107 protein-coding genes (1 of these 107 running past the window's edge) are annotated in these 112,097 nt (G+C 64.8%); 50 read left to right on the forward strand and 57 right to left on the reverse strand.

All coding sequences use genetic code 11. From position 1 onward, the window contains the following. The first annotated feature begins 302 nt into the window (after nt 1-302). The 5 genes from FJ979_RS22735 to fhuB all read left to right on the forward strand — a co-directional run bounded on the left by FJ979_RS22735 (nt 303) and on the right by fhuB (nt 7,900). Entirely contained in the window at nt 303-1,658 is a 1,356-nt protein-coding gene (locus tag FJ979_RS22735; RefSeq protein ID WP_140583835.1) for a glutamine synthetase family protein, read from the forward strand. A gap of 127 nt (nt 1,659-1,785) precedes the next feature. Beyond that, complete coding sequence (locus FJ979_RS22740) at nt 1,786-2,670, forward strand: AraC family transcriptional regulator (RefSeq protein WP_181181813.1); 885 nt, start codon at nt 1,786-1,788, stop codon at nt 2,668-2,670. 136 nt (nt 2,671-2,806) lie between these two features. After that, entirely contained in the window at nt 2,807-4,996 is a 2,190-nt protein-coding gene (locus FJ979_RS22745; protein ID WP_140583837.1) for a TonB-dependent siderophore receptor, read from the forward strand. Between the two features lie 49 nt (nt 4,997-5,045). Further along, nucleotides 5,046-5,894 carry an ABC transporter substrate-binding protein gene (locus FJ979_RS22750; protein ID WP_246673048.1) on the forward strand — a complete coding sequence of 283 codons (849 nt, stop codon included), beginning with the start codon at nt 5,046-5,048 and terminating at the stop codon, nt 5,892-5,894. A gap of 11 nt (nt 5,895-5,905) precedes the next feature. Further along, on the forward strand, nt 5,906-7,900 hold the full coding sequence (fhuB, locus tag FJ979_RS22755) for a Fe(3+)-hydroxamate ABC transporter permease FhuB (protein ID WP_210241480.1): 1,995 nt from the start codon (nt 5,906-5,908) through the stop codon (nt 7,898-7,900). A gap of 15 nt (nt 7,901-7,915) precedes the next feature. On the opposite strand, the gene FJ979_RS22760 is transcribed toward fhuB, so the two are convergent. After that, complete coding sequence (locus tag FJ979_RS22760) at nt 7,916-8,776, reverse strand: MurR/RpiR family transcriptional regulator (RefSeq protein ID WP_140497745.1); 861 nt, start codon at nt 8,774-8,776, stop codon at nt 7,916-7,918. A 169-nt stretch (nt 8,777-8,945) separates the two neighbouring features. On the opposite strand from FJ979_RS22760, the gene murA reads away from it, so the two are divergent. The 9 genes from murA to FJ979_RS22810 all read left to right on the forward strand — a co-directional run bounded on the left by murA (nt 8,946) and on the right by FJ979_RS22810 (nt 19,880). Next, complete coding sequence (murA, locus tag FJ979_RS22765) at nt 8,946-10,202, forward strand: UDP-N-acetylglucosamine 1-carboxyvinyltransferase (protein WP_140497743.1); 1,257 nt, start codon at nt 8,946-8,948, stop codon at nt 10,200-10,202. Next, complete coding sequence (locus FJ979_RS22770; protein WP_140583838.1) at nt 10,199-11,083, forward strand: N-acetylglucosamine kinase; 885 nt, start codon at nt 10,199-10,201, stop codon at nt 11,081-11,083. Before murA ends, FJ979_RS22770 begins: the two co-directional genes overlap by 4 nt. Before the next feature lie 174 nt (nt 11,084-11,257). Next, nucleotides 11,258-12,190 (forward strand): N-acetylmuramic acid 6-phosphate etherase, encoded by a 933-nt coding sequence (murQ, locus tag FJ979_RS22775; protein ID WP_140583840.1) that lies wholly within the window; start codon nt 11,258-11,260, stop codon nt 12,188-12,190. A 140-nt stretch (nt 12,191-12,330) separates the two neighbouring features. Further along, on the forward strand, nt 12,331-13,845 hold the full coding sequence (locus FJ979_RS22780; protein WP_140514610.1) for an ABC transporter substrate-binding protein: 1,515 nt from the start codon (nt 12,331-12,333) through the stop codon (nt 13,843-13,845). Nucleotides 13,846-13,993: 148 nt separating this feature from the next. After that, nucleotides 13,994-14,953, forward strand: a complete 960-nt coding sequence (locus tag FJ979_RS22785) for an ABC transporter permease (RefSeq protein ID WP_140497735.1) — start codon at nt 13,994-13,996, stop codon at nt 14,951-14,953. Further along, nucleotides 14,953-15,792: an ABC transporter permease gene (locus tag FJ979_RS22790; protein WP_140583842.1), complete on the forward strand. Its 840-nt coding sequence runs from the start codon at nt 14,953-14,955 to the stop codon at nt 15,790-15,792. Before FJ979_RS22785 ends, FJ979_RS22790 begins: the two co-directional genes overlap by 1 nt. Next, nucleotides 15,789-17,537 carry an ABC transporter ATP-binding protein gene (locus FJ979_RS22795; RefSeq protein ID WP_140583844.1) on the forward strand — a complete coding sequence of 583 codons (1,749 nt, stop codon included), beginning with the start codon at nt 15,789-15,791 and terminating at the stop codon, nt 17,535-17,537. The genes FJ979_RS22790 and FJ979_RS22795 overlap by 4 nt, the downstream gene beginning before the upstream one ends. A 226-nt stretch (nt 17,538-17,763) precedes the next feature. Beyond that, entirely contained in the window at nt 17,764-18,765 is a 1,002-nt protein-coding gene (locus FJ979_RS22805; protein WP_140562063.1) for a serine hydrolase, read from the forward strand. Continuing rightward, entirely contained in the window at nt 18,765-19,880 is a 1,116-nt protein-coding gene (locus tag FJ979_RS22810; RefSeq protein ID WP_140562061.1) for an anhydro-N-acetylmuramic acid kinase, read from the forward strand. Before FJ979_RS22805 ends, FJ979_RS22810 begins: the two co-directional genes overlap by 1 nt. Here FJ979_RS22810 and FJ979_RS22815 read toward each other — a convergent pair whose 3' ends face one another. From FJ979_RS22815 to FJ979_RS22825, 3 genes are all read right to left on the reverse strand, one after another. After that, complete coding sequence (locus FJ979_RS22815; protein ID WP_140562060.1) at nt 19,881-20,309, reverse strand: GNAT family N-acetyltransferase; 429 nt, start codon at nt 20,307-20,309, stop codon at nt 19,881-19,883. 65 nt (nt 20,310-20,374) lie between these two features. Then, on the reverse strand, nt 20,375-21,766 hold the full coding sequence (locus tag FJ979_RS22820; protein ID WP_140583846.1) for a sigma-54 dependent transcriptional regulator: 1,392 nt from the start codon (nt 21,764-21,766) through the stop codon (nt 20,375-20,377). Continuing rightward, complete coding sequence (locus FJ979_RS22825; RefSeq protein ID WP_140583847.1) at nt 21,763-23,568, reverse strand: sensor histidine kinase; 1,806 nt, start codon at nt 23,566-23,568, stop codon at nt 21,763-21,765. Before FJ979_RS22825 ends, FJ979_RS22820 begins: the two co-directional genes overlap by 4 nt. A gap of 323 nt (nt 23,569-23,891) precedes the next feature. On the opposite strand from FJ979_RS22825, the gene FJ979_RS22830 reads away from it, so the two are divergent. Then, nucleotides 23,892-25,220 (forward strand): dicarboxylate/amino acid:cation symporter, encoded by a 1,329-nt coding sequence (locus FJ979_RS22830; RefSeq protein ID WP_140583849.1) that lies wholly within the window; start codon nt 23,892-23,894, stop codon nt 25,218-25,220. A 119-nt stretch (nt 25,221-25,339) separates the two neighbouring features. Here the strand turns inward: FJ979_RS22830 and FJ979_RS22835 are convergent, their stop codons facing one another. The 6 genes from FJ979_RS22835 to FJ979_RS22860 are packed head-to-tail and all read right to left on the reverse strand — an operon-like array spanning nt 25,340 to nt 30,619. Next, the gene (locus FJ979_RS22835; RefSeq protein WP_140583851.1) at nt 25,340-26,350 is read right to left on the reverse strand and encodes an ROK family protein; all 1,011 of its coding nucleotides are present in this window, start codon (nt 26,348-26,350) and stop codon (nt 25,340-25,342) included. Further along, nucleotides 26,347-27,069, reverse strand: a complete 723-nt coding sequence (locus tag FJ979_RS22840) for a ribulose-phosphate 3-epimerase (RefSeq protein WP_140583853.1) — start codon at nt 27,067-27,069, stop codon at nt 26,347-26,349. The genes FJ979_RS22835 and FJ979_RS22840 overlap by 4 nt, the downstream gene beginning before the upstream one ends. Next, nucleotides 27,066-27,899: an alpha/beta hydrolase gene (locus FJ979_RS22845; protein WP_140583855.1), complete on the reverse strand. Its 834-nt coding sequence runs from the start codon at nt 27,897-27,899 to the stop codon at nt 27,066-27,068. The genes FJ979_RS22840 and FJ979_RS22845 overlap by 4 nt, the downstream gene beginning before the upstream one ends. Continuing rightward, entirely contained in the window at nt 27,896-28,717 is an 822-nt protein-coding gene (locus FJ979_RS22850; RefSeq protein WP_140583857.1) for a sugar phosphate isomerase/epimerase, read from the reverse strand. The genes FJ979_RS22845 and FJ979_RS22850 overlap by 4 nt, the downstream gene beginning before the upstream one ends. After that, a complete protein-coding gene (locus tag FJ979_RS22855) occupies nt 28,717-29,793 on the reverse strand; it encodes a Gfo/Idh/MocA family oxidoreductase (protein ID WP_140497706.1) in 1,077 nt (358 codons plus the stop codon). Before FJ979_RS22855 ends, FJ979_RS22850 begins: the two co-directional genes overlap by 1 nt. Nucleotides 29,794-29,797: 4 nt before the next feature. Continuing rightward, entirely contained in the window at nt 29,798-30,619 is an 822-nt protein-coding gene (locus tag FJ979_RS22860) for a sugar phosphate isomerase/epimerase (RefSeq protein WP_140497704.1), read from the reverse strand. 175 nt (nt 30,620-30,794) lie between these two features. Here FJ979_RS22860 and FJ979_RS22865 point away from each other — a divergent pair, with 175 nt between their 5' ends. Both FJ979_RS22865 and FJ979_RS22870 read left to right on the forward strand, forming a co-directional pair. Continuing rightward, entirely contained in the window at nt 30,795-31,943 is a 1,149-nt protein-coding gene (locus FJ979_RS22865) for a Gfo/Idh/MocA family oxidoreductase (protein ID WP_140497702.1), read from the forward strand. Nucleotides 31,944-31,966: 23 nt separating this feature from the next. Beyond that, nucleotides 31,967-32,917, forward strand: a complete 951-nt coding sequence (locus FJ979_RS22870) for an alpha/beta hydrolase (protein WP_140584005.1) — start codon at nt 31,967-31,969, stop codon at nt 32,915-32,917. On the opposite strand, the gene FJ979_RS22875 is transcribed toward FJ979_RS22870, so the two are convergent. The 8 genes from FJ979_RS22875 to FJ979_RS22910 form a co-directional block, all read right to left on the reverse strand. After that, nucleotides 32,905-33,939: a LacI family DNA-binding transcriptional regulator gene (locus FJ979_RS22875; RefSeq protein ID WP_140497700.1), complete on the reverse strand. Its 1,035-nt coding sequence runs from the start codon at nt 33,937-33,939 to the stop codon at nt 32,905-32,907. The genes FJ979_RS22870 and FJ979_RS22875 overlap by 13 nt on opposite strands. Nucleotides 33,940-34,229: 290 nt before the next feature. Continuing rightward, entirely contained in the window at nt 34,230-35,021 is a 792-nt protein-coding gene (locus FJ979_RS22880) for an SIS domain-containing protein (RefSeq protein ID WP_140514582.1), read from the reverse strand. A gap of 39 nt (nt 35,022-35,060) precedes the next feature. Beyond that, nucleotides 35,061-35,831, reverse strand: a complete 771-nt coding sequence (locus FJ979_RS22885; protein WP_140497696.1) for a GntR family transcriptional regulator — start codon at nt 35,829-35,831, stop codon at nt 35,061-35,063. After that, a complete protein-coding gene (locus FJ979_RS22890) occupies nt 35,828-36,703 on the reverse strand; it encodes an ROK family protein (RefSeq protein WP_140520923.1) in 876 nt (291 codons plus the stop codon). Before FJ979_RS22890 ends, FJ979_RS22885 begins: the two co-directional genes overlap by 4 nt. Next, on the reverse strand, nt 36,700-37,437 hold the full coding sequence (locus tag FJ979_RS22895) for a PIG-L family deacetylase (protein ID WP_140583859.1): 738 nt from the start codon (nt 37,435-37,437) through the stop codon (nt 36,700-36,702). The genes FJ979_RS22890 and FJ979_RS22895 overlap by 4 nt, the downstream gene beginning before the upstream one ends. After that, nucleotides 37,434-38,291, reverse strand: coding sequence for a carbohydrate ABC transporter permease (locus FJ979_RS22900; RefSeq protein ID WP_140555548.1), 858 nt, complete (start codon nt 38,289-38,291; stop codon nt 37,434-37,436). Before FJ979_RS22900 ends, FJ979_RS22895 begins: the two co-directional genes overlap by 4 nt. Continuing rightward, a complete protein-coding gene (locus tag FJ979_RS22905; RefSeq protein WP_140514575.1) occupies nt 38,288-39,220 on the reverse strand; it encodes a sugar ABC transporter permease in 933 nt (310 codons plus the stop codon). Before FJ979_RS22905 ends, FJ979_RS22900 begins: the two co-directional genes overlap by 4 nt. A gap of 50 nt (nt 39,221-39,270) precedes the next feature. After that, the gene (locus FJ979_RS22910; protein WP_140514572.1) at nt 39,271-40,539 is read right to left on the reverse strand and encodes an extracellular solute-binding protein; all 1,269 of its coding nucleotides are present in this window, start codon (nt 40,537-40,539) and stop codon (nt 39,271-39,273) included. 321 nt (nt 40,540-40,860) lie between these two features. Here FJ979_RS22910 and FJ979_RS22915 point away from each other — a divergent pair, with 321 nt between their 5' ends. From FJ979_RS22915 to FJ979_RS22925, 3 genes are read left to right on the forward strand one after another with little or no spacing between them, the layout of a single operon-like run. Then, a complete protein-coding gene (locus FJ979_RS22915; protein ID WP_140583860.1) occupies nt 40,861-42,153 on the forward strand; it encodes a sugar ABC transporter substrate-binding protein in 1,293 nt (430 codons plus the stop codon). 8 nt (nt 42,154-42,161) lie between these two features. Continuing rightward, entirely contained in the window at nt 42,162-43,052 is an 891-nt protein-coding gene (locus FJ979_RS22920) for a sugar ABC transporter permease (protein WP_140583862.1), read from the forward strand. Beyond that, the gene (locus FJ979_RS22925) at nt 43,049-43,912 is read left to right on the forward strand and encodes a carbohydrate ABC transporter permease (protein ID WP_140583863.1); all 864 of its coding nucleotides are present in this window, start codon (nt 43,049-43,051) and stop codon (nt 43,910-43,912) included. The genes FJ979_RS22920 and FJ979_RS22925 overlap by 4 nt, the downstream gene beginning before the upstream one ends. On the opposite strand, the gene pcaD is transcribed toward FJ979_RS22925, so the two are convergent. After that, nucleotides 43,902-44,726 carry a 3-oxoadipate enol-lactonase gene (pcaD, locus tag FJ979_RS22930; RefSeq protein ID WP_140520927.1) on the reverse strand — a complete coding sequence of 275 codons (825 nt, stop codon included), beginning with the start codon at nt 44,724-44,726 and terminating at the stop codon, nt 43,902-43,904. The genes FJ979_RS22925 and pcaD overlap by 11 nt on opposite strands. A gap of 131 nt (nt 44,727-44,857) precedes the next feature. On the opposite strand from pcaD, the gene FJ979_RS22935 reads away from it, so the two are divergent. After that, entirely contained in the window at nt 44,858-46,516 is a 1,659-nt protein-coding gene (locus FJ979_RS22935) for an alkaline phosphatase family protein (RefSeq protein ID WP_140583865.1), read from the forward strand. Nucleotides 46,517-46,626: 110 nt separating this feature from the next. Here FJ979_RS22935 and FJ979_RS22940 read toward each other — a convergent pair whose 3' ends face one another. From FJ979_RS22940 to FJ979_RS22965, 6 genes are all read right to left on the reverse strand, one after another. Next, complete coding sequence (locus FJ979_RS22940) at nt 46,627-47,886, reverse strand: ABC transporter substrate-binding protein (protein ID WP_140583866.1); 1,260 nt, start codon at nt 47,884-47,886, stop codon at nt 46,627-46,629. 63 nt (nt 47,887-47,949) lie between these two features. Further along, nucleotides 47,950-48,381: a DUF4440 domain-containing protein gene (locus tag FJ979_RS22945; protein ID WP_140583868.1), complete on the reverse strand. Its 432-nt coding sequence runs from the start codon at nt 48,379-48,381 to the stop codon at nt 47,950-47,952. Further along, nucleotides 48,378-49,433: an aldo/keto reductase gene (locus tag FJ979_RS22950; protein WP_140583870.1), complete on the reverse strand. Its 1,056-nt coding sequence runs from the start codon at nt 49,431-49,433 to the stop codon at nt 48,378-48,380. The genes FJ979_RS22945 and FJ979_RS22950 overlap by 4 nt, the downstream gene beginning before the upstream one ends. Continuing rightward, entirely contained in the window at nt 49,430-49,789 is a 360-nt protein-coding gene (locus FJ979_RS22955; protein ID WP_140514555.1) for a TIGR04076 family protein, read from the reverse strand. The genes FJ979_RS22950 and FJ979_RS22955 overlap by 4 nt, the downstream gene beginning before the upstream one ends. A gap of 1 nt (nt 49,790) precedes the next feature. After that, complete coding sequence (locus FJ979_RS22960) at nt 49,791-50,288, reverse strand: DUF3830 family protein (RefSeq protein ID WP_246679367.1); 498 nt, start codon at nt 50,286-50,288, stop codon at nt 49,791-49,793. 1 nt (nt 50,289) lies between these two features. Next, on the reverse strand, nt 50,290-51,018 hold the full coding sequence (locus FJ979_RS22965) for a GntR family transcriptional regulator (protein ID WP_140583871.1): 729 nt from the start codon (nt 51,016-51,018) through the stop codon (nt 50,290-50,292). 145 nt (nt 51,019-51,163) lie between these two features. Between FJ979_RS22965 and FJ979_RS22970 the strand changes: the two genes are divergently transcribed. Genes FJ979_RS22970 through FJ979_RS22990 form a run of 5 tightly spaced genes read left to right on the forward strand, consistent with a single transcriptional unit; the run spans nt 51,164 to nt 55,902 of the window. Beyond that, the gene (locus FJ979_RS22970) at nt 51,164-51,964 is read left to right on the forward strand and encodes an ABC transporter ATP-binding protein (protein ID WP_140520932.1); all 801 of its coding nucleotides are present in this window, start codon (nt 51,164-51,166) and stop codon (nt 51,962-51,964) included. Then, nucleotides 51,961-52,728 carry an ABC transporter ATP-binding protein gene (locus tag FJ979_RS22975; RefSeq protein ID WP_140583873.1) on the forward strand — a complete coding sequence of 256 codons (768 nt, stop codon included), beginning with the start codon at nt 51,961-51,963 and terminating at the stop codon, nt 52,726-52,728. Before FJ979_RS22970 ends, FJ979_RS22975 begins: the two co-directional genes overlap by 4 nt. After that, the gene (locus tag FJ979_RS22980; protein ID WP_140583874.1) at nt 52,725-53,633 is read left to right on the forward strand and encodes a branched-chain amino acid ABC transporter permease; all 909 of its coding nucleotides are present in this window, start codon (nt 52,725-52,727) and stop codon (nt 53,631-53,633) included. Before FJ979_RS22975 ends, FJ979_RS22980 begins: the two co-directional genes overlap by 4 nt. Further along, complete coding sequence (locus FJ979_RS22985) at nt 53,630-54,607, forward strand: branched-chain amino acid ABC transporter permease (RefSeq protein ID WP_181167662.1); 978 nt, start codon at nt 53,630-53,632, stop codon at nt 54,605-54,607. Before FJ979_RS22980 ends, FJ979_RS22985 begins: the two co-directional genes overlap by 4 nt. Continuing rightward, nucleotides 54,604-55,902, forward strand: coding sequence for an FAD-dependent oxidoreductase (locus FJ979_RS22990; RefSeq protein WP_140583876.1), 1,299 nt, complete (start codon nt 54,604-54,606; stop codon nt 55,900-55,902). The genes FJ979_RS22985 and FJ979_RS22990 overlap by 4 nt, the downstream gene beginning before the upstream one ends. 31 nt (nt 55,903-55,933) lie before the next feature. On the opposite strand, the gene FJ979_RS22995 is transcribed toward FJ979_RS22990, so the two are convergent. Genes FJ979_RS22995 through FJ979_RS23010 form a run of 4 tightly spaced genes read right to left on the reverse strand, consistent with a single transcriptional unit; the run spans nt 55,934 to nt 60,285 of the window. After that, complete coding sequence (locus FJ979_RS22995; RefSeq protein ID WP_140583877.1) at nt 55,934-56,590, reverse strand: GntR family transcriptional regulator; 657 nt, start codon at nt 56,588-56,590, stop codon at nt 55,934-55,936. Between the two features lie 27 nt (nt 56,591-56,617). Further along, the gene (locus FJ979_RS23000) at nt 56,618-57,922 is read right to left on the reverse strand and encodes an aspartate aminotransferase family protein (protein WP_140583879.1); all 1,305 of its coding nucleotides are present in this window, start codon (nt 57,920-57,922) and stop codon (nt 56,618-56,620) included. A 6-nt stretch (nt 57,923-57,928) separates the two neighbouring features. Beyond that, complete coding sequence (locus FJ979_RS23005; RefSeq protein WP_140583881.1) at nt 57,929-58,987, reverse strand: phosphotransferase; 1,059 nt, start codon at nt 58,985-58,987, stop codon at nt 57,929-57,931. Beyond that, nucleotides 58,984-60,285 (reverse strand): ArgE/DapE family deacylase, encoded by a 1,302-nt coding sequence (locus FJ979_RS23010; protein WP_181168571.1) that lies wholly within the window; start codon nt 60,283-60,285, stop codon nt 58,984-58,986. Before FJ979_RS23010 ends, FJ979_RS23005 begins: the two co-directional genes overlap by 4 nt. Nucleotides 60,286-60,451: 166 nt before the next feature. On the opposite strand from FJ979_RS23010, the gene FJ979_RS23015 reads away from it, so the two are divergent. Then, on the forward strand, nt 60,452-61,099 hold the full coding sequence (locus FJ979_RS23015; protein WP_181168572.1) for a GNAT family N-acetyltransferase: 648 nt from the start codon (nt 60,452-60,454) through the stop codon (nt 61,097-61,099). Between the two features lie 62 nt (nt 61,100-61,161). Here the strand turns inward: FJ979_RS23015 and FJ979_RS23020 are convergent, their stop codons facing one another. Together FJ979_RS23020 and FJ979_RS23025 are read right to left on the reverse strand one after the other, a co-directional pair. Further along, nucleotides 61,162-62,808, reverse strand: coding sequence for an acetolactate synthase large subunit (locus tag FJ979_RS23020; RefSeq protein ID WP_140520939.1), 1,647 nt, complete (start codon nt 62,806-62,808; stop codon nt 61,162-61,164). 142 nt (nt 62,809-62,950) lie between these two features. Then, nucleotides 62,951-63,853, reverse strand: a complete 903-nt coding sequence (locus tag FJ979_RS23025) for a LysR family transcriptional regulator (RefSeq protein WP_140514537.1) — start codon at nt 63,851-63,853, stop codon at nt 62,951-62,953. 103 nt (nt 63,854-63,956) lie between these two features. Here FJ979_RS23025 and FJ979_RS23030 point away from each other — a divergent pair, with 103 nt between their 5' ends. From FJ979_RS23030 to FJ979_RS23040, 3 genes are all read left to right on the forward strand, one after another. Next, on the forward strand, nt 63,957-64,946 hold the full coding sequence (locus FJ979_RS23030; protein WP_140555575.1) for a zinc-dependent alcohol dehydrogenase family protein: 990 nt from the start codon (nt 63,957-63,959) through the stop codon (nt 64,944-64,946). Nucleotides 64,947-65,200: 254 nt separating this feature from the next. Further along, nucleotides 65,201-65,497 (forward strand): zf-TFIIB domain-containing protein, encoded by a 297-nt coding sequence (locus tag FJ979_RS23035; protein ID WP_140497640.1) that lies wholly within the window; start codon nt 65,201-65,203, stop codon nt 65,495-65,497. 68 nt (nt 65,498-65,565) lie between these two features. Beyond that, nucleotides 65,566-66,555, forward strand: coding sequence for a Tim44 domain-containing protein (locus FJ979_RS23040; RefSeq protein WP_140520942.1), 990 nt, complete (start codon nt 65,566-65,568; stop codon nt 66,553-66,555). Between the two features lie 298 nt (nt 66,556-66,853). Here FJ979_RS23040 and FJ979_RS23045 read toward each other — a convergent pair whose 3' ends face one another. Then, nucleotides 66,854-67,951, reverse strand: coding sequence for a lactonase family protein (locus FJ979_RS23045; RefSeq protein WP_140583882.1), 1,098 nt, complete (start codon nt 67,949-67,951; stop codon nt 66,854-66,856). Nucleotides 67,952-68,150: 199 nt separating this feature from the next. Here FJ979_RS23045 and FJ979_RS23050 point away from each other — a divergent pair, with 199 nt between their 5' ends. The 8 genes from FJ979_RS23050 (at nt 68,151) to FJ979_RS23085 (ending at nt 75,713) form a co-directional block, all read left to right on the forward strand. After that, nucleotides 68,151-68,702 (forward strand): MaoC family dehydratase, encoded by a 552-nt coding sequence (locus FJ979_RS23050; RefSeq protein WP_140583884.1) that lies wholly within the window; start codon nt 68,151-68,153, stop codon nt 68,700-68,702. Between the two features lie 2 nt (nt 68,703-68,704). Then, entirely contained in the window at nt 68,705-69,865 is a 1,161-nt protein-coding gene (locus FJ979_RS23055; RefSeq protein WP_140497632.1) for a CaiB/BaiF CoA-transferase family protein, read from the forward strand. A 32-nt stretch (nt 69,866-69,897) separates the two neighbouring features. Continuing rightward, nucleotides 69,898-71,043 (forward strand): extracellular solute-binding protein, encoded by a 1,146-nt coding sequence (locus tag FJ979_RS23060; RefSeq protein ID WP_140562076.1) that lies wholly within the window; start codon nt 69,898-69,900, stop codon nt 71,041-71,043. Between the two features lie 22 nt (nt 71,044-71,065). After that, complete coding sequence (locus FJ979_RS23065; RefSeq protein WP_140562013.1) at nt 71,066-72,253, forward strand: ABC transporter substrate-binding protein; 1,188 nt, start codon at nt 71,066-71,068, stop codon at nt 72,251-72,253. 72 nt (nt 72,254-72,325) lie between these two features. Then, the gene (locus FJ979_RS23070; protein WP_140583885.1) at nt 72,326-73,063 is read left to right on the forward strand and encodes an ATP-binding cassette domain-containing protein; all 738 of its coding nucleotides are present in this window, start codon (nt 72,326-72,328) and stop codon (nt 73,061-73,063) included. After that, nucleotides 73,056-73,796, forward strand: coding sequence for an ATP-binding cassette domain-containing protein (locus FJ979_RS23075; protein WP_140583887.1), 741 nt, complete (start codon nt 73,056-73,058; stop codon nt 73,794-73,796). Before FJ979_RS23070 ends, FJ979_RS23075 begins: the two co-directional genes overlap by 8 nt. Beyond that, on the forward strand, nt 73,793-74,743 hold the full coding sequence (locus tag FJ979_RS23080; protein ID WP_140497623.1) for an ABC transporter permease: 951 nt from the start codon (nt 73,793-73,795) through the stop codon (nt 74,741-74,743). The genes FJ979_RS23075 and FJ979_RS23080 overlap by 4 nt, the downstream gene beginning before the upstream one ends. A gap of 1 nt (nt 74,744) precedes the next feature. Beyond that, a complete protein-coding gene (locus FJ979_RS23085; RefSeq protein ID WP_140562010.1) occupies nt 74,745-75,713 on the forward strand; it encodes an ABC transporter permease in 969 nt (322 codons plus the stop codon). 20 nt (nt 75,714-75,733) lie between these two features. Here FJ979_RS23085 and FJ979_RS23090 read toward each other — a convergent pair whose 3' ends face one another. Next, nucleotides 75,734-76,570 carry an amidohydrolase gene (locus FJ979_RS23090; RefSeq protein ID WP_140514526.1) on the reverse strand — a complete coding sequence of 279 codons (837 nt, stop codon included), beginning with the start codon at nt 76,568-76,570 and terminating at the stop codon, nt 75,734-75,736. Between the two features lie 62 nt (nt 76,571-76,632). Beyond that, the gene (locus tag FJ979_RS23095) at nt 76,633-77,418 is read right to left on the reverse strand and encodes an IclR family transcriptional regulator (RefSeq protein ID WP_140497617.1); all 786 of its coding nucleotides are present in this window, start codon (nt 77,416-77,418) and stop codon (nt 76,633-76,635) included. Nucleotides 77,419-77,586: 168 nt separating this feature from the next. Here FJ979_RS23095 and FJ979_RS23100 point away from each other — a divergent pair, with 168 nt between their 5' ends. The 8 genes from FJ979_RS23100 (at nt 77,587) to FJ979_RS23135 (ending at nt 84,896) form a co-directional block, all read left to right on the forward strand. Continuing rightward, nucleotides 77,587-78,906 carry a sugar ABC transporter substrate-binding protein gene (locus FJ979_RS23100; protein ID WP_140583889.1) on the forward strand — a complete coding sequence of 440 codons (1,320 nt, stop codon included), beginning with the start codon at nt 77,587-77,589 and terminating at the stop codon, nt 78,904-78,906. 144 nt (nt 78,907-79,050) lie between these two features. Next, on the forward strand, nt 79,051-79,947 hold the full coding sequence (locus FJ979_RS23105; protein WP_140583891.1) for a sugar ABC transporter permease: 897 nt from the start codon (nt 79,051-79,053) through the stop codon (nt 79,945-79,947). Beyond that, a complete protein-coding gene (locus tag FJ979_RS23110; protein ID WP_140497611.1) occupies nt 79,947-80,813 on the forward strand; it encodes a carbohydrate ABC transporter permease in 867 nt (288 codons plus the stop codon). Before FJ979_RS23105 ends, FJ979_RS23110 begins: the two co-directional genes overlap by 1 nt. Before the next feature lie 4 nt (nt 80,814-80,817). Further along, complete coding sequence (gene ugpC / locus FJ979_RS23115; RefSeq protein ID WP_140520949.1) at nt 80,818-81,915, forward strand: sn-glycerol-3-phosphate ABC transporter ATP-binding protein UgpC; 1,098 nt, start codon at nt 80,818-80,820, stop codon at nt 81,913-81,915. A gap of 4 nt (nt 81,916-81,919) precedes the next feature. After that, nucleotides 81,920-83,032, forward strand: coding sequence for a mandelate racemase/muconate lactonizing enzyme family protein (locus FJ979_RS23120; protein WP_140583893.1), 1,113 nt, complete (start codon nt 81,920-81,922; stop codon nt 83,030-83,032). Nucleotides 83,033-83,042: 10 nt separating this feature from the next. After that, nucleotides 83,043-83,372, forward strand: a complete 330-nt coding sequence (locus FJ979_RS23125) for an L-rhamnose mutarotase (protein WP_140497605.1) — start codon at nt 83,043-83,045, stop codon at nt 83,370-83,372. After that, a complete protein-coding gene (locus FJ979_RS23130) occupies nt 83,365-84,441 on the forward strand; it encodes a Gfo/Idh/MocA family oxidoreductase (protein WP_140555600.1) in 1,077 nt (358 codons plus the stop codon). Before FJ979_RS23125 ends, FJ979_RS23130 begins: the two co-directional genes overlap by 8 nt. 8 nt (nt 84,442-84,449) lie before the next feature. Beyond that, complete coding sequence (locus FJ979_RS23135; protein ID WP_140551264.1) at nt 84,450-84,896, forward strand: MaoC/PaaZ C-terminal domain-containing protein; 447 nt, start codon at nt 84,450-84,452, stop codon at nt 84,894-84,896. Between the two features lie 7 nt (nt 84,897-84,903). On the opposite strand, the gene FJ979_RS23140 is transcribed toward FJ979_RS23135, so the two are convergent. From FJ979_RS23140 to FJ979_RS23180, 9 genes are all read right to left on the reverse strand, one after another. Beyond that, on the reverse strand, nt 84,904-85,701 hold the full coding sequence (locus tag FJ979_RS23140; RefSeq protein WP_140497599.1) for an ABC transporter permease subunit: 798 nt from the start codon (nt 85,699-85,701) through the stop codon (nt 84,904-84,906). Nucleotides 85,702-85,703: 2 nt separating this feature from the next. After that, entirely contained in the window at nt 85,704-86,561 is an 858-nt protein-coding gene (locus FJ979_RS23145; RefSeq protein WP_140497597.1) for a 2-aminoethylphosphonate ABC transporter permease subunit, read from the reverse strand. Then, the gene (locus tag FJ979_RS23150) at nt 86,554-87,666 is read right to left on the reverse strand and encodes an ATP-binding cassette domain-containing protein (protein ID WP_224646565.1); all 1,113 of its coding nucleotides are present in this window, start codon (nt 87,664-87,666) and stop codon (nt 86,554-86,556) included. Before FJ979_RS23150 ends, FJ979_RS23145 begins: the two co-directional genes overlap by 8 nt. A 59-nt stretch (nt 87,667-87,725) precedes the next feature. Then, nucleotides 87,726-88,754 (reverse strand): 2-aminoethylphosphonate ABC transporter substrate-binding protein, encoded by a 1,029-nt coding sequence (locus FJ979_RS23155; RefSeq protein ID WP_140583895.1) that lies wholly within the window; start codon nt 88,752-88,754, stop codon nt 87,726-87,728. Nucleotides 88,755-89,027: 273 nt separating this feature from the next. Next, complete coding sequence (locus tag FJ979_RS23160) at nt 89,028-90,038, reverse strand: NAD(P)-dependent oxidoreductase (RefSeq protein ID WP_140497591.1); 1,011 nt, start codon at nt 90,036-90,038, stop codon at nt 89,028-89,030. Nucleotides 90,039-90,040: 2 nt separating this feature from the next. Then, nucleotides 90,041-91,399 (reverse strand): aspartate aminotransferase family protein, encoded by a 1,359-nt coding sequence (locus tag FJ979_RS23165; RefSeq protein WP_140583897.1) that lies wholly within the window; start codon nt 91,397-91,399, stop codon nt 90,041-90,043. 71 nt (nt 91,400-91,470) lie between these two features. Continuing rightward, nucleotides 91,471-92,928 carry a phosphonoacetaldehyde dehydrogenase gene (phnY, locus tag FJ979_RS23170; RefSeq protein ID WP_140583899.1) on the reverse strand — a complete coding sequence of 486 codons (1,458 nt, stop codon included), beginning with the start codon at nt 92,926-92,928 and terminating at the stop codon, nt 91,471-91,473. A gap of 238 nt (nt 92,929-93,166) precedes the next feature. Beyond that, on the reverse strand, nt 93,167-94,423 hold the full coding sequence (gene phnA, locus FJ979_RS23175) for a phosphonoacetate hydrolase (protein WP_140583901.1): 1,257 nt from the start codon (nt 94,421-94,423) through the stop codon (nt 93,167-93,169). Nucleotides 94,424-94,448: 25 nt separating this feature from the next. Next, nucleotides 94,449-95,648, reverse strand: a complete 1,200-nt coding sequence (locus FJ979_RS23180; protein ID WP_140583903.1) for a 2-aminoethylphosphonate--pyruvate transaminase — start codon at nt 95,646-95,648, stop codon at nt 94,449-94,451. Between the two features lie 293 nt (nt 95,649-95,941). Between FJ979_RS23180 and FJ979_RS23185 the strand changes: the two genes are divergently transcribed. Next, nucleotides 95,942-96,811 (forward strand): LysR substrate-binding domain-containing protein, encoded by an 870-nt coding sequence (locus tag FJ979_RS23185; RefSeq protein WP_140583905.1) that lies wholly within the window; start codon nt 95,942-95,944, stop codon nt 96,809-96,811. Here the strand turns inward: FJ979_RS23185 and FJ979_RS23190 are convergent. The 9 genes from FJ979_RS23190 to FJ979_RS23230 all read right to left on the reverse strand — a co-directional run bounded on the left by FJ979_RS23190 (nt 96,808) and on the right by FJ979_RS23230 (nt 106,332). After that, nucleotides 96,808-99,285, reverse strand: coding sequence for an FAD-dependent oxidoreductase (locus tag FJ979_RS23190; protein ID WP_140583907.1), 2,478 nt, complete (start codon nt 99,283-99,285; stop codon nt 96,808-96,810). The genes FJ979_RS23185 and FJ979_RS23190 overlap by 4 nt on opposite strands. Nucleotides 99,286-99,369: 84 nt before the next feature. Then, on the reverse strand, nt 99,370-100,158 hold the full coding sequence (locus FJ979_RS23195; protein WP_140583909.1) for a DeoR/GlpR family DNA-binding transcription regulator: 789 nt from the start codon (nt 100,156-100,158) through the stop codon (nt 99,370-99,372). 127 nt (nt 100,159-100,285) lie between these two features. Further along, nucleotides 100,286-100,567, reverse strand: a complete 282-nt coding sequence (locus FJ979_RS23200; protein ID WP_140497576.1) for a UxaA family hydrolase — start codon at nt 100,565-100,567, stop codon at nt 100,286-100,288. Beyond that, nucleotides 100,564-101,463 carry an NAD(P)-dependent oxidoreductase gene (locus FJ979_RS23205; protein WP_140555617.1) on the reverse strand — a complete coding sequence of 300 codons (900 nt, stop codon included), beginning with the start codon at nt 101,461-101,463 and terminating at the stop codon, nt 100,564-100,566. Before FJ979_RS23205 ends, FJ979_RS23200 begins: the two co-directional genes overlap by 4 nt. 57 nt (nt 101,464-101,520) lie before the next feature. Then, the gene (locus FJ979_RS23210) at nt 101,521-102,753 is read right to left on the reverse strand and encodes a PhnD/SsuA/transferrin family substrate-binding protein (RefSeq protein WP_140497572.1); all 1,233 of its coding nucleotides are present in this window, start codon (nt 102,751-102,753) and stop codon (nt 101,521-101,523) included. 24 nt (nt 102,754-102,777) lie between these two features. After that, complete coding sequence (locus FJ979_RS23215) at nt 102,778-103,584, reverse strand: ABC transporter ATP-binding protein (protein ID WP_140547458.1); 807 nt, start codon at nt 103,582-103,584, stop codon at nt 102,778-102,780. Then, complete coding sequence (locus tag FJ979_RS23220) at nt 103,581-104,333, reverse strand: ABC transporter permease (RefSeq protein ID WP_140583911.1); 753 nt, start codon at nt 104,331-104,333, stop codon at nt 103,581-103,583. The genes FJ979_RS23215 and FJ979_RS23220 overlap by 4 nt, the downstream gene beginning before the upstream one ends. Continuing rightward, nucleotides 104,330-105,100: an ABC transporter permease gene (locus FJ979_RS23225; RefSeq protein ID WP_140583913.1), complete on the reverse strand. Its 771-nt coding sequence runs from the start codon at nt 105,098-105,100 to the stop codon at nt 104,330-104,332. Before FJ979_RS23225 ends, FJ979_RS23220 begins: the two co-directional genes overlap by 4 nt. 35 nt (nt 105,101-105,135) lie before the next feature. Next, nucleotides 105,136-106,332 (reverse strand): UxaA family hydrolase, encoded by a 1,197-nt coding sequence (locus tag FJ979_RS23230; RefSeq protein ID WP_140514481.1) that lies wholly within the window; start codon nt 106,330-106,332, stop codon nt 105,136-105,138. 141 nt (nt 106,333-106,473) lie between these two features. Between FJ979_RS23230 and FJ979_RS23235 the strand changes: the two genes are divergently transcribed. Both FJ979_RS23235 and FJ979_RS23240 read left to right on the forward strand, forming a co-directional pair. Then, complete coding sequence (locus FJ979_RS23235) at nt 106,474-107,133, forward strand: GntR family transcriptional regulator (protein WP_140497561.1); 660 nt, start codon at nt 106,474-106,476, stop codon at nt 107,131-107,133. Further along, entirely contained in the window at nt 107,130-108,005 is an 876-nt protein-coding gene (locus FJ979_RS23240) for an SMP-30/gluconolactonase/LRE family protein (RefSeq protein WP_140514479.1), read from the forward strand. The genes FJ979_RS23235 and FJ979_RS23240 overlap by 4 nt, the downstream gene beginning before the upstream one ends. A 6-nt stretch (nt 108,006-108,011) precedes the next feature. Here FJ979_RS23240 and FJ979_RS23245 read toward each other — a convergent pair whose 3' ends face one another. Next, nucleotides 108,012-108,845, reverse strand: coding sequence for an SDR family oxidoreductase (locus FJ979_RS23245; RefSeq protein ID WP_224519090.1), 834 nt, complete (start codon nt 108,843-108,845; stop codon nt 108,012-108,014). A 197-nt stretch (nt 108,846-109,042) separates the two neighbouring features. After that, a complete protein-coding gene (locus tag FJ979_RS23250; RefSeq protein ID WP_224655938.1) occupies nt 109,043-109,723 on the reverse strand; it encodes a GntR family transcriptional regulator in 681 nt (226 codons plus the stop codon). A gap of 211 nt (nt 109,724-109,934) precedes the next feature. Between FJ979_RS23250 and FJ979_RS23255 the strand changes: the two genes are divergently transcribed. Then, entirely contained in the window at nt 109,935-110,087 is a 153-nt protein-coding gene (locus FJ979_RS23255) for a hypothetical protein (RefSeq protein WP_224684637.1), read from the forward strand. Nucleotides 110,088-110,128: 41 nt separating this feature from the next. Here the strand turns inward: FJ979_RS23255 and FJ979_RS23260 are convergent, their stop codons facing one another. The 3 genes from FJ979_RS23260 to FJ979_RS23270 form a co-directional block, all read right to left on the reverse strand. Then, a complete protein-coding gene (locus FJ979_RS23260; RefSeq protein WP_140583915.1) occupies nt 110,129-110,809 on the reverse strand; it encodes an aspartyl/asparaginyl beta-hydroxylase domain-containing protein in 681 nt (226 codons plus the stop codon). Between the two features lie 133 nt (nt 110,810-110,942). Continuing rightward, the gene (locus tag FJ979_RS23265) at nt 110,943-111,158 is read right to left on the reverse strand and encodes a KTSC domain-containing protein (RefSeq protein ID WP_140514471.1); all 216 of its coding nucleotides are present in this window, start codon (nt 111,156-111,158) and stop codon (nt 110,943-110,945) included. Nucleotides 111,159-111,323: 165 nt separating this feature from the next. Beyond that, nucleotides 111,324-112,097 carry the 3' portion of a sugar ABC transporter substrate-binding protein gene (locus tag FJ979_RS23270; RefSeq protein WP_140514469.1) on the reverse strand. The gene runs 165 nt beyond the window's last position, so 774 of the gene's 939 nt are visible here — the last part of the coding sequence; its start codon lies beyond the right edge, outside the window; the stop codon is at nt 111,324-111,326.

Genomic DNA, 112,097 nt, shown 5'->3' on the forward strand with positions numbered 1-112,097 from the left:
CCCAGCCTCCATCCGCTGGCGATAAAACCGGACAACTCACGTGCTACCTAATCCGGACAACTCATGTGCTTACGACAAGCCCGATGCCGAGCCTTGGCTTTCCACGCTCTTGCCTCTATGTTTCGGTCGCAGATCGCGCAACTGGTTTTGAAATGCCTCCCGACATCCCAGCTAATGACTTGAATAAATAGGGAAACATCCGGCTGCGGCCAGATATGGATCCCGAAAACTCACAAGCCATTTTTACCAGGGACAGCGCGGCCGATCAGGGCTCGGGCACCTTCGAAACCAGAGGTTGGAAATTGGGCGATGCAATTGCGGACGTTCTGAGCTGGCTTGAGAGCCGAAACGACATCCAGAGCCTGAGGGCCGCGGTGTGCGACCTCAACGGCATCATGCGGGGAAAGCGCATCCCCGTCGAGCAGGCGCGCAAGGCACTGGAGGGCAAGCTGCGCATGCCCTATTCGCTGATCGGGCTGGACATCTGGGGCGAGGATATCGAAGGCAACGCGCTGGTGTTCTCGACCGGCGACGCAGACGGATTGTGCCAATGGACCGGCCGCGGCATCCTTCCGGTGAACTGGACGGCGCATCCGACCGCCCTCATCCCGCTCTGGCTCGCCGACGAAGGCGGCGCACCGTATCTCGGGGATCCCCGGCGGGCACTGGCCCGTATCCTCGACCGCTACAAGGCTTTGGGCCTGACGCCTGTGGCCGCCACCGAGCTCGAATTCTATCTTGTCGACCCGCAATCGCAGCGACCGGTCGGGCCTGTCTCGCCGGTCACCGGGCGGCGTCTGGATTCCGACGCGGCACTGTCAATCGACGAGATCGACGACTTCGAGGCCTTCATCCACGACATCTACGAAGCCTGCCGGGCACAAGGCATTCCCGTCGATACCGCCATTGCCGAGAACGGCGTCGGCCAGTTCGAGATCAATTTGAACCATGTCGCGGACGCGCTGCGGGCGGCCGACGACGCCGTCCTGTTCAAGCGCACGGTGAAGGGCATTGCCCGCAAGCACGGCTTTGCCGCCTGCTTCATGGCCAAGCCTTATGGCGACCGAGCCGGCAACGGCTTCCACGTCCATTTCAGCCTTGTCGACGCCAACGGGCGCAACGTCTTCGACGACGGCACCGACCAGGGCTCCGGCATTATGCGCCACGCTGTCGGCGGACTGCTGGCGGCGATGGCCGAGAGCACGCTGGTGTTCGCGCCGCATTTCAACTCCTACCGCAGGCTCCGGCCGAGATCCTACGCGCCGACCGCCGTCGCCTGGGGTTACGAGAACCGCATGGTCGCGATCCGCATTCCCGGCGGCCCGACCGGTGCGCGCCGGATCGAGCATCGCGTGTCGGGAGCGGACGCCAATCCCTATCTTGTGCTTGCCGCCATACTGGGCGCGGCACTGGTCGGCATCGAAAGGCAGATGTCACCGGGCGACCCAACCGGGAACGACGGGCAAGGCCTTGCCCCGGCCAAGTTGCCGCCGGACTGGGCATCCGCGATCGCGGTCTTTGAAAGCGGGACACATGTGGCGGAGATCTTCCCGGCGATCCTGCGCCACTCTTTCATCGCCTGCAAACGCCAGGAACTGAATACATTCGCGCTCAACGTCAGCGACTTCGAGATCGAGACCTATCTCGAAAGCGTCTGAGGCTGCGCTGACCGACAGCAGCGGCGTCGGTTCAGCACGACCTTCGAACGCAAGGGCTTGCGGTGCTGTCGCTGACCGGGCATAAACATGATCTTTTCTATCATGTTTATGCCCGGGATAAGCAGAATTGACCTTTGTCGCGCGCATGGAGAGCCGGATTCAGGGATTTGCCGCGATCGGCGAGCTGAAATGGCACGTCTGGGACGGCGTCGTCGCCGACCTCTGGGATGTCTCATGCGGTGACAATGCCGAGGGTTATTACGTCTCTCCCGACCCCCGGCTGTTCGTCGCTCTCGATATCGACGGCGACGGTGCCTTCGTCGTCGAAGGCGCCCAGGGCGAACCGCGCCGCCACAACCAGGCGTTTTCCATAGCCTATATACCGGCCGGGGTGCCGATCCGCGGCCGCGTCGAAGGACTCAAACGGATCAGGCATCTCGACCTTCATTTCGACGCGGCGACACTGACCCGCCGCTTCGGCCGCAGCCTCGATCGCGATGCCTTGCAGATATCGCGCCTCCAGTTTCGCGATGATCGGATCGCTACGCTTGCCGGGCTTATCGCCGCTGAATGCGGCAGCGAGTGGAACCTGCATGATCTTTATGGCGAAGGTCTGCTCAACGCCTTGTTCGCATGCCTTTTCCAGATAGACCGGCCAAGTGCCGCCAGGCGCCGGTCGCCCCTGCCCCGCCGCAAACTGCGCCTCGTCACGGATTACATCGACGCCCACTGCCTGGACAGGATCCGCCTTGCTGATCTTGCCGCGCTGACCGGCCTGTCCGAAACCGCGATGAGCCATGCCTTCAAGGCAGCAACGGGCGTGCCGCCGCATCGCTGGCAGATGCAGGCGCGGATCGACAGGGCAAAGGCGATGATGGCGCATGAGGCTGCCTCGCTTGGCGACATCGCCCAGGCCACCGGCTTCTTCGACCAGGCGCACCTTACCCGCGTGTTCAAGTCCGTGGTCGGATTGACCCCGGGTGCGTGGATGAAGAGCGCCGGCCGCCGGTGACATTTCCGCAACACGGCACCGTGATATCAGTGGTTTGGACAAGAATGGACAAGCCGCCCAAATCAGTCCAATGACCCGTTGATAAGTTGAGGTAAACCATCAAGTATCTCAACGACGACAGGCGGGGACTTTCCTGATGAGCAGAATTTACCGGATCAAGGCGCTTCTGGCGGCCGGCGTCGCCGCTGCCGCGATGATCCCGCCAGTGCCGGCGTTCGCGCAGACGGCGCAATCCAGCACCCAGCTTGAACCGGTCGTTGTCGAGGGCGAGGCCGGAGACAGCGCGACCGGGCCGGTCGACGGCGTCGTCGCCAAGACGACCAGAACCGGTTCCAAGACGGCGATCGACATCAAGGAGGTCCCGCAATCCGTCTCGGTGGTCGGACGGCAGGAGATCGACGATCAGGGTGCACAGAAAGCTGACGAGGCGCTGCGCTACACCGCCGGCGTCTTTGCCCAACCCTTCGGTCCCGACAGCGACACCAACTGGATGTACATTCGCGGCTTCGATGCAACGGCCACCGGCACCTACATGGATGGCCTCCAGCTGTTCAGTTATGGTTTCGGCGGTTTCTATGTCGACAGCTTCGGCCTTGAGCGCATCGAAGTGCTGAAGGGGCCGGCCTCGGTGCTTTATGGCGGCAGCAATCCGGGCGGCCTGGTCAACTATGTCAGCAAGCGCCCGGATTTCGAACGCACGCGCTATGTCGAAACCGGCATCAACGATGCCGGCAATGTCTATCTCGGCTTCGACATCGGCGATGTCGCCAGCAACGGCACGGTCAGCTACCGGATGACGGGCAAGGTCGCCGGCGGCGATACCTACAGCGACCTGCAGAACGGCTGGCGCGGCTTCATCTCGCCGAGCATTAGCTGGAAGCCAGACGAAGCGACCACGCTAACCATACTGGCCAATTACAGCCACATCGACGAGAACCATAATGGCGGCAGCTTCCTGCCCTACGATGGCACCGTGGTCGATCACATTGTCGGCGGCGTGAACTATGGCCGCATCGATCCCGATGCGAACTTCACGGAGCCGAGCATCGATCTCTACAAGCGCGAACAGGGCTCCCTCGGCTACGAGTTCGAGCACACGTTCGACAATGACTGGACCGTTCGCTCCAGCGCCCGTTTCACCGCCGCCGACATCAACGAGGTCAGCGTCTATCCGAACGGCTGGTCAACGATCGGAGGGCCGACCGAGCTGGCGCGGATCAATTTCGATCATGACACCACGGCCAAGACGTTCCTCGCCGACAACCAGATCGAAGGCAAGGTGGCGACCGGAGCGATCGAACATACGATCCTCGCTGGCGTCGATTTCAAATATTACAACATCGACCAGGTACAGTCGTCCGGCCTCTACGATCCCAATTATGACAATCCAATCGACGCTTTCGATCCGGTGTACGGTTCGCCGCTGACACCTCGCGTCAGCTATCTCAATCAGGACCTGACGCAGAAACAGCTTGGCTTCTATGCACAGGATCAAATGCGCTTCGGCGACGGCTGGCTGGTGACGCTGAACGGCCGCTACGACCGTGGCTGGCTCGAAGCCGACAACCGCCCGACCTATTACTCGGCGGGCTCCAGCACGCAGAGCAGCACGGTTGGCGATTTCTCCGGCCGCGCCGGCCTGGCCTATGAGTTTGCCAACGGCGTAACCCCCTATGCCAGCATCGCCACCTTCTTCAATCCGATCATCGGCACCGATGCGATGGGCAATCTGTTCAAGCCGGAAGAGGGCACGCAATACGAAGTCGGCGTGAAATACGTGCCGACTTTTATCGATGGCCTGTTCACCCTGTCGCTGTTCGACCTGACCCGCCAGAACGTGCCGTCGAATGTCACTCCCTTCACCCAGATGCAGACCGGCGAGGTGCGTTCACGCGGCGTCGAACTCGAAGGCAAGGTGAACGTGACGGAGGATTTCCGGGTTACCGGTGCATTCACAGCTTACGACATCGACATCACCAAGGACGCCAACCCGGCGCTCATCGGCAAGACGCCTTTCATCGTGCCGGAAGTGATGGCTTCCGCATCGGTCGATTACACCTTCCGTGGCGACTGGTATGACGGCATCTCGATTGGCGGCGGGTTGCGCTATATCGGCTCCTCATGGGCAGACAATGAGAATACGGCGAAGGTTCCGGCGGTGACGCTGGCCGACCTGAAGCTCGGCTACGAGAAGGAGAACTGGGGCGTCGACCTCAACATCACCAACCTTTTCGACAAGACCTATGTGTCGAGCTGTCAGACAACGCTCACCTGCTCCTACGGCGAAGGCCGCTCCTTCAAGCTGAAGGCGCACACGAGTTGGTAATCATGGACCGAACCCGCCGGCGATGATCCATCCGCCCAACAGACGGCAGGTGCTTGCGCTAACGGCCGCGGCCTTGCTGCCGCCGGTTGCCGGCAGGACTACGACGACAAATGTTGCCGCGATCGATTGGGGCATGCTGGAAACGCTTCTGGCGCTCGGCATCGAGCCGGCGGCGGCGGCCGAACTGATCCAGTTCCGCAGGATTGCGGTCGAGCCTGCAATTCCCCAATCCGTGACCGATCTCGGACTGCGCGGCACGCCCAACTACGAGCTGTTGCGCATCGTCGCGCCGGACCTGATCGTCATCTCCAATTTCTACGAGTACCAACGCCCGATTCTGGAACGCATCGCGCCGGTGTTCGCGCAAACCGTCTACGAGGCCGGAGTGCCGCCCTACGCACTCGCCGAGGCAGCGACGCTGGCCCTGGGCGAAAAGCTCGGACGACCGGCCGAAGCGAAGCGTTACGTCGACGAAACCGCCGACGACATAGCGCGGCGTCGCGCCGCCATGCCAACCAGGTCCGCACGGCCGGTCTTTGTCATTAGCCTCGGCGACTCCAGGCACTTCCGCGCCTTCGGCCGGGACTCCATGTTCGGTGACGTGCTCACGCGGCTCGGCCTGGTCAATGCCTGGTCCGACGAGACAAGTTACAGCGCGGCAGCACCCGTTGGCCTGGAGGCGCTGGCGCGGGTGCCCGAGGCCTCCATCCTGATCGTCTCGCCCTTGCCGGCGGATGTCGGGCGCTCGCTTCCCACCAATGCGTTGTGGAACGCGCTGCCGGCCGTGAGCAAAGGCCGCGTTGCGGTGCTCGAAGCGATCAACCATTTCGGCTGCCTGCCGTCGGCGCGCCGCTTCGCGCGGCTGGCGACGGCGGCGCTTGCGGGTCATGCTTCGTGACGGAGCGCGCTGTGGCCCGAAGCGAGATACCTCACCGCACCATCGGCGGCGCGCTGTCGCCCATAATCCTATGGGGCCTGCTCGCGGGGCTGGCCGCACTCTTGTTCGCATGGCGCGTCGGCATGCAGCAGCCGGCATCGGTGCCGGGCGATCTCCGCCATGTCATCCTGTTCTACAGCTCGCTGCCGCGCGCCGTCGTAGCGGTGCTGGCGGGCGCCGTGCTCGGCCTGTCCGGCCTGCTGTTGCAGCATGTGCTGCGCAATCCGCTGGCGGAACCATCGACGCTCGGCATTTCGGGCGGCGCGCAACTGGCGATGACGCTCGCCTCGCTTTACGCGCCGTTGCTGATGGAGCGATCGCAAGGGCTGGTGGCCTTTGCCGGCGGCACCGCCGCTGTGCTGCTGGTGCTGGCGTTGACCTGGCGGCGCGGGCTGGAGCCGGTGTCGGTCGTGCTCGCCGGAATGATGGTGGCGCTGACCGCGAGTTCCGTCAGCGCCGCGCTGATCCTCGCCAATGGCGACTACCTGTTCTCGCTGTTCATCTGGGGCGGCGGGTCGCTGGTGCAGCAGGATTGGCAACCGGCTATCGCCCTGACGATCAGGCTGGCGGCCGGCGCCGCCGCGGCGCTGATGCTGCTGCGGCCGCTGACCATCCTTGGCCTCGACGACGCCTCGGCGCGCGGCCTTGGCGTTGCCCGCCACACCAGCCGCTTTCTCATCATCGCGCTTGCGGTGTGGATGGCAACGACTGTCGCGGCGCAGATCGGCGTCATCGGTTTCGTCGGCCTTGCCGCGCCGGCGCTCGCCACGCTTTCGGGCGCGCGCACCCTGCGGCAGAAGCTGGTCGCCGCGCCGCTGATCGGCGCAGTACTGCTGTGGCTGACGGACGGGCTGGTCCAGCTCGCCGCCGGAGCCGGCGGCGAGCGCATTCCGACCGGCGCGGGAACCGCGCTTCTGGGCGGCCCACTGCTGCTGTGGCTGTTGCCGAGGCTGCGCATGTTCGAATGGCCGCATCTCGGTTCCAATGGCGCGGCACCGCGCAAGGCTCGCCGGCCATGGCTCATCATCTTCGTCCTGCTTGCGCTCACATTTGCCGCCGCCGCCTTGGCTCTCGTCGTCGGGCGTGGACCGGCAGGGTGGTCGATCGCCGGCTGCGACCTGCTGGCCGATCTCGTCTCCTGGCGCGCGCCGCGTGTCGGCGTGGCCGCGGCCGCCGGCGCGATGCTCGCGGCGGCGGGCGTGGTCATCCAGCGCGTTACCGGCAACCCTCTGGCGAGCCCCGAAGTGCTTGGCGTCGGCACCGGCGCGGGCGCCGGTCTGACCGCCGTGCTGACGGTCAGCGCAACGACCGGGCTCGGCTGGCAGCTCGCCGGCTCGGCCGCGGGCTCACTGGCGGCACTGGCCGCCATGCTGGCCATCGCCGCCAAGGCAAAGTTCGGCGCCGACCGATTGCTGCTTGCCGGCATTGCCATGAGCGCACTGTGCAGCGCGCTGATCACCGCGACGATCGCGATGGGCAATACACAGTCCTATGTGCTGTTGCGCTGGCTGAGCGGTTCGACCGGCCAGGCGACCGCCCTGGACGCAGCCGTTGCACTGGCCTGCCTGTTGCCACTGACGCTGCCGCTTTTTCTTGCCGCGCGCTGGCTGGACATCCTGCCGCTCGGGGCCGACAGCGCGCGCGGACTTGGCGTGCCCGTAGCCGGCGGGCGGCTGATGCTGGTCGTCGTCAGCGCGCTCCTGACCGCGCTGGCCGCTTTGATCGTCGGCCCGTTGAGCTTCGTCGGCCTGATCGCGCCACACCTTGCCCGGCTCCTCGGCTTTTGGCGCGCACGCATTCATCTTGCCGGGGCGATGCTTCTGGGCGCCTTGCTGATGACCATATCGGACTGGCTGTCGCGCATGGCGGCCTTCCCGTACGAACTGCCTGTCGGCCTGTTCGCCTCACTGCTCGGCGGGCCGTATCTCGTCTACCTGCTTGCCAAGGGCGTGCCTCGTCAGGGCTGACGCGGTCCGGGCATGTCAGGAAGACCATTCGGCCTTCAGCACCGAGACCGCCGCCTCGCTGTTGTGGACGTAGTCATTGGCGTCCGGCTGCTTCTGCACCAGGAGGATGAACAGAAGGTCGGTCAGAGTCAGCTGCGCATCGCGCGCGGTGATGGACGATGAGCGCGCACGCTCCTCGTCGGCGATGGTGTAGAGGCAGATATCGGCAACGCGGCTCAGCGGATTGTCGTGCAGGCCGGTGACCGCGATCACCATGGTGCCGCGCTTGCGGGCAAGCTCGGCGATGCGCAGAGTTTCGATGCTGGCGCCCGAATGGGAGAGCGCGAACAGCACATCGTCAGGCCCGAGCGTCGAGGCATTGGCCATCTGGATATGGCTGTCGCTGTCATGCAGCACATTGCGGCCAAGCTTCATCAGCTTGTAGGAGAAATCACGCGCCACCAGCGAGGAGGCGCCGACGCCGGCCAGATGTATGCGGCGCGCACCATCCAGCAATTCCAGCGCCCTGGAGATGATCCGCTCGCTGTTGGCGGCGACGGTCCGCTCCATCGACAGAAGCTTGCTGCCGATCAGCTTCTTCAAGATGACCTGATAGCCGTCGCCGACTTCGATCGAACCGTGGATCATACCGGCCGGCACCTGCCATTCCCGCGCCTTGGCTTCGCTGACGGCGAGCTTGAGCTCCTGGTAGCTGGCATAGCCGAGCTTCTGGCTGAATTTGACGACGCTCGACTGGCTGCGCCCGATCTCAGCCGCAAGAGCAGCCGTCGACAGCCGCAGCATCTCCTCGGGATTTTCGACGATGTACTGGCCGATCTCACGATCGCCGGGCGCCATGCCGTCGAGCTTGGCATTGATCCTGTTCAGAACGGACATGATCCCCCTTGCGCTTTGGCGTCCAGCCGCACGGCCAAGGAATAATTTATTCCAATTTCGATTGACAGCCAAGAACGCGGAATTAATTCTTAAGCGGGCCGGATTGAGCTCGGGAACAGCTTTCGAGAGCGCCGCGCCCGGACGCGGCCCGGCGCACAAGGTTTCAGCCATGGACAGACTGCGCATCGTCGGCGGGCAAAGACTGCAAGGCGCGGTCACCATATCGGGCGCCAAGAACGCCGCTCTGCCGCAGATCGCGGCGGCGCTGCTAAGCCCCTACCCGCTCGAACTGACCAACCTGCCCGATGTGACCGACGTCGAGAACATGCTCGGCGTGGTGCGGCTGCACGGCGCCGAGGTGACGCGATCGGCCCATGCCGCGACGATCGACACCCGTGCCGCCGTTTCCAGGGAGACGTCCTACGACACCGTCAGAAAGATGCGCGCGACGGTGCTGGTGCTGGCGCCGCTGCTCGCCCGTTTCGGCCATGCGCGGGTTTCGCTGCCTGGCGGCTGCGCTATCGGCGCGCGGCCGGTCGACATGCATGTCGCCGCACTCGCGGCGCTGGGCGCCCGCATCGCCATCGAGAACGGGCTGATCGTCGCCTCGGCGCCGAACGGGCTCACCGGCACGCGCATCGTCCTGAGCTCGCCGTCGGTCGGGGCGACGGAAACCGCCATGATGGCGGCGACCACGGCCAAGGGCGAAACCGAAATCCTCAACGCGGCGCGCGAGCCCGAAGTGGCCGACCTCGCGGCTTGCCTCAACGCGATGGGCGCGCGTGTCGAAGGTGCCGGCACACATCGCATCCTGATCGCCGGCGACACGGACTGGCGCGCGGCCAGGCACGACATCATTCCGGACCGGATAGAGGCCGGCACCTATGCCATCGCCGCGGCGATCACCGGCGGGCAACTGGAACTGACGCATGCCCGGCTCGAGCACATGGCCTCGGTGGTGCAACTGCTGGAGGCGACCGGCGTCGGCGTCTGGCCGGGCGACCGCGGGCTCATCGTGTCGCGCGAGCGGCCGCTCAAGGCCGCCGACGTCACGACGGAACCCTATCCGGGCTTTCCGACCGATCTCCAGGCGCAGTTCATGGCGCTGATGTGCTGCGCGCAGGGCGCGTCGCTGCTGCGCGAAACCATTTTCGAGAACCGCTTCATGCATGTTCCCGAACTGATGCGGCTCGGCGCCAACATCAAGCTGCAAGGCACCACCGCGCTGGTGCGCGGCGGCGAGAAACTGCATGGCGCGCAAGTCATGGCCACCGATTTGCGCGCCTCGGTGTCGCTGGTGCTGGCGGCCTTGGTCGCCGAGGGCGAGACGACCATCAACCGGGTCTATCATCTCGACCGTGGCTATGAGCAACTGGACCGCAAGCTGCGTCTGTGCGGCGCCGACATCGAGCGGCTGAGCGCATGAACAACGGCCGCCCCGATTATTTTCTCGGCGTCGACGGCGGCGGGACCGGCTGCCGCGCCCGTATCGAGGACGCCGAAGGGATCGTGCTGGGACAAGGCCTCTCGGGTCCGGCGTCGACGCGGCTCGGCATCGACGCGGCCTGGGCGTCGGTTGCCAAGGCCTTTGGCGCGGCGATCGAGGAGGCAGGGTTCGGCGCGGCCGAGACCACCCGGATCCACGCCGGCATCGGTCTTGCCGGGATCGGCCGCAAGGGCGCGCTGGAGGCGCTGCGGGCGATCGCGCATCCCTTTGCCAGCATCGATTTCGTCAGCGACGGCGTCGCCGCCTGCCTTGGCGCGCATTCGGGCCAGGACGGCGCCATCGTCATCGCCGGCACCGGTTCGATCGGGCTCGGCTTCGTCGAAGGGCGCGACCTGCGCGCCGGAGGCTATGGCTTTCCGATCTCCGACGAAGGCAGCGGCGCCGATTTCGGCTTGAAGGCCGTGCAGTTGGCGTTGCGCGCCCATGACGGCCGGCATGAGCGCACGGCACTGCTGGCGGAAGTCATGCAGCGTTTCGAGAACGACCCGATGCAAGCCGTGGCCTGGATGGACCGCGCCAGCGCCACCGACTATGCGGCCCTGGCGCCGATGGTGATGCGCCACGCCGACCAGGGCGATCCGGCAGGGCGGCGCATCGTGCAAAAGGCCGCCGAACAGATCGACACGCTGGTGCGGGTTCTGTTCGAAAAAGGCGCGCCGCGCGTGGCCCTGCTGGGCGGGCTCGCCAGTCCGCTCGAACCATGGCTCGCACCCGACGTTCGCCGGCGCCTGAAAGCCGCCGATGGCGACGCGGTTTCCGGGGCGATCATTCTTGCCCGCAGGTCACTCGGCAAGCATTAGCGCGGAAGGAATAATTTATTCCATCTTTCCGTTGACGGACCGAATATTGAATTCTAATACGTTAACGAAACGGGGTAGCATAACGAAATACGCGTGTGCCGGAGCCAAAGAGGAACCACTTCCGAACAGGCTGAGCGGCCTGATTTTTGAAAGCACTGATTTGAAAGCACTGGGATGAGCGAGCAAGGTTTGATGTCCGAGCTGGACCGGCTGGTTTCCGAAGGCCGGAATCCGCGGACCATGGACATCGACCTGCTGCCGACGATCGATGTGCTGCGCAAGATCAACGACGAGGACCGGGTGGTTCCGGCAGCGGTCGAAAAGGTGCTGCCGGACATCGCGGCCGCGGTCGACCGCATCGTCCTCGCCTTCCAGAAAGGCGCTCGGCTTATCTATATGGGCGCCGGCACCAGCGGCCGGCTGGGCGTGCTCGACGCCTCGGAATGTCCGCCCACTTTCGGCGTGCCGGAAGGCATGGTCGTTGGCCTGATCGCCGGCGGGCCCGACGCGCTGGTGCGCTCGACCGAAGGCGCCGAGGATGATCCCAAGATGGGCGCCAGGGCCTTGCAGGACATCAAGCTCACTCCGGACGACGTGGTGGTCGGCATCGCGGTCAGCGGGCGCACGCCCTATGTGATCGGCGGGTTGAATTATGCCAAGCAGGTGGGGGCAACGACGGTCGCCCTGTCCTGCAATCCGGCATCGACCATAGCAGGCATTGCCGACATCGCCATCTCGCCGGTCGTCGGTCCCGAGGTGCTGACCGGCTCGACGCGGCTGAAATCCGGAACGGCGCAGAAGCTGGTGCTCAACATGCTGAGCACGGCCTCGATGATCCGCATCGGCAAGAGCTACCAGAACCTGATGGTGGACCTTAATCCGTCCAACAGGAAACTGGTCGCCAGGGCAACCAGGATCGTGATGCAGACCACAGGCTGCACGGCGGCGCAGGCGCGCCAGGCGCTCGGCCGGACCGGCAACGACGTGAAGCTGGCGATCCTGCTGACCATCACCGGGCTTGAGGTCGAGGAGGCGCGCGCAGCCCTCGCCAAGGCAAGGGGTTTCCTGCGAAAGGCAATCAGCGACGAGACGCATGAAGGCGCTTGAAACCAGACGGCGTGAAGCTGCTTTACACAAGACGGCGCGAAGCCGCATAGACTGGGCCGATGCTCCAAAGCGCGTGTGTCTTGGAAGCGGTCCGCAGAAACTGCAAGGGCATCGGGTTCAAGCAAAGATGGGAGACGAGAATGGTTCACCTCACAAGAAAGCTGCTGTCGGGCGTCACGCTCGCAGCCATGCTCGGCATCGCCACGGTCTCGACGCAGGCGGCGACGCTGCACATGGCCTGGTCGCAGGACGCAACGGGACTTGATCCGCACAAGCAGACGGCCTTTTCCTCGCTGCGGCTCCTGGAGCTGATCTATGAGCCGCTGGTGCGGGTCGATGCCAGCCTGCAGATCATCCCGGCCATCGCCACGTCCTGGGAATTCTCCAAGGACGGCAAGGAGCTGACCTTCAAGCTCGATCCCAAGGCGAAATTCCAGGACGGCGCTGCCGTGACCTCGGCCGACGTCAAGGCGTCTTTCGAGCGCATCCTGGACGAGAAGACAGGCGCCGCCGCCCGCGCCAACTTCCTGTCGATCGCCAGCATCGACACGCCGGACGTTGGAACCGTCGTGTTCCATTTATCGCAGCCCGACGCGCCGATCCTGACGGCGATGAGCGACATCAACGCGGCCATCGTGCCGGCGGCCGAGATCAAGGCCGGCTCGATCGGCACCAAAACGGTCGGCTCCGGCCCGTTCAAGCTCGATAAATGGGACCCCAACGCCAAGGAAGTCTTGAGCGCCAACAAGGAATGGGCCGGCGGCGCGACCGGCGTCGACGGTATCGAAATCAGCGTGCTGCCCGATGAAGCGGCGATCCTCGCCGCCATGCGCACCAAGCAGGTCGATTTCGCGCTGCTCAACGATCCGCTCGTCGCCACGCTGGTGCCGAAGGAGGCTAGCCTGCAACTGAACCGCGCGCCGGTGCTGGCCTATAACGTGCTGCAGCTCAATCCGTCACGCAAGCCGATGACCGAACTCAAGGTGCGCCAGGCGATCTCCTGCGCCATCGACCGGCAGGAGGTTCTGGACACCGCCGCGCTCGGTGAAGGCAAGGTCACCGGACCGCTGACCATCCCAGCACTTGCGACCGATCCAAGCCAGCTCTTCTGCTACAAGCGTGATGTCGAGAAGGCCAAGAAGTTGATGGCGGAGGCAGGCTTTGCCGACGGCTTTTCGGCGACCGTGATCGGCGCCACCGGCGAGCCGCCGACGGCGGCGGCAGAAGCCCAGGTCATCCAATCGCAGCTCGCCGAGATCGGCGTCAAGCTCGACATCAAGATGATGGAGCTCAACGTCTATGTCGACGCCTGGCTGAAGGGCGATTTCGACATGGCGATCGCGCTCAATGGCGGCCGCGCCGACCCCTACACCATGTATAACCGCTACTGGACCAAATCAGGCAATCTGCAGAAGGTGGCCAACTACATCGACGATACGCTGGACAGCCTGATGCAGAAAGGCCGCGCCGAGACCGATCCGGCCAAGCGCAAGGCGATCTTCACCGAGTTCGAGAAGCACCTCGCCGAAGTCTCGCCCTGGATCTGGCTCTACACGTCCTACAGCTATACCGCCCAGCAGAAGAACGTCGCCGGGTTCGTGCCGACGCCGACGGGCACGCTGTTCAGCCTCAGCAAGGTTACCATCCAGCAGTAGCCGTGGGCGGCCCTGGAGACGGATGATTTCAGGTTGAATCGACCTGAAATTTGAATCCGCCTCCAGATCAAAGGGATAGAGCATGATGTCGTCCGAAAACCGTTTCACACTTTTCGGCATCATGCTCTAGACGAGAGGTCTTCTTCGCGTGAATTATCTGATGCGACGACTTGCGGCGTTTCCTCTCGTCCTGCTTGGCGTGTCGATCCTGGTCTTCGTGGCGATCCGGATGGTGCCGGGCGATTCGATCACCGCGATGCTGGGCACCGAAGCCGGCCTGCTGACGCCGGCACAGCGCGATGCGCTCGCCGCCTATTTCGGCATCGACCAGCCCTGGTTCGTCCAGTACTGGCGCTGGATCGGCGGCATCCTGCACGGCAATTTCGGCATCTCCGTCACCTATGGTAGGCCGGTATTGGACGTCATCCTCGAGCGCTTCCCGCTGACGCTGGAACTGGCCGTGCTGTCGATGATCATCGCACTCGCAGCCGGCATGCCGGCGGGCATCTACGCCGCCACGCATAGTGAGAAACTGTCCGACCTCGGTGTGCGCGTCGTCGCTATGATCGGCCAGTCGACGCCGAGCTTCGTGCTCGGCCTTTTGATCATCTACGCGCTGTCGGCCGGCTTCGGCGTGCTGCCGGCCATGGGCGAATTCACGCCGCTCTGGCAGGATCCCTTGCGTAATCTCAGCCAGCTGATCCTGCCTGCCATCACGCTCGGCTTCGCCTTCGCCGCCTCGGTCACCCGCATCTCGCGCTCGGCCATGCTCGACGTGTTGAGCGACGACTATGTGCGCACCGCCCGCAGCAAGGGCGCCTCGGCGCGCAGCGTCATCTGGCGACATGCGCTCCCCAACGCGCTGATCCCCGTGGTGACGCTGAGCGGCATCGAGTTCGGCTATCTCCTCGGCGGCGCGGTCATCGTCGAGCAGATCTATGCCCTGCCCGGCCTCGGCCGCATGGTGCTCGACGCCATCCTCCAGCGCGACTACGCGCTGGTGCAGGGCAGCGTGCTGTTCATCGCCTTCAACTTCATGATCGTCAATCTCCTGGTCGACCTCGCCTATGTCGCGCTCGATCCGCGCATCCGGCTGGGCGAGCAGTGATGCGCATGCTGCGCGCCATCTTCAGGCACAGCAGCGGCCGTATCGGCGGCGTGATCGTCGGCGTCTATCTCCTGGTCGCCATCCTCGGCCTGTTGGGACTGACCCCGCACAATCCGATCACGCAATACCGGGTCGACCGGCTGCATGCGCCCAGTGCCGCCTACTCGATGGGCACCGACCTGTTCGGCCGCGACGTGGCGAGCCGGCTGATGGCGGGCGTCGGCCAGTCCTTCACAGTGGCCTTCTTTTCGGTCGCCTTCGCCGCGCTTGCCGGCACCGTGCTTGGGCTCGCCGCCGCTTGGCTCGGGCGTCGCTGGGACGGCGTGCTGATGCGGATCATGGATGTGCTGCTGGCTTTTCCTGCCATTCTTCTGGCGCTGCTGATCGTCACCGTTGCCGGACCGGGCACATGGACCAGCGTGGTCGCCATCGGCGTCGTCTATATGCCGATTTTCACACGCGTGGTGCGCGGCCCTGCTTTGTCGCTCAAGGCGCGCGAATTCGTCGACGCCGCGCGCACCTTCGGCAGCAGCTCCAGCTACATCGTCACGCGGCACCTGCTGCTCAATCTGATCGCGCCCTTAACCGTCCAGGTGACGCTGGCGCTCGCCTGGGCATTGCTGACCGAGGCCGGCCTGAGCTTCCTCGGTCTCGGCACGCAGCCGCCGGCCGCCTCGCTCGGCCTGATGCTGAGCGACAGCCGCAATCTGATGGAAACCGCCCCATGGCTGATGATCTTCCCCGGGCTGGCGATCATGATCAGCATTCTGGGCTTCAACCTCCTGGGCGACGCCTTGCGCGACATCCTCGATCCGAGGATGCGGAGAGCGCTCGCATGATCCCGCTTCTGTCGGTCCGCGACCTGAACGTCGGCTTCGGCCGCGACCCGAAAGCCAATGAGGTGGTGCGCGGCGTCAGCTTCGACCTCGCGGACGGCGAAACGCTGGCCATTGTCGGCGAAAGCGGCTCGGGCAAGTCGGTCACCGCGCTGTCGATCAACCGTCTCATCGATTTCGGCGGCGGCCGCATCACCGGCGGCGCCATGACGCTGAAACGGGCCGACGGCAGTCTCTTCGACCTGACGACCGCGACCGAGAGGCAACTGACCGGGATTCGCGGCGCAGAGATCGGCATGATCTTCCAGGAGCCGATGACCTCGCTCAATCCTGTGCTGACGATCGGCACGCAGATCGAGGAATCGTTCCGGCTGCATCGCGGCCTGACCGGCCGGCAGGCCACGGCGGCGGCCAAGGACGCGCTCGACCGGGTGCGCATCCCCGATGCGGCAAGGCGGCTGAAATACACGCCCAACCAGCTGTCGGGCGGCATGCTGCAAAGGGTGATGATCGCCATTGCGCTCGCCTGCAATCCGCGCCTGCTGATCGCCGACGAACCGACCACGGCGCTCGATGTGACGATACAGGCGCAGATCATGGCGCTGCTTGCGGAGCTCAAGCAGGAAAGCGGCATGTCGATGATCTTCATCACCCACGACATCGGCCTTGTCGCCGGGATCGCCGACACGGTGATGGTGATGCAGAACGGGCAGGCCGTGGAACAGGGCGAACTGAACCAGGTCCTCGACAGGCCGCAGGACGCCTACACGCAGCATCTGTTGCAGGATGTGCCGCATTTCGCCCACGGCCGCGCGACACGCGCGGACGGACAGCGCGGCAAGAATACAAGGACCGACCCGGCCCTTGAGGTCAACGGCCTGGTGGTGCGGTTTCCGCTCAGGAGCAGTTTCTTCAGCCATGCCAGCAGCGCGGTGCACGCCGTCGACGGTGTCGACTTCGACCTGATGCCGGGAGAGACATTGGCCATTGTCGGCGAGAGCGGTTCGGGCAAATCGACCACCGCGAAAGCAGTCCTTGGGCTGGTGCGCTCGACGCGCGGCAGCTTCTCGGTCGGCGCCCGAACGGCCTCGGCAAAGCACAGCGCCAAGCCCGTGCAGATGGTTTTCCAGAATCCCTACGCTTCGCTCAACCCGCGGCTGAGCATCGAGAGCATCCTGGCGGAGCCGGTGATCGCCAATGGCGGCCGGGCGGATGCCGAAACGCGAGCCAGGATGGCGAGCCTGCTGGAGCGCGTCGGCCTGCCGCAGAACAGTTTGCAGCGCTATCCGCACGAATTCTCCGGAGGCCAGCGGCAAAGGCTGTGCATTGCCCGCGCGCTGATGCTCAACCCGTCGGTCGTCGTTCTGGATGAAGCGGTTTCCGCCCTCGATGTTTCGGTCCAGGCCAAGGTGCTGGAGCTGCTGGTCGACCTGCAGCGCGAGTTCGGGCTGGCCTATCTGTTCATCTCGCACGATATGGCTGTCGTCGAGCGGATCGCTCATCGCATCGCCGTCATCTATGCCGGCCAGATCGTCGAGATCGGAGACGCGGCCTCGGTGCTGTCGGCGCCGAAACATTCCTACACGAAGAAGCTCATATCAGCGGTTCCGGCCATCGACCGGCGGCATGAGCGTTTCGAGGTCGACACACGCCAGGTGCCTTCCCTGGTGCGCCCGCAAGGGTTTGAGCCGGCGCCGGCGAGATGGGAGGAATTTGGGGTAGATCATATGGCGAGGGTGGAAGGGTGATGCATGGTGCCCTGGGCTCGGTTAGGTCGGCGGGACAGCACCCCCCTCTGTCCTGCCGGGCATCTCCCCCGCAAGGGGGGAGATCGGATGTCGCCTCGGCTTTCGCCAATCTCCGATGTTGGAAGGCTGGCGGGACATCAACTCTGCCAATCTCCCCCCTTGCGGGGGAGATGCCCGGCAGGGCAGAGGGGGGTGTGACGGAACTCGGCCTTTCAGGAGGCCCGCATTGACCAACCTCGCCCAGATCTTCGACCGCGCGTTCCAACCACTCGCAGCGGCAGTTGCCGCCAAGCGCATCCCCGGTGGCGTGCTCGGCATCGTTGACAGGAATGGCGACCGCATCACCAGGGCGATCGGCTCAGCCCAACTCGTGCCTAAGCAGCGACCGATGCGTGAGGAGACCTGGTTCGACCTGGCATCCCTGACCAAGGTGATCTTCACCATGCCGCGCATTCTGGCGCTGGCTCAGGACGGTGCCATCGATCTCGACGCACCACTCGTCTCGGTGCTGCCGGACCTTCGCCAATATGACGCGAGTGCCTGGGAGCGGAAGGTGACGTTTCGCCAGTGCCTCGGGCACCAGACGCCCTTCCCGGCCGTCGAACCGATCTACACTTACGGGCGCGACCCCGACTTGCTGCGCGCCTTCATCCTGCAACGGGAATGGCGGGCCCGCGATCCGGTCTATTCCGACATCAATTTCATCCTGCTCGGTTTTGCGCTCGAGCGGCTGTCGGGCAAAACCATCCGCGACATGGAGCCCGGTCCGGGCTTTGCTTGGTCCGCCGAGCCAGATCTCGCCGCTGCAACAGAAGACTGCACCTGGCGCCATCGGGTTCTGTCCGGCGAGGTTCACGACGACAATTGCGCGGCGCTGCAAGGCGCCGGCCATGCCGGCCTGTTCGGCACGGCGGCCTCGGTGCTCAATTTCGCCCAAGGGCTGCTGACCGGCGCATCCGAACGGTCGATCGCGCCGATGCGCACGCCCTTGTCCGCCACCCGCACCCATGGTTGGGAGCGTCCTTATGACGGCTGGTCCGGCGGCGCCTTGTGCAGCCCGCAAACGATAGGCCACACCGGCTTTACCGGTACGGGGCTATGGATCGACTTCGACAAGGGAAAGGCCTGGACCTTGCTTACCAACCGGATCCATCCGACACGTCACTTCGACAGCGGAATCGTCGCGCTTCGCCAAGCGGTCGGCGATCTCATCAATGGAGTTCGATAATGGAATCCATCTGGGCCGTCGGCCTGATGACCGGCACCGTGCTGGACGGCAACATCGATGTCGCCCTGATCAAGACAGATGGCGAGCGCATCGACGATTTCGGCACCTACCGGCTGATGCCCTACCCCCCGTCGATCCGCTCGCTGCTGGAAGAGACGCTTAAGCAGGCGCGGGGCTGGAATTTTGCCGGACCGGAGCCGGCGATCTTCCGCGAGGCCGAGGAGGCGCTGACGCGCGCGCAATCGGCGGCGGTCAAGGAGCTCGTAGAAGGTTATGGGATGACGATGACGGATATCGGCGTCGTCGGCTTCCACGGCCAGACCGTACTGCATCGCGCGCCGCAAATCGGCCGGCTCGGCCAGACCCGGCAGCTCGGCGACGGCGAATTGATGCATGCGATCCTCGGCACCAAGGTTGCCTACGATTTCCGCTCTGCCGACATGCGCGCCGGAGGACAGGGCGCGCCGTTGGCGGCCGCCTATCACACCGCGCTGATGCGCAGCGCCGGCGCCAGCGGCGAGGTGGCCGTGCTGAACCTCGGCGGCGTCGCCAACATCACCTGGTGGGACGGCGGCGACAATGTCGTTGCCTTCGACACCGGCCCCGCCAACGCGCCGCTCAACGATTTCATCAGGTCGAAGGGGCTCGGCGAAATGGACCGCGACGGCGCGCTTGGCCGGGCGGGAACGGTCGACGAAGCCCGGCTCGCCAAGCTGCTGCAACACCCCTATTTGACCAAACCCTATCCGAAATCGCTGGACCGTTTCGACTTCGGCGCCACCATGGCGGATGGCCTGAGCGCCGAGGACGGCGCCGCGCTTTTGACCGCCTTCACCGCCGCCGCGGTCGGCAAGGCACTCGATCTTCTGCCGAGCCGCCCGAAAAGACTGGTGGTCAGCGGCGGCGGCCGCCACAACCCGACGATGATGGCAATGATCGCCAGCCGCGCCGGTGTCGAGGTGGTGCAAGCCGAAAGCCTCGGCTGGAGCGGCGACGCGGTGGAGGCGGAGTGTTTTGCCTTTTTGGCGGTGCGCGTGCTGCGCGGCCTGCCGATCAGTTTCCCCAGCACGACGGGCGCGCCGCAGCCGATGCGCGGCGGACGGCTGGCCGGTTGATCAGCCCGCCGACAGTTTTTTCTGCAGGAAGACGCGGCTGCGGCCGACGGGGAAATCGGCGAGTGTTCCGAAGGGCTGATAGCCCTGGCGCCGATAGACCCTGGCGGCGTTGGGGTTGAAGGTGTCGATCCAGGCGTTCTGGCAGCCGCGCGCCATCGCCTCCTTCTCAGCCGCGTCCAGCATCGTGCCGGCCATGTGCCGGCCGCGCAGCCTTTCGTCGACCCACAGCCATTGCACGTAGAGCCAGCCCCAGGCGGTGTAGCCCGAAATGCCCGCGACAATCGCGCCGGCTTCATCACGCACGAATACCGCAAGGGCCTTCCTTTCGGAAGCGGCGACATCGCCGTCGTTGAACGCCATCAACCGCTCGCCGAGAAAGGCGAGCTCCTCGGGCAAGGGGGTTGCCGTCGTTTCAAGTGTCGTGATCATGGCTCATCCGAAATGCGCAACGGGAGACGAACAGAGTTACGAAGGCCGGAGCGCCTGCGCAACGCCTATGTCCGTCCCCGAACAGGGTGCCGGTCCGGGTCGCCACCATTGCGGAATTCGGAGGCGGAAATGCCGTAGCGCTTGAGCTTGTCGTAGAAAGTCTTGCGCGGCACGCCGAGTGCGTCGATGGCCCCGCGCACGTCGCCGGCATGATCGCGCAAAGCCTCGCGGATGAGTTGCGCCTCGTAGCGGCCGACCCGTTCGGGCAGCGCCGCCGAGGGCTCCGGCAAGCGCGCGGACGTTGCCCTGGCCTCCTCGTCGGGCCCGAGGCCAAGCGCGACCCGGTCGGCAAAATGCGCGAGCTCGCGCACATTGCCGGGCCAGTCATGCGACTGGAGATGGTCGCTCACCGCGGCATTCACGGCCGCGACAGGACGGCCGAAACGCTGCGAGGCGTTACCCAGGAAATGCCCGAACAGCAGCGGGATGTCGCCGCGCCGCTCGCGCAGCGGCGGGATGCGCAGCGTCACGACGTTGAGGCGGAAATAGAGATCCTCGCGAAAATCGCCGCGCTGGTCCGGCCGGCCTAGATCGACCTTCGTTGCCGCGACGACCCGCAGATCGAGGCGGCGCGTTTCGTTGGAGCCGAGCGGGGTGAGGCTGCGCGTTTCCAGCACCCGCAGCAGCTTGACCTGTAGCGGCGGCGGCATGGATTCGATTTCGTCGAGGAACAGCGTGCCGCCGCTCGAATGCTCGATGCGACCGATCCGCCGCCGCTGCGCCCCGGTGAACGCACCCGGCTCGTGGCCGAACAGCTCGCTCTCGATGACGGTCTCCGGCAGGGCACCGCAATTCAGCGCCACGAAAGGCTTGGCGCGGCGCCGGCTCCATCGGTGCAGGAGATCCGCCACCACCTCCTTGCCGGTGCCGGTCTCCCCTTCCACCAGCACGTCGACATCCATGTCGGCGATCTGGCGCAAGGTCTCGCGAAGGCGGCGGATGGCGGGCGCCTCGCCGATCAGCGGCAGGCCGTCGGCGGCCTGCGCGGCGGCCTCGTGCAGCCGCCGGTTCTCCATCACCAGCCGCCGCTTTTCGCTTGCCCGCTTCAGCGCTTCGACAAGGCGCTCGCCGGCATAGGGTTTCGGGATGAAATCGTAGACGCCATCCTTGAGCGCGGCCACCGCGAGATCAATATCGCCATGTCCGGTGACCAGGATCACCGGTATGTCGATGTCGATCGCCCTGATCCGATCGAACAGCTGCAAACCGTTCATGCCGGGCATGCGGATGTCGCTGACCACCACGCCCTGAAAATCCCGGTCGACGGCGGCAAGCGCTGCCTCCGCGGCCTTGAACGCGATCACGCCGAAGCCGGCAAGCTCGAGCAATTGCGTGGTGGCGTGAAGCAGATCCGCGTCGTCTTCGACGAGCGCGACCAGCCCTGATCCCTCAGTCATTCAATTCGCCTCAGATCTATGGTGAAGGATGCGCCTTTCGTGCTGCCCGGATCGAGGCGCAGCGTGCCGCCCAGTTCCTGGGCGATCTCCTGCGAGATCACCAGACCGAGGCCAAGCCCCTTTTCCTTTGTGGTCTGGAACGGCATGAACAGATTGCCGGCCGCTTCCGGCCCGAGGCCAGGTCCATTGTCGCGCACCGAAACCAGCACCCTGTCGTCGCGCTCGGCAAGCTCGATCTCGATGCGCGGATCGGGCCGGTCCTTCAGGGCATCCAGCGCATTCTGCAAGAGATTGACCAGGATCTGCTCCAGCCGGATTCGGCTGGCCATGACCGTCGGCGAGGCGGTGCCGCGCGGCTTGACGACGGTCACGCCGGAATCGCGGATGCGGCCGGACAGGAGCGACAGCGCGCCGTCGATCGCTTCGCGCACGGGCAATGGCGAGGCGGCGACGCCTGGTCGCCGCGCGAAGGTGCGCAGCGTGCTGGTGATGGCGCCGATGCGCTCGGTCATCGACACGATCGATGTCAGGTTGCCCGAGACGGATTCGACCTTGCCGCCATGCAGGAAGCGGCCGGCATTCTCGGCGTAGGTGCGTATCGCCGCCACCGGCTGGTTGATCTCATGCGCGACGCCGGCGGCGATCTGGCCGAGGATGGAAAGCCGGTTGGCCTGGGCGAGGTCGTCGCGCAGCCGGCGAACCTTGGCCTCGGCGTTTTCGCGCTCGGCGATCTCGCCGGCAAGGGCCGTGTTGGAGCGGGTCAGTTCCGCCGTTCGTGTGCTTACCCTGCTCTCCAGCTCGGCATTCATGCGCGCCAGCGCTTCCTGCCTCAGGCGGCGCGCACGGCGGCGCCTGAGAAGCACGTAGGCAAGCAAACCCGTTAACAGCAACGCCAGCAGCGTGGTCAGGCGCGCCGTGTTGACGGCCGACGTCAAGGCGGCATCGGCAGGTGTGAGCAGCCACAGACGCCAGCCGGGAACGGCGCCGGGCAGGTCCTGCACCACTTCGACGAACTGGCGCGATTTTCCGGCATTGTCGATTGTCGCCAGGCCGTCACCGGCACCGCGTCGTATCGGCAGCGGTTCGAAGCCGGTTTCGGCGAGTTGAAGCTGCGCGTGGGCTGTCGCGGCATCCGCGGCCGAGAGCGGCGCAAGCGCGTGGAACCGCCACTCGGGCCGGCTGGTCGCCAGCACGACACCGCGCTCGTCGGTGACGAAGACGACAAAGCCGCTGGAGCGCCAATTGGCTTCGACGCCGTCGAGTTCGACCTTCAGTACGGCGACGCCGAGCGGCGTCTTGCCGTCATCGACGCGGCTGGCGAGATAAAGTCCCGGCCTGCCGCTGATCGTGCCGAGGCCATACTGGCTGGCGGCGCCCTTGGTCATGGCGTCGGTGAAATAGTGGCGGAAATTGTAGTCGATGCCGACGAAGCTGCCCGGCTCGCCGGCGTTGCTGGCCGATATCGCGATGCCTGCCGTGTCGATGACATAGATGGCGGATGCCGAGGCGTCGGCGGCAATGGCGCGGAGCTTGTCGTCGAGCGCTGTCTCTTGCGTTTTGCCGGCCCGGCGCAACGCGTCGCGCACCGCATCGTCGCGTGCCAGCACCAAGGGAACGAGACGCTGCTTTTCGATTTCGCCGGTCAAGGTGCCCGCCGCCAGCGGCAAGGCTGCCAGTGCTCCGTCGCGGAGATCGCCGGCAGCCTGGTTGGCGGCAAGGCGCCCGGCAATCGCGACCGCCCCCGCCAGCATTGCCAGGGCGACCAGGAGAATGAGCCAGCGGCCGTCACGCAGCCTGGCCATCGCTTCGCGCAGCAGGTCGCGGCCGGCGAATTCCGGGGATGCGCTATCGATGTCTGCCTGCGGCGTCTGCCCTCTCCACCGTTCGCTGTTCAGCAGCCACTGTAATGCGAAACTCCGCCCAGGCAAACAAGGGTGAGTGCGGAAATCCGCACAGGCCTCCATTGAAACGGGGACAAAACCGCCGGAAATCCAGGGTTCCGGCCTTTTCTCGATCTGGCACGGCGCTTGCAAAACTCTCGACAGCGGCGAGCGACCGGAGCGCCGCGATGGGAGAAGTCTTGCGGGGCGGCGCGTGCCGTTCCCTCCGGCCAGGGAGATAGCAGATGCACATGGCAGACCAATCACGCGCGCCCGCCGCGCAGCGCAAGCCGCTTTACGCCCAACTCTACGTGCAGGTGCTGGTGGCGATCACCGTCGGTATCCTGCTCGGCCATTTCTATCCGTCGCTCGGCGAGAGCATGAAGCCGCTTGGCGACGCCTTCATCAAGCTGGTCAAGATGATCATCGCCCCGGTTATCTTCCTGACGGTCGCCACCGGCATCGCCGGCATGAGCGACCTGCAGAAGGTAGGCCGCGTCGCCGGCAAGGCGATGCTCTACTTCCTCACCTTCTCGACACTGGCGCTCATCATCGGCCTGATCGTGGCCAATGTCGTGCAGCCCGGGGCCGGCTTCAACATCGACCCGGCGATGCTCGACGCCGCGACCGTCAACAGCTACGCCGCCAAGGCGCACGACCAGTCGGTCACCGGCTTCCTGATGAACATCATCCCGACGACCATCGTCGGCGCCTTCGCCGACGGCGACATATTGCAGGTGCTGTTCTTTTCGGTGCTGTTCGGCATCGCGCTGGCCCTGGTCGGCGACAAGGGCGCGCCGGTGCTCAATTTCCTGCAGGCGCTGATGGCGCCGATGTTCAAGCTGGTCAGCGTGCTGATGAAGGCAGCCCCGATCGGCGCCTTCGGTGCCATGGCCTTCACCATCGGCAAATACGGCATCGGCTCGGTCATCAACCTCGCCATGCTGGTCGGCACCTTCTACATGACCGCTTTCCTGTTCGTGTTTATCGTGCTGGGCGCCGTCTGCCGCTACAACGGCTTCTCCATCCTGTCGCTGATCCGCTACATCAAGGAGGAGCTGCTTCTGGTGCTGGGCACCTCGTCTTCGGAAGCGGCACTGCCCTCGCTGATGGAGAAAATGGAGAAGGCCGGCGCGAAGCGCTCGGTGGTCGGGCTGGTCATCCCGACCGGCTATTCCTTCAACCTCGACGGCACCAACATCTACATGACGCTGGCCGCGCTGTTCATCGCGCAGGCGACGAACATCCACCTCTCCTTCGGCGACCAGATCCTGCTGCTCCTGGTGGCGATGCTTTCCTCCAAGGGGGCGGCCGGCATCACCGGCGCCGGCTTCATCACCCTTGCCGCCACGCTTTCGGTGGTGCCGGCCGTGCCTGTCGCCGGCATGGCGCTGATCCTCGGCGTCGATCGCTTCATGTCGGAATGCCGGGCGCTGACAAACTTCGTCGGCAACGCGGTAGCGACGCTGGTGGTGGCGCGCTGGGAAGGCGAACTCGACGAGGCCAAGCTGGCCAGAGCGCTGGCGGGAACGGCCGACGACAGGCTGCCGGCGGACATCGTTCCAGCCGAGTAGTCCGCACGGTCGCACAGCGATAGCAAATGGCCGGAGGCATCGCCGCCTCCGGCCGTTTTTCGTGTGCTCACCCGTGTGAGGCAGCAGGACGCGCACGCCGCGCAGCTTGAGCTCGGCCATCAGTGTCCGCCCTCGTGTCCGGGATATCTGCTTGGCCCTTCGACAGGCACGCGGGCCGTGCCGTCGTCGAACAGGACAAGGCTCGCCGCGCCGATCAGCCCGGCGTGGCGGCCGAGCTGGGCCTGAACCACCGGCACGTCGCGATAGGCGCGCATGGCGCGCTGGCGGATGGTCGCCTCTATTGCCGGAGCCATCAGATCGAGGCCATTGGCGATGCCGCCGCCGACGACCAGCACGTCGGGCGAATAGAGATGCAGGAGGTTGGTGAAGCCGACGCCGAGCCAGCGCGCTTCCTCCTCGAGCAGGGCCAGGGCGAGATCGTCCTGCAGCCGCGCCGCATCGACGACATGGCGGCCCGTCACCTCGCCGTTGGCCGAGAGGCGGCGCAGCGTCGAGCCGTCGAAGGCCGACGTCGCGGCATTGGCGCGGCGGCCGAGCGCGGTGCCCGAAGCGATGGCCTCGAAACAGCCGACGACACCGCACATGCAGCGCTCGCCTTCATCGGTGATGGTCATATGGCCGATCTCGGCGGCAAGGCCGCGGCGGCCGTGCAGGATGCGCCCGTCGACGACGACGCCGCCGCCTATGCCGGTCGAGACGGTGACGAAGACGAGCGAACGGGCGCCGTGGCCGGCGCCGAAGCGCCACTCGCCGAGCGCTGCCGCATTGGCGTCGTTCTCCAGCCGCACCGGCAGGCCGAGCCGCCGCTCGAGAATGTCGGCGAGCGGCACGTCCAGCCAGCCGGCAAGCGTCGGCGGCCCGACGGCGATGCCGGCCAGCGGATCGAGCGGTCCCGGCGCGCCGACGCCGACGCCAAGGATGGCGAGCGCCGGCGCCTCGGCATGGATGGTCGCGGCGAGAGCCTCGATCTGGCCGATCACCACTTCGGGACCGGCCTGCGCCTGCGTCGGCACCGCCGCGAATGCCAGTATCTTGCCATCACGGTCGACCAGGGCGGCACGAAGCTCGGTGCCGCCCAGATCGATCGCGAGAGCGGCCTCGTTGCTCATGCCGCGACTTTCAGCCCGTGCAGCCAGCCGATGCGGCCGGCCAGATCCTTGTCACCGAAGGCGAGCGAACCAAGAACCACGGTCTCGGCACCCGCGGCACGCAGCAGCGGCACCGTCTCGTGGCGGATGCCGCCGTCGGCGGCAAGAACCACGTCCGCCTCGCGGCCGGCTTTCCTCAGGATGGCGCGGGCAGCGCCCAGCCTGTCACAGGCTTTCTCCGAAAGGCCTTGCCCCTTGACGCCGATCGCGGTTCCCAGAAGCGTGACGAACGCGACTTCGGACACGAAGGGCCTCACCGCTTCGACGGACGTTTCCAGCCGCAGCACGACGCCGGCTTCGGCGCCAAGTTCGCGCGCCAGCCGCACGGCGCGCAATCCTGCTTCGCCATTCTCGGCATGGACGCTGATCATGTCGGCGCCGGCCTCGATGAATTGGCGCGTCTGTTCCTCGACGATTGTCCCGTCGACCATCAGATGGACATGGATGGGCTTGGCCGTCAGTTTGGCAATACGGGCGACCAGATCGGGAAAGAACAGGAAGGACGGCGCGAAGTAGCCGTCAGCGACATCGATGTGGTGAAGATCGACATAGGGTTCGATGCGCCTGAGGTCGCTCTCGAAATTGGCGAGATCGGCCGACCACAGCGAGAATTCGGCGATCAGACGATCGCGCGGCAATGCGGCGATGGCGGCCGGGCCTGAAAGGAGTTTCGAGATCATGACTGGTCCTGGTTGTTGAAATTTTTATCGAGAAAGCCGCCGATCGCGGCACGGATTTCGGCGAAGTGGCGATCCTTGTCGGTGGCCTTCGGTGTCACCTCGGTGAAGATCGCGTTGAGGATTGTCTTCGCCAGTTCGCGCGCAATCGCCAACGGATGGACGAGATCGGTACCGCTGCCGATGACCAGTGTGGGGACAGCGAGCGAGCCGGCCACGCCACGCGAGACGCCGGGTCCATCGCCGGCGACTGCCTGCATCATTTCGGCGAAGTCCGCTGCATTGTCGCGTTCGAAGAAACCGAGCAAGGACGCCAGATTGTCGGGTGCCTCGGCGCGGAACCGGGCCGCCGTGGCCGAAGCGGCAAAGACGGCGCGCGCCTCGTTCGGCGGACGGTTTCGGATGAGCTCGGCCACTGCCGCATAGGGACGCATGTTTTCAGGGGCCGCGTCGAAGGCCCAGGCAGGCCGGACCAGCACCAGGCCGCTGACGCGCTCGGGATGCCGGACGGCCAGGCGCAGCGCGATCGCCGCACCCATCGAGATGCCGCCGGCGACGAAGCGTTCGATGCCGGCCGCATCGGCGGCGGCCAGCACGTCGTCGGCGAACATGGCGATCGAAAAGGGGCGCTTATGGCCGGCACCGGAGCCGCCTTGGGCCCGGCATTCGACGGTGAGCCGGCGTCGCGACGGGCTGTCGGGAAAATTCTGCGCCACCTGGGCGGCATCACCGCCGAGACCGTGCTGGAAGACGACGGAAAGCCTGCCTTGCTCCGTGTCGAAGATACGAAGCGCAGCATCGTCGCGAAGCATGGTCGTCGGTGCGACGCTCATCGGAGCAGGCGGCGCAGAAAGGCGGCAACGGCGGGAGCTTCGTCGGCCGACAGTCCGTGCGTGACAAGCGGGCCATCGAATTTCACAGTGTTCAGCCGCGCGACGAAATCCGGAAAATCGACAATGCCCTCCCCTGTTGTGGCAAAGCGGCCGTCGGCATGCCGGTCCTTGGCATGCGCCATGGCTATATGGGCAGCGGCCTCGTCGATCGCCGCCGCGACGATGGCGCGCGCCTCCTCCGGCGTCGTATGCTCGAACAGGTTCGCCGGATCGAGCACGATCTTCAGATGCTTCGAGCCCATGTCGGCGATCAAGCGGGTGGCATCCTTCGCCGAGGTGACGATGTTGGCCTGTTCGGGCTCGATGCCGAGATCGACGCCTGCGCCTTCGGCCAGCGCCAGCGCCTTTTCCATCTCAGTGGCCATGTCGGACCAGGCGGCCGGTGTGGCGTTGTCGGGATGATAGGCCCATTGGTCGGCTGCATTGCGCGAGCCGGTGCAGAGCGTGACCAGCGGAATGTGGAGGGCGGCGGCTGTATCGATGACGACGGCAAGGCGGCGAAGACCATCATCGCGCACCGCCTTGTCTGGATGCGCCATGTTGTAGGTGCCCGACAGGGCGGCGAGCGATACGCCTGTTGATCGGGCGGCGGCGCGAATGGCCGAAATGGCTGCGTCCGGCACCGCATCGGGCATCGACGGCAGGCCGGCGCAAGCGAGATTGAATTGCGTCGTCTCATAGCCCGCCTGCCGCACTGCTTCCAGCACAACAGCCGGCTCGGTGCCCGCAAAGGTCTTGGCGAAGACGCCGAGACGCATCAGACCGCACCCGAGACGGAAGCGAGCTCGATCCGCTCGCTGGTCTCGACAGAGCGGGCAATGGCGACCATGGCGCGGATCGAGGCAATGCCGTCCTCGACATTGGCGCCGCGCATCGGCGCGCCGTTCAGCACCGTGTCGGCGAGACCTTCCAGTTGGCGGCGGAAGAAATGGCCGTCGGCGCCGAGCGGTTTTCGCGAGGTCGCGTCCTTCTCATGGAAGATATCGACCTCGCTGGCGCGGAAGTACCAGGGATTGAACGTCTTGGCGATGACGGAGCCGTTCTCGCCATAGAGCTGGAAACCCTCGTGCCAGTCCATGCGTACGGCGACGGTGAGATCGAGATGGCCGAGCGCGCCGCTGGCGAACTCGGTCTCGACGAACCAGCAATAGGCGCCGAAGCGTTCGTTGAGACGGGCGCGTACGGCCGTGATCTCGCCGCAGAGGAAGCGGGCCGTATCGACGAGATGCGAGCCGTGCGCCAGCATGAAATACTGCCGGAGATCCGCCTTCGGATTGCCGGACGGTTTCTTCGCCAGCTTGCTGGTGACAGGCAGCGGCTGCACCGCATCCGTGTTGGTGTAGCGGTGGGTGGAATCGCAATACCAGGCCTTCAGCGCCAGCACCTCGCCCATTTCGTCGCGGACGAAGTCGCGCGCCGCCTCCAGCGCCGGATCGAAGCGTTTCATGTGGCCGACCTGCAGGATCCTGCCGGAGCGTTTCACCGCCGCCGCCAGCGCCTCGCCTTCCTCGACCGAAGTTCCGATCGGCTTTTCGCACAGCACATGCTTGCCGGCGTCGAGCGCCTTGATCGACATCGGCACGTGATAGGCGTCCGAGGTGGCGACGATGACCGCTTCCAGCTCCGGATCGGCGAGCATCTCGTCATAGTCGGCATACATCTTCCGCGGCTCATAGCTGACGCCCATGCGGGCGAGCAGGTCGGGTGCGGCGTCGCAGATGGCGTAGAGGTCGGCATTGCCTGCCTTGACGCAGGATTCCAGATGCGCGAACTGCGCGATGGGGCCGCAGCCGAGCACGCCGACCCTGAGGCGCCTGTCCTGTTTCCTGATCATCGTCTCAGGCTCCGTAGCCGCGCATCGTCTGGCGGTTGGTCTTGACCGCGCCGGCAGGATCGGCGGCGGCCGTGTCGGATTCTTCCTCAAGCACCAGCCAGCCGTTGAAGCGCGGCGCCCTACCGACGATCTCGATCACTTCACGGGTGTCGCAGACGCCTTTACCCAGCATCGCCCAATCGCCCTTGGCGTCGACGTCCTTCAGATGGATGTAGCGGATGCGGTCGCGGTAGGTGGTAAGCGTATCGGCCATGTCCTTGTGGCCGCGCAATATGTGGCCGGTATCGGGCACCCAGCCGACCAGGTCGGGTTCGAGCAAGGCAAAGATCGCGTCGTAGTCGGCGCGGTCGAACAGCAGCGTGTTGTGGTGCGAACTCGGATGCACTGCGACCTGGACGCCGGCCTTTCGCCCGATCTCGCCGGCCCTGTTGTAGACCTCCGCGGCGATAGCGAATTTGTCGTCGCGCGAGCCGTTGGAGACGACGGTCGCCGAGCCCATCGAGACTAGCGCACCTGGGAAGGCGGCAGCGAAATCGATCCAGCGCCTCGCGGCTTCGAGGTCGGCGCCGATCTCGTCCTTCAGCGTGAACCCGCTTTTCGAACCGAAGGCGAAGGAGACCAGCGTCAGGCCGGATGCTCCAAGCGCCGCGGCGAACTCCGTCGGTTTGCCTGCATAGCGGCCGATCATGGTGTCGGTGATCTCGATGCCGGCATAGCCGCCATCGGCGATCGCCTTCAGGAGATCGTTGGGGCCGCCGGTCCAGGCCTTGCCGAGCATCTCCCAGGTGAAGGTCTGGCAGCCGACCTTGAGCTTCGTCTTCGTCATGTCGTTCATTCCTTGACGCCGCCCTGGGTTTCCTTGGCGCCCCTGGGTTTCGCATGGTCTATAAAAATTTTACGCGCGTCAATATTCAATATGTTGTATAGCGGCTACGAGGAATGATCCATTGGCGGGCAACGGATCGGGCAGAGCGTGGCCGCATCGGAGGAACGACAAGAAAATGCACGGACAATCGAAGACGAAGCTTGGGATCGGCGTCGTCGGATGCGGCAACATCTCGATGACCTACCTGCGCAATGCCGCGCTTTTCGGCGGCATCGAGCTGCGCGCCTGCGCCGACATCTCGGCCGACATGGCTACCTTGCGCGCCAAGGAATATGGCATTCGTGCGCTCGGCGTCGATGCGATGCTGGCCGATCCCGAGATCGATCTCGTCCTCAACTTGACCATCCCGGCGGCACATTTCGACGTCTCGTTTTCGGCGCTTTCGGCGGGCAAGCATGTGTTTACCGAAAAGCCGCTGGCGACCTCGGCCAGCGACGGGCGCCGCTTGGTGTCGGAGGCGGCCAAGCGGGGGCTGCTGCTCGGCTCGGCCCCCGACACTTTCCTCGGCGCCGCCGGCCGGCGGGCGCGCCGCCTGATGGACGATGGCGCCATCGGCCGCGCCGTGACCGGCACAGCCTTCATGATGGGCCGCGGCATGGAGCACTGGCACCCCAACCCACAATTCTACTACCAGCCGGGCGGCGGCCCGGTGTTCGACATGGGCCCCTACTATCTGACCATGCTGGTCAATTTGCTCGGTCCCGTCCAACGCGTCATGGCAATGGCGACGCTGGGCCAGCAGGAGCGGCTGATATCAGCCGAGGGACCGTTCAAGAACACGACCTTCAAGGTCGGCACGCCGACCAACGTGCTGTCGCTGCTCGAATTCCGGTCGGGCGCGACAGTCACCTTCGGCGCCTCATGGGACGTTTTCAAGCACTCCAACCATCCGATCGAACTGCATGGCACGGAGGGCTCGCTGCGCCTGCCCGACCCCGACACGTTCGGCGGCACCGTGTCCTTGTCCGAGCGCGGCGCCGAGTGGAAGGATTTCCCCAGCGAGGGCGAACTCTACGGCGCCCGCAACTGGCCCTATGCCGCGCCCGACCGCGCCAATTATCGCATGCTCGGCGTCGCCGACCTTGTGCGTTCGCTCGCGACAGGTGCCACGCCCCGGGCGTCCGGCAATCTGGCGCTGCATGTGCTGGAGATCATGGAGGCGATCCTGCACTCCGGCGAAACGAAAAACCCGGTCGCCATTGCTGGCGATGTCGTCCAGCCGGCCCTACTCTCGGAGGACGAGGCGCGCGGCCTGCTCGCCTAGATGCAATCATGACGGAGATTGCGATGACGCTCGATCCTGATGCTCTGCGTGCCCTGGAAATCGGCCGCGCGGCCGGCGGTGCGCCGTTCGAGAACGGCAGCGTGGCGGCGGCGCGGGCCGCCTACAACGCTTCGTTCCCGGCGCAGCAGGGCGAACATGAGCCGGTCGCGGCGACGTCGCAGCGGCAGATCGACGGACCGAACGGCCCGGTTCCGATCCGCATCCATCGCGGCATCGGCGCACCGCGAACCGGCGCGCGCGCCGTGCTCTATCTGCATGGCGGCGGCTGGGTCATCGGCAATCTCGATTCGCATGACGAGATCTGCCGCTGGCTGGCCAATCTGGCCAATGCCCTCGTCGTCTGCCCCGATTATCGACTGGCACCAGAGCACAAATTCCCCGCCGGGCTCGAAGACTGCGCGGCAGCGCTCCGCTTCATCGCGCAAGACGCCGGGGAGCTCGGCATCGATCCTGCCCGTATCGCCGTTGCCGGCGACAGCGCCGGCGGCAATCTTGCCGCCGTGCTGGCACTGCTCGCCCGCGATGGGCAAGCACCGCCGCTTGCCGCCCAGATCCTGATCTATCCCAACACCGATGCCCGCCAGACGGCGGACAGCTACCGCCGTTTCGGCAACGGCTTTGGACTGACCGCCGCCACCATGGCCTGGTTCCGCGACCACTATGTGCGCACCCCGGACGACATCAAGGACTGGCGCGTTTCGCCGCTGCTGGCACCGAGCCTTGCAGGCGCGGCGCCGGCGTTTGTCGTGACCGCCGGTCACGATATCCTGGCCGACGAAGGGACCGCCTATGGCGAACGCCTGCTTGCTGAAGGGGTGCCGCTGGTCCTGCGGCACTGGCCGGGCCAGATCCACGGCTTCGTCTCGATGGGCCGCTACATTCTCGCCGCGCGGCAAGCGATGAGCGAGGCCGCGGCCTGGCTCCAATTGCAGACGCGCGCTCAGGCCGACTGACGCATCACCAGGGTCGCGCCGAGCTTGACGTTTCGCACGAGGTCATGCGCGGGCGGGCGGGCCTCGTCGAGCAAGGCCAGCAAGATCTCGACGCTGCGGCCGGCCATTGCGGCGAAGTCCTGCGCCATGGTGGTGAGCGGCGGACAGGTGTAGCGGCTCAACGGGTGGTCGTCATGGGCGGCGACACGGAAGTCGCAATCGGGCTTGCGGCCGATCTTCAGCCCGCGCGTGAAAGCGGCCGACATGATGCCGAAGGCGAGCCGGTCATTGGCGCACAGGATGGTGCGACCAGGCAGGCCTCCCTTGTCGAGCGTCCTTTCCATCCATTCATGGCCGATCCGCTCGAAGTCCCAGGTGTAGTCGCGCGCCGCGTTGATGACGACAGGCTCAAGGCCGGCGGCCCGCATCGTCTCGATATAGCTTTGCAGTCGCTCGCCCGAATTGTGGTTGACGTGCGGGATGTCGACATACACCGGCGGCTCGCCGGACCGGCAGAGATAATCGACCATGATCGACGTGCTCTGGTGGTTGTCGTTGCCGACGAAGGGCGTGTCACCCTCGATATAGGTGTCGAAATAGACGATCGGGATGTCTTTGCCCATCCGTTCGAAGACGCCCGGCTCGGAGACCGATCCCAGCGGGGCCACGATGGCGCCGGCCACCTTCAGCGAGGTGAGCGTCTTGACCGATTCCGACTCAAGCCTGGGCGAACCGTGCGAGGAGATGACGATCGGCCAAAAACCCTCGTCGCGGCAGCGCAGTTCAATGCGGCTGACCATCTCGGCATAGAACGGATCGGTAATCGCCGGCACGACGATGCCGACATTGCGGGTGCGCTTGCGGTTGAGATTGCGGGCGAAGAGGTTCGGCTGATAATCCGAGGAGCGAAGCGCGGCCTCGATGCGGGCGCGCGTCGCCGGCTTGACGCTCGTCGGATCATCGAAATATTTCGACAGGGTCGGCCGTGACACGCCGCACGCCCGGGCGAAGTCATCCATCGTGCGGTGCGTCTTTTCCGCCATCGATATTCAGGGTCCCTTGCCCTCGCCCGCCGCCCCGGCCGACACCAGTCACGCGGCCGTTGCCTGGAAGCAGCAATGCTCGACCGAACTTGTCCAGTCAAGTTTTAACGGTTCCCAATAGATCGCAGAGTCATTACGCGCGTCAAATTATTTATTTACGCTTTCAAAGCAACACTGGAGCTTCGGAAGGAAGCCAAGGGGATAGGCCCGGGTCTTGCATCGACGATGATAAGTTCGCATTGGGCGCATCCATGGGCGGGAGGCGTCCGCGACGCCTCCCGCCCCGAACATCATTCGCCCCGCATCGTCGCCTGGAAGGCCGGCAGGTGCTTTTTCTGTGCTTCCAGCATGCGTTCGCGGTAGACGCCGTAGATGACATCGGTGTCGTGCAGGGTCACGCCCGCGATCGTCGGCGAGGCGAAGACCGGCAGTTCGATGCCGCGCTTGGCGAGCTGCTCGGCGGTACGCGCGACCAGCTCATGCGCCAGGATCATGGCGAGCACCGTCGAAGAGCCGGAGACCGGACGGCTCCAGCCCTCGACCGGCACGATCGCATCCTCGATCGGCGAGCAGGTGTCGATGACGAGATCGGCCGCGTCGGCCAGTCGCTTGCCGGAGGAGTGCGTCGCGGGCTTGTCGAGATTGTTCTTGCTGGTGACCGCAACGACGAAGATGCCGCGCTTCCTGGCATAGAGCGCCGTATCGATGCCGGAAGAGTTGCGGCCGCTGTGGCCGAAGATGATGATGGAGTCACCCTTGTTGAGCGGCTGATGATCCAGGAATTTTTCGGCGTATTTCTCGGTGCGCTCCAGCCACAGCAGCTCACGCACGCCGCCGGCGCCGAGCACATTGTGCCACATCACGCGCGGGTCCGTCAGCGGGTTGAAACCGACATAGCTGCCGTAACGCGGAAACACTTCCTGCACCGGCAGCACCGAATGGCCTGAACCGTAGAGATGGATCAGACCGCCGCCTTCAAGCGAGTCGGCAAAGCGGCTGGCTGCCTGGGCAAAGGCCGCTTCATTGGTTTTCGCTGCCTGGTCGATGAGGGCGGCGAGACGGTGAATGTAGAGGTCGGACACGTGGGTACTCCTGTTAGTGTCTGCTTGGGTGATGATGGATCAGCTTCGCGGATTTGACGGGACGCGCCCGGCGCGCAGCGTCGAGCGTATCTCGTAGCGGTCGCCACGCATGATGGAGACGGTGAACTCGAACGGACCGCGCTCGTCGGTGGCGATACGCTCGACCACGAAAGCCGGACTGCCGATCGGCAGATCGAGCAGCTCGGCATCCGCCGCGCCAACCGCGCCGACGCGATAATTCTCGCGCGCCGCCACCGGCACGATGCCGTAGTGGCGCTCCAGCGCTTCGTACAGCGATCCCTGCAGCAGGCCGGCGTCGAGGAAGCCCGGCACACGTGCGGCTGAGAGCTGCGCCGTCTGGATGCCGATCGGTTCGTTGTTGCCGAGCCGCAGCCGCCGGATGCGCACCACCGGGTCACCCTCCTCAATCTCCAGCGCGCCGGCCGCTGCCGCATTGGCGGTGGTGAGGCTGCAATCGAGCAGGCGCGAGCCGGCAACGACGCCGATATTGCCCATCTCCTGAGTGAAGCTCGTCAGTTCGCGGGTGCCGGCGACGAGCGTGGTGGAGCGCACGAAGGTGCCGCGTCCGTGTTCGCGGCGCAGCAATCCGCTTTCCTCCAGATTGCGCAAAGCGTGGCGCAGCGTGATGCGGCTGACCCCGAACAGCGCGCCCAGCCGGTCTTCGGCCGGGATCTGGTCGCCCGTCGCCCATTCGCCGCTCTTGACGATGGCGCGGATGGCCTCCTCGACCTGATACCAGAGCGGCTCGGGCCTTCTGCGATCCGGCTGCTGAAAACTGGCTTCACTCATCGGATCTGTCTCCACCCGCTTCCGGCCTGCCCGGCCACTGCCGCACCGACCAGGCCTGCGCCAGGGCCGAACGCGCCAGCCTTGAGAGAAATGCCGCGCAGATGCGGCGGCAGTTGGCGCCGCAGCGCGGCAAGCAGCGGCGGTCCGATGACGTCAAGCGCATCGGCAAGGCCGCCGGAAACCAGGATCACCTGGGGGTCGAGCAGCGCGACGGCGCCGGCAAGCGCGGTGCCCAGCCGGCGCGCCGGCAGCTCGAGCAAGGTCTGTGCCGCGAGTTCGCCCGCCTGGGCAGCCGCGATCAGCTGGCGGCCGCTGGCAAGGCCGACCTGACCGGCAAGCGCGTCAAGCGCACGGCCCGATGCAACGCGCTCCAGCCAGCCGCTGCGCTCCTCGCCATGGTCCTTGATGTCGGCGCAGGCCCAGCCGAACGAGCAGGCGCCGCCATGCGTGCCGGCGACGATGCGGTGGTTGGCGAGCACCGCCGAGCCTATGCCCGTGCCGATTGCCAGCAGGATCGCATCCGACATGCCCTTCGCGCTGCCTTCAACGGCTTCCGCCAGCAGGGCGATCTGCGCGTCATTGCCAACGGCGACGCGCAACCGCGGGAACAGCGCCGCGATGTCGACACCGTCGAGCCAAGGGAGATTCGGGATCCAGCGGCAGACCGACCCCTCGACGAGACCTGGCACCGCCAGGCCCAACGCCTTGACCGCGCCAGCCTCGGCGCAAAGCGCCGTGATACGGGCGACGAAGGCATCAAGGCTTGCCGGCGCCGGTTCGCGGCTCGGCCTCTCCAGCGCGCTGACATTGCCGGACTGGACGGCAGCGCGCAGATTGGTGCCGCCGAGATCGATGGCCAGAACCCGCGTCATCGGCGCCCTCCGGCAGCCGGCGGCGCGAACAGACCGCTGCCGGCGTTCCAGGAATGCGAGGCCGCCGCGAAGGCCTGCGCATGGCGCGTGCCGCGCAGGCAGCCACGCAGACGGTAGAGCGCGCTGTAGTAATCGACATAGGGGAAGCTGCTCAGGCCCCGCGCCAGCTCGTATTCATGCACCGCCTCGCTCCACGCCTCGAAGCCGTCGCTGACGTCGACCAGGTGCTCGGGGCGGAAACCGTCATCGTCCTCCCAGTTCTCGCCGAACAGCAGCAAGCCCGGCGTAAAGGCGGCATGGTCGCGCGCAACAGTCGGAAGGGCGGCGAAGAAGATGCCGGTCTGCGTCAGCTTGGCTGCGGCGCGATGGTCCTTGTGCCAGCTGCCGTGCCAATGGGTTATGACCACTTCCGGCTTCAGCTCGCGAATGACATCGCACAGTTTCAGCGCCGTCTCGTCGTCGGAAGGCAGGAAGGCGTCATGCAGGCCAAGATTGCGTATGGCGACGCCGAGGCGAGCGGCGGCCCTGCCCGCTTCCTCTTCCTTCTGAGCGCAATAGTGCTCGGGGATCAGGCACGGATGGCCCTGCTCGCCCATGCTCAGGTGCAGGAACGTCACCGTGGCGCCCCTCATTACGGCGGCCGCCGCCAGCGGTCCGGCGATCACCTCGGCATCGAAGGCATGCGCGCCGACGACCAGGATGGATTTGGCGGCATAGATCCTGTCCTCGATCATTTCATGCCTCCCCCGGCGCCTACGCCCTCTCGAATCTGGCGGGCGAGCAGACAATACATGATCAGGATCGGCGCCATGGAGATCGCCAGCGAGGCGAACACCAGGCCCCAATCGGTGCGGTACTGGCCGACGAAGACGCTGATGGCCAGCGGCACGGTCTTGTAGCGGTCGTCGAAGATGAAGATCAGCGGGAAGAAGAAGTCGTTCCACACGGCGATCGCCGTGAAGATGGCGACGATCGACACCGCCGGCTTCACCATCGGCAGGATGATCTGGAACAGGATGCGGACCTCGCCGGCGCCGTCCATGCGTGCCGCCTCGTCGAGTTCGGAGGGCAGGACGCGCATGAAATTGGCGAAGATGAAGACGGCGAAGGGAATGCGGATCGCCGAATAGACGAGGATCAGTCCGGTCAGGGAATCCAGCAGGCCGAGATTGCGCATCAGCGTGAACAGCTCGACCGAGGCGAGCCTTATCGGCAGCATGATGCCGGACAGGAACAGGCCGAGCATGATGGCGTTCCAGCCCAGCCGGTAACGGCTGAGCGGATAGGCGGCCATGGCCGAGACGACGATGGTGAGGATGACCGTCCCGGCGGTGACGATCAGGCTGTTGATGAAATTGTGGCCGAGGTCGGCGCGCGTCCAGGCGTTGACGAAATTGTCGAAGGCCCAGCTTGCCGGCAGGCCGAGCCGGTTGTCGTAGATTTCGGCCGTCGACTTGAAGCAGGAGACGACGAGGATGTAGAGCGGCAGCAGCACGGCCGCCGTCCACAGGGCAAGCACCGTCCAGCCGGGCAGCCGCGAAAGCCGGCGCGAGATCACGGGATTGCCTGCCATGGTCAGCGCGCTCATAGCTGCACCGTGCGGCGGTCGAAGAAACGCAGCATCAACAGCGTGCCGACGCTGAGGATGAGGAACAGCATGGTGCCCAACGCCAGCGCCAGGCCGATGTCGGTGATGCCGACGGCGCCCTCCGCGCCGAAGGCCAGCCTGTAGAAATAGGTCACCAGCGTGTCGGTCGAATAGCTCGGATTGCCCTGCACGCCTTGCATCACATAGACGATGTCGAACTGGTTGAAGGTGTTGATAAAGGACAAAGTCGTCAGCGTGCCCAGCGCCGGCATCAGCAAGGGCAGCGCGACGGAGAACAGCATGCGCGCATTGCCGGCGCCGTCGAGTTTCGCCGCCTCGAAGATCTGGCCCGAAATCTGCCGCAGGCCCGCCGTGTAGATCAGCACCGGCAGGCCCATCCAGTTCCAGGCGTCGACGGCGACCAGCATGGCCAGCGCGGTGTGGCTGTTGCCAAGCACGGTCAGGCTGCCCTGGTGCAGGCCAAGCCCGTTCAGCGCCCATTCGACCACGCCGCCCGGCGCCAGGAGCAGGCGCCACAGCGCACCGACGATGACCGGGCTCAGCACCGCGGGGAAGAAAAAAACCGACTGGAAGAAGGCCGCACCTCGATCACGCAGGAACAGCAGCCAGGCGAACAGCAGTCCGATGCCGTTCTGGAAGACCATGATGCCGAAGAACCAGGCGGTGTTGTGCCAGAGCGCGCCGTAGAGCCTGGCGCTACTGGGGAAAACGAACAGGCGCGAAAAATTCGACAGGCCGGCGAACTCGGTGATGCGCAGCCCCTTCCAGATGAAGAAGCTGCCCCACAGCGACATCGCCAAGGGATAGAGGACGAACAGGGCGTAGACGGCCAGCGCCGGCAGGATGAAAAGCACGGCCATGCGCTGCTGCGTTCGCTTCAGGCTGCTTTTGCGGCGACGATCGATCATGCGTGGCTTGCCCGGTGGGAGGCCGGCCGCATTGCGGCCGGCCCGGCTCCTTACTGCTTCGGCTTGAACCAGGTGGCGACGGCGGCCTGCATGTCGGCCGCCAGCTTCTCCGGTGCGATGTTGCCTTCGACCATGTCGATGATCTCCGCTTGCAGGACGGAAGAGGCGGTCGGCGACTGCCAGCGGAAGCCGACCAGCGTCAGGTAGGGCGTCGAGTTCTTCGACATCTCCATCATCTCGGCCAATACCGGGTCCTTCACCGTGACATCGGTGCGGGCCGGCGGCCAGCCGAGTTCGTCGGCGAACATTTGCGCGAATTCGGCCGAGGCCATGAAGTCCAGCACCTTGATCGCGGCTTCCTTGTTCGCGCTTTCGGAGACGAGGCCGTAGGAGCCGTCCGAGAAGGCCGAGGTGTAGAGCTTTGCCCCCGCATCGTCGGCGGGGAACGGGAAGATCGAGAATTTCAGCTTCGGGTTCTGCGATTTGAAGCTGCCATTCTCGAACGAACCGCCAAGAAACATCGCGGCCTTGCCACCAATGAACTGCTGGGTGGCGGTGGTGTAGTCGATCCCGGCGAAGCCGTCGGGGAAATAAGGCTTCAGCTCGGCGAAGCGCTTCAGCGCCGCGACATAGCGCGGATCCTCGAAGGTCGCCTTGCCGGTCATCATCTCGTCGTAAAAGCCGGGGCCGTAGACGGTCGGGCCGATGACGCCGACGCCGATCTCCAGTTCCCACGCCGAGCCGTTGGCGCCGCCGGTGGCGATCGGCGTGATGCCGGCCGCCTTCAGCTTGTCGCAGGCGGCGACGAAATCCTTGTAGGTCTTGGGGACCTCGATGCCCTGCGCGGCAAAGATATCCTTGTTGTAGAAGACGCCCATCATCGGCACCGAATAGGGCACGCCGTAGAGCTTGCCGTCGGAGCGCCCACGCGCGCCGCCAAGGGCTGCGTCCGGCATGCTCTTCAGTTCCGGCACGCTCTCGTCGAGCGCGTCGAGATAGCCCGCCTCGACGAAAGGCTGCAATTCGCCATAGGCCTTGAGCTGGGCGATGTCGGGCCCGCGCCCGCCACGCAACGCCGTGCTCAGGCGGTTCTGGTAGTCGGCATCCGGCGTGAACTGGATGTTGACCTTGATGCCTGGGTTCTTGGCCTCGAAGGCATCGAAGATGCGGCGCATCGCGGCTTCGTCCTCGGTGCGCCAGCTCCACAGCGTCACCGTGCTGTCGGCCCGCGCCGGCAGGCTGGTGAACAGGCCAGCGCAGGCGGCAAGGCCGCCGATCAGGCCAAGGGCTGCGCGTCGGTGAATTGAAAGCATGCTCATTGCCAGTCTCCCATTTTTATCTGTCCTTGGCGTCCCGCGGCCCTATCGACGCCGCGGAGAGTCATTCCTCAGGAAAGTCATTATAACGACATAGCAGCCTCCGCAAGAGGTCTGACACTCCCTCCGGGAACGGCTGGGCTAAGCCAATCAACCATGATTCCTTCACAGCTAACTGTATTTCCACCGTAAATTTCGTATGTGAACGGACAGCAGAGAAATCAGGGACAGCGCCATGCGCAGCTTTTTCGCAATCGGGCCCTTGCGCCAATGCTTCATGTTGTCATAACGTCATCGTGATCGCTAGCCTGAGGGAGGATGAGGATGTCTCTTGCCTGGACTTCGAAACTGGCTCTGGCCGCGAGCCTGGCCATCCTGCCCGCCAGCGGCTGGGCGCAGTCGGTCAACATATCCTATCTCACCCATTGGTCGCCGGAGACGGTCGCATTGCTGGAAGCGGCGGCCAAGGACTATGCGAAGACAAATCCAGATGTCAGCGTCACCGTGCGCGCCGTTCCCTTCGGCGATCTCCTGACCACGCTGCGCTCCCAGGGCGGCGGCGCGGACGGTCCCACGATCGGCGGCATCTACGATCTCTGGTTGCCTGAGCTCGCCCGCGACAAGCTCGTCGCGCCCGCCCCCGACCCTGTCGCCGAAGAGGTCAAGGGAGCATGGCCCGCTGGCGTGGTGAGCGCCGCGTCGGTCGGCGGCAAGCTCTACGGCATTCCCAACGAGATCGACGTCTACGCGCTGAACTACAACAAGGCACTGTTCAAGCAGGCCGGCATTACTGCTGCGCCGAAGACCTGGGACGCGTTCAAGGATGCGGCGAAGAAGCTGACCAACAAGGATGCCGGCCAGCAGGGTTTCGGCATGATCAATTCCTGGGCGGCGGGCGTCGTCCACCCCTTCGCCTCGCTGCTGGTCTCCAATGGCGGCGACCTGGTCAAGGACGGCAAGCCGGCGCTGGACACTCCGCAGGCCGCGCAGACCTTCCAGCTCTATGAGGAGCTCATCAAATCGGGCGCCAGCGTGCCGGCCATGGCGACGGCAGACGCCAACACCACCGGCCCCTTCCTCGACAATTTCGTCTCCGGCAAGACCGGCATGATCATCATGGCCAATTGGTGGGAAAGCGCGCTGAAGGCAGGCATGGGCGACAGGTTCGCGGATATCGCCACCGCACCAATCCCCGTCGGCCCGAGCGGCGACAAGCCGCATTCGATCTCCTATTCCTGGATGACGGTGGTCAACGGCAATGCCGGCCAGGCCGAGCAGAAGGCCGCATGGGAATTCCTGGCCTGGCTCAACAATCCGAAATCCGGCAAGAACGGCGCCTCGGCGATGTCCGACATATTGATGTCGATGGGCATCCTGCCCTCGCGCAGCTCCGATATCGAGGCCCACAAGGACAAGCTCGGCTCGGAATTCCTGTCGGGCTATGTCAGCGTGCTGGCCGACGCCAAGCCCTTCCCGGTCGTGCCGGGCGGACAGGAGTTCTCGGAATCCCTGCAGCAGACGCTGGAGGCGTTGCAGTACGGCCAGGTCTCGGCCAAGGATGCGCAGGCGACGGCGCAAGCGGACGCCGCCTCGATCCTGGAGCGCGCCGCCAAGTAGACCGAACCATGATCAACAGGTACCGTGCCTCGGCGGGCATCATGCTGGCGCCCGCCGTGACGCTGATCGGCATCTTCATCCTGTTGCCGATGCTGCTCACCGTCTGGCTATCCTTCCAGGACTGGTCGACGCAGACGCCTTTTTCCAATGCGGCCTTCATTGGCTTCGACAATTTTCGCGAGATTTTCGGCGCCTCATCGGTCGGACGCGACTTCAAGGGCGCGTTGATCAACACCTCCATCTACACCGCGCTTTCCGTCATCCTCATCCTGCCGCTCTCGGTCGCCTTCGGACTGATGGTCCACCAGCACGATGTTGGCGGCGGCACAGCGCTGCGGACCGTGCTGTTTTCCACCTACATGGTGCCGATGATCGCGGTGGCGCTGGTGTGGTCGAAGCTCTATTCGCCTGGTGAAGGGCCGCTGAACCAGATGCTCGGCCTGCTCGGCATCGGCCCGCAACCCTTTCTGTCGTCGCCGCGCTCGGCGCTGATCTCGATCGTCCTGCTCAATGTGTGGCAGCAGGTCGGTTATTTCACGGTGCTGGCGATTGCGGGGCTGACCCAGATTTCCGGGAGCCTTTACGAGGCGGCAAAACTCGACGGCGCCAACCGCTTCGAGCAGTTCCGCTTCATCACCTTGCCGCTGCTGCGGCGCACGCTCCTGTTCAGCGCGGTCATCGCCATCATCAACGCCGTGCAGGTGTTCGAGCCGGTGGCGCTGATCACGCAGGGCGGGCCGGTCGGCTCGACCAATGTCTTGACCTACCACATCCGCCGCGTCGGCATCGAGCGCGCGCAGGGCGGACTGGGTTCGGCCATGGCCGTCATGCTGATGCTGTCGCTGATCGTCGTGGTCTGCGCTCTGTTCGCCTTTGCCAACCGGAAGGATCAGGAATGAGCGCGGGATCGTCGAGCCGGTTGCCGCGCAGACGCCCCGCCGGCCGCAAGGCGCTGCTGGCCACGCTCATGCTGCTCGTGGCCGTGGCGTCGGCCTTTCCGCTGGTTTGGATGGTTCTGTCCAGTCTCAAGACTCCGGCCGAGAGCATGCAGGTGCCGCCGGTGTGGATCCCGCACACGCCGAGCCTCGACGCCTATGAGAAAGTTTCCGGCGTGGTCAATGTCGGCCGTTCTATGTGGAATTCCCTGGTCATCGCCTCGATCACCACAGCCGGTATCCTCATCACCAGCATGATGGCCGGCTACGCCTTCGCCAAATACCACTTCCCCGGCCGCTCGCTTTTGTTCTCGGTGCTGATCGCGACCATGTTCCTGCCGCCGATCGTGACGCTGATCCCGCTCTATCGCCTCGTCGGCTCGATCGGCCTCAATGCCAGCCTCGCCGGCATCATCGTGCCCAACCTCGCCAATGCCTTCGGTATCTTCCTGATGCGCCAGTTCATTGCAAGCGTGCCTGACGATCTGATCGACGCTGCGCGCATGGACGGCGCCTCCGAACTGCTGATCCTGTTCAAGATCGTGGCGCCCAGCGTGGCGCCGGCGATCGCGGCATTGGCGCTGTTTGCCTTCGTCTATCACTGGAACAGCTATCTGTGGCCGCTGACCGTGCTGCAAGGCAACGCCGACGCCTATCCGATCGTCATCAGCCTCAGCCGGCTGTTGAGTTACAACAGAGGCGCCGTCAACACCGGGTTGGTGATGGCCGGCGCGACGCTTGCCGTGCTGCCGCCGCTCATCCTCTTCGTCCTGCTGCAGCGCTTTTTCGTCGATTCCATCGTCGGCTCGGCGATCAAGGGGTAGCCGCGCTCAAAGGTTTCTGCCCCGGAGGAGGCGACGCGACAAAATCGCGGATCAGCGCGACCACCGCCTCCGGCTGTTCGATGCAGGGAATATGGCCGGCATTAGGAATGATTTCAAAGCGGGCGCCGGGGATCAGCGCTGCCAGCGAGCGGACGAGATCGGGCGGTGTCGAGCCGTCCTGGTCGCCGACCATGCAAAGTGTCGGCACCGCGATACGCCGCGCGGCCTCGGTGAGGTCGGCGTCGCGGACCGCCATGCATGTCCCGATGTAACCCGGCAGCGCCTGCCTGGTCAGCATATTGCGGCAACCGGCAAGGTCGGCCGCACGCGCGGCATGGAAGCCGGGCGTGAACCATGCTTCCATCACACCGTCGGCTATCGCCTCGATCCCGTCGCGCTCGACGGTGGCGATACGCTTATTCCAGCTCTCGTCCGTGCCGATCTTGTGCGCCGTGTCGGACAGGATCAGAGCCTCAACGCAGCTGGGATGACGGGTATAGAGCCGCTGCGCGATCAAGCCACCGACCGACAGGCCGAACAGCACGACCCTGCCGAGATCGAAATGATCGATGAGGCCCAGGAGATCGTCGACATGATCATCGATCGACCGGATGCCGCTGCCGATATCGGAAAGTCCGTGGCCGCGCTTGTCGTAGACCAGCAGAGGCATGTCACCGCTTAATTGCGAGATGACATCGTCCCAGATGCGCAAATCGGTACCCAGCGAATTGATGAAGATCACCGGCCGCGCGGTGCCGGTCGCCTCGACATAGCGGTGGTGCAGCGCAAGGCCGCCAATGGTGACGAACGGCACGATTTCGACCCTCCCGGCTCCCACAGTGCATGAGGCATCTGGTTGGGTAAAATGATATTTTGAGGCATCGTTGTAGGACATCGGCCGTTCTGGCACACCGGTCTTGCGCGAACCACAATGACGGACGACCAATGACAGACCGCAACGTCCTTTTCATCATGTGCGACCAGCTGCGCTTCGACTATTTGAGCTGCGCCGGACACCAGACCCTGCACACGCCGAATATCGACCGGCTGGCCAGCCGCGGCGTGCGCTTCACCAACGCCTATGTGCAATCGACCGTGTGCGGGCCCTCGCGCATGAGTGCCTATACAGGCCGCTATGTCCGCTCGCACGGATCGACGCTTAACGGCGTGCCGCTCAGGATCGGCGAGCCTACGCTCGGCGAGCATCTGCGCGAGATCGGCGTGCGCTGCGCGCTGATCGGCAAGACGCATATGAGGGCCGACGAGGAAGGCATGGAGCGCCTCGGCATCGACAAGACGTCCATCATCGGCGTGCGCGTCGCCGAATGCGGCTTCGAACCGTTCGAGCGCGACGACGGGTTGCATCCGTCGTCCGCCTACGATCCCGACCCGGCCTACGACCAATATCTGCGCGAGCACGGCTTCGACGCCGCCAATCCGTGGGAGCATTGGGCCAATTCCGGTGAAGGCGAGAACGGCGAGAATTTCAACGGCTGGCTGCTCGTCCATGCCGACAAGCCGGCGCGCATTCCCGAGGAGCATTCGGAAACGCCCTACATGACGCGCCGCGCCATGCGCTTCATCGAGGAGGCCGAGGCAAAGGGCGAAGCCTGGTGCGCGCATCTCTCCTACATCAAGCCGCACTGGCCCTACATCGTGCCGGCGCCCTATCACGACATGTACGGCAAGGCCGACATAAAGCCGGTCGTGCGCAGCGAAGCAGAACGCGTCTCGCCCCACCCGATCTTCGAAGCCTTCCAGCAGGAGCGCTATTCCAGGAACTTCTCCCGCGACGAGGTCCGCGAAAGGGTCGTTCCCTGCTATATGGGCCTGATCAGACAGATCGACGATCAGTTGGGCAGATTGTTCGGGTTCATGGAGGAGCGCGGTCTGTTCGACAACACGCTGATCGTGTTCACCTCCGACCACGGCGATTATCTCGGCGACCATTGGCTGGGCGAAAAATACCTGTTCCACGATGTCGCGGCCAAGGTGCCGATGATCGTCTACGATCCGCGCCGGCAGGCCGACGCGACGCGCGGCACGACGTCGGAGGCGCTGGTGGAGATGATCGACCTCGCGCCCACCTTCCTCGACTTCTTCGGCGGCAAGGCGAAGCCGCACGTTCTCGAGGGCCGGTCGCTGGCGCCGCTGCTGGCCGGCCAGGACGTGAACTGGCGGCGCCACGCGGTGAGCGAGTACGACTATGGCGGCGATGCCGCGCGGCTGAAGCTCGTTATGCCGGTCGCCGACTGCAAGCTCTACATGATCACCGACGGCCGCTTCAAACTGGTCCATGGCGAGGGCCTGGCGCCGATGTTCTTCGATCTGAACGGCGATCCGGACGAACTGCGCGATCTCGGCACCGAAGCATCAGCGGCGGCCGACATCGAACGACTGCGGCAGGCGCTGTTCCGCTGGCTGGCGCTGCCCAACAACCGCATCACCGTCGCCGAGGAATGGCTGACGGGAAACGACGACAAGCTGCGGCACTTCGATCCGCTGATCGAGCCCGGCGTGCTGATCGGTTACTGGGACGAAGCCGAGCTCGCCGAACAGCGCGAAAGACGCAGGCGCTGGCTGTCACGCAGGTCGGGAGAATGAAGCCCGCAGCCGTTGTTGTGGACGGCATGATTTCAGGGCGCAAGGGCCAGGGTTGGGTTACGAGCAGTCCGGCATCGAGCGATCGGTGCCGGACTGCCTGATGTGGCGGCCTATTGGAGCTTCGCCTGCAAGGCGTTGACGTCGTCGGTGGTCATTTCACCGTCGGTCGTTACCTTGCCGTCGACGATCTTCCACAAGCGGAACGGCCCGGTGATGTCGCCATATTTGTCGAAGGCGACCGGGCCGATGACACCTTCGTAGCGGATCGGCTTGCCGTCCTTGATCAGTCCGAGCGCCTTGGCGAACTCGTCCTTGCCGGCAAAGATCGGCGCGCCAGCAGGATCGACCGCCTTGTACATGGCGTCCTTGATCTTGGCCGGATCCTCTGAGCCGGCGATGGCGATTGCCAGGCCGACAATGGCGCCGGCATCATAGGAACGGTCGGCCGCGGGATTGGACGGTTCGATGCCCGAAAACGCCTTGTAATTCTTGGTGAAGTAGTCGGTGGAGGCGGTCGGGCTGGTGCCGGACGAGGTGCCATAGGCCTCCTTGAGATAGTCGGCGCCGACGGACTCGATGAAGTCCGGGCTGTTCATGCCGTCATTGAGCAGGAATTTCTGCACGCCCCCTTGCGAAATCCAGGTGCGGGCGACGGTGGCGCCGTCAACCGGCGTGCTGACGAGATAAAGCCCGTCAGGCTCGCCGGCCATGGCCGCCGTGACTTCCGAGGCATAGCTCGACTGCTTCTCGTTGTAGGGCGTGTCGGAGACGACGGTGCCGCCGAGCGCTTTGTAGGCGCGGGAGAATTCGGCCACCATGTTGACGCCGAAATCATTGTTGACATGGATGATCGACAGCTTCTTGAAGCCCTTGTCGATGGCGTATTTCGCGGCGGCCACGCCTTGCAGCGCATCGGAGGTGATGGTGCGGAAGAAGATGCCGTTGGTCTTGCCATCGCGCCCGAGTGCGGTCAGCGTCGGCGAGGACGAAGCCGGCGAGACCTGCACGATCTTGGCCGGGGCGGTGACCGAGGTCAGGATCGGGATCGACACCGAGGAGATGATGCCGCCGATGATCACCGGCACCTTCTTGACCTGAACCAACTGGGTCGCCGCATCGACGGCGATATTGCCCTGGCTCTGACTATCACGCGTGTCGGTCACCAGATCGCAGCCGCGAACGCCGCCGGCGTCGTTGATGTCGCGGAAGGCCATCTCGACCGATTTTGCGCCGGCCTGGCCGTATTCACCGGCCGGTCCGGTCAATTCCATGACCAGGCCGACCGTGATCTTGCAGTCGGCGGCATGGGCCGTGCCGGCGATCGTCACGAGAGCGAGCGCGGTGGTGAGTTGGAGTATCGTCTTTCTCATTGTTGTTCCCCTTGAGCTACACGAATTGAGTTACACGAACCAAATTTCACGTCTGGAGCCTGTTCAGCTTTCCGGCATCTGCAGCCAGGTTTCATGCAGATGTCGCCATTCGACGCCGTTGGGCGCCGATGGATTGGTGGTGAAGAGCGCACTCGACTGACGGCGGCTGTGCTTGCCGGCCCGCAACTGCGCCTCGACATAGAGCACGACGATCGCGTCGCCGGTTTGCCAACCCGGCCGGATGTCCTCGATCGAGATGGCGAAGGCTTCGTCGCAGGAAGCGCGGCTTGCGCGGACATGGTCGACCACCGCATCGCGATCGAGGACCGTGCCGTCAGGCGTGACCATGGCCAGGCCTTCGCCCATGACGCGTTCGAAGCGGCTGAAATCGGCCTTGCCGGCGCGCGATGCGACGAACCAGTCGACAAAGAAGCGATGCAACTCGACGATTTCGGTGCTGGCCCGCGAAAACAGGCTTTCGGTGGCGACGCTCATGGCCGGGCCGCGTTGAGGTTGTAGTGCATGATCGAGCCGTGGCGGCCGTGACGGTCACGCTCCAGCGTGTAGACGTCGCCGAGGGGACCCCGGCTCTGGGCGATCACGGCGCCGATCTCCGCCCGGTCCTCGGCCCCGAGCGCGACATCCATGATCTTCGCATTGGCCAGCGCATGCGCCTGGTTGCGGGCGCCGACGATGACGGCCGCCACTTGCGGCTGCTCGAGCACCCAGGCGCTGGCGACAGTGGCGATGTCGACGCCGTGGCGGTCGCCGATCCGCTTCAGCACCCTGAGCAGGGCCTGGAAGAGCTCCCAGCCGCCGAAATCGTCTATGATCAGCTTGTATTTGACCAGCGAGCGGTTTTCGAGCGGCATGTCCGGTTCGGCGACGCCGAGCCATCTGTCGCCGAGAAAGCCGCCGGCCACCGAACCGTAGCAGAGAAAGCTGAGGCCGTTGCGTGCGGCGAGCGCGGCGAGGCTCGCCGACGGACGCTGGTCGAGGACGGAGTATTGCAGTTGCTGGCTGACGACTGGCACGCCGGCCGACAGGATCTCGCCAAGACGCTGCGTGTCGAAATTGGTGGTGCCGACATTGCGCACCTTGCCTTCCAGCCGTAGCTCGTCGAGCCAACCCATCGCGTCGACATAGCGAGGCACTGAATAGTCCCACCAGTGGAACTGCACGAGGTCGAGCCGTTCGGTCTTCAGCCGGCGCAGAGACTGGTCGACGATGCCTCTGATGTAATCGCGGCTGATGCCGGCGAGCCGCTCGAGGTCCGGCACCAGCTTGGTGTGCACCCTCATCCTGGCGGCGGCATCGAGACCACGTTCGTTGGCCAGACGCAGCCGCGCCGCTCCGATCAGCTCCTCGACGCCGGTGTAGATATCGGCGCAGTCATAGGTCCAGATGCCGGCGTCGAACGTGGCGATCAGGTCAGATACTGCCTGCTGACGGTCGACCGCGCCGTGGCCGCCGGCCAACTGCCAGCCACCGCGAATGACGCGCGAGATTGTGTAGCCGGGGCTGAGTTCGAAAGTCTTGGCGGTCATCTCTGCTCACTCTCCTTCGGCAGCGGCACCGCCGTGGTCTCGGCGTGGCTGAACCGCCGTTTGCCGGTCCTGACGATCCTGAGCCTGCTGGCGCAATTGGGATCGGGACAGGCGATCTCGGCATCCGAGGTCATCCAGTCATTGGCATGGGTGGGGCGCTGCTTCGCCGCCAGCAGCGGCAGCACGGCCGCTATGGAATAGATCGAAAATCCCTGGCCCGCCGGCATCGACAGCATCTCGCCCTTCAGCTCGAAATAGTCGCCGGGCTTGGCGCCGCAATAAACCGCCTTTCCTTCGGGGACGACAGCCTCGACGCGGAGATCGAAAAGTTCGAAGCTGTCGTCGCGTTCAGCCATTTCAGCTCTCCAGCCGCGCGAAGGTGACGTCGCAGGCGCCATTGCGGCGAATGATGCCGCAGGCAGATGCGAACTGATCGCGTTGCTCAGGCAGCACCTGCGCAACGACGCTTCCCGCCAGCCAGCCGATCGGAAACAGCAGGCGCGCGCCTTGCCCGTAGAACAGGCCAATGTCGAAGATCGCGTGCGGGTTGCCGCCCCACATGCGCGGCGGCACATAGGAAAGCACGATGTCGCCGGGCTGCGGCGTCAGCGTCGCGTTCTCCGCCGGCAAGGCCTGGGCAAAGGCCTCGCCGTCCAGATGCGCCGCGGGGATCGGACAGGAGATTTCCGGGCCGGTCCACATGGCATGAATGCCCGCGACGACGCGCGGCTCGGCCAGGTAAGACCACAGGAACGTTGCGTTTTCGGGCGCTTTTTCCGGCAGCAACAGCGCCGTCACCGACAGCTCGGAACGCGGCTCGGTGATCCTGATGGCGCGTCTGGTCATATCGGGCATTTCACTCCGCCTTTGCCGTCAACTTCAGCTTGTCGCGCAGGAAAGCGAAAGGGCGGCTGATGTCGGCCACCAGCGCCTCGCGTGCGGCCTGGGCATCCTGCGCCGCAAGCGCGGCGACGATGCTGCGATGATAATGGGCGGTGTCGACCTCGCCGGCCTCGGAAAAGGCATAGATCGCAACGCGGATGCAGGGTCCCGACTGCAGCCAGAGGCTCTCGATCATCGGGATCAGCACGGCGGAACCGCAGGCGCGATAGATTTCGAAATGAAAACTCTGATTGAGCGTCACCTCGCGGTCGACATCCTTTTTGTGCTTCAGCGCCCGCATCTCGTCCCATTCACCGAGAATGGTTTCGATGGTGGCGATCTGACGCGGATCCATACGCGCGGCGGCAAGCGCGATTGCCTCGCCTTCGATCAGGGCACGGGCGCGCAGGAGGTCGTCAATGCGATCCAGCGTGATCGGCGGCACCCGCACCGAGCGGTTTGGAAGCGCTTCCAGCGCCTTTTCCGTGATCAGCCGCCCAAGCGCCTCGCGCACCGGCATGGTGGACGTGACCAGCGCATCGGCAAGGCCGCGTATGGTCAGAACCTGGCTCGGCTCGAAGAGACCGCCAATCAGCGCCCGGCGCAATTCGGAATAGACGCGGTCCTGCACCGTCTCGCGGCCGACCGGCGCGAGTTGCGCGGCGATGACCTCGTTGGTGCGCTCGACAGCAGCCCTTTGCATGGCGTTCCCGATCTTGGCCTTTTCGGCGGCCTGGCCTGTTTTCGGCTTGCGGAGAAAATTAAAGCTGATTAGCGTGATCAAAGCAAGTGTGATCACAAATCAAAAAATCAGAAAGCGGCAAAGATCGCTTCGGCCAGAGGGCTTGATGAACGACACGGCGAAACGGCATGGGACGGAGACCCAGGCGCCGGTTCTGGCAGCAAAGAACGTCGTGCGGCGTTTCGGCGGCCTTGTCGCCGTCAACGATGTCTCGTTCGAGGTCCGCCCGGGCGAGATCCTCGGCCTGATCGGCCCCAACGGCGCCGGCAAGACGACGATGTTCGACCTGCTCGCCGGCAGCATCCTGCCGACAAGCGGCGAGATCCGTCTCAACGGGGCGCTCGTCTCCGGCGAAGCAGCACACCTGCGCATTGGCCGCGGCCTCGGGCGCACCTTTCAGATTCCCCGGCCCTTGCCCAATCTCACGCTGATCGAAAACGTCATGCTCGCCGCGCAACGTCAGGCAGGGGAGCGGCTGCTCGCCAATTTCCTGATCCCGTGGCGGGTCGCCGCCGAAGAGAAGGCAGCCGCCGAGAAGGCTGCCGAACTGCTTGAACTCGTCTCGCTCACCCGGCTGGCGCACGAACCGGCGCGGGTGCTTTCCGGCGGCCAGCGCAAACTGCTCGAACTTGCCCGTGTGATGATGGCCGACCCGGCCATCATCCTGCTCGACGAGCCCGCGGCCGGCGTCAACGCCACGCTGCTCGAAGTCATCATCGACCGCATCCGCGACATCAACAGAAGCGGCATCACCTTTCTTCTGATCGAGCACAACATCGACATGGTGACCCGGCTTTGCCATCGCGTTCTGGTGATGGCGGGCGGCGAGCTTCTGTGCGAGGGCACGGCCGACGAGGTGGCGCGCGATCCGCGCGTCATCGAGGCCTATCTCGGGGGCGCGGCATGAGCGGGACCGTGCTTGACGTCCGCAACCTCGAAGCCGGTTACGAGCCCGGCGTGCCGATCGTGCGCGGTGCCTCGATCACGGTGAGGAAGGGCGAAATCGTCGTCGTTCTCGGCCCCAACGGTGCCGGCAAGTCGAGCCTGATCAAGGCAATTGCCGGTCTCGTCCCGGTCACCGGCGGCACCGTTCTCCTCGACGGCAAGGATATCACCACCGCACCGGCCCACACCATGGTGCGGCTTGGGCTCGCCTTCGTGCCTCAGACCGAGAACGTGTTTCCACTGATGTCGGTCGACGACAATCTCAGGGTTGCCTGCGGCATTATCGAGCGCCGCGAGGTTCCCGCCCGCATCGACGAGATGTACGCGACCTTCCCGGACCTGGCGCGCCAGCGCCGTATCGCCGCCGGCAATCTGTCGGGCGGGCAGCGCCAGATGCTGGCCGTGGCGCGGGCGCTGATCGTCCATCCCAAGGTGCTGGTGCTGGACGAGCCGTCGGCCGGCCTGTCGCCGAAATTCGTCTCGATGGTGTTCGAGATGCTGGCCGGCATCCGCAAGTCCGGCGTCACCATCCTGCTGGTCGAGCAGAACGCCAAGGCAGCGCTCGCCATCGGCGACCGCGCCTATGTGCTGGTCGAAGGCAAGGACCGGCACGAGGGCATTGCCTCTGAATTGTGGAGCGATCCGGTGGTCGCCGAACTCTATCTGGGCCAGCGCCCGGACAGCGCCGGCAAGGCCGCGCCTCCAGGCAAGGGAAGCGCGGCATGAACCTGCAATTCATCGTCGACGGATTGCTGACGGGCTCGATGATCGGCCTCGGCGCCATCGGCGTGACGCTGACCTATTCGATCCTGCGCTTCTCGAACTTCGCCCATGGCGACTTCATGGCCTGGGGCACCTATGCGACGCTGGCCGTCGTCGGCGCCATCGGCGCCACGGTCGGCAAGGTGGCGCCGATCGCCCCGCTTTCCTTCGGCTGGCCGCTCATCGTCGCGCTGGTCGTCGGCATGGCATTCACCGCCCTGCTGGCGCTGCTGCTCGACAAGGTGCTGTTCGCGCGGCTGCGCTCTCAGGGCCAGGCCATCATCGTGGTGATGGCAAGTTTCGGCGCCTCGATGGCGCTGCGAAGCCTGCTCGAGTTCACCTTCACCTCACGCCCGACCTATTTCAGCCGCGCCATCCAGATCGCCATGCCGGTCGGCTTCGGCATCCGCATCACGCCGGACCAGATCGCGCTGTTGCTGCTGACAGCAATTCTGGTGCTGGGCGTACACCTGTTGATGACGCGCACGCAGACCGGCCGGTCCATGCAGGCCCTGAGCCAGAATGCGGCACTTGCCCGCATCGTCGGCATCGATGTCGCCAAGGTGGTGCGTGTCACCTGGGTCCTCGGCGCAGCGCTTGCCTGCGTCGCCGGCGTGATGATCGGCATCCTGGTGCAGATCCGCCCGTTCATGGGCTTCGACATGCTGCTGCCGATGTTCGCCGCCGCCATTCTCGGCGGTATCGGCAGCATCCCGGGCGCCGTGCTCGGCGGGTTGATCATCGGGCTCGCCGAAGCGGGCGCCGTGCAACTGATCGGCGCCGAATGGCGCGCGGCGGTCTCCTTCATCATCTTGATGGCGGTGCTGTTCGTGCGGCCGATCGGCCTTTTTGGTGTGAGGGAACGCTGATGGACCTGCTCGGCTATGGCGCTTTCTTCCTGACCACGGCGCTGATCTTTTCGTTGGTCACGCTGGGGCTCAATCTGCAATGGGGGCTGACTGGGCTCTTCAATGTCGGGCTCGCCGGCTTCGTCGCCATCGGCGCCTATACATCGGCGCTGCTGACGACGCCGGACGATGCCGCGCGTCTGGGCGGTTTTGGGCTACCGATCCTGGCCGGCTGGGTCGGCGCCATGGTCGTCGGCGGCATCGCCGCGGCCCTGACGGGCATCGCCACGTTGCGGCTCAGATCCGACTACCTTGCCATCACCACCTTCGGCGTCGCCGTGGTCGTGCAACTGGTCGCGCTTAATGCGCAGAAACTGACCGGCGGTCCGTTCGGCATCGGCTTCATCCCGCGCCCTTTCGGCAGCCTCGCCGAGACGCCGCTGCTGTTCAACCTGTCGAACCTTGCCGTCGTCTCGGCGGTCACGCTGGTCGCCTATCTGGCGCTGGAGCACCTGTCTCGCAGCCCGTGGGGCCGGGTGCTGAAGGCGCTGCGGGAGGACGAGCGGGCGGCGATCTCGCTCGGCAAGAGCGCGCGCTTCTACCGTGTCCAGGCCTTCGCGGTCGGCGGCGCCATCATGGCGCTTGCGGGCGCCTTGCAGGCGCATTTCACCGGCTTCATTGCGCCGGACAATTACCTGCCGATCCTGACCTTCCAGGTCTGGGTGATGCTGATCGTCGGCGGCTCGGGCAGCAATGCCGGTGCCGTCATCGGCAGCATCCTGGTCTGGGGGATATGGGCCGGGTCGGGCACGCTCACCAGCGCGCTGTTCCCGCCGGAGCAACAGGCCCGCGCCGCATCCCTGCAGATCGTGGCAATCGGCGTCATGCTGTGCATCATCCTCCTGGTCCGCCCCAACGGACTGTTCGGGGAACGGCCGCGGCGGGCACGGCTCGGCAAGCGGGCGAAGGTGGCCGCCAGCGAGAGCGGCTCGTGACCGCAATGGCCCGGCAGGAAGCGCTTTCGCTTTGGCACGCGGTCAGCCGTGAGACCCGCCTCCGCCCGGCGCTGGAAGGCGAGCTCGATGTCGACCTTGCCATCGTCGGCGGCGGCTTCACCGGCCTTTCGACGGCCTTGCATGCCGCGGCCAGAGGTCTTTCGGTCGCCGTTCTCGAGGCCGAAACCATCGCCTGGGGCGCTACCGGCAGGAATGCCGGCTTCATCGTACCGAACTTCGCCAAAATGGATCCGGATGCGATAAAGGCCCATCTAGGCCCCGCGCGCGGCGAGAGGCTGATCGACTTCGCCGCTGGCAGCGCCGACCTGGTCTTCGGCCTGATCAGGCGGCACGACATCAAGTGCGACGCGGTGCAGAACGGTTGGATCCAGCCGGCACATTCCCCTGTCGCGCTCGAAAAGGTCAAATCACGCGCGGGGCAATGGGCGGAGCGCGGCCGACCGGCCGTCGTGTTGGACCGGCAAGAAATCGAGGCGCTGACCGGCGCCCGCGGTTATGTCGGCGGTTGGATGGACCGTTCCGGCGGCGTGCTCAATCCGGTCGCCTATGCGCGCGGCCTGGCCGACGTGGCGGAAAAAGCCGGCGCGCGCCTGTTCGAGCACACGCGCGTCGCCGCGATCGACCGTATCGCGGACGGCTGGTCGCTGGAGACGCAAATGGGTTCGGTGCGCACAGGAAAGGTGCTGATCGCCACCAACGCCTATGGCGGACAGCTCAATCCGGGGCTTCGGAAAACCTATTTCCCGCTGAAAATCTTCCAGATCGCGACGGCGCCGCTGCCGCGCGAGGTGCGCAGCCGCCTGTTGCCCGGCGGGCAAGGCGTCGGCGACACGAGACGCAATCTCTTCACCTACCGCTTCGATGCCGAAAACAGGCTGATCAGCGGCGGCATGCATGTCTTCGGCCCCGGTGCGGACCGACGCCTGCCGCAGACGATCCAGCGGCGGCTGGCCCGGCATCTCGAGCTCCCGGACCTGCCGCCGCTCGCCTATGGCTGGTCGGGGATGGCAGCAGTCGAACCCGATTTCCTGCCCCACCTCATCGATCTCGGACCGGGGCTGATCGCAGGTCGCGCCTGCAACGGTCGCGGCATCGCCATGACCACGGCCATGGGCAAGGTGCTTGCGGACTGGGCTAGCGGAACCGACGCCCGCGATCTGCCACTGCCCTTTGCGCCGCCGTCGCCGATGCCGTTCCACAGCCTGCTGCGCTTCGCGCCAAACGCGCTGCTGCCGTGGAGCATGCTTCGCGACCGGCTGGACAAGACCGCATAGGCCGGTCGCGGGGCGCGACGGCATCGCGTCGTCATTCGGCCGCGCGAAGGTTCCCCGCCAGCACCGCCGCCGCCATGGCGATGTCCTGTTCTATGAAGGTCCTGACGTCGGCGCCGTTGCGCTGCGCCAATGCCGCGACGATCTTGCGATGCGCCTCGTTCGACTGGGGTTTGTAGCGATCGGCCTGCATCAGGAGCTTGAGATAGGGCCCAACCCGCCCCCAGAGATCACGGATCATGTTGAGGAGGATCGGGGCCCCGGCATGCCGGTAGATGGCGAAGTGGAAGGCCTCGTTGAGCGAGAGATAGGCCCTGGCGTCGCCCGCCTCGATCGCGCGCTGCATGCCCGCCAGCGCGGCCTGTATGTCGACCAGCCCGTCTTCGGTGATGCGCGACGCGGCCATCTCGCCCGCCAGCCCCTCCACGGCGATGCGGATGCGCGTCAGTTCCTCGAAGGCGGGGGCAGACAGCAAGGGCACGATGATCGAGCGGTTGTTCTGCAACTCCAGAAGCCGCTCGGCGACGAGCCGTTGCAGCGCCTCGCGGATCGGCGTCGTCGAAATGCCGAACGTCTCGGCAAGCTTGCGGATGACCAATGTCTGGCCCGGGCTGAAGCCGCCCGAAATCAGCTCCTGCTTGAGCGCGCCATAGGCGCGGTCGTTCAGGGTCTGATGTTCGAGCTTCAGCATGTCGATTGCCGCCCCTTTCCTATCCCCTCACCAGCGCGACAGGGTGCGATCGAGCGTTTCGGCAAGTTGCTCGGCATTGTCCCTGGCGAACGGCAGCGGCGGCCTGATCTTCAGCACGTTGCCGCGCGGACCGCATGACGAGATCAGTACGCCGTCCTCGCGCATGGCTTCAACGACCGCCGACGTCCTGGTGGCGGCCAGCGCCTCGTCGCCATCCGCCGTCAATTCGATGCCGAAATAGAGGCCGTTGTGCCTGACATCGGCGACCATGGCATGGCGACCCTGCAAAGCGCGCAGCAGCTCGCCCGTATAGGCCCCAACCGTGCGCGCATTCTCGACCAGTCCCTCGCCTTCGATCACGTCGAGCACCGCGATGCCGACGGCGGCGGCGACGGGATTGCCGCCGAACGTGTTGAAGTAGCCGGTGTTGGAACCGAAGGAGGCAACAAGCTGCGGCCGCACGATGACTGCGGCCATCGGATGCCCGTCGCCGATCGGCTTGCCCATGGTGACGATGTCGGGCTCGAGGCCGTAATTGGCGAAACCCCACATGCCCTGGCCGAGCCTGCCGAAGCCGGACTGGACTTCGTCGGCAATGACGAAGCCGCCCGCCTTCCTGACGTGATCGGCCGCCTCGCGCATCACCGATGCATCGGGAAAGAAAATTCCGTCGCTGGAAAATGCCGAGTCGATCAGCAGCGCCGCCGGGCGCACGTTCTGTGCGCGCATGTCCTCGATGGCGGCGGCGACATTCCTGGCGAAATCACGCGCGGCCCGGCCCTGGTTGCGAAACGTATCCGGCGCTGCCACGGTCCTGTGCTGCGCGGGCACGCCCTTTGCCCCCACCGCGGCCGGCGACAGCTGCGCGGTGGCGATGGTGGCGCCATGATAGGCGAAATCGGTGATGATCACGCCGGTATTGCCGCTCGAATGCTGGGCGATGCGGATGGCGAGATCATTGGCCTCGCTGCCGGTGCAGGTGAACATGGCATGGCCGAGATGGGGCGGAAGCGTGCCGAGAAGTCTTTCCGCGTAGTCGAGGATGATTTCGCTGAGATAACGCGTGTGGGTGTTGAGCGTGGCCGCCTGCCCCGACAGCGCCTCGACGACACGTGGATGGCAATGGCCGACCGAGGCGACGTTGTTGTACGCATCGAGAAACTTGCGTCCGTGGGCATCGTAGAGCCAAACGCCGCTGCCACGCACGAGATGGATCGGGTTGCGGTAGAAGGCGCGATAGGTCGGGCCGAGCAGCCTGGCACGGCGCTCGAGCAGCGCGGATGCTGATGCACCGGCATCGGCGGAGGCATTTGCGGGCGAGGATTGGGACACGAGCGTCTACTCCGGATTGGAATGATCGAGGAAATAACGGCGGGCATCGCTGTGTGACAGTCCGTCCAGCCGCTCGAGCGAGGCCCAGACCTCGGTGATGAGGCGCAGCACATAATCGCGCTTGGCCGGGAAGCGCTCCGCCTGCCAGGTGGCAATGTTGGCGATGAGAGCAAGGCGGGCACGGATCAGGTCGAACAGGATGCCGATCTCCTCGGCCTCGAGCGGCTGCACCGACTGATAACCGGCGACGAAGCGCGCGGCGGGCGCCAGCGGGTGACCGTCGGCTGGCCAGCGGTAGACGGCGCCGATGGCGAGATCGCAGATCAGCGGCGAATGGATCATGTCGCCGAAATCGAGGATGCCGCTGACGATCTCCGGCCGCGATGCGTCCATCACCACATTGTACGAGTTCATGTCGTTGTGGACGATCTGGGCGCGCAGGCTGGGGATGACGGGTGCGGCGTGCTCCTCGAAGGCATCGATGACGCGCTCGACCATGGCCCGGCGCCCGGCATCGGCGATATGTGCCAGCATGGGCCGCGTCTTGGCGACCTTGCGGATATCCCACAAAAGATCGCTGCCGGCGGCCGGGTGGAAAAAGCCGCGCAGTGCCCGGCCAAGCCGAGCGAGGAAGATGCCGAGATTGCGATCTTGCACAGGCGATACAGGCGAGCGCGAAAGCAACTGGCCGGGCAAATAGGTGACCAGGCGGATGATGCGCGGCTGCGAATCGCCGATGCTGACGGCGAACTGCGCATCGCCATCGAGGCTTTTGCGCACCGAAGGAATCGGTAAAGCGGGGTCGACCGCAAGGATGTGGTCCAGCGCCCTGTTCTGGAAATCGGTGAAGCCGGCCTCTTCCGCCGGATGCGAGATTTTCAGGACAAACTCGCCCTCGCCATCGGTGCGGATGTGAAAATTGTGGTCGCGCTCCCCGGGCAAGGGCTGAGCGGTGCCGGCAAGGCCGTAGTGCTGGCGCAAGATGGCAAGCGCTTCGGCGATCGAGACATCGGGCGCGTCCTCGGCCAGCGTTTCGCCGAATGCATCCGTCAGGGCGCCGGTCATGGTCTTGCCTCGGGGTCGACAGGCTCCAGCCCACACCAGTCAGCGATGAACAGCGCGATCGTCTGGGTGACCTTGCGTACGGATTCGAGTTCCACCGCCTCGTCATAGCCATGCGGCATGCGGCAGATCGGACCGTAGACGATGGCTGGCGTATCGGCGTAGAGGCCGAAGAAGCGCGCATCGGTGGTTGCCGAGGTGACGTGTTCCTGCAGCGGCTCGCCCCAGACGGCGGTATGGCTGCGGCGCAGCACGGCTTCCATCTCGTCGGCGCCCTCCAGCACATAGCCCTCGGCCATGAAGCCGTTGTAGACCATCCTGGGCGGGCGGTTGGCCAGGAACGGATCGGCGCGGGCCGCATCGGCGATACAGGCCTCGAGCTCGGCCCTGGCATCCTCCAGCTTCTGGCCGGGATAGGTGGCGACACGCATCTCGAACACGCAGCGCGCGGGGACGCTCGATGTCCATTCGCCGCCTTCGATCTTGCCCAGATTGAAACGGATCGGATGCGAGTGATCGCAGAAATGCCTGTCGTCGACCTTGCGCGCGTTCCAGACGATTTCGAGCTTCTTCAACGCCTGGATGATGAGGAAAGCCTTTTCGATGGCGTTGGCGCCGGCCGAGAAAGCGCCCGACGCATGCTGGGGATCGCCGTCGACCTCGACCCTAAACCAGATCGGGCCGACCTGCGCCCGCATCAGCTTCGGCTCCAGCGGTTCGGGGATGAAGGCTGCGTCGGCGCGGTAACCGCGCTGCAGGCAAGCGAGCGCGCCATTGCCGGTGCACTCTTCCTCGACCACCGATTGCAGGAAGACCTTCGCGGCCGGCTGATAGCCGAGGCAACGCAGTGCGGCCAGCGCGTAGAGGCAGGCCGAGAGCCCAGCCTTCATGTCGCCGGCGCCGCGACCATGCATCCAGCCGTCCTCGATGACCGGATCATAGGGATCGCGCAGCCAGCGATCGAGCGGGCCCGTCGGCACGACGTCGATGTGGCCGTTGAGGATCAGCGAGCGGCCGGTCGCGTTTCGCGGCATGTGGGTGGCGACGACGTTGAAGGCGTCGTCATAGGAGACGGCCACGGGCGAAAAGCCCGGCAGGTCGCGAATCGCATCGACATCGACACGCCACATGTCCACCGTATAGCCATCTGCTTCATACGCGGCTGCCATGAAGGATTGGGCCGCGTGTTCTTCGCCGCGTTGCGAGGGGAAGCGCACGAGGTTCGCGAGGAATTCCACCTGCCGCGCGAAGCCTTCGTCGACCGCGTTCAAAATGGCCTCGTCGGCAATTCGCTCAGGCATGATATTCCGCTTTCCGTTCGATGGTGTATCATATCTCATATGCCATCTCTGTGAAACGCAAGGGACAGGTGGGCCAAAAATCTTGACCCACCTCGGGAGCCTCTTGGCAAGCGAGCGCAGAGTTGGCATCAGCTTCTTGCGCGCCGGTGGGGAAGGTCGAGGACAGATGTTGGTCACCGAAGGCAGATTGCCTGATGAAATCACCAATCTAACGGTCGGCTATCGGCGGGTCCCGGCCGGCAAGATCGTCAATGCGGTGACATGGATGGAAGCGCGCGCGCCGGTGCCGGGTCTCGCGCGGCCGTTGACCATGACAAGGATCACGAAACCCGACAGTGCTTCCTACCGTGCAATCTTCCTGGAGATCGGCGCTCCCTGGCTCTGGGATCGCGCTGCCGAAATGTCGGATGCCGAGATCGCCACGCATTTCGCCGATCCGCGCCAGCATCTCTATCACGGCCATGATGAAAGCGGCGCCCATGTCGGCATGGTCGAGTTCTCGGCGGCTGAGGACAACGAGATCGAGATCACCTATTTCGGCCTGTTCCCTTCCCTGACCGGCCGCGGCTTCGGCAAGCGGCTGATGGCCGGCGCGCTCGACCAGGCATGGCGTCTCCGGCCCAGCCGCATTTGGCTGCATACCAGCAGCTTCGACCATCACAGTGTCATCGGTTTCTACAGGGCCTGCGGATTTGAGCCCTTTGCGACCGGCTTCGAAATCGCCGACGATCCCAGGATCAAGGGAACACTGCCGCGTGACGCCGCGCCGCAGATTCCCCTGATCGAGACGGAATGGTCCCCCGACGCCAGATGAAAACGCCTTCGCAACCAGCCAGCCAGGCATCGCGGCATCGACGGCCTTGGCGCCGGCCGCCGTCAGGTCGCCTGCACCGCTGGCAGCCGCTCACGCAATTCGTCGACGAGCACCCTGATGTTTTCGGAATAGTCGATGGGCACGACGACGAGATGCACGCCGCCGCCGGCAAAAGCCTGTTCCAGCGCCGGCCGGAATTCGGCGATCGCGCCGACCCTGGTTCCCTTGGCGCCATAAGCCTCGGCGTATTTGACGAAATCGGGATTGCCGAAGGTCATGCCGAAATCCGGAAAGTCGTCGACCGCCTGTTTCCAGCGGATCATGCCATAGGCGTGGTCCTCGAGCAGCAGGACGACAAGATTGAGCTTGAGCCGGACGGCGGTCTCCAGTTCCTGGCTGTTCATCATGAAGCCGCCATCGCCGCAGATGGCCATGACGCGGCGCTGCGGATGGAGCAGTGCCGCCATCATCGCCGACGGCAGCCCCGCGCCCATGGTGGCCAGCGCATTGTCGAGCAGCAGCGTGTTGGCCATGCGCGTGCGGTAGTTGCGCGCGAACCAGATCTTGTACATGCCGTTGTCGAGGGCAAGGATCCCGTCGGCGGGCATCACGGCGCGCACGTCATGCACGATGCGTTGCGGCGTGAAGCGGTCTTCCGTGGCGCGCGCGGCGATGCGGCTCAGAATGCCTTCGCGCAACGGCAACAGGGCCTGCGCGTTGGGGATCTTGCCCTCGATGCGATCCGCCAGCAGCGCCAGCGAAGGGCCGAGGTCGCCGACGATCTCGGTCTGTGGGAAATAGACCTGCTCGACATCGGCGGTTTGATAGCCGACATGAATGACCTTCGGCCCGTTGACGCCCATGATGAAGGGCGGCTTCTCGACCGTGTCGTGACCGATGGTGATGATCAGGTCGGCCTGTTCGATGGCCTCGTGCACGTAGTCGCGTTCCGAAAGGGCCGCCGTTCCCATGTAGAGTTCGGTGCCGCCGGGCACGGTGCCCTTGCCCATCTGCGTGGTGAAATAGGGAATTTGGGTGCGCAGCACGAACTGGGCGACATCGGGCGTGACGCGCGGCCGCGACGCCGCGGCGCCGAACATCAGCAGCGGACGTTTGGCCTCGATGATCATGCGGGCGGCGCGGTCGAGCGCGCCCGCACCGGCCAGCGGCAGTTCGACCGGATGCGTCGGCACCAGCGGGACATCCTCACACTCAGCCGCCGCAATGTCTTCCGGCAGTTCCAGATGTACGGGACCCGGCCGCTCTTCCTGCGCGACGCGGAAGGCTTCGCGCACCAGCGAGGGGATCATTTTGGGCGAGACGATCTGGCGCGACAGCTTGGTCAGCGGTTTCATCGCCGCGACGATGTCGACGATCTGGAACCGCGCCTGCCTGGACGACAGGATTCCCTTCTGGCCGGTGATCATGATCATCGGCATGGCGCCGAGCAGCGCATAGGCCGAGCCGGTCGTCAGATTGAGCGCGCCGGGGCCGAGCGTGGTGATGCACACACCTGGCTTGCCGGTGAGCCGGCCATAGGTCGCGGCCATGAAGGCGGCCGCCTGCTCGTGACGGGTCAGGATGAGCTGGATCGAGGAGCGGCGGATGGATTCGACGATGTCGAGATTCTCCTCGCCCGGAATGCCGAATATCCGGTCGACCCCTTCGTTCTCGAGGGCCGCCACGAACAGATCCGAACCTTTGGTCATCAACCGTCTCTCCCGCAATGCGCGTGCATGCCGCCAGCTTTGCCCCATATCACATTGGAAAGCGATGCCTCAAAGAGCCGGAGGCGCCTCTCCACGGAATGTCCGCGCGATCCAAAACGAGAGTGGCCGCGAGCGCTGGCGATCAAGCCATCCGTTTCGGCAAGGCGGCCGCCAGCGCATCGACGGCCAGCCGAACTTTCAGCGGCAAGTGAGGCGTCTGCAGCCAAAGGGCGTGGCAGTCATAAAGATATCGCGGCTGGTCCGGCAAGAGCTCGACCAGCGCGCCTGCCTGAATGCGCTCGCGAACCAGCCACCATGGCAACCAGGCGAGCCCCATGCCCTCGGCCGAAGCATCGGCGATGGCATCGAGATCGTCGAGCCGCAGCCGGCTGCCGGGCATGATCTCCTGTGCTGGTTGTCCTTCGCGCGGGAACAGCCAAGGCTGAACGGCTTGGCCGAGCCGGCGATATACGATGGCATGATGATTGGCGAGATCTTCGATCCGCCGTGGCTCGCCCTGAATTTTCAGATAGGACGGCGCCGCACAGACAATCATGTCCTGGCTCGCGACGCGGCGCGCGATCACGCCTGCCCTGTCCTCCAGATCACCGGTTCGGATGGCAAGATCGTAGCCGTCCTCGGCAAGATCGGCGAAGCGGTCGCTGAGCGACAGATCGAGTTCCAGCATCGGATATTGCCGCGCCAGTTTCAGCAGCACGGGTGTTACGCAGTGGCGGCCGAAATGCGCCGGCATGGTGACGCGCAGCTTGCCCCGCGGCTCCGAGATTTGGCCGGCGGCAAGTTGATCGGCAGCTTCGGCCTCGGCCAGCACCAGCCGACAGCGGTCGTAGTAGGCGCGTCCGAACTCGGTGAGGTTCTGCCGGCGCGTGGTGCGGTTGAGCAGGCGCATGCCGAGACGCTCCTCCAGAAACCGGACGTGTTTGCCGACCATCGGTCCGGACAGATCGAGTGCGGCCGCGGCCGCCGCGAACGAGCCGAGGTCGACCGCCCTGACGAACACGGCCATGCTCTCAAGCCGATCCATATTCGAAACTCCTGGTTTCTACTGTTCTGCTCCGAAGGCCATTTATCCGACTTCATCTTACCGGCATAGCTCCTTTCGGTTCAGACAATTAGGAGTAGACCGAATGGCGCGCGTCGTTCGCTTTCATCGGCATGGTGGCCCCGAGGTCCTGCGGATCGAAAATGTGGATCTTCCCCTACCCGGCCCGGGCGAGGTTCAGATCCGCGTCAAGGCGCTCGGCCTCAATCGCGCCGAGGCGCTGCTGCGCGCGGGCACCTATATCGAGACGCCCACCCTGCCCTCCGGGCTTGGCCTGGAGGCCGCAGGCCTCATCGAAGCGGTCGGCGAAGCCGTGACGGGTCTGGCTCCGGGTGATGCCGTCAGCGTCATCCCGCCGCAATCGATGATCCGCTGGCCGGCTTACGGAGAGCTTGTTACCTATCCTGCCGGGCTCGTCGTCAAAAATCCGATATCACTCGACTGGCGGACCGCGGCCGCGATGTGGATGCCGTACCTCACCGCCTATGGCGCGCTGATAGACATCGCCAGGCTGCGCAACGAGGACTTCGTCGTCATCACGGCAGCCTCGAGCAGCGTCGGGCTTGCCGCGATCCAGATCGCCAACAGCGTCGGCGCGACGGCGATCGCGGTGACACGGACCTCGACGAAGAAGCAGGCCCTGCTCGACGCCGGCGCGGCTGAAGTCGTGGTCCTGGCCGAGGAGGATCTGGAGGCGCGGCTACGCCGGATCGCCGGGCCGCGAGGCGTGCGCATCGTGTTGGACGCGATCGGCGGCCCGATTTTCGAGCCGCTCGCGGCGGCGATGTCCCGTGGTGGCATTCTCATCGAATATGGCGGGTTGAGCTCCGAGCCGACGCCGTTTCCCTTGCCCGCCGTGCTTGGCAAGACATTGACGCTGCGCGGCTACCTCGTCCACGAGATCACCGGCGACCCAGCGAAGCTGGAAGCCGCCAAGGCGTTCATCCTCGAAGGGCTGGAGGCCGGCACGCTGAAGCCGATCATCGACAGGACCTTTCCATTCGAGCACATCGTCGAGGCGCATCGCTATCTCGAATCGAACGAGCAGTTCGGCAAGATCGTGGTGACGGTCTGAGCAGGGACGCCGGGGTCGTTGGCGCAGGCGCGGTACCCAACGCTCGAAGCGCAATGACGTCAGCGATGGGGAACAAATTCGATCCTCGCGGACAATGTCGCTCTTGAAGGCGCGGTTCTCCATTCCTAACTCTCGCATGCGGGCCGGGCCCCTCTGACTGTCGCATCTCGCGACCGTGATGTCGGACCGCTTTAACGGGCCCGTTTCCATCCTTTCGGTCAAGCGGGCTCATCTCTTTTGGTTTGGAGCCCCATATGACGTCGTCTTCCCTTCTTGGATTGGTTTGCCCCTCCTGCCGCGTCGCGCTCGTGATGAGCGAACGCCAGGGTATCGAGATCGATTATTGCCCGCAGTGCCGTGGCGTGTGGCTTGACCGAGGCGAACTCGACAAGATCATCGAGCGATCGGCCAAGGAGGCCTCGCCCGCGCCACAGCCGGCAGCGTTCTCCCAGCCCCAGCATGGCCGGGACCGCGATGACGACTATGCGCGCTCGCAGGGCCACCGCTATCCGAAACGGAAGAAATCGTTCTTCGAAGAGCTGTTCGATTGACCGCACGCCGGTAGCCGGCCCGACGTCTGTCGAGAATTTCCGAAACCCATCGATAAAGGTCCGTCCAGATGATTTCCCGCACAAGCCGATTTGCCGCCCTGTTTGCCGGACTGTTCCTGGCATTCTCCATGGTCGCGGTAGACCATGCCGAGGCCCGTCGCGGCGGCAGTTTCGGCAGCCGCGGCATGCGCACGTTCCAATCAGCGCCGCCGACCAGGACCGCTCCGGCGCCGACCGCTCCGGTCGAGCGTTCGATGACGCCCAATACGGGCGTGAACACCGCGGCCCGGCAGCCGCAGGCCGGCCCGCAGAGGCCCGGCTTCATGAGCGGCTTCGGTGGAACAATGATGCGCGGCCTGCTGATCGGCGGCCTGATCGGGCTGCTCCTGGGCCAGGGCTTCGGCGGGCTGGCGGGCATGTTCGGTTTCCTGCTGCAGGCCGTGCTGATCGGTGGCGCCATCATGCTGGCAATCAGGTTCTTCCGGTCGCAATCCGCGCGTGGCCCCGCCCCTGCGCTCGCCGGCGCCGGCAATGCCTCGCGATTTGAAAACCGCGCAGCCGGACAGAGCGATGCCAACAATGCGCGTTCTTTCGCCATTCCCGGCTTTGGCGGCGGTTCAGGCCGAGGCTCCGCGGCGGCCACCGGTTCCGATGAAATCCGGCTCGCCCAGACCGACCTCGACGCATTCCAGCAGCTGTTGAGCGATGTCCAGGAAGCGTTCGGGCGTGAGGATCATGCCGCGTTGCGCAAGACGACGACTCCCGAAATGGTGTCCTATCTCTCTGAAGAGCTGGCCGACAACGCGAAGAAGGGCCTCAGGAACGAGGTATCCGACGTCACCCTCCTGCAGGCCGACATCGCGGAAAGCTGGCGCGAGGATGACCGCGACTATGCCACGGCGGCCCTGCGTTATGAATCGCGCGACGTGATGCGCGAACGGGCCAGCGGCAAGGTCGTCGAGGGCGACGAGGATCATCCCACGGAGACGACGGAGCTGTGGACCTTCACGCGTCAGAATGGCTCGAGTTGGAAGCTCTCGGCAATCCAACAGGCCTGAGCTCCAGCGTGCGGACTCGCGTTGACAAAGGCGGCCTGACGACGGCCGGTCCGGCTGTGTCAGCAGCCTTCCATGGCCGGCAGCTCTCAAGATAGGAATTTTTTCTTGACTGGGTGAAGGCAACTATGGTAGATATTTATCTATGGTGCTGAGTTGCGCCAGGAACCCGCCGCGCAGGCGGGTTTTTTTCGTTCAATGCCCGTCAACAGCTCCGGCGAAGGCACCCGTCAACCCGGATCGCCCGGCCTGAGCTCCGGCCCGTTTCCGTCCGAAGCTCGATGCCGATGTCGCGCACGGTTCACCGCACGATCTTGACGCACATCGGCGTGCCGATCTCGATGGCACGGCCGGTGTCGGTCAGCCCGCCGCCCTCGGCGTCGCGCGCGAAGATCGAGATGCGGTCGGCATTCTGGTTGGCCGAGAACAAGTGGCCGCCGGACGGCGTCAGCGCCAGGTTGCGCGGCGTGGCGCCCCCGCAAGGGACATAGCCGACGAGGCTCAGCGCGCCACTTTGCTGGTCGACGGCCATGATGACCACGCTGTCATGGCCTCGGTTGGAGCCGTAGAGGAAGCGGCCGTCGGGCGAGATCTGGATATCGGCGCAGTGATTGGCCTGGCGCGCCTCGGCCGGCACGGCCGGCCTGGCGTCGATGGTCGAGAGCTTGCCGCTTGCCTTGTCCAGCGCCATCGACACGATGGTCGAATCCAGCTCGTTCATGACGAAGACAAAACGGCCGTTCGGATGCAAGGCGAGATGGCGTGGACCGGCGCCCGGCGGCAAAGCGGATTCGGCCAGTTTGGTCAGATTGCCATCGTGCTCGATCCGGTAGGACACCAGCCGGTCGATGCCGAGATCGGCGACAATGGCCGTTCCGCCGGCGATGGTTTCGGTGACGCTATGGGCATGCGAGCGCTCCTGCCGGGCTGGATTCGGGCCAGTGCCCTTGTGCGAAACGCTAGCCAGAGGAGCCGACAAGGCGCCATCGCTGTCGAAGCCATAGACCGCGACTGCGCGATCCGGACCGCCCTCGCCCATGCCGTAGTTGGCGACCAGCAGCTTCGTGCCATCATGGGTGATGGTGTTATGCGCGGTGATGCTGCCGAGTGACGGCTGCTTGTTCAGGTAAGTGAGCGTGCCCGAGGCGCGGTCGAAGCCGTAGGCCGAAACCGTTCCTTCGCGCCAGGCGAAGACTTCCGAATTGGCGTAGAGGCGCGAACCGTCCGGCGTCACCGACAGGAAGGTCGGATTGTCGATGTCACTGGTCTCGGCCAGCTTTCGTGTTTCCAGCGTCTCCTCGTCGAAGCTGTAGACGCCGAGGCCGACGCCGCGTGCGCCCTGAAAATAGGGCGCCTCCCGGTTCAGGCTGCCGACAAAGACCAGACAGGCATCGCGCATGTTTTCCTCCCTGTTCCGCCGGGCTCGAGCGCAGCGGAAACAGCCAAAATTTCGCCCGTCCTCGCTTGCAACGCAACCCCATATGTGAAAATAGTATTTACAAAAGAAGATTGACGGGAGGAGACGTCGTGCAATCTGGCGCCTTGACGCGTGTTCCGAAACTTGTGCCGTGCCTCGCGCAGTGCCAGCGGAGCCAGCGATGAACGACTTCGCACCGACCGTCGGCGTCGCCTCGACGCATCCGGCCAACATGCCCGCGGAACATGCCGCCTTGCCGGTTTGGAACGCCGAGAACTGGTTCTACGAGGACTGGCCGGTCGGCCAGCAGATCCGCTCGTTGCGCCGCACCATGGCCGAAGGGGACAGCCACCTGTTCAACACGCTGGTGCTCGACATCCATCCTTACGTGCAGGACCAGATGTTTGCCGAGACGGAGGGCATTTTCGGCAAGCGGCTGGTGGCCGGCGCCTTCGTCTTCTCGGCTGGCCTGGGGCTCGTCGCCACCAATTGCGTCAATGCGTTTTCCTATGGCTACGACAAGCTCCGCTTCATAAAGCCCGTCTTCATCGGCGACACGATCTATTCGATCCGCTCCAACCTCGACAAGACGCCGCGCTACAAGGACATGGGGCTGATCCGCGCCAGCTACGAGGTGTTCAAGGGCGAAGGCGAACTCGTACTCTATTGCGAGCATCTGCAGACGGTGAAGTACCGCAACCCTGCCGATTTCCTCGGCAAGACGGAGAAGTAGAAATGCCGGCAGCAGCCGAATTGCCGCTTGCCGGTCTCGTCGTCGTCGACATGAGCCAGTTCCTGTCCGGGCCCTACTGCTCGCTCAGGCTGCTGGATCTCGGCGCCCGCGTCATCAAGATCGAGCGTCCGGACGGCGGCGACCTGTCGCGCCGGCTCTATCTCAGCGACACCGAGATCGGCGGTGATTCCACCATCTTCCATGCCATCAACCGGGCCAAGGAAAGCCTCGCCATCGACCTGAAGGACGAGGCGGATCTCAAGGCGCTGCGCGGCCTGCTGGCGAAGGCCGACGTGCTGATCCAGAATTTCAGGCCGGGTGTCATCGAACGGCTCGGCCTCGACTACGAGGCGGTCCGCAAGATCAACCCGCGCCTGGTCTATGCCTCGATCAGCGGCTATGGCGAGGACGGCCCATGGGTCAAGCGGCCCGGCCAGGACCTCCTGGCGCAGGCGCGCTCCGGGGTGATGTGGCTGAACGGCGACGAGGACCAGGGGCCGGTGCCGTTCGGGCTTGCTATCGGCGACATGCTGGCGGGCGCGGCATGCGCGCAAGGCATACTGGCCGCCCTTGTGCGGCGCGGCATCACCGGCCAGGGCAGCCATATCGAAACCAGCCTGCTGGAAGCGCTGGTCGACTTCCAGTTCGAGGTACTGACCACGCATCTCAATGACGGCCGCCGTTTGCCGCGCCGCTCCAGCTTCCGCAGCGCGCATGCCTATCTGTCGGCACCTTACGGCGTCTATCCCGCCAAGGACGGCTATCTCGCCATCGCCATGACACCGATCCCGAAACTCGCCGACCTGCTGTCGCTGGAGGAACTGGCGCCCTACCGCGACAAGCCGGCATCCTGGTTCACCGCGCGCGACGACATCAAGGCGATCGTCGCGCAGCGGATCGCGACCAGGACGGTCGACGAGTGGCTTGATGTTCTCGAACCCGCCGACATCTGGTGCGCCAAGGTGCTGACCTGGCCGGAAATGCTGGCAAGCGGGGGCTTCCAGTCGCTCGACATGCTGCAGACGGTGACGCGCGAGGACGATGTCTCGATCCTTACCACCAGTTCGCCGCTCAGGGTCGACGGCATCAGGGCCAAGGTCGACCGGGCAGCACCGCGCATCGGCGAGCATAGCGCCGCGATCCGCGAGGAGTTCGGCCTGTGACCACGCGCTTCCTAAAGCCCACGCTCAGGGGCATGACCTGGAACCATCCGCGCGGCTATGATCCGATGGTCGCCTGCTCGTCGCTGTGGAAGCAGAAAACCGGCATTGCCGTCGAATGGGACAAGCGTTCGCTGCAGGACTTCGAGTCCTTCCCGGTCGAGGAACTGGCGCGCGCCTATGATCTGATCGTCATCGACCATCCGCATGTCGGCCAGATCACCGCCGAACGCTGCCTGGAGCCGCTCGATGTCGCCGGCCGCGAGGCGGAGCGCGCGGCACTTTCCTCCGGCAGCGTCGGCCAGTCCTATCCGAGTTACACATGGCAGGGACGGCAGTGGGCGTTTCCCATCGATGCCGCGACGCAGGTCCAGGCATGGCGGCCCGATGCGCTTGGCGCACCGCCATCGCGATGGAGCGAAGTGCTCGATCTCGCCCGGCAGGCACGCGTGCTGCTGCCGTTGCGGCCACCGCATTCGATGATGGTGTTCTTCACGCTCGCAGGCAATCTCGGGCATGCTTGCGCGACCGACCCATCCAACGATCTCATCGACGGCGAGGCCGGCAGCGAAGTCTTCGAGACAATGCGCGAGATTGCCGCGCTGGTCGACCCGGCCTGCTTCGAGATGGATCCGATCGCCGTTTCAGAGCGGATGGCGCAGGCCGGATCCCCGATCGTCTGCGCACCGCTGATCTACGGCTATGTTTCCTACGCGATGGCCGGGTTTCGCCCACATCGCCTGGCATTTGGCGACATCCCTGTTGTCGGATCCAGCGGCCCGATTGGCACGGCGCTTGGCGGCACAGGCATAGCGGTGTCGGCCTTCTCGAAGGCGAAAGAGGCGGCAACCGATTTCGCCTACTGGCTCGCCAGCGGCGAGGTCCAGCGTGGCCCCTATGCCGCGGCCGGCGGACAGCCCGGCCATGCCGCGGCCTGGGAGGATCAGGCCGTCAATGCGGCGACCGGCAATTTCTATCGCGATACGCGCGCGACCCTGGAGGGCGCATGGGTGCGGCCTCGCCATGATGGTTACATGGCGTTCCAGCAGGCCGCGTCCGACCGCGTCAATTCCGGCATGACCTCAGGGCATCGTTCCAGCCAGGTCATTGCCGATCTCAATCGCCTGTTTCGGCAGAGCGCCCCGGCGCAGGCGACCGGCACTGCCGGTGGAGGAGCCTGAAAAAATTGAACGGAGGAGACAAATGAAAAGCCTGATCCGCGGCCTTGTGGCCGCAACCGCCTTCGCCTCACTCGCAACGACAGCTTTTGCCGAAGACGTACAAGGCGTCATCAGCGGGCTGCCCGATGAACTCAAGGCGCAATATGACGGCGCGCCGCAGACGGTGCTGCCATCGGCCTGGGACAATTTCAACCCGCCGTCCAAGCCATGGAAATGGTGCCATTCGGAATCCTACCAGGGCAACCCCTGGCGGGTCACCGTCACCAAGGAGCTGAAGCGCCTGGTCGACGGGCTGATCGCCGACGGCACCGTCTCCAGCTTCGAAGTGTCGGATTCCAACAACGACGCCAGCCAGCAGATCAACCAGATCCGCGCCTTCATCGACAAGAAGTGCTCGATCATCACCTCGATCCCGGGCTCGGCAACAGCGCTCGATGACGCCATCGATGCGGCCGCCAAGGCAGGCATCCCGTTCATCACCGCCGCCGGTTCGGTGACCAGCCCGAACGCGATCAATGTCGATTCCAACTATGCGCGCTGGGGCTACGACATGATGACGGCGATCGGCAAGGCCAAGCCTGATGGCGCCAGCATCCTGCTGGTCGAGGGCATCGCCGGCCACCCGATCGTGGTTCAGGAGCGCCAGGGCGCCGACAAGGCGCTGGCGGAAAACCCCAAGCTGAAGATCTCGCGCACGGTCAACGGCAATTGGACGGCCAATGTCACCAAGACGGTGGTGCTGCAGGCGATCGCCACCAACCCGGCGCCGATCGATGCGGTGTGGACGACAGGCAGCGAAAGCCGCGTCGTCGCGGAGGCGTTCGCCGAAGCCGGCCGGCCGGCGCCGCTGATCACCGGTTCGATCACCGGCGATGCCCTGGGCTACTGGAAGGCCAATCCCGACAAGTACCGCTTCGAGGGCCATGCCGTGCTGCCGCACTGGACCGCCGAAACGCTGTTTCGCGTCGGCGAACGCATGCTCGACGGCCAGAAGCCGAAGCTGAACACGCTGCTCATTCCGATTCCGCCGGTCCACAATGCCGATCTCGGCGCCTGGTACAAGGACTGCATGACGACGGATGCCGTATCGATCTTCCCGGTGCCGCCCAAGGATCCGATGCCGGAAGAATGGCTCGACGCCTATTTCTCCAACCCGGCGCCGACCAAGGGATGGGACTATTCGAAGGTGCCAGACGCCTGCGCGAAGTGACGCCTGGGCCAGATAAGACCTCGACAAGCCGGCTCCTTTCGGAGGGCCGGCTTGCCAGCTTCGAAACGCGACATGCTTGAAATCAGAAACATATCCAAACGCTATGGCGAGACGGTCGCGCTTGCGGACGCCTCGATCGCGTTCCGGGCAGGAACCATCCACACCATCCTGGGCGAGAATGGTTCGGGCAAGAGCACCATGGTCAAGCTGCTGTCCGGCATCGTTCAGCCCGACAGCGGCACGGTCCTGCTGCAAGGCAGGCCGTTTTCGGGCGGAACCCCCTCGGCTTTCCAGGCGCAAGGCTTCGCCACGGTCTTCCAGGAAGTGCTGATCGCGCCGGACCGCAGCGTGACCGACAATATCCTGCTTGGCCTCGACGGCCTGGTCCGGCGCGCGGTTCCCCGCAACGAGCGGCGCGACAGGGCAGCCGCCGCCCTCAAACGTTTCGCCGTCACCAACGTTCCGCTCGACATGCCCGCCGGGCAGTTGGCGCTCGCAGCACAGCAACTCGTCGTTCTTGCTCGTGCGGTCGTGCGCGATCCAAAGATCCTGATCCTCGACGAAGTGACCGCAGCACTCGACTTCGCCGACCGCGAGTCCGTTTTTTCGCTGATGCGCACGCTTGCCGGCGAAGGCTGCCTGATCCTGTTCATCACCCACCGCATGGATGAGGTGACGTCGCTTTCGGATCGCATCTCGATCCTGCGCGGCGGCAGCGTGGTGCGCACCGAGGAGCGCGGCGCTTCGACGCCGGCGGAGCTTCTCAAGGCGATGGCGCCACGCACCGCCGCGGAGCTGGCGCATGGCTGATCGCGCCGCCCTCACTATCCGCGACCTCATCATCGCACCGGACGCCAGCCCGATCATGCAGGCGGTCGCCGCCGGCGAGATCGTTGGGCTCGCCGGCCTGGATGGCCACGGCCAGGAGCTTTTCCTCGAGATGCTCGCCGGCCTAGTCGCGCCGTTTGGCGGTTCGATAACCCTCGATCTGCCCGGCGCATCCCGCGCCATCACCGGCTTCCGCAAGGCCGTATCGAGCGGCATCGCCTATCTTCCGCGCGGGCGTGCCAAAGGCATTTTCCCGACGCAATCGGTGCTCGACAATTTCGCCGTCTCGACGCTGTCTCGCGATACCCGCCTCGGCCTGATCAGCCCGGCGGCGCGCAAGGCGCGCTACGAGGCCTATCGCGAAAGGCTGTCGATATCGGCGCCTCGGCCCGACGCGCCGATCACCACCCTGTCCGGCGGCAACCAGCAGAAGGTGCTGTTGGCGCGGGCCCTGGCGCTGGACCCCGCAATGTTGCTTCTCAACGACCCGACGCGCGGCGTCGACGTAGCGACCCGGCATGTTCTCTACGACGTCTTTCGCGGGCTGGCTTCCGACGGCATGGGGCTCGTCATCCTGTCCAGCGAGATCGAGGAGATCCTTCTTCTCTGCCATCGCGTGCTGGTGTTCCGCGAAAATGAAGTCGTGGCGGAAATCGCCGGCCAGGCGATGACCACCGGGAACGTGATCGCAGCCATGTTCGGACGCGCGGCATGAGACCCTTCGCACGCATCCTGTCCCTCGGCCGAAGCGTCGGCTTCGCCGTCGTACTGCTGATCGCCCTGCTGGCGATCAATCTGATGCTGAGCCCGGCACGGTTCCAGCCGGGCTCCTGGGGTGCGCTGGTTGGTCTGGCGGCGCCGCTGATCGGTGCGGCCATCGCCTCGACGCCGGTGATCCTCGCCGGGCGCGGCGGCATCGATATTTCGGTCGGGCCGCTGATGGGCTTCGTCAACGCCATCGTGATCCAGGTGCTTTTCCTGCGCGCCGGAATATCCTCGCCGCTGGCGCTTGTTCCGGCGGCGCTGCTCATCGGTGCGCTGGTCGGGGCGGCGAACGGTTTCCTGGCGACCATCGTGCGCATCCAGCCGATCGTGGCCACGCTCGGCACCTATCTGATCCTGACGGGGGTGACGCTGACCATCCTGCCGGCGCCGATCGGCCCGGCGCCGGCCTGGCTGAAAGCCCTGGCGGGCCCACTCTCGCTTCTGCCGCTGGCCTTGATGTTCCTTTTTTGGTGGCTGGTGCGGCGCAGCCCTTATTACGACCAGCTGATGGCGGTCGGCAGCGACGATCGCGCCGCCTATACGGCCGGCGTCGACGTCACGCTCGTGCGCTTCATCGCCTATGTCATGACCGGCATCCTGGGCGGCTGCGCCGGACTGATGCTGACTGCGCTGATCGGGTCGGCCGATCCCAACATCGGCCCGACCTACACGCTGATCGCCATCGCCGCCGTGGCGCTCGGCGGTGTCAGTCTTGCCGGCGGCCGTGGTGGCGTCGCGGGTGCCGCGATCGGCGCTGTCGACATCTTCCTGCTGCAAAGCGTGCTGACGACGTTCAACGTCTCGACCTTCGTGCTGCAGATCGCCTACGGCGCCATACTGGTGCTGGCGGTGATGCTGACCGCGCTGCAGGAACGCTTTGCCATCGGGAGGCGCTGACATGGCTGGCCGAAATCTATTCGCGACAACCAATGCCCGTGTCGTCGGGGCCTTCTGTGTTGCCGCCCTTCTGCATCTTGCCGGCATCATCCTCATTCCGGGCTACTCCAGCCCGTTTGCGGTGCGCGCCATGCTGGTGCTTGCCTCGCTGCTCGCCGTCGCCTCGATCGGGCAGACGCTGGTCGTCATCATGGGCGGCATCGACCTGTCGATCCCGTTCGTCATCGGCTTTGCCAATGTCGTGGCCGCGCAACTCTACGGCGATGGCTGGAATTTTGTCCTGGTCTGCGGCCTCGTCGGCGTGCTGGCGATCCTTATCGGTGGCCTGAACGGGCTCATCGCGCGCAGCCTCGACATCCAGCCGCTTATCGTCACGCTCGGCATCGGCATGGTCGTGCAAGGGCTGGTGCTTTTATGGACCGCGGGCTTCCCTTCAGGCTCCGCGCCGCAAGCGGTTTCGAGCTTCGTGTCGATCGGCGGATCGGCCGGGCCACTGCCGGTTCCATGGCTGGTGCCCTGTCTTGTCGTGCTGGCGGCGCTCGTCGTCCTGGTGCTGGAGCGGACGCCCTATGGGCGCCGGCTCTACGCACTCGGCAGCAATCCGGGTGCCGCGCCTCTGGCGCTGATCGATCCCGTCCGCATGTGGGTGATCACCTATGCGGCAAGCGCCTTCTTCGCCGCGGTGGCGGGCGTTCTGCTGCTCGGCTTCACCGGCTCGGCCTATGGCGATGTCGGGCAGCCCTACCTGTTCCAGACCATCGCGGCCGTGGTCGTCGGCGGCGCGGCGCTGGTCGGCGGGCGCGGCAGCTATCTCGGGACCATTGCCGGCGTGCTGGTGCTGACCGAGATCAACACGCTGCTCATCGGGCTGGGCTTCCAGCCCTCGGCGGTGCAGGCAGCACTCGGCTTCATCATCGTGCTGTTGGTGTCGCTCTACGGCCGCGAACGGCACGTTTCGGCGACGATCTGAAGAGCCCCAAGCAGAGCCGGTTAAAGCCGCCAGAGCTTGCGGGCGTTCACCGAGAGCAGCCTGTCGCGTTCCGCAACACTGCAACCGGCAAGCAGCGCATGGGTCGCCGCCACCCAGGTCGAGAGACCGCCACCCAGCGTGCAGACCGGCCAATCGCTGCCCCAGACAACACGATCCCATCCGAACGAACCGATCGTGTGTTCGACATAGGGCCGCAGCGTCTCGACCGTCCAACTGCCGGGATCCGCATAGGCGACGACGCCGGAAATCTTGGCCACGACGTTGGGACGCCGCGCGATTTCGCTCATGTGTTCGCGCCACGGATGCTCGCCATTGCCCTTGATGTCGGGGACGCCGCAATGGTCGAGCACGAACTGGACGTCGGGCGCCAGATCGGCGAGCGCGATCGCCTTGGGAATCTGATGCGGTAGCACGACGAGATCGAAGGTGAGCCCGGTGCCGCCGAGCCGCCGGATGCTGTCCCGGAATAGCGCGCCTTCCGAGAGTTCATCGGGCATGACGTGGAGGACGCGGCGAAAACCCTTGACGAACGGCTTTGCTCGCTGGCGCTCGAGATAGGCCGCAAAATTGGCCTCTTCCGGACGGCAGGCGGCGATCGCCCCGGCCAGCATGCTGCCGGCCTGTCTCGACAGGCCTTCGACACGTTCGGTCTCGGCCTCGATATCGGCAGGGTCGACATCGACCTCCATATGCAGCACACGCTCGACGCCGACACGTTGAGCTTCCACGCCGTACTCCTCATAGGAGAAGTCGCGGTTGAGAGCGGGCACGCCGGCAAGCCACGGGTAGCGCAAGGCCGAGCGGTCGATGAGGTGCAGGTGGGTGTCGATGATCATGGCAGGGCTCCTCCCGTATCTTTCACATCATCTCACGGAGGAATTCTTCATTCAAATAAGAATTACGCCGATGAACCGACGGCCGACCCGGCCAGACGCGATAGCTTCTCACATGTGGCCAGCAGCAGTTCGATGGTGCGGGTCATGTCCGGCGCGGACGGTGCGTTGACGACGGTGATGTAAGGAATCGAAAGCGCCGCGATGGCCTTGCCGTCGGAGCCGCGCACCGGTGCCGACAGATTGTAGACGCCGGCAGTCTGCATCGAGGCCATCATCTCATATCCCCGTTCCCTGATCTGGTCGAGACGGGCAAAGAACTCGGGCGGCTGCGCCGTATTGTCGGTGCTGCGGACATGTTCGGAGATCATCATCTGGCGCTCCTCCTGCGAACGGAAAGCGAGCAGCACATGTCCCGAACCGGTGTCGAACAGGCTGATGTGGGCACCGACCCGGATCGAGATGCCCCAGTAGTTCGGCGCCTCCTGCTGGCCAATCACCACGGCCGAACCGCGATCGAAAACAACAAGTTGGTTGGCCTGTTGCGACGTCTCTGCCAGCTCCCGCATCAACGGCGTCGCGTAGGAAACCAGCCGCCGCACCGGCGCGTGCAGTTGCGCCAGGCCGAACAGCTTGAGCGTCAGTGAATACCGGTCACCGTCGAGCCGCGTGACATAGCCGCGCCGCACCAGCCGGTCCAGCATGCGGTAGAACTCGTTGGGGCTGCGGTCGAGCTTCTTGGCGATTTCCGCCTGCGTCAGGCCGCCGTCGACGCCGGCCAGCAGTTCCAGGATGTCGAGCCCCTTGTCGAGCGCAGGCGCGCGATACCGCTCGTCTTCGCTGTCATCCATGGGCCTTCCCTCCAGTGAAATCGATTCTTCATATACGCAGGAACGCAGCCGACGGAAACAAATTTCGCCTTGACGTTTCCATGAATGTTTTGTTTGTATATGAATGTAACGCTTCTTGTCATCAGACGAGTTGCGGTCGCCGCCAAGGCGCACCCAGGGAGGATACCAATGAACAGACTGCTTTCCGGCGTGTGCGCCGGCGCTTTGTTGCTCGCGTCAGGCGCAGGCGCAGCCCTTGCCGGCGACCTGCCCGGCAAGTTCGAAGGCGTTACCGTGGACGTGAAGCTGATCGGCGGCCAGCAATATGAAAAGCTCTACGAGCGCATCCCCGAATGGGAGAAGGCGACCGGCGCCAAGGTCAACATCCTGACCAAGAAGAACGGCTTCGACATCGACAAGGAGTTGAAGTCCGACATCGCCTCGGGCAGCACCAACTGGTGCGTCGGCTGGAACCATTCCTCCTTCGCGCCGCAGTATACCGGCCTCTATACCGACCTCAGCAAATTGCTGCCCAAGGAAGAGATCGACGCCTTCGTGCCATCGACGATCAAGGCGGCGACCATAGATGGCAAGCTGGAGATGCTGCCGCGCGCGCAGTTCGACGTCTCTGCCCTCTACTACCAGAAGAGCCTCTACGAGAACGCCGACAACAAGGCCAAGTTCAAGGCGAAATACGGCTATGATCTGGTGCCGCCGGACACCTGGAAGGAAGTCACCGACCAGGCCGAGTTCTTCGCCAACCCGCCCAACTTCTACGGCACGCAGTTCGCCGGTAAAGAAGAGGCGATCAACGGCCGCTTCTACGAGATGGTGGTGGCCGAGGGCGGCGAGTATCTCGACAAGGACGGCAAGCCGGTCTTCAACTCCGAAGCCGGCGTGCGGGCGCTCGACTGGTTCGTCAACCTCTACAAGACCAAGGCCGTGCCGGCCGGAACCACCAATTATCTCTGGGACGATCTCGGCCAGGGTTTTGCCTCCGGCACCGTCGCCATCAACTTGGACTGGCCGGGCTGGGCCGGCTTCTTCAACGATCCGAAGTCGTCGAAGGTCGCCGGCAATGTCGGCGTCAAGGTCGCGCCGAAAGGCTCGTCTGGCAAGCGCACCGGCTGGTCCGGTTTCCATGGCTTCTCGGTGACCGAGACCTGCCCGAACAAGCAGGCCGCGGCATCGCTGGTGTGGTGGCTCACCAATGAGGACAGCCAGAAGCTGGAAGCCGCCGCGGGCCCGCTGCCGACCCGCACCGCGGTCTGGGACTGGGACCTGAAGCAGGCCGAAAACGATCCTTACAAGAAGGAGGTTCTCTCCGCCTTCCAGGAAGAAGCCAAGCACGCTTTCGCGGTGCCGCAGACGCCTGAATGGATCGAGATCTCGAACGCCGTCTATCCCGAATTGCAGGCGGCGATCCTCGGCGACAAAACGTCCAAGCAGGCGCTCGACGAAGCCGCCGCCAAGGCGACGCAAATCCTCGAAGACGCCGGCAAGCTGTAGAACCGCTCCCAGGGCCGCCTCCCCCATCAGGATGGGGGAGGCGCTCGCGTCTTAAGGCGCGCACTGCCTCGGGTGTTCCACGATGACGATGCCGGCCCCGCCCGGCTCGACAGGCGGCAATCGAATGCAACTCACAGGGTCCCAATGAAGGGCTTCAAGCCATCCGCGCCATTCCTGCTGCTGCTTCCGGCGATGATCGTGCTGGCGGCGGTCGTCGTGGTGCCGTTGCTTTTGTCGCTCTATTCCAGCTTCACGCCGTTCCGCCTGACCAAGCCCGAAACATTCTTCGTCCTTGTCGGCTTCCGCAATTATCTCTCGATCCTGGCGAACGCCGATTTCTGGTGGGCGTTCGGCCGCACGGTTCTGTTGCTGACCATCGCGCTCAATCTCGAAATGCTGCTGGGCCTCGGCCTCGCCATGCTGGTCGAAAAGGCGACGCGCGGCCAGCGCATCCTGCGCACGCTGATGATGTTTCCGATGATGTTCTCGCCGATCCTCGTCGGCTTCCAGTTCAAGTTCATGTTCAACGACAATATCGGCCTGGTGAACAACGCCCTGCAATCGCTCGGCATCACCAGGGATGCCATTGCGTGGCTGATCGAAGGCCATCTCGCCTTCATCGCCATCTCGATCGCCGAGATCTGGTCGTCGACGGCGATCTTCGCCATCCTGATCCTCGCCGGGCTGCTCGCCATGCCCAAGGAGCCGACCGAGGCGGCGCGCGTCGACGGCTGCACGCCGTGGCAGACATTCCGTTATGTGACCTGGCCGTTCGTCATGCCTTTCGCCTACATCGCCATGACCATCCGTTCGCTCGACGTCGCGCGCGCCTATGACATCGTCAAGATCATGACCGATGGCGGGCCGGCGGGCCGCACCGAGCTTTTATGGACGCTGGTGGCGCGCACCGCCTACAGCGACGGGCGCATGGGCATGGCCAACGCCATGGCCTATTTCTCGATCCTGCTGTCGATCGCCTTCACCGTCTATTTCTTCAACAAGCTCGCCGCGGCGCGCACGCAGATCGGTGCGGAGTGGTGATGGACGAGAATTCTTCCGCCCGCCTCAAGCGCCGGCTGCTGGGCATCGCCTATCGCATCGGCCTGTTCCTGGCGATGCTGACCATCTGCCTGCCCGGCCTGTGGATCGTGCTTTCGTCGCTGCGGCCGACGGTGGAGATCATGGCCAAGCCGCCGGTGTGGATCCCGCAGCAGATCTCGTTCGACGCCTATGTCGCGATGTTCTCAGGGATCGGCAAGGGCGGCATCCCGGTCATAGAATATTTCCGCAACTCGCTGATCATCTCGGTGACCTCGACGATGATCGCGGTGGCCATCGGCATGGCCGGCGGCTATGCCTTCGCGCGCTACCGTTTCCGCGGCAAGTCGGGCGTCTTCCTCGGCCTGATGCTGACGCGCACGGTGCCGGGTATCGCGCTCTCGCTGCCGCTGTTCTTCCTTTATGTCAGGCTCGGCATCATCGACACGCATTTCGGACTGATCCTGGCCTATGTCGCGCTCAACGTGCCGTTCACCATCTGGCTGATCGACGGCTTCTTCCGCCAGGTGCCGAAGGACCTCGCGGAAGCCGCCCAGATCGACGGCTGCACCCGCTGGCAGGCCTTCTGGCAGGTCGAGTTCCCGCTTGCCGGGCCCGGCATCGCCTCCGCCGCGATCTTTGCTTTCCTGACCTGCTGGAACGAGTTCGCGCTGGCCTCGCAGCTTACCCGCTCGGTCAGCGCCAAGACCCTGCCGGTCGGCCTGCTCGACTACACGGCCGAATTCACCATCGACTGGCGCGGCATGTGCGCGCTCGCCGTGGTGATGATCATCCCGGCGCTCACCCTCACCTACATCGTCCAGAAACACCTTGTCGGCGGCTTGACCTCCGGCGCGGTGAAAGGCTGATCCCATGGCAACGGTTTCCCTCCAAAAGCTGACCAAGCGCTACGGCAATGTCGGGATCGTGCACGGCATCGACCTCGACATCGCGGACCGCGAATTCATCGCGCTGGTCGGCCCCTCCGGCTGCGGCAAGTCGACGACGCTCAGGATGATCGCAGGGCTGGAAGAGATCAGTGCCGGCTCGATCGAGATCGGCGGCCGCGTCGTCAACGATTTGCCGCCGCGTTCGCGCAACATCTCGATGGTGTTCCAGTCCTACGCGCTTTATCCCCACATGACGGTGCGCGAGAACCTCGGCTTCTCCCTGAAGATTGCCGGGGCCGCCAAGGAGGATATGGAGCGCCGCGTCGCCGAAGCCTCGGCCATCCTCGGCCTCGACACGCTGCTCGACCGTCGCCCGTCGCAACTTTCCGGCGGCCAGCGCCAGCGCGTCGCCATGGGCCGCGCCATCGTACGCGATCCCGACGTGTTCCTGTTCGACGAGCCGCTTTCAAATCTCGACGCCAAACTGCGCACGCAGATGCGGACCGAAATCAAGAAGCTGCACGCCAAGGTGCGGTCGACGGTGATCTATGTCACCCATGACCAGGTCGAGGCGATGACGCTTGCCGACCGCATCGTCATCATGCGCGACGGCCATATCGAACAGGTCGGCACCCCAGACGAGGTGTTCCGACGGCCGGCGACGCGGTTCGTCGCGGGCTTCATCGGCTCGCCGCCGATGAACCTGCACGAGGCGACGATCGATGACGGCCACTTGGTTTTCGCCAGCGGCGAAAAGCTGCCATTGCCTAGCCAATTCAAAGCCAATGTCGCCAGGGGTAACAAGGTGGTGTTCGGGTTGCGGCCCGACGACATCTACCCGACCGGCCATGGTATCAGTTCCGGTGGTGCGGCCGACGTCCACCAGATCGAATTGCCGATCACGGTCACCGAACCACTCGGCAACGAGACGCTGGTGTTCGTCGAGTTCAATGGCGCAGACTGGGTTTCGCGCATGCTGAACCCAAGAGCTTTGAGATCGGGCGAGCGGGTGGCCATGAGCCTCGACCTGTCGCAGGCGCATCTGTTTGCCGCCGACACCGGAAAGTCATTGCGGAGCTGACGACATGGCCAAGATCGAGAAGATAGAACTGCGGATGGTGGACCTTGTGCCCAAGGTCAAGCGCACCGACGCGATCCAGAGTTTCGTCAGCCAGGAAACGCCTCTCGTCACGATCACCGATTCCGACGGCGCCGTCGGCACCGGCTACAGCTACACGATCGGCACCGGCGGCTCGTCCGTGATGCGGCTCTTGTCCGACCATCTGGCGCCGCGCCTGATCGGCCGCGACCCCGACATGATCGAGGCGATCTGGCACGATCTCGAATTCGCCACGCACGCCACCACGATCGGCGCGATCACGGCCATCGCGATCGCGGCGATCGACACCGCGCTTTGGGACCTGCGGGCGAAGAAGCAGGGCCTGCCTCTGTGGAAGCTGGCGGGCGGCGCCAAGGACCGCTGCCCGCTCTACACGACGGAGGGCGGCTGGCTGCACATCGAGACGCAGGCGCTGGTCGATGACGCGCTGGCCGCGAAGGCCAAGGGATTTCGCGGCTCGAAGGTGAAGATCGGCAAACCGCACGGATCGGAAGATCTGGCGCGGCTGGCGGCGGTGCGCAAGGCGGTGGGCGACGGCTACGAGATCATGACCGACGCCAATCAGGGATTCTCCGTCGACGAAGCGATCCGCCGCGCAGCGAGGCTGCGTGAACTCGATCTCGCCTGGATCGAGGAGCCGCTGCCGGCCGACGACATCGATGGCCATGTGCGACTGTCGAATTCGACGCAGACGCCGATTGCCATCGGCGAGTCGCTCTATTCCATCAGGCATTTCCGCGAATACATGCAGAAAGGCGCCTGTTCGATCGTGCAAGTCGACGTCGGCCGCATTGGCGGCATCACGCCCTGGCTAAAAGTGGCGCATGCGGCAGAGGCCTTCGACATCCCGGTCTGCCCGCATTTCCTGATGGAATTGCATGTCAGCCTCACCTGCGCTGTTCAGAACGGCCGGTATGTCGAGTACATTCCGCAGCTTGACCAGTTGACCGGCAAGCGCATGCGCATCGAGGATGGGCACGCTCTGGCACCCGAGGAGCCCGGCATCGGCATCGATTGGGACTGGGACGCGGTCAAGGCCATGAGCATCGCCGAATTCACCACGGCGATCACGAAATAGGGGAACGAACATGCAGCGGATGGGAATGGTTCTGGGACTGAAGCCGGAAAAGGTCGAGGAATATGTGCGCCTCCATGCCGCCGTCTGGCCCGACGTGCTGACCATGATCTCGGCTTGCAACATCGAGAACTATTCGATCTACCTGAAGCGGCCGGAGAACCTGCTGTTTGCCTATTTCGAATACCACGGCACCGACTATGCCGCCGACATGGCCAAGATGGCGGCAGACCCGAAGACGCAGGAATGGTGGGCCCTCTGCATGCCTTGCCAGGAGCCGCTGGCGACCCGCAAGGAGGGCGAATGGTGGGCTTCGATGGACGAGGTCTTCCATCATGACTGAAGGCGGTTTCGACCCTGCCTCACTCATCCAGTCCTGGCCCAAGCCTACAAAGCCCCGGCCGATCGTCACCTTCGGCGCAGGTTCGATTGTCGGCGACGCCCATTTTCCCGCCTACCGGAAGGCCGAGTTTCCGATTGCCGGCCTCTATGATCCGGACCAGGCCAAGGCGCGGACCCTGGCCGAGAAATGGGGTGTCACCGCATTCCGCTCCGTGGAAGAAGCCGCCGGAATCAACGATGCGATCTTCGATCTGGCGACACCGCCCAGTCGGCATGCCGAGATCCTGAAGGCGCTTCCCGAGGAGGCGGTCGCGCTGATCCAGAAGCCGATGGGCAACTATCTCGGCGAGGCAACCGAAATCCTCGAGATCTGCCGCGCCAGGAAGCTCAAGGCCGCGGTGAATTTCCAATTGCGTTTCGCGCCGATGATGCTGGCGCTCAAGGATGCCATCGCCAAGGGATGGCTCGGCGAGGTCGTCGACTTCGACGCCTGGCTGGCGCTGGCGACACCTTGGGAGTTGTGGGAATTCCTGCTCAAGGCGCCGCGTGTCGAGATCGCGATGCATTCGATCCACTATCTGGACCTCGTCAGACAATTGCTGGGCGACCCCAAAGGGGTGCACGCCAAGACGCTCGGCCATCCCAACCATACGGTGGCGCAGACGCGCACCAGCGCCATCCTCGACTATGGCGACACCGTGCGCTGCGCGCTGTCGATCAACCATGACCACAAGTTCGGGCGCCGGCACCAGGCCTGCGAATTCCGCATCTGCGGCACCGAGGGCGCGGCCTATCTCAAACTCGGCCTCAACCTCGACTATCCCCGCGGCGAACCGGACGTCCTGGAAATATACCCGAAAGGCGGGACGGATTGGATTGCCGTGCCACTCGCTGGCGAATGGTTCCCCGATGCCTTTGTCGGGCGCATGGCCAATGTCCAGCGCTTTGCTTGCGGGGAAGACGACGAGCTGGTCAGCTCGGTCGAGGACGCCTGGAGCACGATGGCGCTGGTGGAAGCCGCCTATAAATCGAGCGCAGCGCCGGCGACGCCACTGGCCGAAAAGCCGTAAGGCAGGACATGGAACAGATAATTTATTTCGAAGACTACGAGATCGGCTCCTCGCGGCTGACCAGCGGCCGCACCATTACCGAGACCGACTTCATCGTCCATGCCGGACACACCGGCGATTTCTTCCCACACCACATGGACGCCGAGTTCATGAAGACGACGCCGTTCGGTCAGCGCATCGCGCACGGCACGCTGGTGTTCTCGGTCGGCATCGGACTGACGGCAAGCGTCGTCAATCCCGTTGCCTTCTCCTATGGCTATGATCGGCTGCGTTTCATCAAGCCGGTGTTCATCGGCGACACGATCCGCACGCGCACCACCATCGCGGCCAAGGAGGACGATCCGAAGCGGCCGGCCGCGGGCCGGGTCATCGAACGCTGCGAGGTGATCAACCAGCGCGACGAAGTTGTGTTGGCCGCGGATCACATCTACATCGTCGAACGCAAACCCGGCTGAGGCAGCGCTACGATCCCGTGGCGCGGGCGGTGATGCGCTCCAGACCGAGCAGCAGCGCCAGGGTCGCCACCACCAGGATCATGGTGAGCGCTGCTCCCGCAAAGATGTCGCCTCGGTCGGTGAGGCTGAAGATCGACACCGGCAGCGTCACCCAACCCGGCGGATAGACCATCACGGTGGCGCCGAGTTCACCCATCGACAGTGCGAAGCTGAGCCCGAACGCTGCGACCAGATAGGGTGCGAGCAGAGGCAAGGTGACGTGCCAGAGGCGGTAGGCCGGCCGCGCGCCGAGGCTCGATGCCACCTGCTCGAAGTCGGGCGAGAGCCGCGCCAGTCCGGCCGACACATTGCCGAAGGTGAAGGCCGATATCAGCACGAAATGCGCGATCATGACGATCGCGATCGTACCGTTGAGCAGCAGCGGCGGATGGCTGAAGGCGACCAGCAGGCCAAGGCCGACGGAGACCGAAGGCACGGCGCTGGGGACGAAGAACAACAGGCCCAGCAGGCGCCGCAGCGCATGCCCCTGGACCCGCAGCGACAGCGCCGCCCAGGTGCCGCTGACCAGCGCCAGCGCGCTGGCTGCAAAACCGGTGAGAAGGCTCGCCTTGACCGCATCGCCGGCCGCGCCATGCAAGACGTCGCTGTAGTGTTCCGTCGTCAGGCTGCTCGGCAGCACCCCGTTCCACTGGCCGGCAAGGCTGGACAGGAGAATGACCGCAAGCGGCGCCAGGAACAGCACACCGAAGATCAGCGCGAAGAGGAGCCACAGAACGAGGCGACCGGAGCGGGACCAAACCAGCATGGCTAGACCCCCAGCCGGCCGGCTGCGAAACGATAGAGCCCGAACAGGCCGAGCGACAGCGCGATGTTGATCAGGGCGATGATGCAGGCGACCTGATAGGCCGATTCCTGGATCGCCTTGCCATAGATCAGCAGCGGCAGCGTGATGACCCCCTTGGCGCCGATGAACAGCACGATGCCGAACTCGTTGACGGTGAGCAGCAGGCAGAGGCTCCCGCCGGCAATGAGTGCCGGAATGGCGGCCGGCAGGATGATTTGGCGCACGATGCGGAACGACCGCGCGCCGAGCACGCTTGCCGCTTCGATCTGGCCGCGGTCCACCAGCGAGAAGGCGGCAAGCAGCGGCCGTAGGATGAACGGCGTGTAGACAGTGACCTCGGCCAGCACCACGCCCCAGCTCGAATAGAGGAAATCGACGGGCGGCGACGGCAGTGAAAAGGTCTCCATCAGCCCTGCGTTGAGCATGCCTGCGGAGCCGTAGAGAAAGGTGAAGGCGAGCGTCACCAGGAAGGTCGGCAATGCGATGAAGGTGTCGATCAGCCTGGCAATGAAGCCGCTGCCGGGGAACGGAACGAAGGCCAGGATCAGTGCCAGCACGAGACCGACGATCAGGCACCCGGCAGTCGCGGTAACCGAAATCGTCACCGTGTTGATCAGCGCGTTGAGGAAGAAGCGCGAATGCAGGACGCGGATCACTTCGGCGACATTGGCAACGCCGCTGTCGTCCAGGAAGGCCTGCCGGGCGATGAGCGCCAGCGGATAGAAGAACAGCAGGGCCAGGAGTGCGGCCGGCGGCACGATCCAGAATCTGCCAGGCTCTCTCCTGACCGCTGGCGAGGCGATAGCGACAGCCTCAGACACCGGCGTCTTCCGGAACGAGCGAGGTGTCGGTGGGCGCGAAGAACAGCGGCACCTTGGCGCCGGGTTCCGGCAGGGCCATCGGCAGTCTCGTCGCCGAGACGCGCACCGTCGTGCCGTCGACATCGAGCACGAGATGGGTGAGTTCGCCTTGCCAGTGCACCTCCAGGAGCGTGCCGACAATGCGATTGGTATGGTCGCCATCGGCCGTCAGGCTGAGGTGCTGGGGCCTGATACAAAGCAGGCTCTTGTCGCCGGCCTTCTCGTCACGGCCGGTGCCCATCAGCACCGCGTCGCCATGCCTTGCCGCGGCAAAACCCTTGGAGCCGGCAGCCTCGGCAATGGTGACCGGCAGTAGATTGGCGCGGCCGAGGAACTCGGCGGTGAAGCGGTTGGGCGGGCGGCGGTAGAGCTCGGTCGTCGGTCCATGCGAACAGACCGAGCCGTCGCGCATGATGGCGATCTTGTCGGCGAGGGTGAGCGCCTCTGTCTGGTCGTGAGTGACATAGAGGATCGTCAGGCCCGGCAGGCTGCGGTGCAGCCTGGCGATCTCCTCGACCATATTGCGGCGGATCTGTGCGTCCAGCGCCGAAAGCGGCTCGTCAAGCAGCAGCACGCGGGGCCGCACGGCAAGAGCGCGCGCAATCGCGACACGCTGCTGCTGGCCGCCGGAAAGCTCGCGCGGATAGCGTCCTGCATAGGCAGCCATGCCGACGGTACCGAGTGCATCCTTGACCCGCTCGGCGATCAGCGCCTTGTCGGCTCCCTGAGCCCTGAGGCCGAAGGCGACGTTGTCCTCGACCCGCATATGCGGAAACAGCGCGTAGTTTTGAACCACCATGCCGAGCCCGCGCTCATAAGGCGGCAGATCGGTCACATCCGTCGCGCCAATGCGGATTCGTCCGCTTCTCGGCCGCACGAAGCCGGCCACCGCCCGCAAGGCGGTGGTCTTGCCGGAGCCGGATGGGCCGATCATCGCCAGGATCTCGCCGGGAGCAATATCCAGGGTCAGCGGATGCAAGACGACGTGAGCGCCATAGGCGACAACAACCTTGTCGAAATGGACGTTGGAGCCGGCGCCGCGAACCTTCGCGGCGTCGATGTCCATGACACTGGTCCCAGTAAAAGCGGCGGCCGACATGGCATGGTCCTCCGGATTGGCAGGGATCAACTTCCGGTCGCTTCGTTCCACCGCTTGACGTAGTCAGGCAGCTTGGCCAGAGCGTCATCCCAGTTCGGCGACCAGATGGTCAGGCCCTTCATCGCCTCTTGCGCCTTCGCGAAATTGGCGTCGTTCGGCGTCACATCCTTGCGGGCCGGCAGACCAAGAGCCACGGAACTGACCTTCGACTGAGCTTCCTTTGAGAGCAGGAAGTCGATCAGCTTCTTGCCGTTGTCGGCATTGGGCGCGCCGGTTACCAGGCCGATCTCATAGGGCAGCGCAAAGGTGGAGCGCACGCCGTCAGGCCCCGCCGGCCAGAACACCTTGATGTTGGGATTGTCGGCCATTTGCGACATGTTCATCTGCAAATCGCCGTTGGCGACATGCAGCTCGCCCTTGTTGACCAGCGCCGTCAGCTTGCCGGTCGAAGCGGAGGGGCCGACATTGTTGTCCTGCAATTTCCTCATGAACTCGAAACCTGCATCCTCGCCGCCGAAGGCATGGATGATCTGCAGCATGACAGCGGTGCCGTCGCCGGCCTGGCCGGGCGTCGAGTATTGGATCCTGCCCTTGAATTTCGGGTCCAGCAGATCGTCGTAGCTCTTCGGCGCTTCCGAAAGCACGGCGCTGTTGTAGATGAAGTTCATGTAGTTGTTGACCAGCGGCCGGTATTTGTCGGTGCCGCCGTCGATCTGGTCCGCCCCTTCGGGCTTGTAATCCTGCAGCAGGCCGCCGGCGGCGGCGCGCTGCACGAAGGGCGGCAATGTCACCAGCACGTCCGCTTGCGGGTTCGACTTCTCCTTGGCGACACGCTCAACGACACCGCCCGAACCAGCCTCGATATACTGCACTTTTATGCCGGTGGCCTTGGTGAAGGCGGCGAACTCGGTTTCGAACCAGCTGCCGTTGCCGTCATGCAGGCCATCGGCGGAGTAGATGGTGACGACGCCATCTGCCATCGCCGGTCCGATGAGGGCAGCCGACGCCAGCAACGCGGCGAAAGCCGCGACCGTGGTTGCGTTGCGTGATTTCATGTCCAGTTCCCCTTTTTGATTGATGGCACATTCTGCGATGCACTGTGGCGACGGCGCCGGCTGCTTCTGCTTCTGCTTCTGCTTCTGCTTCGATTAGTACCGGCAGCGTCGTCGTTAGGACAACTCTGGGGATTGGGAATCGATAAGTAAAATCTATTTATTTTATGACAGGCAAACTTCATCTGATAGTTGTCATGGAACCGTCGCAGTCATGTCGCGAACATATTTCGGCCTGCTCAGGGCAGGCCGTCGAAGCGTTTGAGCAGGTGATGATCAGACGAATGAAACGCCAGAAGTCTGCGCCCGCAACCGCGGGTCGGACGAGCGCACGATCACCGGCCGGCCGTCGAGAATCTCAAAGCAGCGCGCGAGCGTGTCGTCCTCGAGCCGGCGCATCGCCTGATGCGTAAAGAAGGTGAGGTGCGGGAACAGGATGACGTCGTCGCGGCCGAAAAGCGCGCCCATCGGATGGCCCGACTTGGCCAGCGGCTCGACCGAATAGACGTCGAGCCCGGCGCCGCCGATGCGCTCGGAAACGATCGCCTCGACAAGGGCCGCCTCGTCGATGAGCGCGCCGCGCGAGACGTTGACGATGATGGCGGAAGGCTTGAGGCAGGCGAGTTCAGCCTTGCCGATCAGGCCGCGCGTGCTGTCGTTCAGCACGCAATGGATTGAGACGAAGTCGCAGGCGCGAAGCATTGCCTGGAGGTCGTCGGCTTTTTCGATGCCGGCGGCGCGCATCGTTTCGGCGTCGACACCGGGATCGAAGCCAAGAAGCCGCGCACGAAATCCCTGGCCGGCCATGCGCGCCATGCTGCGGCCAATTTTGCCACAACCGACGATCCCAAGCGTGGCGCCTGAAATGTCGCGTCCCAGCCAGCGCGGCTCGGGCCAGATCCAGCCATCGCGCGATACCGCCGCGGTGATGGCGGGCAGCCGCTTGGCCAGCGCGACCATCATGGCGAAAGCACCTTCGGCGACGGTTTCCTCGGCATATTCGGGCACGTTGACAACGGGGATACCGCGCCGCATGGCAGCGGGGATATCGATGGCGTCGATACCGACGCCATATTTGACGATGCCCTTCAACCTGGGCGCCGCGTCGATCACCTCCGCAGTGACTGGCGTGTAGCACATCAAGAGCAGATCGGCGTCGGCGACCGCGGCTTTGAGCTCCGCCTCGGAAATGCCGTCCGGCAGCGTCACCAGCTCGACACCCCTTGCCCGCAAGCCGGCATCGATGCCTGGACATTCGAGCTCGCGGTCGGTGCGGACGGCCTTCACGGTCAGGCCGTCAGCACGGCGCGTTCGACGATGTCGAGCGCACGGTCGAGATCGGCTTTCGAAATCACCAGCGGCGGTGACAGCGTCAGCACGTTGCCGTGGCTGACCTTGAAGCTCAGCCCCCGTTCGAGGCAGGCATAGAAGACGCGTTCGGCAAGATCGCGCGCGGGCTGGCGCGAGGTACGGTCCTCGACAAGTTCGACGCCGACCATCAGTCCCCTGCCCCTGACATCGCCGACATGGGGCGAACGCCTCATCAGATCCTGCATGCGTCCCAGCATATGCCGGCCAAGCTCGGCCGCACGCTCGACCAGTCCTTCTTCCAGGATGATATCGATCGTCGTCAGCGCCGCGCGCGTCGTCACCGGGTTCTTCTCGTGGGTGTAGTGACCGATGGCAAAACCGCCGGTGACGTCGAGATCGCGGCGGGCGATGACAGCGGCGATCGGCAGGATGCCGCCGCCGAGCGACTTGCCGAGAACGACGATGTCCGGCGTCACGCCGTCATGCTCATGGGCGAAGAATTTTCCGGTCTTGCCAAGGCCGGTCGGGATCTCGTCGAAGATCAGCAGCGTGCCGTGCCGGTCGCAGGCCTCGCGCACCCGATTCCAGAAACCGGGCGGCGGCGGGTTGGGCGTTGCCCGCATCGGCTCGGCGACGACCGCGGCCACATCCTGTTCGCGACCGAGCACATAGGCGATCATGTTGGCGCAGGCGAGCCCGGAGGCTTCCAGGGTGCCGTGGCCGTAAGGACAGCGGTAGCCGTCCCAGGGCGCGACATGTTCGGTGCCGGTCATCATCGGCCCGGCGATATGGGAACGGAAGGTCGCTTCGCCGCCGACGCTTGCGGCACCGAAGCCAGCGCCATGAAAGGCATCCCAGAACGAAACCGTCTTGAAGCGGCCGGTCGCGGCGCGCGCGATCTTCAGCGCCACCTCGATGGCGTCGGAACCGCCTGTCGTGAACAGCACCTTGCCGAGATCGCCGGGCGCCAACTCGGCCAATTTCTCGGCCAGTTCGACAGCGGGTTCGCAGGTGAAGCGGCGCGGCGCAAAACAGAGATCGTCGAGCTGTTTCTTGATCGCGGCGACCAGCTTCGGATGGCCATAGCCGAGATGGTGCACGCTGTTGCCGTGGAAATCCATGAAACGGCGGCCGGCGGTGTCCTCGATCCAGATGCCTTCGGCCTTAGCGATCGTCGAAAGACAAGGGCTGGACAGGCTCTGGTGCATGAAGGCCGAAGCGTCGCGGTTAAGCAGCCCGCGGATGCGTGGATCGTCCTGGCCGGAATCCCAGCGGCTGCGGGCCGCCGTGGTGTTGGAATCGCCCTCGGTATGCACAAGCTCTTTGATCGCGGCCATAACCATCTCCGAAACGCGAATGAGGGAGCGTGGAACGCTCCCTCGGTTGTTCTGTCAGCCGAGTCGTCCGGTCAGGACCAGGGCAGCGAAAACGTCTTCACATTGGTATAGCTCTTCATTGCCTCGATGACGCCTTCCTTGTAGCCATTGCCACTGTCCTTGATGCCGCCGAACGGCGACATCTCGATGCGGTAGCCCGGCACTTCCCAGATGTTGACGGTGCCGACCTCAAGGCCGGTGATGTATTTCTGCATGCGCGGAAACGAGTTGGTGCAGACGCCCGACGACAGGCCGAAGGCGGTCGAGTTGGAGAGCCTGATCAGCGCCTCGTCATCGTCCGGTGCGCGCACGATCGGGATGATCGGGCCGAAGGTCTCTTCCATCACCAGTTCGGATGTGTGCGGCACACGATCGACGACGATCGGCGGCAGCAGCGCGCCTTGCCGGCCCGGATTGTAGAGGATTTCGGCGCCCTGCCCGGCGGCCATGTGGACCCGGGCTTCGAAGAGTGCCGCCGCCTTCTCGTGCACGACGGTGCCAAGATCTGTCGTGCGGTCCATGGGGTCGCCGAAGCGGATCTTCCTGGCCCGCTCCAGCACCAGCGGCACGAAGCGGTCGGCGACGCTTTCCTGGACAAGGATGCGCTTGACCGCCGTGCAGCGCTGGCCGGAGTTCTTCGTGGCGCCGGCGACGGCGAGATCCGCGGCCCTGGCCAGATCGTCGTCCGAGAGATCGTTGAGGACGATCAGCGGATCGTTGCCGCCGAGCTCCAGCACCTGGCGCTTGTAGCCGGCGGTGCGGGCGATCATCTTGCCGACCGGCACGCCGCCGGTAAAGGTGATCAGGTCGATATTGTCGTTGGTGATCATCTCGTTGCCAATGTCGGCCGGCCAGCCGGTCACCACCGAGAGCATTTCCGGCGGCAGGCCGGCTTCGTAGAGGATGTCGGCCAAAAGCAGCGCCGTCATCGGCGTCAGTTCGGTCGGCTTGACCACCACGCAATTGTTGGTGGCGATCGCCGGCGCCACCTTGTGCGAGACCATGTTGAGCGGATGGTTGAACGGGGTGATCGCCGAGATCGCCTTCAGCGGCTCGCGCGTGGTGAAGATCTTGCGCGCCTTGCCGTGCGGGGTGAGATCGCAGGAGAAGATCTGGCCGTCATCCTGGATGCACATCTGCGCCGACAATGTGAACACGTCATAGGCGCGGCCGACCTCATAGAGCGAATCCGTCTTGGAGATGCCGAGCTCGAGCGTAATGAGATCAGATATTTCTTCCCGGCGCGACGCCAGTTTTTCCGCCGTGCGGAACAGGATCTGCTGGCGCTCGTAGCGCGTCAGCTTCGACCTGTAGCCGGCGGCGATCTCGAAGGCCTGGCGGGCATGCTCGGCGCGGCCGGCGGGCACGGTGCCGATAACCGCATTGGTATAGGGGTAGTGGACAGGAACGACGCCGTCGGCGTCGGCCTTGCGACCAGCTATGCGCATCGGTTCGTGGCGGACTTTGATCGAAGTATCGAGCTTGGTCATCGGTTCCGTTCCAGCAATTCGAAGGAGAAAGTGGTGCAACGGATTGTCGACCCCCACTCCGGCCCTTCGGGCCACCTCTCCCCCGATCGACGGGGGAGAGGAAATCAGGTGAGGTCGGCGCCACCACGTTTCCGGGCTAAGCCGCCGCTAGCCCTGGCGCCTTTCCTCTCCCCCGTCGATCGGGGGAGAGGTGCCGAGCGAAGCTCGGCGGAGTGGGGGTCGACAATCACGCTCGAGATCAAGCCTGCGCGGCCGCCATCGTCGCGTAGTAGAACGCGTCGAAGTTCCTCAGCACGGGCTCATCAGGCAAATCGGCCAGCACGCGGTTGACGATGAACGGCACCTCCTGCTCGGTCAGCCCTCCATGCGAGCGCAGCGGCTCGTTGAGGGCTGCCAGGTCGTGGCGGTGTTCCGAGGTGCCGATCGTCTTGTTCTGCGTCGAGATCAGCACGATGTCGCCGATGCGGTCGGCCGGCAGTTCGAAACGCTCGCAGGCGGTCGGGCTGTCGACAACCAACATGATGCCGTCGATCTTCGCCAGCCGCGCCATGATGTCGGCCTGATCGGCGCCGTCAGGAAGGTAGGCGGTGGCGAACGAGCCCAGCGCGCCGTGATGCACGACATAGGGATCTGTGATCGGCAGGATGACGCGCGCGGCATCCTTGCCCAGCCATTCGTCGAGCAGGTCCTGGACATAGACGACGTCAGGCGAACCATCCTGCTTGTGCTTGGGCTTCATGCCGTGGTCGGCGGTCACCACGATTGCCGCGCCCAGCGCATCAAGCTCGGCCAGGTACTTGTCGAACATCTCGTAGAAGGCGTTGGCCTGCGGCACGCCGGGTGCGTATTTGTGCTGCACATAGTCGGTGGTGGTCAGATACATGATGTCGGGGCGGAATTCCTTCAGCAGCTGGACGCCGGCGGCGAAGACGAATTCCGACAGTTCGGCCGAATAGACTTCCGGTACCGGCAGTCCAAAATGCTTCGAGGCATTGTCGATGCCGTGCTCGGCCTTGGTGGTGGTGTCGGATTTTTCCGCCGAGAAGCACAGCGCGCGGCCGTCGTCGAAGGCGAGGCCCTTGCCGAGCAGTGCACGCAATTTGTCCTTGGCGGTGACCACGGCGACCTTGGCGCCGGCGTCGTAGAAGGCTTGAAAAATGGTGGGCGCGCGCAGGAAGCGCGGGTCGTTCATCATCACTTCCTTGCCGGTTTCGCGCTCGTAGAGGTAGTTGCCGCAAATGCCGTGCACCGACGGCGGGCGGCCTGTGGCGATCGACAGATTGTTGGGGTTGGTGAAGCTCGGAATGACAGAATGCGCAAAACGCACCGTGCCTTTCTGCTTGATCTTCTCCAGCGCCGGCATCAGCCCGGCCTTGATGGCTTCGTCGAGATAGGCCGGCTCGCAGCCATCGAGGCAGATGGCGATGGCCGGCACACGTGGCCAGGCGTAGGTGCGGCCGTTGACCGCGACGTTGATGGGAGACATCTGGTTCATCGAAATCCTCAAAAATTCTGCCGCTTCAGGCGGCGAGTTTGGCGCGCTCGGCGATTGCCGCGGCGGGAGGAGCGGCGGTGTCGACGTTCATCTCCTTCAGCGACTGCGCCGCCGCCTCTACGACGCGGCGCATGACATGTTCGTCCATCTGGCCGATGCAGCCGATACGGAAGCTATCGACGACGGTCAGCTTGCCCGGATAGATGATGAAGCCCTTGTCCTTCATCAGCTCGTAGAAGCGGTCGAAGGCGAAGTTGGCGTGGGCCGGGTTGAAGAAGGTGACGATGATCGGCGACAGCCAGCGATCCCTGAGCAAAGTCTCGAAGCCGAGCTCGCGCATGCCGGCCACCATCACGTCGCGGTTCCTGGTGTAGCGGGCGCCGCGGCCGGCAACACCGCCCTCGGCCTCGTGCTGGCGAAGCGCTTCAAGGAAGGCGGCGACGACATGGGTCGGCGGAGTGTAGCGCCACTGCCCGGTCTTGTTCATATGCGCCCACTGCGCATGGACGTCGAGCGACAGCGAATGGCTGCGGCCCTTGGCGGCTTCCAATTCGCTCTTGCGGGCGATGATGAAGCCGAAGCCCGGCACGCCCTCGATGCACTTGTTGGCGGACGAGACCATCGCCTCGTAGCGGATCTCGTTCACGTCGAGCGCGATGGCGCCGAAGGCGCTCATGGAATCGACCAGCAGCTTGCGGCCCTTGGCATGGACGGCTTCGGCAATCTCGGCGACGGGGTTGAGGATGCCGGAACTGGTCTCGCAATGGATGGCGATCACATGCGTGATGGCAGGATCGGCCTCGAGGGCGGCGGCCACCTCGTCGCCGCGCGGCGGCAGGTAGTCGCCCTTGTCGATCAGCGTATAGGCGCGGCCGAGATACTGCATGGTCTGGGCCGCGCGCAGGCCGTAGGCGCCATTGGCCAGGACCAGAACCTTGCCGTCCTTCGGCACGAACGAACCCAGCATCGCCTCGACGCAGAAGGAGCCGCTGCCTTGCATCGGCACACAGTCGAATTCGCCTTTCGCATCGCCGGTCAGCGCCAGCAGGCGGCGGCGCATGTCTGACGTCATGGCGCGGAAATCGCCGTCCCAGGATCCCCAGTCGCGCAGCATCGCCTGCTTGACCGGATAGGAGGTGGTGAGCGGCCCGGGCGTCAGCAGGTATGGCTCGCCCAGCGCCGGACCGGCCAACGGCTCCGCGGCAAATTTCGTCTCGGCGAGCATAGTGTCCTCCGCTGCTTTTTATGTGGGGCCATTCTTGGCTGGAACGACGTATTTGTAAAATCGTTATTTTGTATTGATGTATAAGCTAACCCGATGATCTGGCTTGCAGTCGAATTATTGCCCGGCGGGATAATCGCGCCTCCAGCCGAGCGCAGCCTGCGTGGTATCCATGACACGTGCGTGACCGTGGGCGATCCTCCCCAGATATAAGAAGAATCGTTCCTTCATGCCTTTTTGCCTGCGAGGCTTATGATAGGTTGGCGGCCGGAACTCGGATCTAGAAAGGTGAGAACATGCGCTACGTTCAATTGCGAGCCTTTCACCAGGTGGCGATATCAGGCGGGTTTTCACGTGCCGCGGAAGCGCTGTTCCTGACGCAGCCGGCAATTTCGGACCAGGTGCGCAAGCTCGAGGAAGAATATGACGTGCTGCTGTTCAACCGGAACAAGAAGCAGGTCACGCTGACCCATTCGGGCCAGAAGCTGCTCGAAATTACCCACCGCATGTTCGACACCGAGCAGCAGGCGCTCGAGCTTCTGACGGAATCGCGCGCCCTGCGCTCCGGCACGCTGCGCATCGTCGCCGACGCCGCGCATCATCTGCTTCACATCCTCGGCAGTTTTCGCGCGCGCTATCCCGGCGTCCAGGTTTCGCTGCGCGCCGGCAACACCGAGACGGTAATCAGCAGCCTCTACAGCTATGATGCCGACATCGGCGTGCTGGGCGAGGTGCCGACCGGACGCGACTTCGAGGTGCTGAAACTCAATTCGACGCCGATCATCGCTTTTGCGTCCGTCGATCATCCGCTGTCGGGCAAGAAATCATTGAGCCTCAAGCAACTCGCGCAGGAATCGCTGGTCATGCGGGAGCGCGGCTCCAAGACGCGCCAGAAGCTCGAGGATCTGGCCGCGGCATCGAAGGTCGAACTCAGGCCGGTGATCGAGGCGGAAGGCCGTGAAGCCGTCCGCGAGATCGTCGCCTCGGGTGCCGGCATCGGCTTTGTCTCGGCGGCCGAATTCGGCCAGGATTCGCGGCTGGCTGCGATCGCGCTCGACGCGCCTGAGACCTTGATGGACGAAGCGCTGATCTGCCTGCGCGAACGCAGCGGCGGCAAGCTGGTGCGCGCCTTCCTCGACATGGCGCGTTCGATGTCGGCGGATTAGGCGGCGGCCCTGATCTCCTCCACATCCGCTTTCACCCGTTCCGACTTCGGATCGTAAGGGGTGCGCAAATGTGCCGTGGCCGCGTGGCGAACGCCAGCAAGATCGATCTCGAAACGGCCGCTAGCCAGAAACGCAGCGTCGACGCCCGCCTCGTTCTCGATCAGCCCGAGCGCCACCGAGCGGCCAAGCGTGTGACCGTAGGCGGCCGAGCGGACCTCGCCGACGGGCTTGCCGTCGCGCAGGATCAGCTCGCCGCCCCACAGTATCGGCTCGGCATGGTCGAGCGTGAACAGTACGATGCGTTTTGCCGGCGCCGTTGACGGCTCGGCCTCGACCAGCGCGTCACGGCCGATGAAGCCACCCGGTTTGTCCATGGCGACGGCGAAGCCAAGCCCCGCCTGCCAGGGGGTAATGTCAGGCGTCAACTCACGGCCCCAGGCGCGAAAACCCTTTTCGATGCGCAAGGCATCAAGCGCGTAGTAGCCGGCGTCCAGGAGGCCGAATTCGCCGCCAGCCTCGTGCAGCGCCTCGTAGACGCCGACGGCGAATTCCGTCGGCACGATCAGCTCCCAGCCGAGCTCGCCGACATAGGTCATGCGGTTGGCGTAGGCGGTAGCGTAGCCGATATCGATCTCGCGGATGGTGGCGAAGGGGAAGCCGGCGTTGGAAAGATCGGCCGACGACAATTTGCCCAGGAGATCGCGCGAGCGCGGCCCCATCAGCGCCAGCACCGCGTAGGACGAGGTGACGTCGGTCACGATGGCATGTGCGTCCGGTGGGATGTTCCTGGCGATCCAGTCGGCGTCGTGGACCGCTTGCGCCGAACCGGTGACGATGAGGAATTTTTGCGCACCAAGTCGCATTACGGTGAGATCGCTTTCGTACCCGCCGCGCGCGTTGAGCACGCCCGTGTAAACGGATGTACCGACCGGTACATCGACATTGCCGGCGCAGATGCGGTTGAGCAGGGCACAGGCGTCGCGGCCCTGCACGAGAAGCTTGGCGAAAGAGGTCTGGTCGAATACGGCAACAGCCTCGCGCGTCGCCTTCATTTCGCGCTTGACTGCCTCATGCCAGTTCTGGCGGCCGAAGGCATAATCGTTCCCGGCCCTCTCTCCCGGGGCCGCGAACCAGTTGGCGCGCTCCCAGCCCATCTTGGAACCGAAGCAGGCGCCCCTGGCGGCCAGCCGGTCGTAGAGCGGCGAGCGGCGGAAGGGTCGGGCGGTGTCCAGCTCGCGGTTCGGCCACGGCATGGCGTAATGCAAACCGAGCGTCTCCTTGACGCGATCATGCAGCCAGCGCGGATTGTTGTTGAAGGCGGCGAAGCGCCTGATATCGACAGGCCACAAATCCATGGTCGGCGCGCCGTTGACGATCCACTCGGCCAGCGCCTTGCCGGCACCGCCGGCGCTGGCGATGCCCATCGAGTTAAAGCCGGCGCCAACATAGAAATTCTTCAGCTCCGGCGCCTCGCCGAGGAGAAAATTGTTGTCGGGCGTAAAGCTTTCGGGACCGTTGTAGAACTTCTTGACCTCGGCTTGCGCCAGTTGCGGCACGCGCACCAGCGCGTTTTCCATCAGAATCTCGAACTGATCCCAATCGTCCGGCAGCAGCGCGAACTCGAAATTCTCGGGGATGCCGTTCATGCCCCACGGCTTGGCATGCGGTTCGAAGCCGCCCATGACCAGCCCGCCGACCTCTTCCTTGAAATAGATGAAGCCGTCCGGATCGCGCATGACGGGCAGGTCCGGATGCACACCCTCGATCCGGCCCGTGACGATGTACATGTGCTCGGCCGAATGCAGCGGCACCGAAACACCGCACATCAGCCCGACCTTACGCGCCCACTGGCCGGCGCAGTTGACGACGATCTCGGCGGCGATGTCGCCACGGTCGGTCTCGACACCGCAGGCGACGCCGTTTCTCACCGTGATGCCGGTGACCTTGACGCGCTCGAATATCCTCGCGCCGCGATTGCGCGCGCCCTTGGCGAGCGATTGCGTGAGATCGGTCGGATTGGCCTTGCCGTCGCCAGGCAGCCAGACCGCGCCGACCAGATCGTCCGTCGCCATGACCGGCCACAGATCGCCGGCTTCGCTCGGCGAGATGACATCGATCTCAACCCCTTGCGCACGCGCCGACGCAGCCGTGCGCTTCAGCACCGTCATGCGGTCGGCGGTGCGCGCCACCGACAGCGAGCCGCAATTCTTCCAGCCGGTCGCGAGACCGGTCTCGGCCTCCAGTTCGCCATAGAGTTGAGTGGAGTACCTGATCAGGCTGGTCATGTTGGAATGGCTGCGCAATTGCCCGACCAGGCCCGCGGCATGCCAGGTGGTGCCGCCGCTGAGCTGCCCCTGTTCAAGCAGGACGACGTCGGCCCAGCCAAGCTTCGTCAGGTGATAAGCGACGGAGCAGCCGATGATGCCGCCGCCGACGATCACGACGCGTGCCTGCGTGGGAAATTCATGTGCCATGAGGGGTTCCGCCATCTTGAGGGATGGTCGGCAAGCTAACACAGGAAAGTCAAATATCAAGCCAAAAAGTCACAAAATATCACATCAAGATGCGATGATCAGTTCCGGCCCTTTTTGTAAAAGCGCGTCGGCAAGCGCAGTTTGCGGCCGGGCGTCGACGATAACGCCGGCGGCGCGGTCGAAATTCGGAATCCTGAGCGGCGTCAGCTTGCCGAACTTGCTGCTGTCGAGGACGAAATAGGTTTTGCCGGCGAGCGCGATCATGCGGCCGCGCTGCTCGGCACCGGCCCTGGTGAAATCGGTCACCTCGCCATTCAGCGACAACGCGCCGCCGCCGAGAAAGGCGATGTCGACGCGAAAGCGCGCCATTGCATCGAGCGCATCGATGCCGGAAGCGGCCTCCTCGCCTGGGTCGACTTCACCGCCCAGTATGTGCACGCGCATGCCGGGCACATGGCACAGATGCAGTGCAATCTTCAGGCTGGTCGTGCAGATGGTGAGATCGCGCAGGTCGTTCATGGCCTGCGCGACGGCCAAGGTGGTGGTGCCGGAATCGAGGAACACCACCATACCGCTGCTGACAAGGCCGGCCGCCGCCCTGCCGATCGCCGCCTTGCCACGCGCATTCTCCCGGCTGCGCAGGCCCATCGCCGGCTCGCTCGGCTCGAAGCGAGCGGCGCCGCCATGCACGATGCCGAGCCGTCCCTGGTCTGAAAGCAGCTTCAGGTCGCGGCGGATGGTCTCGCGCGAGACGTCGAAAAAGCCGGCCAGTTCGGCGACGCTGACCGAGCCCTGGGCACCCAGGCGCCTCAGGATCTCGTCATGGCGGCGAGGAGCAAGGGCACGTGCCGGCAGACGGCTGTCGGGGGACATGAAGAACCTCATATCGAACGAATGATGTTGCGATATGTGGCAGTGAACCGGCCGGGAGGCAACCGCGAGGACGGCGTGGCCATAGTCGATCGATAAGGTCTGGCCCTGTTCGGGTGCTGACCCAGCGTCAGCGTCCGCGCAGGCTTTGCAGATTGTGCACGTGGACGTGGTCGCCGGCCGCCACGGCAGCCGTCAGGCGGCCGATCGCCTCGCCGTATTTGCGTATGGTGGAGCCGGCGGCCAGGTCGTGCAACGCCAGCTTATGACCGGCTTGCAACGCGGCGCCGGCCTTGAGGACAACCCCCTCGCGGGCGCCTCGCGTCGTCACTTCGGCGCCTGCCTCGACCGGTTCCACGAGGACAGCCACGTCGTCGTCAGCGTGCAGCACTATGGCTCCAGGCTTGGTCATGCGCCGGCAAGCCGGACCTGGACGCCGGTCGCGTCTTCGCGCAACTTCAGCACGGCGCCAACATCCTTGCCGGCCATGCCGGCGTCCATCGCCTCCCTGAGCACGGCAAGCGTGGCGCCCCCGACCGGCGTCTCGACGCCGAGCGCATCATTCATCGCCAGGGCAAGCCGGCAATCCTTGTGGGCGAGCTTGACCATGAAGCCTGGCTCGAAGTCGCCCTTGAGCGCGCGATTGTGCATCGCCACCGCCAATTGCTGGTTCCAGGCCATCGTCGTCTTCAGCACGTTGATCATGGTGTCGAGCGTCAGGCCCGCCTTGGCGCCGGCGACCAGCGCCTCGGAGCTGGCCGTTATCAGCACGCTGGCCAGCAGGTTGTTGGTGAGCTTCATTGCCTGCCCCATGCCGAGCCCGCCGCAATGGATGAGGTCGGCCCCCATGCTCGACAGGATCGGGCGCGCGCGCTCCAGCACGGCGGCATCGCCGCCGATCATCAGCGTCGAGGTTCCGGCGATGGCGTGCTCCACCGTCTTGCCAACAGGGCTGTCGATCATGTCCACGCCGCGTTGCGCCAGCCATGCGCCGATACGCTGGGTGGTCTGCGGGTCGATCGTGCTCATGTCGATATAGAGGCTGCCGGCCCTGAGGCCATGCCCGATGCCGTCGGCACCGAGCACGGCGGCCTCCACATCAGGCGCATCCGGCAGCATGGTGATGACGATTTCCGATTGCTGCGCAACCTCGCGCGGCGACGCCGCCGCCCGGGCGCCGGCGTCGACGAGTTTTTTCACCGCCACGGGGTTGAGGTCGAAGACCGTCAGCGCATGTCCTGCCTTGAGCACGTTGCGGGCCATGGGTGCGCCCATGGTTCCAAGTCCGACAAAACCGACTGACGTCATGGATCAACTTCCTTCCCTGAATGACTCTGCTGCGAATGCGCGTGCCCCCCGAACTCCTCAGGACGGCACTTTCCACTGGTCGAGCTGCCATGCCGGCAGGCCACGCAGATCCTTGGCATTCTTGTCGGTGAAGCCGCTTTCGTCCGGCACCTTGCCCGTGCCCTCATAGGCTTTCTGAAGCAGCGGCGCCGCCTTGCCGAAGGCGGCCTTGACCTGGTCCCAGCTCAGCGCCTCAGGAATCATCTTGCCGGCAACCATGAACTGGGAGATCTGGCTGATCGCCGCCGCATCGCCTTCGGTCGGCCAGATCCAGCCGCGCTGGAAAAGCACCTCGTCGCCGATGACCTTGGCGCCCAGCGCAGGATCGAGCCCCCAATATTTGACAACTGACTGCGAGATCTCCCGCGGGTCGATCTTCTGGAGATCGGCAAGCGCGCGTTGCGCGGCCGTCAGGAAGGCCTGGCCGAGCGCGGCATCGTCGCCGACGATGCGGTCGCTGCAGATCCAGAAGGAACGGTGCAAATAGTAGCCGTCGGGGTAGAATTTCGACTTCTTGACTCCGGGCAGCATGTGGCCTTCGCCCTCGCCCGCGGGTCCGCTGTAGCCGGCCTCGGTATAGCCGAACGAATTCATGATCCCGGTGAGGCCGGTTTCGGCATTCGCCTTGAGGAAGGCCGGGTAGATCACCACCGACGCGTCCATGCCCTCCGGGAGGGACGCGGCAACGGCCTGGGTCGGCGTGTTGACGATGTTGATGCCGAAGGCGCGCGGGTCGGCGTCGCCCAGTTCCTGCAGCAGCATTTGCGAGAGCGCGTTGTAGGGGTCGCCGCCGACAAGCGCGCCGACGGTCTTGCCCTTGAGGTCGCCGATGTTCTTGATAGCGGAGCCCTTGCGGGTCGCCAGCACCATGCGCATGTGGCCCTCGCCGACGGTGAGGATGTTGATCGGCTGCGCCTGCGAAAGCAGCCGCACGATCGGCGTGTTGCCCCACATGCCGATGTCGAGATCGCCGGAGACGAAAGCCTCCACCATCGGCAGCGCGGAAGGATAGTCGCGCCAGTCGACTGTCAGGTCGTAGCCGAGTTCGGCGGCCGCCTTCTCGAGCAGCTTTTCGTTGATCATGCGTTGCGTCAGCGGCGAGTTGCCGGCCGCGTAGGGCTGGCGGCCGATTGAGACCTTGGCCGGCTTGCGGTCCTGCGCCCGCACGATCGATGGCATGGCCAGCGCGGCAGCCGCGGCACCACTCAGGACTGCGCGTCGGTTGAATGCGGTTTCCAGAAGTTTCCTCATGACAATCCTCTCCCTGTTGTCGTTTCAGTTCATCGTTGCGCGGTAAGCCTCTTCGCGGATCAGTTCCCAGATCGATTGGCTGAGCCTGGCGAAATCGCCGGAGCGCCGCGTCTCGTCGCCGCGCGGCCTGGGCAGGTCGATGTCGATGACCTGCTTCAGGCGACCCGGATGGCTGCTTAGCACCGCGACCCGGTCGGCCAGGAACACCGCCTCGTCTATGGCGTGCGTGATGAAGACGACCGTCCGCCGCTCGGCAGCGGGGCGGTCCTGCCCCCAGATGCGCAGCAATTCGTCTTGCAGGATGACGCGGGTCTGCGCGTCCAGCGCCGCTAGCGGTTCGTCCATCAGCAGGATTTCCGGCTCGTTCGCCATCAGGCGCGCCAGTGCCACGCGCTGGCGCATGCCGCCCGATAGCTGGTGCGGGTACTTGTCCTCGGAGCCGGTCAGGCCGACCATTTCGACGGTGCGGTTGACGCGGTCGGCGCGCTGCGCGGGCGAAAGCCCTCGCCCGGCCGGCCCATAGATCAATCCGAACTCGACATTGCCGCGCACGGTGCGCCAGGGAAACAGGGCATAGTCCTGGAACATCACGCCGCGTTCGGCCCCCGGTCCTTCGATCGGCCTGCCGTTCAGGCTCATCGTACCCGACGTCGGCCTGTCGAGGCCGGCGAGCATGTTGAGAACGGTCGTCTTGCCGCATCCGGATGGGCCGACGATAGCCATGAACTCGCCGGCCTTGATGTCCAGCGACAGGCTGTCGACCGCCACCACGGAGGCAGATTCCCCGAAGGATTTGCTGACGCCGTCGAGGCGGATCTTGGCATCGCTCATGGCTGGCTCCACGGCACGGCGAAGGCGAGTGCGGCACGCAGGATGCGGTCGAGCGCGAAGGCCACGATGCCGACCGCGATCATGCAGACCACCATGCCGTTGAGGTTGATCGAATAGGCGTAGAAGACGAACATCATCTGGCCGATGCCGCCGCTGCTGCCGGACTTGGCGCCGACCGCAAGTTCGGCGGCAATGATCGCCGTCCAGGCGATGCCGAGGCCGATGCGCATGCCGACCAGAATGGATGGCAAGGCGGCCGGCAGCAGCACCACCCGCATCCGCGTCAGCGGCGCCAGCCCCATGGTCAGCGCGGCGCGCATCAGACTGGGCTCGATACGCTTCACGCCCGAGATGGTGTTGATCAGGATCGGGAAGAAGGCGGCATAGGCAACGATGGCGACAGCTGCCCCGGAGCCCGAGCCCAACCAGAGGATAACCAGGGGCAGGATGGCAAGTGCCGCTATCGGCCGGAAGGTCTCGACCAGCGGATCGAGATTGCGCTCGACGGCCGGCATGCTGCCCATGGCGATGCCAAGCGGGATCGCCAACAGGGCCGCCGCCGCGAAGCCGGCGAAGACCCGTCCGAGGCTGGTGGCGAGACCGGCCACGAGATCGCCGTCGCGCAGCATGGAAATGGCCGTTTCGGCCACCGTGCTGGGGCGTGGCGCCTGGGCGGAGCCGGACGCGAGAGCTTCCCAGACGACCAGCAGCAGCACGGGAACGATGAGGCGAAGCGCAAACCTGTTCATCGCGCCACCTCCGTCCGCGCCCACGGAGTCAAGACATCAGAGAGCCAGCGCAACCCCTTGTCCGTCAGGAAGCCGAGCAGGCCGATGGCGACGATGAAAGCCATCACCGTCGGCGTCAACAGCATGCTGCGGTAGTATTCGATGGCGTAACCGAGGCCGTTCGGCGCTCCTACCAGTTCGGCAGCGACGACGGCGGTCCACGAGGCCGCCACCGCAAGCCGCGCCGAGACCAGGATCGCCGGCAGCGCCGCCGGAACGATGACGCGCCGCATGATCGCCCGCCCGGACAGGCCCATCGTGCTGGCCGCCGCGACGAGCCGCCTGTCGACGGCGGCGGCGCCCGCGGCGGTGCCGATCAGCAGCGGGAAGAAGGCGGTATAGAACATGATGAACAGCGGCAGCCGATGGCCGATGCCGAACATGTAGAGCGCAAGCGGTATCCATGCGATGCCGGCTATCGGCCGCAGGATCTCCACCGGCAGTTCGAGCAGATCGTTCCAGAGCCGGCTGCGGCCCATCAGCAGCCCGAGCGGCACCGACACGGCGGCGGCCGCCGCGACGCTTGCCAGCAGCCGGGCCAGACTGATCCCTGCATTGCCGAGCAGTTCGCCGTTGAGGGCCGTATCGCGTAGCGCAAGCGCAACCGCGACCGGCGACGGCAAGAGCAGCTTCGAAGGCACGAACAACGAGCCGACATACCAGGCAAGGACGAACAGGCCCATCGTGCGCAAATACACGAACAGGCTGGTCAGGCGCGCAAAGCGCATTGTCCTTTGGCTGGCATCGTTCGAGGGGATAGCCGTCACAACGAGCCCCGCACGCGGGTCGGAACTTCGAGCCCTTCCCCCAAAATCTCGCCGAAGGTGAGGGTGCCGCCAGCGACATCGAGGATGGTCGCCAGCAGCCGGTTCGCCGCTTCGGCGACGGTTTCGGTCCCCTCCGAAACCGGGCTGGCGTCGAAATCGATCTGCTCAGGCAGCCGGCGAGCCGTCTCGCGCCGCGCCGTGATCTTGATCGTCGGCGCGAGCGCGCTCGCGGTGCTGTTGCCTGGTCCGGTTGTGAACAGCATGATCTGGGCACCGGCCGCGGCGAAGCCTGTCATCGATTCCGGCGAGAAGGACGGGCCGTCCATGAGGTAAAGGCCGCCGGCGGTGACCGGTTCGGCCATGCCGAGCACGCCGTCGATGCGGCAAGTTCCCGTCTTGGCCAGGGCGCCGAGCGACTTCTCCTCGATCGTGCTCAACCCGCCGCGTATATTCTCCTCGCCCGGATTGTTGCCGGTCAGGCTGTGGCCGGAAGCGGCGGCGAAGCCTTCCTTGCGCTCCACGGCCTGCAGGATCTGTCGTGCCACCGTTGCATCGCGAGCGCGCGCCGCGAGTATATGTTCTGCCCCCAGCCACTCGACGGTCTCACCGACAATGACGGTGCCGCCATGCGAAACCAGAAGATCGACCGCGGCCCCCACGACCGGATTGCTGACCAGACCCGACGTCGCGTCAGAATGGCCGCATTCGATGCCGACCACCAGCTGCGCGCCGGGCAAGGTCTCGCGCCGGATCCGCGAAGCCTCGCGCAGCAACGCCGCACCGCGCCTGATGCCCTCGCCCATGACCGACAGCATGTCCTCATGCTGCTCGGCGAAGGAAACGCTGGCGACCGGCTTGCCGCAAGCCGAAATGCGGGCCGCGACCATCTCGGTCGTCGCCGAATCCACTCCGACCACCAGAACGGCGGCGGCGTTCGGATTGCGGCCGAGACCGACAAGTTGATCAAGGTGCAGGCCGAGGTCCGGCTCGATGTGCCCCCTGCCCGCGCTCGTCGCGGCCAGAAGCGCGCCTTCGAGACCCGCCGCGATTCGCTCGCTGACACGCAGCGCCAAACCATTGATGCACAGGATCAGCACATAATTGCGGATTCCGGCGCGGCCATCGACCCGCCTGTAGCCACTGAATGGCGGCAGGCCGTCGATTTTGTCGGCACCGGAGGCAGGCAGTGGCATTGGCGTTTCCAAACGGTCGCGAGCGTGGCAATCTCTTCAAATCTCAATATTTGATCAAATGTCGCCTTGGCAAGGGCAAAATTGACTTCTTTCGATCGCCGTGCGAGCAATATTTGCTCAAATCAGGGTAGGCTTGGATGCATGGCGCGTATTCCCGACGTTCAGAAGCTTCTTCGAGACGACATCGTTTCCGGAGCCATTCCATTCGGGGCAAGGCTGAGGATCGACGATCTCGCCGGCCGCTATGGCGTAAGCCACATGCCGGTCCGCGAGGCCTTGCGCGCCTTGAGCGGCACGGGACTGGTCGTGCTGGAACCCAATCGCGGTGCCAGCGTCAGGACGGTCCACATGTCGTTTGTGATCGACCTGTTCGATATCCGCAGCGCCGTCGAAACGATGCTGGCACGGCGCGCCAGCGAAAGGCGCACCGCCGAGCACCTGCGCGATCTGAAGGCCGCGCAGGACATGCTTGAGCAAAGAGTGGCCAGCGACGACTTCCTTGCCGTCCCACATGCCAACAACATCTTTCACGGCGTCATAAACGAGGCGGCCGGCAATCCGGGCGCGCTGTCGATGGTGGATCGCAACTGGCTGCTGGTGGCGGCGATCTGGCAACGCTACGGCTATGACGAGGGGCGCTTCCATGGCGTCATCGACGATCATCGCCACATCATCCGGGCCATAGAGCGCCAGGATGCCGGCTCGGCGGCGACCTTGATGGGCGCGCATATCGAAAAGGCCAAACACGACCTCCTGGCGCGCATCGCCGTCGATCCCAAACCCGATATCGGCCGGCAATGACGGCCGGGTTCGAGGTCGCGGCGTCGACGGGCGATACGCTGGGCGAATCGCCGACATGGCTGGCGCGGGGCGGAGAGCTGTTCTGGGTCGATCTGCGGCGTCCTTGCCTGCACAGGCTGCGGCCCGAGACAGGAGCGGTGACATCGTGGCCGATGCCTGAGGTCATCGGCTCGGTGGTTCCACGAGCATCGGGCGGTGTCGTCGTGGCCTTGCGGCAAGGTCTCCACGCATTTGATCCCGCCAGCGGCGCACTGAGCCTGCTGGCGCGCGTGGAGGATGGGCCGCCCGAGCATCGGCTGAACGACATGAAGTGCGATCCCGGCGGCGGCATAATCTGCGGCAGCATGTGGGACTATGGGCTGCATGCGTCCGGGGCGCTTTACCGGATCGACGCCGCCGGAAGTTCGAGCCGGATCCGCGACGGGATCGCCGTGCCCAATGCGATCGCCTTTGCCCCGGATGGCCGTACCGTCTACTTCACGGATACGCGGCAAGGCGACATAGAGCGGGCGGATTTCGACCCGGCGAGCGGATTTGTGGGGCCGTGGTCTCTGTTCGCCGACCGGCACGCGGCGCCTGGAAAGCCCGACGGCGCCACCGTCGATGCGGACGGCTTCCTCTGGAATGCGCGCTACCAAGGCGGCTCGCTGGCGCGGTTCGCGCCCGATGGCCGGCTCGACAGGCTGGTCCCTCTGCCAGTCACTCAGCCGACCTCCTGCGCCTTCGGCGGTCCAGGCCTGAAGACACTGTACGTGACGACCGCAACGCAGAAGCTGACGGAGGATCAACTGGCCAACGAGCCCCTGGCGGGTTGCCTGCTTGCACTCGACGTCGGCGTGGCGGGACTGCCGGAGCCGGCTTTTGCCGGTTAATCTCGGCTATTGCCAGCCGAGATGGCGGCCACCCGTCGCCTGCAGGTCCGCCCCGGTGATGAAGCTGCCGGCGTCGGAGCAAAGCAGCAACGCCGCTCCCGCCATCTCGCGCGCCTCGCCGGCCCGCTGCATCGGCGCGGACCCCTTCTGGATCTCCGCCCATTTGGCCGCGTCCTCGCGGCGCCAGCGATTGCGCTCGGTAACGACAAGCCCGGGCGACAGGTTGTTGATCGTCACCCCGTGTGGCGCATAATCCTTGGCAAGGTTGAATGACAGATTGTGCTGCGCGCTCTTCAGCGCGGCATAGACGGCGAGATCGGATTCGGGCCGCGTCTGGTTGATGCTGCCGATCGTCAGCACACGGCCCCAGCCATTGTCCTTCATGCCGGGCAAGGCGGCCTGCAGCAATTCGATCGTCGCCTTGAAATTGATCTGGATCTGGTGCTCGATCTGCTCGGCGGGTAGATCGAGGAAAGGCGTGCGGTACTGGATCGAGGCGCAGACGACAAGCACGTCGACACCACCCAACGCCTCGATCGCCGCCTGGACACAGCGAGCCGCCTCTCCGGCCCGAGCGAAATCAGCATCGATGGCGACGCCGCGCCTGCCCTTCCCGCGAATTTCACGGACAGCTTCGGCGGCCGCATCCGGCTGCCCGAATGCCACGTCGGCGTCGCGAGCGAAATGGACGGCCACATCGGCGCCCGCCTCGGCAAAAACCCGCACGATCTCACGGCCGATGCTGACGCTGCCGCCGGTCACCAAGGCGCGCCGGCCAGCCATCGTGAAGCGCTCGGCAAGAGCCAGCGCATTCTGGATGTCGATCTCTTCCTTTTGCACCGTCAATAGCCCAGCCTTTCCAATTTGATCACACTTTTATTTGGAGTGCTCTTCAAAACGCATTTTCAGGGAGAAATCCAGAACCAATTCTTCCATTTGATCAAATCAGGTAGGCTGAAAAGCAGCGTCCCTGGCGGCAGCGGCTAGACGAAGGCGTAGAGCCCGTCACGCGCGCTCATCGGAATTGGACAAAGATTCTAAGATTTTCGCGACAGACCGTCGCCTTCTATGGCGTTGACCAGTGTCTCGCTGCCTTGGCGCAGGTGCTGCGTCAAAACGCTGACGGCCTCGCCGGCGTCGCGTCGCCGGCAAGCGGCCAAGAGGTCGCGATGCTCCGTCTGCGAGCGGGCGCGGTAGTCGAGGTTCGACAACAGGATACGGACGTAGCGGTCGGCTGCATTATGGTGCGCCTCGATCAGGCCGAGCAATCGGCGATTGCCGCAGGCGTCATAAAGCGCCAGATGAAAGGCCCGGTTCAGCACGCCCCACCTGCCGACATTGCGCTCGGCATCGATCTGATCGAGCACCTGTTCGGCCTCGTCCAGCTTGCCGCCGGGCAGGCCGGGAATGGAGAGCCGCAGTGCCTCGCACTCGAGCAGTTCGCGCACGGCATAGATCTCGCGGATCTCGTCGCCGTCCATTCTGGCGACGTGCGCACCCTTTGTCGGGTGGATAGATACGATGCCTTCGGCCTCGAGCTGACGAAGAGCGTCCCGGATTGGCATCCGGCTGAAGCCAAACTGCTCGGCCAGATCATCCTGGCGCAACGTCGTGCCGGCCTTCAGGGTCCCGCTGGCAATGGCCTCGCGCAAGACATTGGCGACCTGCTCGGCAACCGTTTGCGGCCTCTCGATCAAGCCTTCGCCAAATCCGCGCAATCCATGCTCCCATTTCACGCATCGTCAGCTTAGGGGAAAGCTTCATTCTCGGATATAGGTATCCATGTGTACGAGAGGAGTGGCGAGCCGGCGGCGATGCGCCTGCGAAGTTGCCGCGGCGAACCTTCGGAACGGGAATGGCCAAGACAGCCGAAATCGTCGAGCGGCTGCGTTATCTCGTTGCGATGGAACTTATCTTTACGGCTACGGGGTGGAATTGCGCGGTGTCGTCGACGGCATGGGCGACGGACCGCAGCGCACCTTCGCCGCCGTGCGCTCCCTTGTCAGCCCGCTTGACGATGACCGTGAAATGAGCACGGACATGACACGGATCGCACGGATGGTGGCGGGCCCACGCGACTGACGCGCCAAGGCGCTCGGCGAGCCCATGGCCCGCGGGCCTCCTCACGCAGAAAAGGACACGCCTCTGCGGCGCATGCCTGCCTGCACGCCGTAGACGATCAGCCGTGACAGGATTTCCATGTCGGGCGGCATTCGTGGACGCCAGATATCCAAAAGCAGGGCCACGCGATGCTTGTCGGCGTTGTTTGCCACTTCGTGAGGGAACGTGTCGTCCCACAATAGACACTCGCCGTCGGCGATCCGCCTCTCCTGATGATTGATCATCATGACCGTCGCCGGACGACCATCTGCCTGTCGCGGGATCACCAGGCCGAGATGGAACCTCATTATGCCCCTGAAAGGGCCGCGATGGCTGGGAATGTGCTTGCCCGGAGCCAGGAAAGAGATCGCCGCCGACTTCACCTCAGGGCATTCTGCAAGCAGCCGGTCGAGGACCGGCATTCGCGCGAGGTTTTGGGGAACCGCGACATCGTAGGCCTTGAGCACGAACATACGCCAGTCGCGACCGTCATTGGCCGAGATGTCGGCCTGTTCAGGCATGATGTCGTGGAAGCGGGGCGCCTTGCCCACGGCAAGCGCTTCGTCGCGGATGGCCTGCCAGGCGGCCGTGAACTTGGTGGCGTTTGGAAATTCGCTGGCGGTATCGAGGATCGCCGGCGCGTCGATGCGCTTTTCGTAGATCCGCCGCACCAGACCGGATGCAAGATCGTAAACTTGAGACATTTCATGGCCTCGAGGACATCATGAAACGAATATCCGGCAATTAAGTTGCTGATCTTGTTCGGCGTATGCCTGTCAGCACGAATTCGTGACCGACGAACAGTCCCGCGATACCGCGCTTTGTTGCTGGCGTGCATCAGCGTTCAGGGGCGCGTTCGACCAGACGAAACCTGTAGCGATCCCGTATGAATTCATTGAAGAAGCGTCCCTTGGAAGAGGCGGCTTTGAAGGCAGCGTAGGTCTCGGGCTCCACGTCTTCGTAGTCATAGCGGTTTCCGCTCGGTACGAACCAGACCGAAAGCGCCCTGGTGGTGGGATCGTACTGTGTGCTGCGGATGGCCGTAGAAGGCATTGGCGTTCTCCCGGATGGATAATCCGGGGCGCAAACGGAAGTTCCAACTGTGCCGGGCAGCCCTGGCCGACAGGCCTTTCCATTCGGGAGCAGCGCAGCCGGATCGTCCGTCCGCGCCAGGAGATGAAGGAGCCGGCCCGCTTCTGCCGAGCCGGCCCCTAGGGATCAGAACGCCGGCTCGACCGCGTTGACATTGTCCTTGGTGACGACCGTCAGCGGGATCGGCAAACGGTCCTTGACCTCCTTGCCGTCCATGATCTCCGCCATGGTGTTGATCGCAAGGCGGCCGTCCTCGACCGGCGACTGCACGATGGTGGAGTACATTTCGTTGGTGCGGATCGATTCGAACGCGTCCTTCTGGCCGTTGATGCCGACGATCGGCGGTGCCGCCTTGGACGGATTGGCCTCCTTCCAGGCGTCGATGAAGCCGCGCGCCATGGTGTCGTCATTGGCATAGACGCCGCTGATCTGGTCGCCGAAACGGGTGATCAGGTCGCGGCTGACCACCAGCGCCTTCTGCTGGTCGAAATCGGCATTGACCGTATCGAGCACCTTGATGTCGGCGCTGGTTTCCTTGAGACGATCGGTGAAGCCGCCGACGCGGCCGATCGTCGTGCCGTTGCCGGCCTGGCCGGCGATGATGACGACGGAACCCTTGCCGCCAAGCGCCTTGCTGAGCGAGTCGGCCGCAAGCTTGCCTTCCTCGTAAACGTCGGGCCCGGTGAACGACTTGATGAACGGCTTGGCATCGTCGCTCATCGGCGAGTTGATGAGGATCGCGGGAATGTTCGCCTGCTGTGCGCGGGCGAGGCCCGGTATGTAGGCCTGCGGGTCGAGCGGCCACAGGATGATGCCGTCAACCTTGCGCGCGACGCAGGTGTTGAGCTGCTCGGTGCCCTTCTGGACGTCGAAATCCTGGCTGAGGCTCAGGATCTCGAT

Source organism: Mesorhizobium sp. B1-1-6 (assembly GCF_006443035.1).
In the GTDB taxonomy this organism is placed as follows: Bacteria; Pseudomonadota; Alphaproteobacteria; order Rhizobiales; family Rhizobiaceae; genus Mesorhizobium.

Excerpts from the sequence above, each read along its gene's own strand:
- FJ979_RS22745 (WP_140583837.1), top strand. The coding sequence starts at position 2,807 with ATGAGCAGAATTTACCGGATCAAGGCGCTTCTGGCGGCCGGCGTCGCC.
- FJ979_RS22760 (WP_140497745.1), bottom strand. The coding sequence starts at position 8,776 with ATGTCCGTTCTGAACAGGATCAATGCCAAGCTCGACGGCATGGCGCCC.
- murA (WP_140497743.1), top strand. The coding sequence starts at position 8,946 with ATGGACAGACTGCGCATCGTCGGCGGGCAAAGACTGCAAGGCGCGGTC.
- FJ979_RS22770 (WP_140583838.1), top strand. The coding sequence starts at position 10,199 with ATGAACAACGGCCGCCCCGATTATTTTCTCGGCGTCGACGGCGGCGGG.
- murQ (WP_140583840.1), top strand. The coding sequence starts at position 11,258 with ATGAGCGAGCAAGGTTTGATGTCCGAGCTGGACCGGCTGGTTTCCGAA.
- FJ979_RS22780 (WP_140514610.1), top strand. The coding sequence starts at position 12,331 with ATGGTTCACCTCACAAGAAAGCTGCTGTCGGGCGTCACGCTCGCAGCC.
- FJ979_RS22790 (WP_140583842.1), top strand. The coding sequence starts at position 14,953 with ATGCGCATGCTGCGCGCCATCTTCAGGCACAGCAGCGGCCGTATCGGC.
- FJ979_RS22795 (WP_140583844.1), top strand. The coding sequence starts at position 15,789 with ATGATCCCGCTTCTGTCGGTCCGCGACCTGAACGTCGGCTTCGGCCGC.
- FJ979_RS22810 (WP_140562061.1), top strand. The coding sequence starts at position 18,765 with ATGGAATCCATCTGGGCCGTCGGCCTGATGACCGGCACCGTGCTGGAC.
- FJ979_RS22815 (WP_140562060.1), bottom strand. The coding sequence starts at position 20,309 with ATGATCACGACACTTGAAACGACGGCAACCCCCTTGCCCGAGGAGCTC.
- FJ979_RS22820 (WP_140583846.1), bottom strand. The coding sequence starts at position 21,766 with ATGACTGAGGGATCAGGGCTGGTCGCGCTCGTCGAAGACGACGCGGAT.
- FJ979_RS22825 (WP_140583847.1), bottom strand. The coding sequence starts at position 23,568 with ATGGCCAGGCTGCGTGACGGCCGCTGGCTCATTCTCCTGGTCGCCCTG.
- FJ979_RS22830 (WP_140583849.1), top strand. The coding sequence starts at position 23,892 with ATGCACATGGCAGACCAATCACGCGCGCCCGCCGCGCAGCGCAAGCCG.
- FJ979_RS22835 (WP_140583851.1), bottom strand. The coding sequence starts at position 26,350 with ATGAGCAACGAGGCCGCTCTCGCGATCGATCTGGGCGGCACCGAGCTT.
- FJ979_RS22840 (WP_140583853.1), bottom strand. The coding sequence starts at position 27,069 with ATGATCTCGAAACTCCTTTCAGGCCCGGCCGCCATCGCCGCATTGCCG.
- FJ979_RS22845 (WP_140583855.1), bottom strand. The coding sequence starts at position 27,899 with ATGAGCGTCGCACCGACGACCATGCTTCGCGACGATGCTGCGCTTCGT.
- FJ979_RS22850 (WP_140583857.1), bottom strand. The coding sequence starts at position 28,717 with ATGCGTCTCGGCGTCTTCGCCAAGACCTTTGCGGGCACCGAGCCGGCT.
- FJ979_RS22855 (WP_140497706.1), bottom strand. The coding sequence starts at position 29,793 with ATGATCAGGAAACAGGACAGGCGCCTCAGGGTCGGCGTGCTCGGCTGC.
- FJ979_RS22860 (WP_140497704.1), bottom strand. The coding sequence starts at position 30,619 with ATGACGAAGACGAAGCTCAAGGTCGGCTGCCAGACCTTCACCTGGGAG.
- FJ979_RS22865 (WP_140497702.1), top strand. The coding sequence starts at position 30,795 with ATGCACGGACAATCGAAGACGAAGCTTGGGATCGGCGTCGTCGGATGC.
- FJ979_RS22870 (WP_140584005.1), top strand. The coding sequence starts at position 31,967 with ATGACGCTCGATCCTGATGCTCTGCGTGCCCTGGAAATCGGCCGCGCG.
- FJ979_RS22875 (WP_140497700.1), bottom strand. The coding sequence starts at position 33,939 with ATGGCGGAAAAGACGCACCGCACGATGGATGACTTCGCCCGGGCGTGC.
- FJ979_RS22885 (WP_140497696.1), bottom strand. The coding sequence starts at position 35,831 with ATGAGTGAAGCCAGTTTTCAGCAGCCGGATCGCAGAAGGCCCGAGCCG.
- FJ979_RS22890 (WP_140520923.1), bottom strand. The coding sequence starts at position 36,703 with ATGACGCGGGTTCTGGCCATCGATCTCGGCGGCACCAATCTGCGCGCT.
- FJ979_RS22895 (WP_140583859.1), bottom strand. The coding sequence starts at position 37,437 with ATGATCGAGGACAGGATCTATGCCGCCAAATCCATCCTGGTCGTCGGC.
- FJ979_RS22900 (WP_140555548.1), bottom strand. The coding sequence starts at position 38,291 with ATGAGCGCGCTGACCATGGCAGGCAATCCCGTGATCTCGCGCCGGCTT.
- FJ979_RS22905 (WP_140514575.1), bottom strand. The coding sequence starts at position 39,220 with ATGATCGATCGTCGCCGCAAAAGCAGCCTGAAGCGAACGCAGCAGCGC.
- FJ979_RS22910 (WP_140514572.1), bottom strand. The coding sequence starts at position 40,539 with ATGAGCATGCTTTCAATTCACCGACGCGCAGCCCTTGGCCTGATCGGC.
- FJ979_RS22915 (WP_140583860.1), top strand. The coding sequence starts at position 40,861 with ATGTCTCTTGCCTGGACTTCGAAACTGGCTCTGGCCGCGAGCCTGGCC.
- FJ979_RS22920 (WP_140583862.1), top strand. The coding sequence starts at position 42,162 with ATGATCAACAGGTACCGTGCCTCGGCGGGCATCATGCTGGCGCCCGCC.
- FJ979_RS22925 (WP_140583863.1), top strand. The coding sequence starts at position 43,049 with ATGAGCGCGGGATCGTCGAGCCGGTTGCCGCGCAGACGCCCCGCCGGC.
- FJ979_RS22935 (WP_140583865.1), top strand. The coding sequence starts at position 44,858 with ATGACAGACCGCAACGTCCTTTTCATCATGTGCGACCAGCTGCGCTTC.
- FJ979_RS22940 (WP_140583866.1), bottom strand. The coding sequence starts at position 47,886 with ATGAGAAAGACGATACTCCAACTCACCACCGCGCTCGCTCTCGTGACG.
- FJ979_RS22945 (WP_140583868.1), bottom strand. The coding sequence starts at position 48,381 with ATGAGCGTCGCCACCGAAAGCCTGTTTTCGCGGGCCAGCACCGAAATC.
- FJ979_RS22950 (WP_140583870.1), bottom strand. The coding sequence starts at position 49,433 with ATGACCGCCAAGACTTTCGAACTCAGCCCCGGCTACACAATCTCGCGC.
- FJ979_RS22955 (WP_140514555.1), bottom strand. The coding sequence starts at position 49,789 with ATGGCTGAACGCGACGACAGCTTCGAACTTTTCGATCTCCGCGTCGAG.
- FJ979_RS22960 (WP_246679367.1), bottom strand. The coding sequence starts at position 50,288 with ATGCCCGATATGACCAGACGCGCCATCAGGATCACCGAGCCGCGTTCC.
- FJ979_RS22965 (WP_140583871.1), bottom strand. The coding sequence starts at position 51,018 with ATGCAAAGGGCTGCTGTCGAGCGCACCAACGAGGTCATCGCCGCGCAA.
- FJ979_RS22970 (WP_140520932.1), top strand. The coding sequence starts at position 51,164 with ATGAACGACACGGCGAAACGGCATGGGACGGAGACCCAGGCGCCGGTT.
- FJ979_RS22975 (WP_140583873.1), top strand. The coding sequence starts at position 51,961 with ATGAGCGGGACCGTGCTTGACGTCCGCAACCTCGAAGCCGGTTACGAG.
- FJ979_RS22980 (WP_140583874.1), top strand. The coding sequence starts at position 52,725 with ATGAACCTGCAATTCATCGTCGACGGATTGCTGACGGGCTCGATGATC.
- FJ979_RS22995 (WP_140583877.1), bottom strand. The coding sequence starts at position 56,590 with ATGCTGAAGCTCGAACATCAGACCCTGAACGACCGCGCCTATGGCGCG.
- FJ979_RS23005 (WP_140583881.1), bottom strand. The coding sequence starts at position 58,987 with ATGACCGGCGCCCTGACGGATGCATTCGGCGAAACGCTGGCCGAGGAC.
- FJ979_RS23010 (WP_181168571.1), bottom strand. The coding sequence starts at position 60,285 with ATGCCTGAGCGAATTGCCGACGAGGCCATTTTGAACGCGGTCGACGAA.
- FJ979_RS23015 (WP_181168572.1), top strand. The coding sequence starts at position 60,452 with ATGTTGGTCACCGAAGGCAGATTGCCTGATGAAATCACCAATCTAACG.
- FJ979_RS23020 (WP_140520939.1), bottom strand. The coding sequence starts at position 62,808 with ATGACCAAAGGTTCGGATCTGTTCGTGGCGGCCCTCGAGAACGAAGGG.
- FJ979_RS23025 (WP_140514537.1), bottom strand. The coding sequence starts at position 63,853 with ATGGATCGGCTTGAGAGCATGGCCGTGTTCGTCAGGGCGGTCGACCTC.
- FJ979_RS23030 (WP_140555575.1), top strand. The coding sequence starts at position 63,957 with ATGGCGCGCGTCGTTCGCTTTCATCGGCATGGTGGCCCCGAGGTCCTG.
- FJ979_RS23035 (WP_140497640.1), top strand. The coding sequence starts at position 65,201 with ATGACGTCGTCTTCCCTTCTTGGATTGGTTTGCCCCTCCTGCCGCGTC.
- FJ979_RS23040 (WP_140520942.1), top strand. The coding sequence starts at position 65,566 with ATGATTTCCCGCACAAGCCGATTTGCCGCCCTGTTTGCCGGACTGTTC.
- FJ979_RS23045 (WP_140583882.1), bottom strand. The coding sequence starts at position 67,951 with ATGCGCGATGCCTGTCTGGTCTTTGTCGGCAGCCTGAACCGGGAGGCG.
- FJ979_RS23050 (WP_140583884.1), top strand. The coding sequence starts at position 68,151 with ATGAACGACTTCGCACCGACCGTCGGCGTCGCCTCGACGCATCCGGCC.
- FJ979_RS23055 (WP_140497632.1), top strand. The coding sequence starts at position 68,705 with ATGCCGGCAGCAGCCGAATTGCCGCTTGCCGGTCTCGTCGTCGTCGAC.
- FJ979_RS23060 (WP_140562076.1), top strand. The coding sequence starts at position 69,898 with ATGACCTGGAACCATCCGCGCGGCTATGATCCGATGGTCGCCTGCTCG.
- FJ979_RS23065 (WP_140562013.1), top strand. The coding sequence starts at position 71,066 with ATGAAAAGCCTGATCCGCGGCCTTGTGGCCGCAACCGCCTTCGCCTCA.
- FJ979_RS23070 (WP_140583885.1), top strand. The coding sequence starts at position 72,326 with ATGCTTGAAATCAGAAACATATCCAAACGCTATGGCGAGACGGTCGCG.
- FJ979_RS23075 (WP_140583887.1), top strand. The coding sequence starts at position 73,056 with ATGGCTGATCGCGCCGCCCTCACTATCCGCGACCTCATCATCGCACCG.
- FJ979_RS23080 (WP_140497623.1), top strand. The coding sequence starts at position 73,793 with ATGAGACCCTTCGCACGCATCCTGTCCCTCGGCCGAAGCGTCGGCTTC.
- FJ979_RS23085 (WP_140562010.1), top strand. The coding sequence starts at position 74,745 with ATGGCTGGCCGAAATCTATTCGCGACAACCAATGCCCGTGTCGTCGGG.
- FJ979_RS23090 (WP_140514526.1), bottom strand. The coding sequence starts at position 76,570 with ATGATCATCGACACCCACCTGCACCTCATCGACCGCTCGGCCTTGCGC.
- FJ979_RS23095 (WP_140497617.1), bottom strand. The coding sequence starts at position 77,418 with ATGGATGACAGCGAAGACGAGCGGTATCGCGCGCCTGCGCTCGACAAG.
- FJ979_RS23100 (WP_140583889.1), top strand. The coding sequence starts at position 77,587 with ATGAACAGACTGCTTTCCGGCGTGTGCGCCGGCGCTTTGTTGCTCGCG.
- FJ979_RS23105 (WP_140583891.1), top strand. The coding sequence starts at position 79,051 with ATGAAGGGCTTCAAGCCATCCGCGCCATTCCTGCTGCTGCTTCCGGCG.
- FJ979_RS23110 (WP_140497611.1), top strand. The coding sequence starts at position 79,947 with ATGGACGAGAATTCTTCCGCCCGCCTCAAGCGCCGGCTGCTGGGCATC.
- ugpC (WP_140520949.1), top strand. The coding sequence starts at position 80,818 with ATGGCAACGGTTTCCCTCCAAAAGCTGACCAAGCGCTACGGCAATGTC.
- FJ979_RS23120 (WP_140583893.1), top strand. The coding sequence starts at position 81,920 with ATGGCCAAGATCGAGAAGATAGAACTGCGGATGGTGGACCTTGTGCCC.
- FJ979_RS23125 (WP_140497605.1), top strand. The coding sequence starts at position 83,043 with ATGCAGCGGATGGGAATGGTTCTGGGACTGAAGCCGGAAAAGGTCGAG.
- FJ979_RS23130 (WP_140555600.1), top strand. The coding sequence starts at position 83,365 with ATGACTGAAGGCGGTTTCGACCCTGCCTCACTCATCCAGTCCTGGCCC.
- FJ979_RS23135 (WP_140551264.1), top strand. The coding sequence starts at position 84,450 with ATGGAACAGATAATTTATTTCGAAGACTACGAGATCGGCTCCTCGCGG.
- FJ979_RS23140 (WP_140497599.1), bottom strand. The coding sequence starts at position 85,701 with ATGCTGGTTTGGTCCCGCTCCGGTCGCCTCGTTCTGTGGCTCCTCTTC.
- FJ979_RS23150 (WP_224646565.1), bottom strand. The coding sequence starts at position 87,666 with ATGGACATCGACGCCGCGAAGGTTCGCGGCGCCGGCTCCAACGTCCAT.
- FJ979_RS23155 (WP_140583895.1), bottom strand. The coding sequence starts at position 88,754 with ATGAAATCACGCAACGCAACCACGGTCGCGGCTTTCGCCGCGTTGCTG.
- FJ979_RS23165 (WP_140583897.1), bottom strand. The coding sequence starts at position 91,399 with ATGGCCGCGATCAAAGAGCTTGTGCATACCGAGGGCGATTCCAACACC.
- phnY (WP_140583899.1), bottom strand. The coding sequence starts at position 92,928 with ATGACCAAGCTCGATACTTCGATCAAAGTCCGCCACGAACCGATGCGC.
- phnA (WP_140583901.1), bottom strand. The coding sequence starts at position 94,423 with ATGAACCAGATGTCTCCCATCAACGTCGCGGTCAACGGCCGCACCTAC.
- FJ979_RS23180 (WP_140583903.1), bottom strand. The coding sequence starts at position 95,648 with ATGCTCGCCGAGACGAAATTTGCCGCGGAGCCGTTGGCCGGTCCGGCG.
- FJ979_RS23185 (WP_140583905.1), top strand. The coding sequence starts at position 95,942 with ATGCGCTACGTTCAATTGCGAGCCTTTCACCAGGTGGCGATATCAGGC.
- FJ979_RS23190 (WP_140583907.1), bottom strand. The coding sequence starts at position 99,285 with ATGGCACATGAATTTCCCACGCAGGCACGCGTCGTGATCGTCGGCGGC.
- FJ979_RS23195 (WP_140583909.1), bottom strand. The coding sequence starts at position 100,158 with ATGTCCCCCGACAGCCGTCTGCCGGCACGTGCCCTTGCTCCTCGCCGC.
- FJ979_RS23200 (WP_140497576.1), bottom strand. The coding sequence starts at position 100,567 with ATGACCAAGCCTGGAGCCATAGTGCTGCACGCTGACGACGACGTGGCT.
- FJ979_RS23205 (WP_140555617.1), bottom strand. The coding sequence starts at position 101,463 with ATGACGTCAGTCGGTTTTGTCGGACTTGGAACCATGGGCGCACCCATG.
- FJ979_RS23210 (WP_140497572.1), bottom strand. The coding sequence starts at position 102,753 with ATGAGGAAACTTCTGGAAACCGCATTCAACCGACGCGCAGTCCTGAGT.
- FJ979_RS23215 (WP_140547458.1), bottom strand. The coding sequence starts at position 103,584 with ATGAGCGATGCCAAGATCCGCCTCGACGGCGTCAGCAAATCCTTCGGG.
- FJ979_RS23220 (WP_140583911.1), bottom strand. The coding sequence starts at position 104,333 with ATGAACAGGTTTGCGCTTCGCCTCATCGTTCCCGTGCTGCTGCTGGTC.
- FJ979_RS23225 (WP_140583913.1), bottom strand. The coding sequence starts at position 105,100 with ATGCGCTTTGCGCGCCTGACCAGCCTGTTCGTGTATTTGCGCACGATG.
- FJ979_RS23230 (WP_140514481.1), bottom strand. The coding sequence starts at position 106,332 with ATGCCACTGCCTGCCTCCGGTGCCGACAAAATCGACGGCCTGCCGCCA.
- FJ979_RS23235 (WP_140497561.1), top strand. The coding sequence starts at position 106,474 with ATGGCGCGTATTCCCGACGTTCAGAAGCTTCTTCGAGACGACATCGTT.
- FJ979_RS23240 (WP_140514479.1), top strand. The coding sequence starts at position 107,130 with ATGACGGCCGGGTTCGAGGTCGCGGCGTCGACGGGCGATACGCTGGGC.
- FJ979_RS23260 (WP_140583915.1), bottom strand. The coding sequence starts at position 110,809 with ATGTCTCAAGTTTACGATCTTGCATCCGGTCTGGTGCGGCGGATCTAC.
- FJ979_RS23265 (WP_140514471.1), bottom strand. The coding sequence starts at position 111,158 with ATGCCTTCTACGGCCATCCGCAGCACACAGTACGATCCCACCACCAGG.